This is a genomic window from Dyella acidiphila (assembly GCF_014863405.1).
In the GTDB taxonomy this organism is placed as follows: Bacteria; Pseudomonadota; Gammaproteobacteria; order Xanthomonadales; family Rhodanobacteraceae; genus Dyella_B; species Dyella_B acidiphila.
Map to the genome: position 1 here is coordinate 1 of NZ_JACZZA010000003.1, position 113,864 is coordinate 113,864.

General features: G+C 64.5%; 101 protein-coding genes (1 of these 101 running past the window's edge). 41 read left to right on the top strand and 60 right to left on the bottom strand.

The features are described 5' to 3' along the window. The 3 genes from IGX34_RS22035 to IGX34_RS06885 all read left to right on the top strand — a co-directional run. A partial coding sequence (locus tag IGX34_RS22035) for a hypothetical protein (protein ID WP_225737291.1) occupies positions 1 to 246 on the top strand: 246 nt, incomplete at its 5' end. A gap of 98 nt (positions 247 to 344) precedes the next feature. Next, positions 345 to 1,028, top strand: coding sequence for a rhomboid family intramembrane serine protease (locus IGX34_RS06880; protein ID WP_338015427.1), 684 nt, complete (start codon positions 345 to 347; stop codon positions 1,026 to 1,028). 10 nt (positions 1,029 to 1,038) lie between these two features. After that, the gene (locus tag IGX34_RS06885) at positions 1,039 to 1,362 is read left to right on the top strand and encodes a DUF1820 family protein (protein WP_192554977.1); all 324 of its coding nucleotides are present in this window, start codon (positions 1,039 to 1,041) and stop codon (positions 1,360 to 1,362) included. A 9-nt stretch (positions 1,363 to 1,371) separates the two neighbouring features. Here the strand turns inward: IGX34_RS06885 and IGX34_RS06890 are convergent, their stop codons facing one another. After that, on the bottom strand, positions 1,372 to 2,103 hold the full coding sequence (locus IGX34_RS06890) for a glutamine amidotransferase (protein WP_192554978.1): 732 nt from the start codon (positions 2,101 to 2,103) through the stop codon (positions 1,372 to 1,374). Between the two features lie 32 nt (positions 2,104 to 2,135). Continuing rightward, the gene (gene tfpB / locus IGX34_RS06895; RefSeq protein WP_192554979.1) at positions 2,136 to 3,962 is read right to left on the bottom strand and encodes a type IV pilus assembly ATPase TfpB; all 1,827 of its coding nucleotides are present in this window, start codon (positions 3,960 to 3,962) and stop codon (positions 2,136 to 2,138) included. A 99-nt stretch (positions 3,963 to 4,061) separates the two neighbouring features. On the opposite strand from tfpB, the gene glyQ reads away from it, so the two are divergent. After that, the gene (gene glyQ / locus IGX34_RS06900) at positions 4,062 to 4,973 is read left to right on the top strand and encodes a glycine--tRNA ligase subunit alpha (RefSeq protein ID WP_192554980.1); all 912 of its coding nucleotides are present in this window, start codon (positions 4,062 to 4,064) and stop codon (positions 4,971 to 4,973) included. After that, on the top strand, positions 4,970 to 7,117 hold the full coding sequence (gene glyS / locus IGX34_RS06905) for a glycine--tRNA ligase subunit beta (RefSeq protein ID WP_192554981.1): 2,148 nt from the start codon (positions 4,970 to 4,972) through the stop codon (positions 7,115 to 7,117). Before glyQ ends, glyS begins: the two co-directional genes overlap by 4 nt. 113 nt (positions 7,118 to 7,230) lie before the next feature. Here the strand turns inward: glyS and IGX34_RS06910 are convergent, their stop codons facing one another. After that, the gene (locus tag IGX34_RS06910; protein ID WP_192554982.1) at positions 7,231 to 7,821 is read right to left on the bottom strand and encodes a helix-turn-helix domain-containing protein; all 591 of its coding nucleotides are present in this window, start codon (positions 7,819 to 7,821) and stop codon (positions 7,231 to 7,233) included. A 390-nt stretch (positions 7,822 to 8,211) separates the two neighbouring features. Between IGX34_RS06910 and IGX34_RS06915 the strand changes: the two genes are divergently transcribed. Further along, on the top strand, positions 8,212 to 9,075 hold the full coding sequence (locus IGX34_RS06915) for a YbaY family lipoprotein (protein WP_192554983.1): 864 nt from the start codon (positions 8,212 to 8,214) through the stop codon (positions 9,073 to 9,075). A gap of 78 nt (positions 9,076 to 9,153) precedes the next feature. Here the strand turns inward: IGX34_RS06915 and IGX34_RS06920 are convergent, their stop codons facing one another. From IGX34_RS06920 to mnmG, 4 genes are all read right to left on the bottom strand, one after another. Continuing rightward, the gene (locus IGX34_RS06920; RefSeq protein WP_192554984.1) at positions 9,154 to 11,004 is read right to left on the bottom strand and encodes an autotransporter domain-containing protein; all 1,851 of its coding nucleotides are present in this window, start codon (positions 11,002 to 11,004) and stop codon (positions 9,154 to 9,156) included. A 174-nt stretch (positions 11,005 to 11,178) separates the two neighbouring features. Beyond that, positions 11,179 to 13,509: a Tex family protein gene (locus IGX34_RS06925; RefSeq protein ID WP_192554985.1), complete on the bottom strand. Its 2,331-nt coding sequence runs from the start codon at positions 13,507 to 13,509 to the stop codon at positions 11,179 to 11,181. A 180-nt stretch (positions 13,510 to 13,689) separates the two neighbouring features. Beyond that, positions 13,690 to 14,457 (bottom strand): RDD family protein, encoded by a 768-nt coding sequence (locus IGX34_RS06930; protein ID WP_192554986.1) that lies wholly within the window; start codon positions 14,455 to 14,457, stop codon positions 13,690 to 13,692. Between the two features lie 55 nt (positions 14,458 to 14,512). Next, a complete protein-coding gene (gene mnmG, locus IGX34_RS06935) occupies positions 14,513 to 16,390 on the bottom strand; it encodes a tRNA uridine-5-carboxymethylaminomethyl(34) synthesis enzyme MnmG (RefSeq protein ID WP_192554987.1) in 1,878 nt (625 codons plus the stop codon). A gap of 545 nt (positions 16,391 to 16,935) precedes the next feature. Here mnmG and IGX34_RS06940 point away from each other — a divergent pair. Continuing rightward, positions 16,936 to 17,121 (top strand): hypothetical protein, encoded by a 186-nt coding sequence (locus tag IGX34_RS06940; RefSeq protein WP_192554988.1) that lies wholly within the window; start codon positions 16,936 to 16,938, stop codon positions 17,119 to 17,121. Between the two features lie 56 nt (positions 17,122 to 17,177). Here the strand turns inward: IGX34_RS06940 and pepN are convergent, their stop codons facing one another. After that, complete coding sequence (gene pepN / locus IGX34_RS06945; RefSeq protein WP_192554989.1) at positions 17,178 to 19,823, bottom strand: aminopeptidase N; 2,646 nt, start codon at positions 19,821 to 19,823, stop codon at positions 17,178 to 17,180. 65 nt (positions 19,824 to 19,888) lie between these two features. Here pepN and IGX34_RS06950 point away from each other — a divergent pair, with 65 nt between their 5' ends. From IGX34_RS06950 to lptA, 6 genes are all read left to right on the top strand, one after another. Then, positions 19,889 to 20,896 (top strand): aldose 1-epimerase, encoded by a 1,008-nt coding sequence (locus IGX34_RS06950; RefSeq protein WP_192554990.1) that lies wholly within the window; start codon positions 19,889 to 19,891, stop codon positions 20,894 to 20,896. After that, entirely contained in the window at positions 20,893 to 21,843 is a 951-nt protein-coding gene (locus IGX34_RS06955) for a pyridoxal-phosphate dependent enzyme (RefSeq protein WP_192554991.1), read from the top strand. The genes IGX34_RS06950 and IGX34_RS06955 overlap by 4 nt, the downstream gene beginning before the upstream one ends. Before the next feature lie 179 nt (positions 21,844 to 22,022). Next, positions 22,023 to 22,784, top strand: a complete 762-nt coding sequence (locus IGX34_RS06960) for a hypothetical protein (RefSeq protein WP_192554992.1) — start codon at positions 22,023 to 22,025, stop codon at positions 22,782 to 22,784. 21 nt (positions 22,785 to 22,805) lie between these two features. Next, complete coding sequence (locus IGX34_RS06965; RefSeq protein ID WP_192554993.1) at positions 22,806 to 23,549, top strand: MHYT domain-containing protein; 744 nt, start codon at positions 22,806 to 22,808, stop codon at positions 23,547 to 23,549. Between the two features lie 56 nt (positions 23,550 to 23,605). Continuing rightward, complete coding sequence (locus IGX34_RS06970) at positions 23,606 to 24,184, top strand: DNA-3-methyladenine glycosylase I (RefSeq protein ID WP_338015428.1); 579 nt, start codon at positions 23,606 to 23,608, stop codon at positions 24,182 to 24,184. Between the two features lie 84 nt (positions 24,185 to 24,268). Further along, positions 24,269 to 24,865: a lipopolysaccharide transport periplasmic protein LptA gene (lptA, locus tag IGX34_RS06975; protein WP_192554994.1), complete on the top strand. Its 597-nt coding sequence runs from the start codon at positions 24,269 to 24,271 to the stop codon at positions 24,863 to 24,865. A gap of 14 nt (positions 24,866 to 24,879) precedes the next feature. Here the strand turns inward: lptA and bioC are convergent, their stop codons facing one another. The 5 genes from bioC to bioB are packed head-to-tail and all read right to left on the bottom strand — an operon-like array spanning position 24,880 to position 29,535. After that, positions 24,880 to 25,761, bottom strand: a complete 882-nt coding sequence (gene bioC, locus IGX34_RS06980; protein WP_192554995.1) for a malonyl-ACP O-methyltransferase BioC — start codon at positions 25,759 to 25,761, stop codon at positions 24,880 to 24,882. After that, a complete protein-coding gene (gene bioH, locus IGX34_RS06985; protein WP_192554996.1) occupies positions 25,758 to 26,531 on the bottom strand; it encodes a pimeloyl-ACP methyl ester esterase BioH in 774 nt (257 codons plus the stop codon). The genes bioC and bioH overlap by 4 nt, the downstream gene beginning before the upstream one ends. Beyond that, the gene (locus IGX34_RS06990; protein ID WP_192555262.1) at positions 26,528 to 27,289 is read right to left on the bottom strand and encodes a sulfurtransferase; all 762 of its coding nucleotides are present in this window, start codon (positions 27,287 to 27,289) and stop codon (positions 26,528 to 26,530) included. Before IGX34_RS06990 ends, bioH begins: the two co-directional genes overlap by 4 nt. Positions 27,290 to 27,317: 28 nt before the next feature. Next, positions 27,318 to 28,502, bottom strand: a complete 1,185-nt coding sequence (gene bioF, locus IGX34_RS06995) for an 8-amino-7-oxononanoate synthase (RefSeq protein WP_192554997.1) — start codon at positions 28,500 to 28,502, stop codon at positions 27,318 to 27,320. Next, the gene (gene bioB / locus IGX34_RS07000; protein WP_192554998.1) at positions 28,489 to 29,535 is read right to left on the bottom strand and encodes a biotin synthase BioB; all 1,047 of its coding nucleotides are present in this window, start codon (positions 29,533 to 29,535) and stop codon (positions 28,489 to 28,491) included. The genes bioF and bioB overlap by 14 nt, the downstream gene beginning before the upstream one ends. Positions 29,536 to 29,683: 148 nt before the next feature. Here bioB and IGX34_RS07005 point away from each other — a divergent pair, with 148 nt between their 5' ends. Together IGX34_RS07005 and IGX34_RS07010 are read left to right on the top strand one after the other, a co-directional pair. After that, positions 29,684 to 29,890, top strand: a complete 207-nt coding sequence (locus IGX34_RS07005; RefSeq protein ID WP_192554999.1) for a hypothetical protein — start codon at positions 29,684 to 29,686, stop codon at positions 29,888 to 29,890. A 12-nt stretch (positions 29,891 to 29,902) separates the two neighbouring features. Next, positions 29,903 to 30,616, top strand: coding sequence for a ComF family protein (locus IGX34_RS07010; protein WP_192555000.1), 714 nt, complete (start codon positions 29,903 to 29,905; stop codon positions 30,614 to 30,616). Between the two features lie 15 nt (positions 30,617 to 30,631). On the opposite strand, the gene IGX34_RS07015 is transcribed toward IGX34_RS07010, so the two are convergent. Next, complete coding sequence (locus tag IGX34_RS07015; RefSeq protein WP_192555001.1) at positions 30,632 to 32,611, bottom strand: hypothetical protein; 1,980 nt, start codon at positions 32,609 to 32,611, stop codon at positions 30,632 to 30,634. Then, positions 32,575 to 33,468 (bottom strand): 4-hydroxybenzoate octaprenyltransferase, encoded by an 894-nt coding sequence (gene ubiA, locus IGX34_RS07020; protein WP_338015436.1) that lies wholly within the window; start codon positions 33,466 to 33,468, stop codon positions 32,575 to 32,577. Before ubiA ends, IGX34_RS07015 begins: the two co-directional genes overlap by 37 nt. Positions 33,469 to 33,731: 263 nt before the next feature. Here ubiA and IGX34_RS07025 point away from each other — a divergent pair, with 263 nt between their 5' ends. Continuing rightward, the gene (locus IGX34_RS07025; protein WP_192555003.1) at positions 33,732 to 34,121 is read left to right on the top strand and encodes a VOC family protein; all 390 of its coding nucleotides are present in this window, start codon (positions 33,732 to 33,734) and stop codon (positions 34,119 to 34,121) included. Here the strand turns inward: IGX34_RS07025 and ilvA are convergent. The 11 genes from ilvA to IGX34_RS07080 all read right to left on the bottom strand — a co-directional run bounded on the left by ilvA (position 34,110) and on the right by IGX34_RS07080 (position 46,663). After that, on the bottom strand, positions 34,110 to 35,675 hold the full coding sequence (ilvA, locus tag IGX34_RS07030) for a threonine ammonia-lyase, biosynthetic (RefSeq protein ID WP_192555004.1): 1,566 nt from the start codon (positions 35,673 to 35,675) through the stop codon (positions 34,110 to 34,112). The two genes, IGX34_RS07025 and ilvA, sit on opposite strands and share 12 nt — an antisense overlap. Further along, the gene (ilvN, locus tag IGX34_RS07035) at positions 35,672 to 35,911 is read right to left on the bottom strand and encodes an acetolactate synthase small subunit (RefSeq protein ID WP_192555005.1); all 240 of its coding nucleotides are present in this window, start codon (positions 35,909 to 35,911) and stop codon (positions 35,672 to 35,674) included. Before ilvN ends, ilvA begins: the two co-directional genes overlap by 4 nt. Before the next feature lie 32 nt (positions 35,912 to 35,943). Continuing rightward, the gene (gene ilvB / locus IGX34_RS07040; protein WP_338015429.1) at positions 35,944 to 37,818 is read right to left on the bottom strand and encodes a biosynthetic-type acetolactate synthase large subunit; all 1,875 of its coding nucleotides are present in this window, start codon (positions 37,816 to 37,818) and stop codon (positions 35,944 to 35,946) included. Positions 37,819 to 37,910: 92 nt separating this feature from the next. Next, positions 37,911 to 38,225 (bottom strand): VOC family protein, encoded by a 315-nt coding sequence (locus IGX34_RS07045; protein WP_192555006.1) that lies wholly within the window; start codon positions 38,223 to 38,225, stop codon positions 37,911 to 37,913. A 75-nt stretch (positions 38,226 to 38,300) separates the two neighbouring features. Then, positions 38,301 to 39,317 carry a ketol-acid reductoisomerase gene (gene ilvC / locus IGX34_RS07050; RefSeq protein WP_192555007.1) on the bottom strand — a complete coding sequence of 339 codons (1,017 nt, stop codon included), beginning with the start codon at positions 39,315 to 39,317 and terminating at the stop codon, positions 38,301 to 38,303. Further along, positions 39,314 to 41,032 (bottom strand): dihydroxy-acid dehydratase, encoded by a 1,719-nt coding sequence (gene ilvD, locus IGX34_RS07055; protein ID WP_192555008.1) that lies wholly within the window; start codon positions 41,030 to 41,032, stop codon positions 39,314 to 39,316. The genes ilvC and ilvD overlap by 4 nt, the downstream gene beginning before the upstream one ends. Before the next feature lie 10 nt (positions 41,033 to 41,042). Next, positions 41,043 to 42,134 (bottom strand): 3-isopropylmalate dehydrogenase, encoded by a 1,092-nt coding sequence (leuB, locus tag IGX34_RS07060; protein WP_192555009.1) that lies wholly within the window; start codon positions 42,132 to 42,134, stop codon positions 41,043 to 41,045. Beyond that, a complete protein-coding gene (leuD, locus tag IGX34_RS07065) occupies positions 42,131 to 42,715 on the bottom strand; it encodes a 3-isopropylmalate dehydratase small subunit (protein WP_192555010.1) in 585 nt (194 codons plus the stop codon). The genes leuB and leuD overlap by 4 nt, the downstream gene beginning before the upstream one ends. Then, the gene (gene leuC, locus IGX34_RS07070) at positions 42,712 to 44,124 is read right to left on the bottom strand and encodes a 3-isopropylmalate dehydratase large subunit (protein ID WP_192555011.1); all 1,413 of its coding nucleotides are present in this window, start codon (positions 44,122 to 44,124) and stop codon (positions 42,712 to 42,714) included. Before leuC ends, leuD begins: the two co-directional genes overlap by 4 nt. Continuing rightward, positions 44,121 to 45,059 carry a branched-chain amino acid transaminase gene (locus IGX34_RS07075; RefSeq protein WP_192555012.1) on the bottom strand — a complete coding sequence of 313 codons (939 nt, stop codon included), beginning with the start codon at positions 45,057 to 45,059 and terminating at the stop codon, positions 44,121 to 44,123. Before IGX34_RS07075 ends, leuC begins: the two co-directional genes overlap by 4 nt. Then, complete coding sequence (locus tag IGX34_RS07080) at positions 45,056 to 46,663, bottom strand: 2-isopropylmalate synthase (RefSeq protein ID WP_192555013.1); 1,608 nt, start codon at positions 46,661 to 46,663, stop codon at positions 45,056 to 45,058. Before IGX34_RS07080 ends, IGX34_RS07075 begins: the two co-directional genes overlap by 4 nt. A 751-nt stretch (positions 46,664 to 47,414) precedes the next feature. Between IGX34_RS07080 and pssA the strand changes: the two genes are divergently transcribed. Next, positions 47,415 to 48,812: a CDP-diacylglycerol--serine O-phosphatidyltransferase gene (gene pssA, locus IGX34_RS07085; protein ID WP_192555014.1), complete on the top strand. Its 1,398-nt coding sequence runs from the start codon at positions 47,415 to 47,417 to the stop codon at positions 48,810 to 48,812. An 18-nt stretch (positions 48,813 to 48,830) separates the two neighbouring features. On the opposite strand, the gene IGX34_RS07090 is transcribed toward pssA, so the two are convergent. Together IGX34_RS07090 and IGX34_RS07095 are read right to left on the bottom strand one after the other, a co-directional pair. Continuing rightward, positions 48,831 to 49,427, bottom strand: coding sequence for a GNAT family N-acetyltransferase (locus IGX34_RS07090; RefSeq protein ID WP_192555015.1), 597 nt, complete (start codon positions 49,425 to 49,427; stop codon positions 48,831 to 48,833). A 53-nt stretch (positions 49,428 to 49,480) separates the two neighbouring features. Then, the gene (locus tag IGX34_RS07095) at positions 49,481 to 49,687 is read right to left on the bottom strand and encodes a YdcH family protein (protein ID WP_192555264.1); all 207 of its coding nucleotides are present in this window, start codon (positions 49,685 to 49,687) and stop codon (positions 49,481 to 49,483) included. 106 nt (positions 49,688 to 49,793) lie between these two features. On the opposite strand from IGX34_RS07095, the gene ttcA reads away from it, so the two are divergent. The 6 genes from ttcA to IGX34_RS07125 all read left to right on the top strand — a co-directional run bounded on the left by ttcA (position 49,794) and on the right by IGX34_RS07125 (position 55,513). Beyond that, positions 49,794 to 50,669 carry a tRNA 2-thiocytidine(32) synthetase TtcA gene (gene ttcA, locus IGX34_RS07100; protein ID WP_192555016.1) on the top strand — a complete coding sequence of 292 codons (876 nt, stop codon included), beginning with the start codon at positions 49,794 to 49,796 and terminating at the stop codon, positions 50,667 to 50,669. Between the two features lie 61 nt (positions 50,670 to 50,730). After that, complete coding sequence (locus IGX34_RS07105; protein ID WP_192555017.1) at positions 50,731 to 51,930, top strand: aromatic amino acid transaminase; 1,200 nt, start codon at positions 50,731 to 50,733, stop codon at positions 51,928 to 51,930. A gap of 133 nt (positions 51,931 to 52,063) precedes the next feature. Further along, positions 52,064 to 52,975 carry a recombination-associated protein RdgC gene (locus IGX34_RS07110; protein ID WP_192555018.1) on the top strand — a complete coding sequence of 304 codons (912 nt, stop codon included), beginning with the start codon at positions 52,064 to 52,066 and terminating at the stop codon, positions 52,973 to 52,975. A 219-nt stretch (positions 52,976 to 53,194) separates the two neighbouring features. After that, the gene (locus IGX34_RS07115; RefSeq protein ID WP_225737293.1) at positions 53,195 to 53,962 is read left to right on the top strand and encodes a M48 family metallopeptidase; all 768 of its coding nucleotides are present in this window, start codon (positions 53,195 to 53,197) and stop codon (positions 53,960 to 53,962) included. Positions 53,963 to 54,049: 87 nt separating this feature from the next. Next, complete coding sequence (locus tag IGX34_RS07120) at positions 54,050 to 54,631, top strand: methyltransferase family protein (RefSeq protein ID WP_192555019.1); 582 nt, start codon at positions 54,050 to 54,052, stop codon at positions 54,629 to 54,631. Between the two features lie 156 nt (positions 54,632 to 54,787). Next, the gene (locus IGX34_RS07125) at positions 54,788 to 55,513 is read left to right on the top strand and encodes a hypothetical protein (protein ID WP_192555020.1); all 726 of its coding nucleotides are present in this window, start codon (positions 54,788 to 54,790) and stop codon (positions 55,511 to 55,513) included. Positions 55,514 to 55,588: 75 nt separating this feature from the next. On the opposite strand, the gene IGX34_RS07130 is transcribed toward IGX34_RS07125, so the two are convergent. The 7 genes from IGX34_RS07130 to pip form a co-directional block, all read right to left on the bottom strand. Then, complete coding sequence (locus IGX34_RS07130; RefSeq protein WP_192555021.1) at positions 55,589 to 56,002, bottom strand: GFA family protein; 414 nt, start codon at positions 56,000 to 56,002, stop codon at positions 55,589 to 55,591. An 11-nt stretch (positions 56,003 to 56,013) separates the two neighbouring features. Then, positions 56,014 to 56,997, bottom strand: coding sequence for an alpha/beta fold hydrolase (locus IGX34_RS07135; RefSeq protein WP_225737294.1), 984 nt, complete (start codon positions 56,995 to 56,997; stop codon positions 56,014 to 56,016). A gap of 102 nt (positions 56,998 to 57,099) precedes the next feature. Then, positions 57,100 to 58,956, bottom strand: a complete 1,857-nt coding sequence (locus IGX34_RS07140; RefSeq protein WP_192555022.1) for a M1 family metallopeptidase — start codon at positions 58,954 to 58,956, stop codon at positions 57,100 to 57,102. A gap of 77 nt (positions 58,957 to 59,033) precedes the next feature. Next, a complete protein-coding gene (locus tag IGX34_RS07145) occupies positions 59,034 to 59,675 on the bottom strand; it encodes a glutathione S-transferase family protein (protein WP_192555023.1) in 642 nt (213 codons plus the stop codon). A gap of 72 nt (positions 59,676 to 59,747) precedes the next feature. Then, entirely contained in the window at positions 59,748 to 60,224 is a 477-nt protein-coding gene (locus IGX34_RS07150; protein WP_192555024.1) for a DUF2269 family protein, read from the bottom strand. Then, complete coding sequence (locus IGX34_RS07155; RefSeq protein WP_192555025.1) at positions 60,221 to 61,513, bottom strand: SDR family oxidoreductase; 1,293 nt, start codon at positions 61,511 to 61,513, stop codon at positions 60,221 to 60,223. Before IGX34_RS07155 ends, IGX34_RS07150 begins: the two co-directional genes overlap by 4 nt. Before the next feature lie 86 nt (positions 61,514 to 61,599). Continuing rightward, positions 61,600 to 62,550, bottom strand: coding sequence for a prolyl aminopeptidase (pip, locus tag IGX34_RS07160; RefSeq protein WP_192555026.1), 951 nt, complete (start codon positions 62,548 to 62,550; stop codon positions 61,600 to 61,602). A gap of 300 nt (positions 62,551 to 62,850) precedes the next feature. Between pip and IGX34_RS07165 the strand changes: the two genes are divergently transcribed. Further along, a complete protein-coding gene (locus IGX34_RS07165) occupies positions 62,851 to 64,614 on the top strand; it encodes a DUF3300 domain-containing protein (RefSeq protein ID WP_338015430.1) in 1,764 nt (587 codons plus the stop codon). A 57-nt stretch (positions 64,615 to 64,671) separates the two neighbouring features. On the opposite strand, the gene IGX34_RS07170 is transcribed toward IGX34_RS07165, so the two are convergent. Continuing rightward, the gene (locus IGX34_RS07170; protein WP_192555027.1) at positions 64,672 to 65,178 is read right to left on the bottom strand and encodes an Lrp/AsnC family transcriptional regulator; all 507 of its coding nucleotides are present in this window, start codon (positions 65,176 to 65,178) and stop codon (positions 64,672 to 64,674) included. 110 nt (positions 65,179 to 65,288) lie between these two features. Between IGX34_RS07170 and IGX34_RS07175 the strand changes: the two genes are divergently transcribed. Together IGX34_RS07175 and IGX34_RS07180 are read left to right on the top strand one after the other, a co-directional pair. Then, the gene (locus IGX34_RS07175; RefSeq protein WP_192555028.1) at positions 65,289 to 66,212 is read left to right on the top strand and encodes a DMT family transporter; all 924 of its coding nucleotides are present in this window, start codon (positions 65,289 to 65,291) and stop codon (positions 66,210 to 66,212) included. 25 nt (positions 66,213 to 66,237) lie between these two features. Continuing rightward, the gene (locus tag IGX34_RS07180) at positions 66,238 to 66,924 is read left to right on the top strand and encodes a glutathione S-transferase N-terminal domain-containing protein (protein WP_192555029.1); all 687 of its coding nucleotides are present in this window, start codon (positions 66,238 to 66,240) and stop codon (positions 66,922 to 66,924) included. Positions 66,925 to 66,971: 47 nt separating this feature from the next. On the opposite strand, the gene ubiE is transcribed toward IGX34_RS07180, so the two are convergent. Continuing rightward, positions 66,972 to 67,721 (bottom strand): bifunctional demethylmenaquinone methyltransferase/2-methoxy-6-polyprenyl-1,4-benzoquinol methylase UbiE, encoded by a 750-nt coding sequence (gene ubiE / locus IGX34_RS07185; protein ID WP_192555030.1) that lies wholly within the window; start codon positions 67,719 to 67,721, stop codon positions 66,972 to 66,974. 134 nt (positions 67,722 to 67,855) lie between these two features. Between ubiE and IGX34_RS07190 the strand changes: the two genes are divergently transcribed. The 7 genes from IGX34_RS07190 to IGX34_RS07220 all read left to right on the top strand — a co-directional run bounded on the left by IGX34_RS07190 (position 67,856) and on the right by IGX34_RS07220 (position 79,151). Further along, the gene (locus tag IGX34_RS07190; RefSeq protein WP_192555031.1) at positions 67,856 to 68,395 is read left to right on the top strand and encodes a DsrE family protein; all 540 of its coding nucleotides are present in this window, start codon (positions 67,856 to 67,858) and stop codon (positions 68,393 to 68,395) included. Positions 68,396 to 68,410: 15 nt separating this feature from the next. Then, a complete protein-coding gene (locus IGX34_RS07195; protein WP_192555032.1) occupies positions 68,411 to 69,361 on the top strand; it encodes a molybdate ABC transporter substrate-binding protein in 951 nt (316 codons plus the stop codon). Continuing rightward, entirely contained in the window at positions 69,358 to 70,020 is a 663-nt protein-coding gene (locus IGX34_RS07200; RefSeq protein ID WP_192555033.1) for a c-type cytochrome, read from the top strand. The genes IGX34_RS07195 and IGX34_RS07200 overlap by 4 nt, the downstream gene beginning before the upstream one ends. After that, complete coding sequence (locus IGX34_RS07205; RefSeq protein WP_192555034.1) at positions 70,017 to 70,946, top strand: c-type cytochrome; 930 nt, start codon at positions 70,017 to 70,019, stop codon at positions 70,944 to 70,946. Before IGX34_RS07200 ends, IGX34_RS07205 begins: the two co-directional genes overlap by 4 nt. Positions 70,947 to 71,709: 763 nt before the next feature. Continuing rightward, the gene (locus IGX34_RS07210; protein WP_192555035.1) at positions 71,710 to 74,460 is read left to right on the top strand and encodes a S8 family serine peptidase; all 2,751 of its coding nucleotides are present in this window, start codon (positions 71,710 to 71,712) and stop codon (positions 74,458 to 74,460) included. Positions 74,461 to 74,981: 521 nt separating this feature from the next. After that, positions 74,982 to 77,942 (top strand): S8 family serine peptidase, encoded by a 2,961-nt coding sequence (locus IGX34_RS07215; protein WP_192555036.1) that lies wholly within the window; start codon positions 74,982 to 74,984, stop codon positions 77,940 to 77,942. Positions 77,943 to 78,260: 318 nt separating this feature from the next. Next, a complete protein-coding gene (locus IGX34_RS07220) occupies positions 78,261 to 79,151 on the top strand; it encodes an alpha/beta fold hydrolase (protein ID WP_192555037.1) in 891 nt (296 codons plus the stop codon). A 167-nt stretch (positions 79,152 to 79,318) separates the two neighbouring features. Here IGX34_RS07220 and IGX34_RS07225 read toward each other — a convergent pair whose 3' ends face one another. From IGX34_RS07225 to IGX34_RS07250, 6 genes are read right to left on the bottom strand one after another with little or no spacing between them, the layout of a single operon-like run. Next, positions 79,319 to 80,335 carry an NADP-dependent oxidoreductase gene (locus IGX34_RS07225; RefSeq protein ID WP_192555038.1) on the bottom strand — a complete coding sequence of 339 codons (1,017 nt, stop codon included), beginning with the start codon at positions 80,333 to 80,335 and terminating at the stop codon, positions 79,319 to 79,321. A 21-nt stretch (positions 80,336 to 80,356) separates the two neighbouring features. Further along, positions 80,357 to 81,145: an SDR family oxidoreductase gene (locus IGX34_RS07230; RefSeq protein WP_192555039.1), complete on the bottom strand. Its 789-nt coding sequence runs from the start codon at positions 81,143 to 81,145 to the stop codon at positions 80,357 to 80,359. A gap of 16 nt (positions 81,146 to 81,161) precedes the next feature. Then, positions 81,162 to 81,932, bottom strand: coding sequence for an SDR family oxidoreductase (locus IGX34_RS07235; protein ID WP_192555040.1), 771 nt, complete (start codon positions 81,930 to 81,932; stop codon positions 81,162 to 81,164). A gap of 25 nt (positions 81,933 to 81,957) precedes the next feature. Continuing rightward, on the bottom strand, positions 81,958 to 82,647 hold the full coding sequence (locus tag IGX34_RS07240) for a histidine phosphatase family protein (RefSeq protein ID WP_192555041.1): 690 nt from the start codon (positions 82,645 to 82,647) through the stop codon (positions 81,958 to 81,960). Positions 82,648 to 82,649: 2 nt separating this feature from the next. After that, entirely contained in the window at positions 82,650 to 83,720 is a 1,071-nt protein-coding gene (locus IGX34_RS07245; RefSeq protein ID WP_192555042.1) for a phosphotransferase family protein, read from the bottom strand. Beyond that, the gene (locus tag IGX34_RS07250; RefSeq protein ID WP_192555043.1) at positions 83,717 to 84,946 is read right to left on the bottom strand and encodes an acyl-CoA dehydrogenase family protein; all 1,230 of its coding nucleotides are present in this window, start codon (positions 84,944 to 84,946) and stop codon (positions 83,717 to 83,719) included. The genes IGX34_RS07245 and IGX34_RS07250 overlap by 4 nt, the downstream gene beginning before the upstream one ends. Before the next feature lie 103 nt (positions 84,947 to 85,049). Here IGX34_RS07250 and IGX34_RS07255 point away from each other — a divergent pair, with 103 nt between their 5' ends. Continuing rightward, on the top strand, positions 85,050 to 85,964 hold the full coding sequence (locus tag IGX34_RS07255) for a LysR family transcriptional regulator (RefSeq protein WP_192555044.1): 915 nt from the start codon (positions 85,050 to 85,052) through the stop codon (positions 85,962 to 85,964). Positions 85,965 to 86,190: 226 nt separating this feature from the next. Here the strand turns inward: IGX34_RS07255 and IGX34_RS07260 are convergent, their stop codons facing one another. The 4 genes from IGX34_RS07260 to IGX34_RS07275 form a co-directional block, all read right to left on the bottom strand. After that, on the bottom strand, positions 86,191 to 87,321 hold the full coding sequence (locus tag IGX34_RS07260; RefSeq protein ID WP_192555045.1) for a YXWGXW repeat-containing protein: 1,131 nt from the start codon (positions 87,319 to 87,321) through the stop codon (positions 86,191 to 86,193). A gap of 310 nt (positions 87,322 to 87,631) precedes the next feature. Then, on the bottom strand, positions 87,632 to 90,370 hold the full coding sequence (gene plsB / locus IGX34_RS07265; protein WP_192555046.1) for a glycerol-3-phosphate 1-O-acyltransferase PlsB: 2,739 nt from the start codon (positions 90,368 to 90,370) through the stop codon (positions 87,632 to 87,634). A gap of 185 nt (positions 90,371 to 90,555) precedes the next feature. After that, complete coding sequence (locus IGX34_RS07270; protein WP_225737296.1) at positions 90,556 to 91,413, bottom strand: hypothetical protein; 858 nt, start codon at positions 91,411 to 91,413, stop codon at positions 90,556 to 90,558. A gap of 444 nt (positions 91,414 to 91,857) precedes the next feature. Continuing rightward, the gene (locus tag IGX34_RS07275; RefSeq protein WP_192555047.1) at positions 91,858 to 92,751 is read right to left on the bottom strand and encodes a 5'-nucleotidase, lipoprotein e(P4) family; all 894 of its coding nucleotides are present in this window, start codon (positions 92,749 to 92,751) and stop codon (positions 91,858 to 91,860) included. Positions 92,752 to 92,840: 89 nt separating this feature from the next. On the opposite strand from IGX34_RS07275, the gene IGX34_RS07280 reads away from it, so the two are divergent. Next, a complete protein-coding gene (locus tag IGX34_RS07280; protein ID WP_338015431.1) occupies positions 92,841 to 93,860 on the top strand; it encodes an AI-2E family transporter in 1,020 nt (339 codons plus the stop codon). Between the two features lie 92 nt (positions 93,861 to 93,952). On the opposite strand, the gene bluB is transcribed toward IGX34_RS07280, so the two are convergent. Continuing rightward, complete coding sequence (gene bluB / locus IGX34_RS07285; RefSeq protein WP_192555049.1) at positions 93,953 to 94,648, bottom strand: 5,6-dimethylbenzimidazole synthase; 696 nt, start codon at positions 94,646 to 94,648, stop codon at positions 93,953 to 93,955. 9 nt (positions 94,649 to 94,657) lie between these two features. Next, a complete protein-coding gene (locus tag IGX34_RS07290; protein WP_192555050.1) occupies positions 94,658 to 96,640 on the bottom strand; it encodes a UvrD-helicase domain-containing protein in 1,983 nt (660 codons plus the stop codon). A 205-nt stretch (positions 96,641 to 96,845) separates the two neighbouring features. Here IGX34_RS07290 and IGX34_RS07295 point away from each other — a divergent pair, with 205 nt between their 5' ends. Continuing rightward, positions 96,846 to 97,478 carry a thymidine kinase gene (locus IGX34_RS07295; protein ID WP_192555051.1) on the top strand — a complete coding sequence of 211 codons (633 nt, stop codon included), beginning with the start codon at positions 96,846 to 96,848 and terminating at the stop codon, positions 97,476 to 97,478. A 29-nt stretch (positions 97,479 to 97,507) separates the two neighbouring features. Further along, positions 97,508 to 98,284: a hypothetical protein gene (locus tag IGX34_RS07300; protein WP_192555052.1), complete on the top strand. Its 777-nt coding sequence runs from the start codon at positions 97,508 to 97,510 to the stop codon at positions 98,282 to 98,284. A gap of 101 nt (positions 98,285 to 98,385) precedes the next feature. Here IGX34_RS07300 and mutM read toward each other — a convergent pair whose 3' ends face one another. The 5 genes from mutM to IGX34_RS07325 are packed head-to-tail and all read right to left on the bottom strand — an operon-like array spanning position 98,386 to position 102,565. Beyond that, on the bottom strand, positions 98,386 to 99,213 hold the full coding sequence (gene mutM / locus IGX34_RS07305) for a bifunctional DNA-formamidopyrimidine glycosylase/DNA-(apurinic or apyrimidinic site) lyase (RefSeq protein ID WP_192555053.1): 828 nt from the start codon (positions 99,211 to 99,213) through the stop codon (positions 98,386 to 98,388). Between the two features lies 1 nt (position 99,214). Continuing rightward, positions 99,215 to 99,712: a hypothetical protein gene (locus IGX34_RS07310; RefSeq protein ID WP_192555054.1), complete on the bottom strand. Its 498-nt coding sequence runs from the start codon at positions 99,710 to 99,712 to the stop codon at positions 99,215 to 99,217. Beyond that, positions 99,709 to 101,031 carry a GldG family protein gene (locus IGX34_RS07315; protein ID WP_192555055.1) on the bottom strand — a complete coding sequence of 441 codons (1,323 nt, stop codon included), beginning with the start codon at positions 101,029 to 101,031 and terminating at the stop codon, positions 99,709 to 99,711. The genes IGX34_RS07310 and IGX34_RS07315 overlap by 4 nt, the downstream gene beginning before the upstream one ends. Next, complete coding sequence (locus IGX34_RS07320) at positions 101,031 to 101,816, bottom strand: ABC transporter permease subunit (RefSeq protein ID WP_192555056.1); 786 nt, start codon at positions 101,814 to 101,816, stop codon at positions 101,031 to 101,033. Before IGX34_RS07320 ends, IGX34_RS07315 begins: the two co-directional genes overlap by 1 nt. Continuing rightward, entirely contained in the window at positions 101,813 to 102,565 is a 753-nt protein-coding gene (locus IGX34_RS07325) for an ABC transporter ATP-binding protein (protein ID WP_192555057.1), read from the bottom strand. Before IGX34_RS07325 ends, IGX34_RS07320 begins: the two co-directional genes overlap by 4 nt. A 179-nt stretch (positions 102,566 to 102,744) precedes the next feature. Between IGX34_RS07325 and IGX34_RS07330 the strand changes: the two genes are divergently transcribed. Then, a complete protein-coding gene (locus IGX34_RS07330; protein WP_192555058.1) occupies positions 102,745 to 103,938 on the top strand; it encodes a DesA family fatty acid desaturase in 1,194 nt (397 codons plus the stop codon). A 368-nt stretch (positions 103,939 to 104,306) separates the two neighbouring features. Here the strand turns inward: IGX34_RS07330 and rpmG are convergent, their stop codons facing one another. Together rpmG and rpmB are read right to left on the bottom strand one after the other, a co-directional pair. Continuing rightward, entirely contained in the window at positions 104,307 to 104,474 is a 168-nt protein-coding gene (rpmG, locus tag IGX34_RS07335; protein ID WP_126675274.1) for a 50S ribosomal protein L33, read from the bottom strand. Positions 104,475 to 104,484: 10 nt separating this feature from the next. Then, the gene (gene rpmB, locus IGX34_RS07340; protein WP_090449535.1) at positions 104,485 to 104,721 is read right to left on the bottom strand and encodes a 50S ribosomal protein L28; all 237 of its coding nucleotides are present in this window, start codon (positions 104,719 to 104,721) and stop codon (positions 104,485 to 104,487) included. A gap of 326 nt (positions 104,722 to 105,047) precedes the next feature. Here rpmB and secB point away from each other — a divergent pair, with 326 nt between their 5' ends. The 3 genes from secB (at position 105,048) to IGX34_RS07355 (ending at position 109,709) form a co-directional block, all read left to right on the top strand. After that, complete coding sequence (gene secB, locus IGX34_RS07345) at positions 105,048 to 105,548, top strand: protein-export chaperone SecB (RefSeq protein ID WP_192555059.1); 501 nt, start codon at positions 105,048 to 105,050, stop codon at positions 105,546 to 105,548. A 31-nt stretch (positions 105,549 to 105,579) separates the two neighbouring features. Next, the gene (locus tag IGX34_RS07350; protein WP_425598781.1) at positions 105,580 to 106,587 is read left to right on the top strand and encodes an NAD(P)H-dependent glycerol-3-phosphate dehydrogenase; all 1,008 of its coding nucleotides are present in this window, start codon (positions 105,580 to 105,582) and stop codon (positions 106,585 to 106,587) included. 95 nt (positions 106,588 to 106,682) lie between these two features. After that, positions 106,683 to 109,709, top strand: coding sequence for a DEAD/DEAH box helicase (locus tag IGX34_RS07355; RefSeq protein WP_192555061.1), 3,027 nt, complete (start codon positions 106,683 to 106,685; stop codon positions 109,707 to 109,709). A gap of 51 nt (positions 109,710 to 109,760) precedes the next feature. On the opposite strand, the gene IGX34_RS07360 is transcribed toward IGX34_RS07355, so the two are convergent. The 4 genes from IGX34_RS07360 to IGX34_RS07375 all read right to left on the bottom strand — a co-directional run. Further along, positions 109,761 to 110,552, bottom strand: coding sequence for an SEL1-like repeat protein (locus IGX34_RS07360; protein ID WP_192555062.1), 792 nt, complete (start codon positions 110,550 to 110,552; stop codon positions 109,761 to 109,763). 77 nt (positions 110,553 to 110,629) lie between these two features. Continuing rightward, positions 110,630 to 111,313: an HAD family hydrolase gene (locus IGX34_RS07365; protein WP_192555063.1), complete on the bottom strand. Its 684-nt coding sequence runs from the start codon at positions 111,311 to 111,313 to the stop codon at positions 110,630 to 110,632. A 112-nt stretch (positions 111,314 to 111,425) separates the two neighbouring features. Further along, positions 111,426 to 112,436 (bottom strand): glucokinase, encoded by a 1,011-nt coding sequence (glk, locus tag IGX34_RS07370; RefSeq protein WP_192555064.1) that lies wholly within the window; start codon positions 112,434 to 112,436, stop codon positions 111,426 to 111,428. A gap of 100 nt (positions 112,437 to 112,536) precedes the next feature. Then, positions 112,537 to 113,864, bottom strand: the 3' portion of a protein-coding gene (locus IGX34_RS07375; protein WP_192555065.1) for a S53 family peptidase. 199 nt of this gene lie beyond the right edge of the window; 1,328 of the gene's 1,527 nt are visible here — the last part of the coding sequence; its start codon lies off the right edge, out of view; it ends in the stop codon at positions 112,537 to 112,539.

Here is a 113,864-nt window from a genome sequence, read left to right on the forward strand (position 1 = left end):
CCGAACTCGGAAGTGAAACGCAGCTGCGCCGATGGTAGTGTGGACTTCCATGCAAGAGTAGGTCACCGCCAGGGGCTTTATCCTAAAAAACCCTCACCGTTTTCGGTGAGGGTTTTTGCTTTATGCGCCTCGGCGCAACCGCAACAGGTCACCGCACGTAGCCCTATCCTGAAAACTCCCGCCGCGCAGCAGCAGGACGGCGGCACCAGATCAACGCGCCAATTGCGATACGATGCATGGCACTGAACGACTGGAATGCACAGCCAACGGAATCCGGCATCGCTTATCGCCGATGATGCGTCATCGGATCAGCCCCATCGACGCATTTGCCGTGGAGAACAGCCGTGTTCGTCAACGTAGAAACCCGACGACAACCGCGCCTGCATTGGGCGGCGGCATTGCTGATCACCCTCTGCGTATTCACCTTTGTCGTGCTCGCGCTGATGCCGGCGCCGCGGCGCAATACGTTCTTGCTGGAGTGGGGCACCGTTCCGGCCAATATCTTCGATGCACATCAGCCGATCTGGCAGCAGCTGCGGGATCCGGCTTTGCTGCGCCTGGTCACGGCGTTGTTTATCCACGTGGCGTGGCTGCATCTGCTGAGCAATCTGCTGTTCTTGATGATTTTTGGCGTGCCGGCAGAGCGTGCGCTGGGCTCCGTACGTTTTCTGGTGCTGTTTCTGCTGGGTGGCGTCGTGGCCAACTTTGCCGGCGCGGTGTCACTGGCCAGCGAAGCGCGGCCGATCATCGGCTGCAGCGGCGCCGTTTCTGCGGTGTTGGGCGCCTACGTGTCGCTGTTCCCGCGAGCGCGATTGGGTCTGGTGCTGCCGCTGGGCTTTTATCTGGAATTTGTGCGCGTGCCGGCCTTTCTTCTGATCGGCATCTGGGCCCTGCTGCAGTTGCTCTTCAGCTACGTCGGACCGAGCTATGGCGGCTATGCCTGGTGGACGCACTTGGCCGGCTTTCTATTCGGCGTGATATTTGCGCTGATGTCGCGCGGCGCGATCATGCGGCGCATGCGCCGATAAAATGATGACCATGCGGAACAAGAAACTCTACAAAGTCACCTTCCTGCACCTGGGCAAATGCTATGAGCTCTACGCTCAGCATGTGGCGTCCAGCGGATTGTGGGGATTTACCGAGGTCGGCGAGCTGGTGTTCGAGCCTGCCGGGGAAGGTCTGGTGGTGGATCCCACCGAAGAACGCCTGCGCGAGGAGTTCAAGGACACGCGCGTGCTTCACCTGCCGATGCAGGCGATCGTGCGTGTGGAAGAAGTTGAGCGCAAGGGCGCGCTGTCGATTCGCGATGCGGCAGATGGACAGAAGGTCACGCCGTTTCCGATGCCGCCACGCTCCCGCTGACGTCTTGTCTCAGCGCGGCCCGCGCAGCAGGCCGTGATGCCGTGAAAACAGCTTCATCAAGCGCCGCGCCATCGGGGTTGCCGCGACCTGCTGGAACGCGCGCTGCGGATCGAAACCTTCGCGCCGCATATCGTGGTGCTTGCGCCGAATGTAGGCGCGCATGATGTCGGCATTGAATTCCGGATGGAATTGCGTGCTCACCGCGTTGCGTCCGTAACGAAGCAGATGATGCGGATCGCGTTCGGAACGAGCCAATATCTGCGTACCCTTCGGAATCTCCAGCACGCTCTGCTCATGCGTGGCATGGGCGCGGAAGCTGGTTTCCTGCATGTGTGCGGTCAACGAATCCTGCGCCGCTGCCGGCAGCAGTTCGATCGGAACCGTGCCAATCTCGCGGCCGCCAGGCAGATAGTCGACGCGTCCGCCCAGGGCGTGGGCCATCAATTGATGGCCATAGCAGACGCCGAGCAGAGGGAGATCGGCATCCATCGCATTGCGAATCCAGCCGGCCGTGTTTTCGCTCCAGGCGGCGCATTCGGTCACCATCGCGGCCGAGCCGGTGATCATCGCGCCGGCCACTTCGGCGGGCGGCGGCAGGCTTTCGCCAGCGGCAACGTTGATCACCTGTACCTGTTCTGGTTCGAGCTGCGCAGCAAGCCGGAACCAGTGCGGAAAATCACCGTGGCGAGCTCGGATGTTGTCGGGCGCTTGGCCGGTACGAATGATCAGAATGGGTTTCATGGAGCAACTGGCAAATCAAACGGCATCATGTTTCATGGTGGAGAGTCTTCAATATGCTCCACCGGCGGCAATACGGTAAGAACTTCCTGCACCGTAGTCACGCCGCGTGCCACCTGATCGGCAGCGGAGATGCGCAATGGACGCATACCTTCGGCCAATGCAGCCTGACCGAAGCGGATCAGGTCCAGCTGCGCACTGATGATCCCGCGCAGACGCGGACTCAGCTGCATCATTTCATAGATGCCGGTGCGGCCGAGAAAGCCGGTGTTGCGGCATTCCAGGCAGCCGGCCGGCCGGAATACGCGCTCAGGCAACGGCATCGACCAGCCATGGGTAAGCACCGCCCATTCGTGCGGATCCTGCTGCGTTTCGAGCTTGCAGTGCGGACACAAGGTGCGCACCAGTCGCTGCGCAACGACGCCGCTCAGGGTCGATTGGATCAGATAGTGCGGCACGCCCAGGTCGAGCATGCGGGTTACCGCGCTGGGCGCGTCGTTGGTATGCAGGGTGGACAGCACCAGGTGTCCGGTCAGCGAGGCCTGCACCGCCATCTGTGCCGTTTCCAGGTCGCGGATTTCGCCGATCATGATGATGTCCGGATCCTGGCGCAGCAGCGTGCGCACGCCGGCAGCGAAATCCAGATCGATCGACGTCTGCACCTGCATCTGGTTGAACTCGGGGGAGACCATTTCGATCGGGTCTTCCACCGTGCACACGTTGATGTCCGGCGTGGCCAGGTGCTTGAGCGTGGAGTACAGCGTGGTGGTCTTGCCCGAACCGGTCGGGCCGGTAACCAGCACAATGCCGTGCGGCCGTTCCACCAGGCCGCGCCACAAGGCATCTTCCGACGGCGAAAAGCCCAGCTGCGAAAAATCCTTGGCGACGATTTCAGGATCGAAGATACGCATCACCAGCTTCTCGCCGAACGCGGTGGGCATGCTGGAGATACGCAGTTCCACTTCACGGCCGGAGGTGGCGCGGGTCTTGATGCGGCCATCCTGCGGGCGGCGTTTTTCAGCCACGTCCATGCGCGAGAGGATCTTGATGCGTGACGTCACGGCCGTCATCACCGGGGGCGGCAGCTCGAACACCTTGTGCATCATGCCGTCGATACGGAAACGCATCAGGCCTGCATCGCGGCGCGGTTCCAGATGGATATCCGACGCGCGCTGCTCGAACGCGTACTGCAGCAGCCAGTCGACGATGTGCACAACATGCCGGTCGTCGGCACCCACCTCGCCGGCCTTGCCCAGCTCCAGCAACTGTTCGAAGTTGAGCAGGGTGCTTGTGTCATAGCCGCCGGCCTGATTCTTGGCGTCCTTGGCCAGTTGGATCGAACGCTGGACGCCGTAAAACTCCTGCAGATAGCGATTGATGTCGATCGGACTGGACACCACCCGGTGCACATCCCGCCGCAGCATGTGCGACAGATCCTTGGCCCAGCTGTTGTCGAAGGGCTCGGCGGTGGCGAAGGTCACCTCACCGGCAGACGCGGCCACCGGCAGGATGCGATGGCGCTGGGCATAGGCGTGGCTGACCACCTGGGTGACCATCGCCACGTTGATCTTCATCGGGTCGATTTTCAGGTACGGCAGGCCGGCCTGTCCGGCCAGCCACTCGGTCAGGCCTTCCAGGCTGAGCGGGCGGCCCGGATCGCGCTGATTGGTGAGCTTGGCGTTGGCGATGATCACCAGCGGATTCAGTTCGATCGTGCTGCGCCCTGCGCGGTTGCCCAGGCGCAGCTGCTTGGCGTCGTCGGCGGAAAGGTGGCCGTCCACCACCAGGGCGGCCAGGACATCGTCCAGGGCCAGGCGGCCGCGGCGGCCGAGCATGGAGGCGATTTGTTGAGGTGCGGCCATCTGTACGGTTCCCCCGAATGAGCATCGATCGCCCGGGAAAACAGCGAAATGATGCGCTGCGGCTATACTAACCCGCTTTCTACTTAGGTTAGGAAAGCAATGCCCGCACCTACCTTCCAGGATGTGATCCAGACCCTCAACCGCTATTGGGCGCAGCAGGGTTGCGTGCTGCTGCAGCCGCTCGATACCGAGGTTGGCGCGGGCACCTTCCATCCCGCTACGTTCCTGCGCGCGCTGGGCCCGGAGCCCTGGGCGGCCGCCTACGTGCAGCCCTCGCGCCGTCCCACCGACGGCCGCTACGGCGACAATCCCAACCGACTGCAGCATTACTACCAGTACCAGGTGGTGATGAAGCCCAACCCGGACAACATCCTGGAGCTGTACATCGGCTCGCTCAAGGAACTGGGCCTGGATCCGCAGGTGCATGACCTGCGCTTCGTGGAAGACAACTGGGAATCGCCCACCCTGGGTGCCTGGGGGCTGGGCTGGGAGGTCTGGCTCAACGGCATGGAAGTCACCCAGTTCACCTACTTCCAGCAGGCCGGCGGCCTGGAGTGCAGGCCGGTGACGGGCGAGATCACCTACGGCCTGGAACGCCTGACGATGTACCTGCAGAACGTGGACAACATCTACGACCTGGTCTGGACCCAGAGCCCGCACGGCACGGTCACCTACGGCGATGTGTTCCACCAGAACGAAGTGGAACAGAGCACCTACAACTTCGAGCATGCCAACGTGGCCGAGCTGCTGCGCTGGTTCGATGTGTGCGAAAGCGAAGCCAACAAGCTGATTGCCGCGGGCCTGCCTTTGCCGGCCTATGAGCAGGTGATGAAAGCCAGCCACACCTTCAACCTGCTCGATGCGCGGCGCGCCATCAGCGTCACCGAGCGGCAGCGTTACATCCTGCGCGTGCGCACACTGTCGCGCGGCGTGGCCGAAGCCTATGTGGCACAGCGCGAAAAACTCGGCTTCCCGGGCCTGAAGCGTCACAACAAGGAGCAGGCTGCATGAGCGCCGCCAAGTCATTACTGGTTGAACTGGGCACCGAGGAACTGCCGCCGAAGGCGCTCGATGAGCTGGGTGCGTCGTTCTTGCGCGGTATCTGCGACGGCCTGGGCAAGCGTGGTGTTGCCGCATTGCTGGATCAGGCCACGCTCTACGCCACGCCGCGCCGTTTGGCCGTCCATATCCCCGAAGTGGCGCTTGCGCAGCCCGAGCAGGTGATGGAGCGCCGCGGTCCCGCCGTCAACGCGGCGATGGATGCCGATGGCAATCCGGGCAAGGCGCTGCTTGGTTTTGCGCAGTCCTGCGGCGTCGGCGTGGAGCAGCTGGAAAAGCTGGAAACCGACAAGGGCGCGTGGTTCGTGTTCCGCGCGGTCAAGCCGGGACAGCCGGTTGCCGCGCTGCTGCCCGAGATTGTCGAGGAAGCACTCAAGGGTTTGCCTATCCCCAAGCCCATGCGCTGGGCCGATCACGATTACACCTTCGTGCGGCCGGTGCACTGGCTGGTGATCCTGCATGGCTCGAACATCGTCGATGGCGAAGTGCTTGGCTTGCGCAGCGGCCGTCAGTCGCGCGGTCATCGCTTCATGCATCCGCAACCGGTGCATGTGGCGGATGCCGACAGCTGGCTGGATGCGATGCGCATGGCCAAGGTGCTGGCCGATCCGACCGAACGCCGCCAGCGCATCCGCGAGGAAGTTGCGCGGGCGGCGCAGCAGACAGGCGGCACGCCGCGCCTGGATGACGCACTGCTGGACGAAATCGCCAATCTCACGGAATGGCCGGTGGCCATCGCCTGCACGTTCGAGCGCGAGTTTCTCAGCGTGCCGCCGGAAGCTCTGGTAACCACGATGGAAGCGAACCAGAAGTTCGTGCCAGTGTTCGACGCGCAAGGCGCGTTGACCGAACATTTCATCGGTATCGCCAATATCGACAGCAAGCAGCCCAACGAGATCCGCAAGGGCTATGAGCGGGTGATCCGCCCGCGTTTCGCCGATGCGAAATTCTTCTGGGACGAAGATCTGAAAACGCCGCTCGCCGGTTATCAGGAAGCGCTCAAGCAGGTCACTTACCAACAGGCGCTCGGCAGCTTGTGGGACAAGAGCGTACGCGTGGCCGAACTGGCCCGCGTCACGGCCAATCGCGTGGGCGTCGACGCCGGCCAGGCCACGCGCGCCGCGAGCCTGGCCAAGTGCGATCTGCTCACCCGCATGGTGGGCGAATTCCCCGAGCTGCAAGGCGTGATGGGCCGCTATTACGCGCAACACGACAACGAGTCCGCTGAAGTGGCGAGCGCGCTGGACAGCGTCTACCAGCCGCGCTTTGCCGGCGACAGCATTGCTGCGGGCAAGGTGGGCCAGGTATTGGCGGTGGCGGAGCGGGTGGATACGCTGGCCGGCATTTTTGCGGTAGGTCTGAAGCCGAGCGGCAACAAGGATCCGTTCGCACTGCGCCGCGCCGCATTGGGTCTGGCGCGCACGCTGATCGAAGGTCAGCTCGATATCGATCACCAGGCGTTGTTTGCCGAGGCGCTTGAATTGCTGCCGGAAGCTGCGCTTGCGGCAGGTATCAAGCCGGGCAAGGACGGCAAAGTGCCGGCGCTGGATCCGGGCCAGCGTCGTGCTGCGCTGGGCGCCGAGCTCACCGATTTCGTGCTGGAGCGTCTGCGCGGTTATTACGCTGAGCAGGGCTTCACCACCGAACAATACGAAGCGGTGCTGGCCGTGGCGCCAGTCAGTCTGGTGGATTTCGACCAGCGCCTGCGTGCCGTGGTCGAGTTCGGGCGCCAGCCGGAAGCCGCCAGCCTGGCCGGTGCCAACAAGCGCGTGGCCAACATCCTGCGCAAGCAGCAGGAAGAGCACGGTGCGCAGAGCATCGGCAGCCAGGTCGATCCTGCGCATTTCGAGGCCGATGCAGAACGTGCACTGGCCCAGGCGCTGGAAGCCGCACAGACAGACACCGCCGGTGCGCTCCAGCGTCGCGACTACACCGCGGTGCTCGCACGTCTGGCGCAGTTGCAGGCGCCGGTCGACGCCTTCTTCGACAAGGTGCTGGTAAATGCCGACAATCCGGCGGTGCGTGCCAACCGGCTCGCCCTGCTTGGTCGGCTGAAGGCGCAATTCACCGCGATTGCGGATATTGCACGCCTCTAGCGGTGACGGTGGCAGATCGTCTTGCGACATCTGCAAGCGCGTCGCCCCGATGGCGCGGGCATAAAAAATGGCGGCCTCAGGCCGCCATTTTTACGAGCCAATCAGCGAATGGCTCAGGCCGGCAAGCGGGCCGGCGTGCGGCTGTTCTTCAGGCGCTCGGCGAGGCGATGATTGAAGGCGACCATCGCGCCGGCATCCACATCCGTGCCGCCCGGGCCGAGGATGTCGTACAGCTCGGCCAGCATGTCGGAATTCTCCGCCAGCGTGAGGCGGCTGTCGGCCAGATCCAGTTCCGATTGCAGGATATGCAGCGCCGTATTGAGCCGCTGTGCATCCACGATGCCCGCGCCGCTGGATTCCAGCGTATCGGCAGCGATGCGCAGCTTGGAACGGTGACGCTGCGGGGTGATGGTTTCGGTGGTGTTGGCGGTGTTGTCGTCCGGCAGCAGCGTGTTGGGATCGATCTGCATCGAGCCTTCGCCGGCCACCAGCCAGACCAGGGAAATACCGAGCGTACGTGCCAGGGTGACGCAGCGAGCGCGTGACGGATCGGTGTTGCCGTCGCGCCAGCTGCGCACTACGCCTTCCGAAAAACCGCACATGCGCGCGATTTCCGTGACACTGCCGACGCGCTGGATCAGCAATTTGATGCGATCGGCAAACGTCGAGGAGGATTCGAGATTGGTGTTGGGAGGCAGATTCATCGCAAATTTCCGCAGTAATCAGGGCGCCTGCTGGCAGATTCTTACTGGAATGCCTTGCACGTACCTGTGTAGCAAGTATTAAAGAGGGGCGGCCGGGGCACTTCCGGGGCTATTTTCGCAAGAAAGTACGAAAAATGCTGTTCCGTATCTACCCTGCCGCATAAACGCATCACGGCGGGGCGGGTTGACACGTAGCCGCGCAATCGGGGCAAGAAACTGCGGAAGCATAAACTCCAATAAATACATACGTATGCGTATGGAGGTCCGGTCTCATTGACTTTTACACCCTCCGACTTTGGGCTATCCTCTGAGGCTCCCCCGCGAATGTCCGCTGCGCATGCGTATGCAGGCAGTTCGTCCGATTCGATCCACACCTGAGGTTTCAACTCCATGCGCAGCGTTGTTTGGTCGCTGATGACAGTGGCAGCGGTTGCACTGGCCGGCTGCAGTAATTCTTCGAACCCGTCGTCGGCTGACACGGATGGCCAGGCGCCGGCGGCGCAGGCTGCGGCTGCCAACAATAGTGTTTCGGGCACCATTACCCTGCGCGGCGGCATCAGCCCGTCCAATCAGGACAAACTGGTGATCAGCCTGGTCGACGTCACTGCGCAAGGCTCCGCGCCGCTGGCGACCAAGACCGTAGCCCCGGCTACCACCTTCCCGCTGCAGTTCCAGCTGGATTTCACCCCGGCGAATGTCGCGCCGAACGATCTTTACATCGTGCAGGTCGAGCTGACCGACGGTGATCGCCACTACAGCATGCCGATCCAGGCACCCGTGCTGACCAAGGGCAACCCGACCGCCAATGTTGCGATCGAGCTGGCTCCGGAGCAGACGCCGGCCGAGAAGCTGCTGGCCTCCTTCCAGGGGCTGCAGAAGCAGATCGGCGGCATGAAGCGTTCGACCGGCACCAAGCTGGACCCGAATGCATCGCGCGCCTGGCAGGTGTTCCGCGACGGCACCGAAGTGAAGTTCATCCGCGAGCTGGTGGACTACGGCGACAAGGGCTTTACCAGCACCGACTACGCCTACAAGGATGGCAAGCCGTGGGTGGTGCAGCAGCAGAAGAAGGCCAGCCAGGGCGCCAAGCCGACGTCGACGGATACCGCCGGCTGGGGCGACGATGGCTCGCTGGTGTTGAAGACCCATGAGGCCGGCGGCAACTCCAGTGCGTTGAGCGACAGCGATGCCGCGAACCTGCAGCAGCAGTCCGGCGACATCCTCAAGCTCGCCACGAACGGCAAGGGCAAGTAAGCCGCTCGCAGCAAGCTATGCGTATAAAAAAAGCCGTCCGCATTGCGGACGGCTTTTTTATTGCCGGTGCGATCGGTCTTAGAAACCGAACTTCACGCCCAGGTTGATGGCGTTGTAGCGCTGGCTGTTGTCGCTGAAGTGGCCGTTGTAGGCAATCCAGCCGGACAGGTTGGAGGTGAACTGGGTGGTCAGGCCGACATTGGCCGAGCCCCAATTCTTGTCCGGGGTAAAGCCGGCCATTTCGAAACTGCCGTTCATGCTGTTGAGGCCGGCGGTGACCATGTCGGTGCTGGCCCGGCTGTCGTGGTTCCAGCCCAGCTCCACATACGGCGACAGATCCATCGAGTTGTACTGCCAATGGCCCTGCAGGCGCCAGCCGAGCGTGCTGATCAGCGCATTGCGTTCCTGGCGGCCAAACCACATTGCCGTCGCATCGTTGCCGCTTTCGTTATAGCCGTCGATGCGGATGTTCTGGTATTCGATGTTCGCGAACGGGCCGGTCTTGAAGCTGCCGACGTCGAACCAGTAGCCGCCGTGCAGGCCCAGGCCGAGATAGGAGCCATCGGTCTTGCCCGCTTCATGCGTGCGGTCATCGCCGACCATGAAGACGCGGTTGATATTGGTGTAGCTGGCCTGGCCGAAATCGCCATACACACCGGCGTAAGCGCCCGCCGAATGCCAGGTCAGATAGCCCAGGCCGGTGAGCGCCTGCAGGTCGTAGCCACCGCCGCCGCTGACGTCGGCATAGTGTTCGCCGATGCCGAACGCCGCGCCGGCCGAGATGTAGTCGTTGGCATGCACGTCGACGCCGACGGTCAGGTCGACATTGTTGCTGGTGGTCTTCGGTGCGCCGGCGCTCTGATCGAACTGCTGGTTGGAATAGCTGATGCTGGCGAAGGCGCGGGTCGGACTGCCGAAGTTGTCGGCCATCATCTGCGAGCGCACCGCGGCAGTCTGCGTGGTGGCCGCAGCCAGCGGCGCTTCCTGCAGCAGCGAGATCTGCTGCGGCGCGGCCAGTTCGGACAGCACAACCTGCGCCAGCATCTTGTCTGCGCCGGTGGTCGGATGCACGCCGTCAGCAAACAGGTAGCTGTTGTTGGTGCCCGGTGCATAGGTGTAGGGCAGGCCGGAATTCGCCGGGCCGCACAGCACCGAGCTGGAGCCGACGCCGCAGGCCGGCACGGTGACGTTGCTGAAACCGTAAAGGCCCGGGTTGGCGATCACCTGGCTGAGCAGCGCAAACGCATTGACCGGGATGATGCCCATGCCCAGCTTGCCGATGCCGGCATTGAGCTGGCCGTTGTAGATCACGCTGAGCGTGGTCAGCGACGAAGCGGCCGATGCGCCCGCTTCCTGGGCTTCAGGCGTAAGCCCGATATTGGGCAGGTTGAACACCAGGATGTTCTTGGCGCCGGCAGCCTGCAGTTCGCCCAGCAATTTCACTTCCTGCTGCGCCGCTGCGACGATCTGCGTCTGCGCGGTGGCCGGCGTGGTGGTCGCATAGAAAATATCGTTGGCGCCGCCCCACATGGTGTACAGCGCATGGCTGTCCAGCGTGGGATGGCTGGCCAGGTAAGTGTTGATCTGGGTGGTGATCAGCGGCACACCGGCCGGCGTACCGGGCGAGTTGTTGAAGATGCCCGCGCCACCCCAGGCGTAGTCGTTGCCGCCGGCAAGCGATGCCGTCAGCGAATAGCCAAGCCCGGCCGCCACGTTCTGCACGGTCACGTTGCCGGGATTGGTGGTGAACTTCTGCGGCGGCTGAAAACCGGGTACTTCCTGCAACGACAGATTGCCGGCGTCGCTGAGGCTGTCGCCGAACGTGATGACGTTGCTGAAGGTCGAATGCGGATTCCCCGTGGCGTGGGCGGCGCCGATAAGACCCAGGGCCAGCGCAACAGCGCCGGCTATCTTGCGCGGGTAAAACATGGGGTAGTGCTCCTGCGTTTGTTATAGTCAAGTTACGTTAATGCATGCCATACGTCAGCGCATGCTGCGGCGCAAGCAAGGGGTTTGTCGCAGGAACTTGTAGGAATTGGCCAGCGCATCCCCCATGCGATCCGGCGCGGCCCAGACACTTTCAGTGCCTGGGCCGGGATAGCTTCAACGCTTCAACGCACGCGACAGCGCATCGGCAAAAGCGCTGTTGGCCGGTGCGGCCGCCGGCTTCGGCGTGTTCGTGGCACCCGGCCGCGGACCGCGGCCATCGCGCGAACCGGGGCGGCTGTCATTGCCGGCCGCCGGACGGCCGCCGCGGGCCTGGCCGGGCTCGTCGTCCAGGCGCATGGAAAGACCGATGCGCTGGCGCGGAAGATCCACTTCCATCACCTTCACCTTGACGATATCGCCGGCCTTCACCGCATCGCGCGGATCTTTCACGAAGGTATGCGACAAGGCGGAAACGTGTACCAGGCCATCCTGATGCACGCCGATATCGACGAAGGCGCCGAACGCAGCCACGTTGGTGACGCGTCCTTCGAGGATCATGCCGGGCTTGAGATCCTTCAGATCTTCCACGCCCTCGGCAAAACTCGGCGCGACGAATTCGGGGCGCGGATCGCGGCCGGGCTTTTCCAGTTCCTTGAGGATGTCGCGCACCGTCGGCACGCCGAAACGCTCGTCGGTGTATTGCTCGGCCTTGAGGCCGCGCAGGAAAGCCGCGTCGCCGATGATGCTTTTCACTTCGCGCCCGCACTGCGCAATGATGCGCTCCACCACCGGATAGGCTTCCGGATGCACGGCGCTGGTGTCGAGCGGATTGTCGCCGCTGGGCACGCGCAAGAAGCCCGCGCACTGCTCGAATGCCTTGTCGCCCAGGCGCGGCACCTTCAGCAACGCCTTGCGATTGGCGAACGGGCCATTGGCATCGCGGTGCTTGACCACGTTCTCGGCCACGCTCGGCGTAAGGCCGGCCACGCGCGAAAGCAGCGCAGCGGAAGCAGTGTTCACGTCGACGCCGACGGCGTTCACGCAGTCTTCGACCTTGGCATCCAGCGCACGCGCCAGCTTCACCTGATTGACGTCGTGCTGGTATTGCCCGACGCCGATCGCCTTGGGTTCGATCTTCACCAGCTCGGCCAGCGGATCCTGCAGGCGGCGCGCAATCGACACGGCGCCGCGCAGGCTCACATCGAGATCGGGGAATTCCTTGGCGGCGGTTTCGGATGCCGAATACACCGACGCGCCGGCCTCGCTCACCACGATCTTGGAAAGCTTCAGCTCCGCGTGCTTCTTGATCAGCTCGCCGGCCAGCTTGTCGGTTTCGCGCGAGGCAGTACCGTTGCCGATCGCGATCAGGTTGACGCCATGCTGCTTGCTCAGCACCGCCAGCCGCGCCAACGATTGATCCCACTGGTTGCGCGGCTCATGCGGATAAACCGTATCGGTGGCGAGCAGTTTGCCGGTGGCATCGACCACCGCCACCTTCACGCCGGTGCGGATGCCCGGATCGAGCCCCATCACCGTCTTGGCGCCGGCCGGTGCGGCCAGCATCAGGTCCTTGAGGTTGTCGCCGAACACGCGGATGGCTTCGTCTTCGGCGCCTTCGCGCACGCGGCCAAACAGGTCCAGGGTCAGATGCAGATGCAATTTCACGCGCCAGGTGAGGCGCACCGTTTCGCGCAGCCATGCATCCGCAGCGCGGCCGCGATCGATGATGTTGGCATGCACGGCCACCCGGCCTTCGCCTTCCACATGACCTTGCTCGGCGTCGGCCGCAGGCGTCAGCTCAAGCTCGATCACGCCTTCGTTGCGCGCGCGCATCAGGGCCAGCAGACGATGCGAGGGAATCTTGCCGATCGCTTCCATGTGATCGAAGTAGTCGCGGAATTTCGCGCCTTCCTGTTCCTTGCCTTCCACCACTTTTGCGCGGATCTGGCCCTTGTCCCACAGCCAGTCGCGCAGTTCGCCGAGCAATTGCGCATCTTCGGCAATGCTTTCCATCAGGATCGCACGTGCACCATCCAGCGCGGCGCGCACGTCGGCTACGCCCTTTTCGGCATCGACAAACGGTTCGGCACAGGTTTCCGGCGTTTGCGACGGATCTTCACGCAAAGTCAGCGCCAGCGGTTCCAGGCCGGCTTCGCGCGCAATCTGCGCCTTGGTGCGGCGCTTGGGTTTGTACGGCAAGTACAGATCTTCCAGGCGCGCCTTGGTTTCGGCGGTGAGGATGTCCTGCTTCAGTCCGTCGGTAAGCTTGCCTTGTTCGGTAATGCTGGCGAGGATCGCTTCGCGTCGCTCTTCCAGTTCGCGCAGATAGCGCAGGCGTTCTTCCAGCAGGCGCAACTGCGTGTCGTCGAGGCCGCCGGTGGCTTCTTTGCGGTAGCGCGCGATGAACGGCACGGTGGCGCCGCCATCGAGCAGGTCCACGGCAGCGTGTACCTGTTCGGTCTTGGCGGCGATATCCTGGGCGATGCGTTGTTCGATGCTGAGCATGAGACTGAAGAAATTCCTTGGTTTTCGTGTTACGGCGAGCGAGCCGGCGATACTGGCCCAGTCGGATTGAACATCATATCAAGCAGTGCCTGAAACGCCTGCCGGATATGCGCGTACGCGAGCATGGCAAAAAAAGACGGCGCCAAACCCGCTGGTTTGCGCCGTCTTCATGTGCTTGATTCAGGCGTCGAAGCGGCCGTGATCGGAACCGGGCTGCGACCGTTGCGGCGGCTGTTCCCGCACGCTGCCGTTAAGTACGTAGGTGCTGGCCATCAGATCGTGCAGGCCTTGCTTGCGCTGGGTCCAGGCGACAGCGAGGTAGCAGATGATCGGGATCAGTCCGAAGATCAATCCCGCCAGTCGCACCACGTTGCGCGCGGCGGCGCGCGCGATGCTGACGCGCTGTCCGCGCAGGTCGGTGACGCGCAGGCGCAGGGCCAGCTTGCCGGGCGTGGCCTGGAATTTGGACGCTTCGAAGAACACGTAATAAAGAAAGGTGATGACGAGCGAGGCGACCTGCGAGCTTTCCGTGGCCTCGCCGTACTGGCGAAGCGCGTTGGCCAGATCGCTGCCGGCCTGCACCTGTTCAAGCAGGTGTTTGTAAGCGTCCATGCCGCCGAGTGCATACATGGCGATCATCGACGGGATGGTCAGCACGATCACATCGATGACCCATGCACCGAAACGCTGCCAGAAGCCGGCGTAATCGAGCAGACCGGTGCTGACGGGCTGCGGTGGCGGCGATGGCGGCGCGTAGATGGATTCGGTGGCCGGGGGCGGCGTGGGCTTTTCCAGCGGAAACAGCACCGAGAGCGGCTGCCAGTCGGCCAGGCCGTCGTACCAGCCCAGGTCCTCGCGGCTGAGCTGGCCGCTGCGCAGCCATTCCTTGATTTGCTCTTCCTGATACGGGCCGTGGCGTTCGCCTTGCCGACCGATCCACACTTCCATGGGGTGCTCCTCGCTAAGCAGGAGCGCATGATGCCATGCGCCGCAGCGATGATGCTCAGGCCGCGTCGCGCCGCTTGAGATGAACCAGCAGCAGGGAAATGGCCGCCGGCGTGACGCCGCTGATGCGCGCTGCCTGGCCGATGGTCGCCGGCAGGCTGCGCTTGAGCTTCAGCAGCACCTCGGCGGACAGCCCGCGCACCTTGTCATAGTCGAAGCTGGACGGAATCGCGGTGTTCTCGTGCCGGCGCTGCCGTTCGATCTCCTCGCGCTGGCGCTCGAGGTAGCCGGCGTACTTGGTTTGCACCTCGACCTGTGCGGCCACGTCTTCGCGCTCCACCGCCGGCCCCAGTTCGGGCACCGAGGTGAGCCTGGCGTAATCCAGCTCGGGGCGGCGCAACAGGTCCAGCGCATTGGATTCGCGGCTCACCGCCACGCCCAGGTGGCGCTCCACCGCGGCACCCAGTGCATTGTTGGGCGCGGCCCACAGCGTGCCGAGGCGTTGTATTTCGCGCTCGACTGCCTCGCGCTTGCTGCGCAGCGCGTCGAACCGCGCCTGCGGCACCACGCCCAGACGGTGGCCGGTTTCGGTCAGCCGCAGGTCGGCGTTGTCCTCGCGCAGATGCAGGCGGTATTCGGCGCGCGAGGTGAACATGCGATAGGGCTCGATGGTGCCGTTGCTGGTGAGGTCGTCGATCAGCACGCCGACATAGGCCTCGTCCCGGCGCGGATACCAGGGCGCCTTGCCTTGCACCGCCAGCGCGGCGTTCAGGCCGGCGATCAGGCCTTGCGCGGCGGCTTCTTCGTAGCCGGTGGTGCCATTGATCTGGCCGGCGAAATACAGGCCCGGGATGGTCTTGGTCTCCAGCCACGGATGCAGGCCGCGCGGGTCGAAATAGTCGTATTCGATGGCGTAGCCCGGGCGGGTAATGTGGGCGCGCTCGAAGCCCCTGATCGAATGCACCAGGTCCAACTGCACATCGAATGGCAGCGAGGTGGAGATGCCGTTGGGGTAGATCTCGAAGCTGTCCAGCCCTTCCGGCTCGATAAAGATCTGGTGCGAGCTCTTTTCGGCAAAGCGCACCACCTTGTCCTCGATCGAGGGGCAGTAGCGCGGGCCGACGCCTTCGATCTGTCCGGTATAGAGCGGCGAGCGGTCCAGGGCACCGCGGATCAACGCGTGCGTGCGCTCGCTGGTATGGGTGATCCAGCAGCTCACCTGGCGCGGATGCTCGGCGCGCACGCCCAAGTAGGAGAACACCGGGGCCGGGTCGTCGCCGGGTTGCTCTTCCAGATGGGTGAAATCGATGCTGCGCAGGTCGATCCGCGGGGGCGTGCCGGTTTTCAGCCGGTCCGCCGCCACCGGCAGTTCGCGCAGGCGCTGGGCCAGGGTGGTGGCCGGCGGGTCGCCGGCACGGCCACCGTCGTACTGCGCCGGGCCGATGTGGATCTTGCCCGCCAGAAAAGTGCCCGCTGTGAGCACAATGGACCCGGCACGGAAGGAAAGGCCCATTTGCGTCACCACGCCGGTGACGCGGCCGTGCTCGATCAGCAAGTCGTCGACCGCCTGCTGGAACAGGTCCAGATTCGGCTGGGTTTCGACCATGCGCCGGATCGCGGCCTTATACAAAGCGCGGTCGGCCTGGCAGCGCGTAGCGCGTACCGCCGGCCCCTTGGAGGCGTTCAGGGTGCGCCACTGGATGCCGGCGCGGTCCGCCGCATGCGCCATGGCGCCGCCCAGCGCATCGATTTCCTTGACCAGATGCCCCTTGCCGATACCGCCGATGGCCGGGTTGCAGCTCATCTGGCCGATCGTCTCGATGTTATGGCTGAGCAGCAGTGTGCGCGCGCCGCAGCGCGCCGCGGCTAGGGCAGCCTCGGTGCCGGCGTGGCCGCCGCCGACCACGATCACATCGTAGGAACTGGGGTGGAACATCGGATGGCCCAAAATGCGGGTTGGACAATGGCTTATGGTACCGCGAGTGCCGCCGCAATGACTTCCCGCGCTGGGCTGGCATGCTTTCTGCTTCTAGACTCATCGCACTTTCACGGGCAGATGCCGCGCGACACGCGCGCTGAGAGAGGACGACAGGGGTCCCTTCGCGTACCGGGTGAGGAAGCAAGACGGCGCCCCTAGGGGCGCCGTCGTTTTTTCTGTGACTTTGATCTCTGCTTCAAGAGAGATCTGGCGCCCGGCGGTCTCAGGAACAGGGGGAATCCAGGATGACCGTATTGCCGGGCGCCAGAAACTGGTGGCTCCAGGGGCTGCACGGCAGTGCCGTTCCCCCGTTGGCGTGAGGGGGATAATCACCCCGTACGCGTGAACATTGAGTGACTGAAACGCAAATTTATGCCGATAAAAGGCAGCTGCTGACGCAAAAGGTCACAGCGTAATTTGCAGCTCCAACATTGTGTGATCTACGTCACAAGATGGCACGCCTGTTGCAGCACTCCGGTGCAAGCCAAAGACGGGGGAGTGCCATGGACAACAGCAACGAATTCGCACCGGTTTATCTGCGGCACGATCTGATGATCGAGATCGGCCGCCTGGAAATGGCAATGGATCATCTGGTCGAGCGCGACCTTGTCCAGCAGCAGCAGCTGCGTCCGCGACTGGAAACGCGCATGAGCCACCTGCTCAGCGAGCTGGATCATCTTCCCGCCTGAGCCAAACCTCTTTACCGCCCCACAACGGCGACCTCCTGGAGGTCGCCGTTGTGTTTTCAGCGCTGCAAAACGTTAGCAACGATTTCGTTGAGGTTGCGTGACAAGTCTTCGCGCGCGGCCAGCGCCGCCAAGGCGGCATGCGCTGCCTCGCGGCGTACCGGTTCCAGTCGCTGCCAGCCGTTGAAGGCGGTCGCCAGGCGCGCGGCAATTTGCGGATTGATGGCATCCAGCTGTGCCAGGCGTTCGGCGAAGAACCGGTAGCCGGCACCGTCGGCGCGATGAAAGCCGCTGGGATTGGCGCTGGCGAACGTGCCCAGCAGGGCGCGTGCGCGATTCGGATTCTTCAGCGTAAACGCCGGCTCGTTTTCCAGCCGCATCACAACGGCCAGCGTAGGCTCGCCCGGCAGCTTCGCCTGCTCGCCGAACCATTTGTCCAGCGCGAGCGGATTGTCGGCGTAGCGCTGGCGAAAATCCGCCAGCGCCGCCGTCGCCTGCGCGGCCTGATCGCGCACCAGTACGCCCAGTGCGGCGAGACGATCAGTCATGCCGTGCGCGCTTGCATATTGGCGGGCGGCCAGGGCATGCGCCTGGTGTGCATCGAGCAAGGCCAGCAAGTCGAGCACACGCCGCTTCAGTCGCCGCTGCGCCTGACTGACTGCATCGAGCTGCTGGCCGGCATGAGCCGCCAGGGTGTGATAGCGCGCAATCAGGGCAGTGACGCCCAGCCGCTGTGCCAGCTGTTGCTGCAGATGCTGGCGCTGGGCATGAATTTGCGCCGGATCGACTTCGCTCTGGCGATCGGCGAATTCGATTTCACCCGGCGGCGTGAGCAGGTCGGCGAGCAGCGCGTCGTCGATCGAGGGATTGTCGAACAAGGCAGCGAGCGCGTCGCACCAGGCTTTGCACGCAGAGCCGTCGCCTGTTGGCTGCAGACTGTCGAAGGCCAGCATGGCCAATTGCTGGCCGGCTTCCCAGCGGTTGAAACCGTCCACATCATGCGCCAGCAGCAGCGCGAGTTCGGCCGGTGTGTAATCGCATTCCAGCACGACCGGCGCGGAGAATCCGCGCAGCAAGGAAGGGACGGGCGAGGACGGTACGTTGTGAAAAACGAAGCGCTGCTCGGCCTTGTCCAGCACCAGCACGGTTTCACTGCCCAGCGCCTGGCCGTCCAGATGCAGCGGAAGCAGGTGGCCGTGCCGGTCGAACAATGCCAGCTTGACCGGAATCGGCAGCGGCAGCTTCTCCGGCTGTCCCGGCGTGGTCCGCGTGAGCTGGGCCAGCGTCAGGCTGTACTCGCGTCGTTCCGCGTTGTAGCTGCCTTTAGCGTGCAGGCGTGGCGTGCCCGACTGCGCATACCAGGCCAGATACGGCTTGAGGTCGATCTGGTTGGCATCGCCCAGGGCGGAAAGGAAATCTTCGAGCGTGGCGGCGTGGCCGTCATGACGTTCGAAATACAGATCCATGCCGCGGCGGAAACCGTCCTGGCCGAGGCGGCCGGCAAGCATGCGCACCAGTTCCGAGCCTTTCTCGTACACGGTAGCGGTGTAGAAATTGTTGATCTCGCGATACTCGGCCGGACGCACCGGATGCGCCAGCGGGCCGGCATCTTCCGGGAACTGCGTGCGGCGCAACAGCGACACATCCTCGATGCGCTTGAGCGGTGCGGAATTCATGTCGGCGGAAAATTGCTGCTCGCGGAATACCGTCAGCCCTTCTTTGAGCGACAGCTGGAACCAGTCGCGGCAGGTCACGCGATTGCCGGTCCAGTTGTGGAAGTATTCGTGCGCCACCACTGCTTCGACGGCACGATATTCCTCATCGGTGCTGCTGTCGGGGTCGGCCAGCAGATATTTCGCGTTGAAGATGTTGAGGCCCTTGTTCTCCATCGCGCCCATGTTGAAGTCGTGCGTGGCCACGACATGGAACACGTCCAGATCGTAGTTGCGTCCGTAGCTGCGCTCGTCCCAGCGCATCGAGCGCTCCAGTGCGTCGAGCGCGTAGTGGCAGCGGTCGATTACGTTGGCTTCGGACCACATCACCAGCAGCACGTTGTGCCCATCGGCGGTGAGGTAATCGCGGCGGATGCTCTCCAGCCGCCCGGCGACCAGCGCAAACAGATAGCAGGGCCTGGGGTGCGGATCGACAAAACGTGCCCAATGGCGCCCATCGGGAAGCTCGCCGGCACCGTCCGGATTGCCGCCGGCCAGCAGCACCGGAAAGCGCGCACGCTCGGCACGCAGCGTGACGGTGTAGCGGCTCAGCACATCCGGTCGATCGGGAAAGAAGGTGATGTGCCGAAATCCTTCGGCTTCGCACTGCGTGAGCAGAAAGCCGGTTTCGCGCGAACCGGAAAGATACAGCCCTTCCAGCGCCGTGTTCTCCGCCGGGCGCACGCGCACGCGGGTCTCCAGCGTGCTGTTGTCCTGTACCGCCGCCACTTCGAGCACGCCGTCGGCGTAACGGTAGTCGGCATCGGCGAGTGCGCGGCCGTCGAGAGTGATCGACAGCAGCTCCAGGTTCTCGCCATCGAGCCGCAGCGGCAAGGACTGCGCCGGGTCGCGGCGCAGGTGCAGGCGCGAGGTGATCTCGGTGCGATCGATGCCCAGGTCGACATCGAGTTCGATCGATGCCACCGTCCAGGCGGGGCGGCGGTAGTCGTCCAGGCGGATGGCGCTGGCGGCAGGCGGGTTGGCAAGAGTCATGGGATACGGGAAGAACGGCGACGGATCAGGCTAACATGCGGGTTTCCCTGCCAAGGAACAAGCGGATGACTGCATTCAGCACCGAGCGCACGCGGCTGGGACCGCACGAAATCGTGGTTCTGCGCGATGCCGCAAACGGCCGCAGTGCCCGCATCGCCTGCCGTGGCGCCACTCTGATCGGCCTGGAGCAGGCACTGCGCGGCGAGGTGCTGCAGCTGGTGGACGGTTACCGCGACGCGGCCGAGCTGGACAGCCGCCCCAGTTCGCGCTGCGCCATCATGGCGCCGTTCGCCAATCGCATCGACGATGCCCGCTATGTATTCGACGGCCAGCAGCAGGATCTGCAGCCCGGGGTCGAGGGCGATGCGCGCGCCAGCCGCCACGGCTTTGTGCGCGGCGTCGATTTCGACATATCGGAGCACCACGCCGATGGCCAGGGTGCCCACGTCACCTTCGTTACGCAGGTCATACGTCCTGGCGCGTTCCCGGGTTACCCGCATGCCATCGACCTGGCAGTGAGCTACACGCTCGACGGCAAAGGACTGGCACTGCAGGTGAGCATGCGCAATGTGGGCGATAGCGCCGCACCCTGCTTCTTCGGCTGGCATCCGTATTTCCGCGTGGGCGACAACGCCGTCGACAGCTGGGAATTGCAGGTGCCCGCCACGCAGCTGGTACGCACTACGCCGGGCTATATTCCGTTGCCGGGAGCGCAGGCGTATCAGCCGCTGGACGAAGCGCCGGCCGCGCTCGATTTTCGCCAGGCCAAGCCGATCGGCAGCACCAAGATCGATAGCGCGTACGCCGGCCTCGTCATCGGTGCGGATGGCCGGGCGCACACACGCATGCGCAATCCGGCCAACGGGTTGGGGCTGAGCGTGTGGCAGGAGCATGGCGTGATGCTGGTGTTCACCGCCGATACTGTGACGCGCGATGTGCGCCGTGCGGTGGCGCTGGAGCCGATGGAAAGCATGTCCAATGCGTTCAATCGCGACGATTGCGCCCAGGCGATCCGCCTGGAACCGGGCGCGGAACGGCTGTTTCGCTGCGGCGTGGAGATCGATAGCGTATGAGCGTGGCACTGCCCGGCATCGATCAGATCCGCGACGCGGCGGCCCGCATCGCGCCATATGCGGCGATCACCCCGGTACTGCGCCATGAGGCGCTGGATCGCATGGTCGGTGCGCAGCTGCATTTCAAATGCGAAAACCTGCAGCGCGGCGGCGCATTCAAGTTCCGCGGTGCCTGCAATGCGGTGTGGTCGCTGACCGACGATGAGGCGGCCCGCGGGGTGGTGACGCATTCGTCCGGCAATCACGGCAATGCCTTGGCGATGGCGGCTGCCACGCGTGGCATCGCCGCGCACGTGGTGGTACCGGAAGGCGCCGTGCGCGCCAAGCTGGAAGCAATTGAACGCGCAGGTGCGATCCTGCATCGCTGCGCTGCCACTACTGCGGCGCGCGAGGCCAAGGCGGCCGAAGTGCAGCAGGCTACGGGTGCCACGCTGGTGCATCCGTATGCCGATACGCGGGTGATGGCCGGGCAGGGTACGGTGGTGCTGGAGTTGTTGCAGCAAAGTCCGCAGCTGGACGCGATCATCACGCCGGTCGGCGGCGGCGGCTTGTCGTCGGGGTGTGCGATTGCTGCACACGCCATCGATGCGTCGCTGAGCATGTTCGGTGCGGAGCCGTCCGGTGCGGACGACGCGGCCCGGTCGCTGGCGCTCGGTGCGCGCATCGATGCGCTGGTGCCCGATACGGTGTGCGACGGTTTGCGCACGCTGATCGGCGAACCGAATTTCGCCGCCCTGCGCGAGCATCGCGTGGAGATCATTACTGTCAGCGACGAAGAAGCCATCGCGGCAATGAAACTGCTGTGGCAGTCACTCAAAGTGGTGGTGGAGGTATCCAGCGCCACCGTGTTCGCCGCAGTGCTCAAGCAGCGCGAGCGATTCGCCGGCCGCCGCATCGGCCTGGTGCTGACCGGCGGCAATGTCGATATCGATGCGCTGCCGTGGTGATGTCCTGCGCGTCAGCTTGCTGACAAGGTATCGAAATTTCATGCACGAAGCGCGCCATCTGTGATGGTGTTTGCGTTCGCTTTTGGCGAAGCTTGAAGTCAATCACGCTTTGCGCCCGGTGAATCGCGCATCCTCTCGCTCACAATTTGCACACCAGCATCGAGCAACAGGGGGGCCTTATGGTCGAGCTGGAGATACAGGTTCTCTCTGATCGCAGAGAGGGACTGCTGGTCGAGCTTGGGCACGTCGTCGTCGCCAATCATTTTTCGCTATTGCGCCAGCGCCTGACGCAGGACGGGCGCGGTGCGTGCCTGTCGATGCTGGTGCGCGGGCCGGATGAGCAACGCATGGCGCTGGAAGAAATGCTGGGTACGCACAATCGCGTGCTGAGTTTCGAGGCGGCGCTGGCGGGCGAGGCCAGCGTAGTGCCGCCCTTGTCGATGCCGATGATGTCGGCGGAACCTTCGGTGCCGCCCGAATTGCCGCCGCCGGCCAGCCTGCCCAACGTAGTGCAGGTGGAGCACGTACTGCCTATGCTGGCGCAGGACTATCCGCAGATTTATCCCTGGCTGGTTTCGCTAGAACACAGCGTGGACGAAGCGGTGCGCGAATCGTCGCTGATGCTGGCCGGACGCCGCACTGGTGCATGGGTATACAAGCGCGACTACGCACTGGGCGCCAAGCTGGGCCTGGCTGAAGCGATTCGGCGCATCGGGGTTCCTGCATTGCGCCAGCTGGCCGATATCGAGCATCACGGCGTGCACCTGCATGTGCTCAACAGCCCGTTGTGTGCGCCGGGAGCGCGTTCCGGCTGCAGGTTTTACGGGGGTTATCTGGAAGGATTGCTGGGCGCGGCGGTGGCGCCGCGGCGGGTATTTGTCCGCCAGCTTGGCTGCCGCGGCGCCGGTGCCGCGTTATGCAGCATGGAAATCTCGCATTGAAGCTTTGATCTGGGGGGATCTATGTCAGTGCAGCTCGACTACAACGTGTGGCTGGTGCTGTTGTCGTATGCGGTGTCCGTGCTGGGTGCATTCGCTGCCATGCAGGCGGCGGTGGCGATTCCGCTGGCGGTTACGCCGCGCCAGCGAACGGCAGCCGTGGCGATGGCGGGAGCGGCAATGGGGCTGGGCGGAATCTGGGCCATGCATTTCACCGCCATGCTGGCCTGCGATATCGGCATGGAGGTGCGCTACGACCCGGCGCTTGCTGCGCTGTCGGCGCTGCTTGCCTTCGGTGCCTGCTGCGGTGGATTGATGCTGGTGGGCAGCGGCCGCTTCGGCTGGTGGCGCCTGCTGGCGGCCGGTACCTGCATGGGACTGGGTGCCGCGGCCATGCATTACCTCGGCATGGCCGCGATGATGATGGCCGCGGATATCCACTACGCCGGCAAGTGGGTGGTGGTTTCCGTGCTGATCGCCATCGTCGCTTCGATGGCCGCATTGTGGCTGGCGTTCAATCTGCGCGGGCGCTTGCAGATGATCGGCAGCGCGCTGGTGATGGGCGTGGCCGTATGCGGCATGCATTACACCGGCATGGCGGCGGTCAGCTTGCACGCCAATGGCGGCCAGTTGCCGGACGGCTACGCGCAAGGCCTGCGCAGCGGCAATCTGGGCGAAACCCTGTTTGCGATCGTGGCGAATCTGTTGCTGCTGGTGCTGGGGCTTTATTGCTGGCGCCAGCGCTACCGCTCCAGCCTCAGCATCTGAGCCGGCAATGGCGCTATGCTGCGCGCCTTGAGTTGCACGGGCAGAGGAGAGCGGCAGTGGCATCGCGTATTCGTTGTCATTGGGCGGCCGATGGCGAGCTGATGCAGGCTTACCACGATGCCGAGTGGGGCGTGCCGCTGCATGACGATCGCGCCCTGTTCGAATTCCTCTGTCTGGAGGGGGCGCAGGCCGGCCTGTCCTGGCGCACCGTGTTGAACAAGCGCGAGCATTACCGTAACGCCTTCCACCATTTCGAGATCGCGCGCGTTGCCGCCATGAAGGATCGCGAGCTGGAAAAGCTGCTGCTCGATCCGGGCCTGATCCGCAACCGCCTGAAGATCTCCTCGGTGCGCGACAACGCCAAGGTGGCGCTGGAGGTGATCGCTGAATACGGCAGCCTCGATGCCTATCTGTGGTCGTTCGTCGAGGGCAAGCCGGTGCATAACCGCTGGCGCGGCCGGGGCGATGTGCCGGCCACTACGCCGGTGTCGGACCGCATGAGCAAGGCATTGAAGAAGCGCGGTTTCCGTTTCGTCGGCAGCACCATCTGCTATGCCTTCATGCAGGCCACCGGCATGGTCAACGACCATCTGGTGGAGTGCTTCCGGCACAAGGCCTGCGCCGCCGGGCACTAGCTTGCGGCAGCCGAGTCCGCCGTCGCCGTTTCGGGCCGGCTTTGGCCTTAGAATGGCGGCATCGTCTGTTTGGGGATGCATCGCATGAAGCTGTTTCGCGACTCCGGCGCCCACCGCGGCAACGTGGCCATCCGGTCGTGCGCCGTGCTCTTGCTTGGGCTGTTCGCGGTCGGCGCGCATGCGAAGACGGGCGACCGCAACCAGCCGATGAACACCTCGCAGGATTCGGTCAACGGCTTCAACGCGCCCAATACGATCACCACGCTGACCGGACATGTGGTGGTCACCCAGGGCAGCATGAAAGCCACCGGCGACATCGCGCATATCTACCTGGACGCCAACAGCCAGGTCAGCCGCATTGTGATGAATGGCAAGCCGGCGCATATCCAGCAGCTGGACGATAACGACAAGCTGATGACCGGCGAAGCCCCGGCGCTTGATTACGACAACATCAACGGCATCGCCGTGCTGACCCCCAATGGAGTGGTCACCCAGCAGGACACCGGCGATGCTCATGCGGACAAGCTGACCTACAACACCCAGACCACCTATTTCACCGGCGAAGGCAACGTCAGCATGACCTACCTGCCCAAGCCCAAGCCGGACAAGGGCGCGCCGGCCAAGCCGGACGCAGCACAGCCGGCCGCGGCCAGCACGGCTGCCGCCGCGCCGAAGCCGTAGCGATCCCTGTTGGTTCAGCGCCGGCGCGAACCGCGCAGGCTGTCGATCGAGAAACTGGCGATTTCGCCGCCGTCTTTGCCGCGCCGCGACTGACCCGGTGGCGGCCCCCAGGCATGCGCGGTCACCACTTCCCAGGTGGCGGGAATGCGGCCATCGGTGCGCATGCCTTCGTATGCCGCCAGCATCGCCTGGAAATGCCGCTTGCCGGTGAGGCCGCGTTCGCGGCCGCGATCGGCATGCGTGGCGCCGAGCCCCTTGAGCTCGCGCAGCAGCGCCTTGGGTTCGCTGTAAGTCAGCGTGTAGCGATCGACATCCAGCACCGGATCGCGCAGGCCGGCGCTGATCATCGCGTCGCCCAGATCGTGCATGTCCAGAAAACGGCTGACATGCGAATGCTGGTCGACCGACGCCCACGCTGCACGCAGTTCGCGCAAGGTGTCCGGGCCGAATGTGGAAAACAGCAGCATGCCGCCCGGCTTCAGTACGCGCGCACATTCGCCGAACAGCGCAGACAGATCGTCGATCCACTGGAAGCACAAATTGGAATGCAGCACGTCGACGCTGTGGTCGGGCAGCGGCAGGGCGGTGGCGTCGCCGCATACGCGCAGGAAGGGCTTGAGCCAGCCGGCGTGCGACTTGGCCGTGCGCAGCATCGGCAATGCCGCGTCGACCGCGATCACCTGTGCCTTGGCGTAGCGCTTCTTCAACAGGGCGCTGCCGCGGCCGGTGCCGGCGCCTACGTCGATCACGCGATCAGGCTGTTGCAGATAGAAATCCAGCCGCTCCAGCAACAATTGCTGCACTTCGCGCTGCAGCGCGTCGTGCTGTTCGTAGCTGTCGGCGGCATGGCTGAAGTTGGCCCGCACGCGGCGCGTATCGACCTGGAAATCGCTCATCGAAGGGTCTCGAGCCAGGGCAGCAGGGTATCGGCCACTGCGCCGGGATGACTGAGGAAGGGGGCATGCCCGGCATGTGCCGTGACATGGAACTGGCCTTGGCTGGCAGTGGCCGCCGCCTGCATGGCATCCGGATGTACCAGGCGGTCCAGTCTTCCCGCATTCCACCAGCTGCGGGCGGGCACCAGTTGCGCCAGGCCTGCGCGCAAATCCGTTTCGTCGAGAATGCGGATGCCTTCCTGCAGCACCCGCAGATCCGGCTCGCCGCGGGCGAATACTTCTGCCCGCAGCCGGCGCAGATCGCCACGCGGATCGGGGCTGCCCATTGCTTCCAGTGCCAGAAAACGCTCGACCGTGGCGTGGTAATCGGTTTCCAGGTCGACGGCGAGCTGGCGCACCAGCGAGGCATCGCGGCCGTACGGCCAGTCGGGCGCGCTGACGAAGCGCGGCGTGGCGCACAGCATGGCCAGCCCGTGTACGTGCTGCGGCAGATCCAGTGCTGCGCTCAGCGCCACCAGTCCGCCCAGCGACCAGCCCAGCCAGGTTGCGGGTGGCGTGGCTGCGGCGATTGCGCGTGCGCAGGCATGCGGCTCCAATGGCAGTCCGCAGTCGCGCGAATAGCCGTGGCCGGGCAGGTCGACCAGGTACATGGTGCATTGTTCGGCGAGCAACTCGACCAGCGGTGCGAACACGCCGCCGTGCATGGCCCAGCCATGGATCATCACCAGCGGGATCTGGCCGCTGCCGCGTACCTCGATATGCAGGCTCATGCGTGCTCATCTCCCGCGGGAGGTGAGGCGGCTGCGGGGCTCAATTGCGTGTCGACCGCGCCGCGCTCGTCGAACACGAAGCAGTCGCCTTGCCAGTGCGCACCGCCGGCTTCCTCGAAATACTTCAGGATGCCACCCTCCAGCTGATACACGTGCTGCATGCCGATGTCCTGCATATGCAGCGCGGCCTTTTCGCAACGAATACCGCCGGTGCAATACGACACCACCGTCTTGCCCGCGTAGCGCGCCTGATCCGCCGCCAGCGCCGCCGGCAGCTCGGTGAAGCTGGCCATGCGATAGTCGACCGCTTGCGGAAACATACCTACATCGGTTTCGTAGGCATTGCGGGTATCGAGCAGCACCAGCTCGCGGCCGTGGTCATCCCGGCCTTGCTCCAGCCAGCGCTTGAGCGTGGCCGCATCGACGGCCGGCGCGCGGCCGCCTTCCGGCCGAATGGTGGGATAGCGCAGGGTGATGATTTCCTTCTTCAGGCGCACGCGCATGCGCTTGAACGGCACCTCGTCGGAGAGCGATTCCTTGCCTTCGAGTCCGGCGAAACGCGCGTCCTGGTGCAGCCAGCCCATGAAGGTGGCCACCGCGGCGCGCGGGCCGGCGAGAAACAGATTAATGCCCTCCGGCGCCAGCAAGATGGTGCCCTTCAGCGCCAAGGCCACGCACTGCGCAAGCACGCGCTCGCGCAGCGCCGGCAGATCATCCAGGCTGACGAAGCGGTAGGCGGAAATATTGAGGATCGACATAGGCAGGTGGGACATGCGCGACCGGCCATTATACCGGCGCACTGGCCAGGCGCAGGGACTGCAGGCCGTCCAGCAGCCGGTCCACGTCGGCTTCCGCATGCGCTGCCGACAAGGTGATGCGCAGCCGTGCCTGCCCCTGCGGGACGGTCGGCGGGCGGATCGCCACCACCAGCAAGCCCAGGTCCTCCAGTGCGCGGGAAGCTGCCAGCGCCTGCTGTGCGTCGCCGAGCAACAGCGGCTGGATCGCCGTGCGCGAAGGCATCAGCGGCAGGCCCAGCTGCGCGGCGCCTTGGCGGAAGCGCTGGATCAGGGCCTGCAGTTTTTCGCGGCGCCAGTGTTCCTGGCGCGCCAGCGTCACCGCAGCGTGTGCGGCGGCAGCAAGGGCGGGCGGCATGGCGGTGGTGTAGATGTAGGTGCGGGCGAACTGGGTCAGCCCGTCGATCAATGCGGCCGAACCGGCGACAAAGGCGCCGCTGCAACCCAGGGCCTTGCCAAGCGTGGCCATCAGCACCGGCACGTCGTGCTGGCCGAGTCCCGCTTCGCTGACGCAGCCGGCACCTTGCTCACCCAGCACGCCCAGGCCGTGGGCGTCGTCCACCATCAGGCTGGCGCCTTGCTCCGAGCAAAGCACGGCCAGTTCGCGCAGTGGCGCGATATCGCCGTCCATGCTGAATACGCCATCGGTGGCGAGCAGGGCGCCGGTGTGATCTTCGCCACCCAGCTGACGGGCGGCGGCAGTGGCGTCGGCATGCGGATAGCGCTTGAGCACGGCGCCGGCCAGTTGGGCGCCATCGAGCAGGCAGGCGTGGTTGAGCTTGTCCTGCACGCATAGATCGCCGCGCTGGAGCAGCGCCTGGATCGCACCCAGGTTGGCCATGTAGCCGGTGGAAAACAGCAGGGCACGGTCGCGTCCGGTCCATGCCGTCAGCGCTTCTTCCAGGGCGGCGTGTTCGCGGCGATGCCCGCAGATCAAGTGGGCAGAGCCACTGCCCACGCCGCCTTCGTCGGCGGCGTGCTTCAGCGCGGCGACCAGGCGCGGATCCTGCGCCAGGCCGAGATAGTCATTGGTGCAGAAGGCCAGCAGGCGGCGGCCGCCGCTTTCCACATAGGCGCCCTGCCAGGCATCGATGCTGCGCAGGCGCCGTTGCAATTGGGCATGCGTCCGTTCGGCCGCCTGGACGGCCAAACGTTCGAGCAGATCAGGCCGCGGCACTGCAGCCACAGCCCTGGCCGCAACTGTCGGCTGCTGCGGTTTCCAGGATATCGGCGTGCACGGTGCCGGCTTCCTCGACCACTTCCAGCGCATGCAAGTCGAGGCGGCGGAACAGCGCGCGGTCGTGTTCCACGTCGGGATTGCCGGTGGTGAGCAGCTTTTCGCCGTAGAAAATCGAATTGGCGCCGGCGAAGAAGCACAGCGCCTGCACGGCGTCGTCCATCTGCTGGCGACCGGCCGACAGGCGCACCATCGACGCCGGCATCAGGATGCGCGCTACCGCAATGGTGCGCACGAATTCGAACGGGTCCAGCGCTTCCACCCCGTGCAGCGGGGTGCCTTCCACCTGTACCAACTGGTTGATCGGCACCGATTCGGGATGCTCCGGCAGGTTGGCCAGCGTCTGCAGCAGGCCGGCGCGCTGGCCGCGCGTTTCACCCATGCCGACGATGCCGCCGCAGCAGGTCTTCATGCCGGCATGGCGCACGTTTTCCAGGGTGTCCAGGCGATCCTGGTAGTCACGCGTGTGGATGATCTCGCCGTAGAACTCCGGCGCGGTATCGATGTTGTGGTTGTAGTAGTCCAGCCCCGCCTGCTTGAGCGTCTGCGCCTGGGTATCGCTGAGCATGCCCAAGGTGGCGCAGGTTTCCAGGCCCAATGCTTTGACCGCGGAAACGATTTCGGCCACTTGTTCCACGTCGCGGTCTTTCGGGCTGCGCCACGCCGCACCCATGCAGAAGCGGCTGGCGCCGGCGCTCTTGGCGGCCTGCGCGCGTGCGACCACGCTTTCCACTGACATCAGTTTTTCTGCTTTCACGCCGGTGTTGTAGCGCGCCGATTGCGGACAGTAGGCGCAGTCTTCCGGGCAGCCGCCGGTCTTGATCGACAGCAGGGTGGAAACCTGCACCGCATTCGGATCGTGGTGTTCCCGGTGTACGCCGTGCGCACGGTGCAGCAGCTCGTTGAACGGCAGGGCGAACAGGGCGGCGATTTCGTCGCGCGACCAATCGTGGCGAAGAGCGGCTGCGGGCATGGGATGAAGCTCCGTGGCGTGAATCGGATAAGTGTGGAAGTGGCCTCCGGGGGCTGTCAACTCTGTTCGCTGGCGAATGGTTGACGGAAACGCGGCCTCCGAAGCGTTTACCATCCATGCCTTGATCCCCTATCGAAGGAGTCGATGCATGAGCACAGGTCAGGGCAGCGGTGGCAATGTCATCGCAGCAGTGTGCAGTTTCTTCATCCCCGGGCTGGGCCAGTTGGTGCAGGGGCGCTTGCTGAAGGCGGTGGTGATGTTCGTGCTGGCCGCGGCGCTATGGATCGTCTGGATGGGCTGGATCATTCATCTCTGGTCGATTCTCGACGCGGCTTTGTTCAAGCCGAACAACTGATTGCGCTTGCGCATGGATGCGCCGATCCGGCTGTTGTCAGCCGCGCAGCGCTGGTTGTTGCCCTGGCGCTGCCTGTTATGCGGCGATGCGGGTGCGCAGGGCACGGATCTGTGCCGCGATTGCGCCGCGGAACTGCCGCGCAATACCTCATGCTGCGCCCGTTGCGCCTTGCCGTTGCCGACGCCGGCGGCGCAGTGCGGACGCTGCCTGCGCAAAGCGCCGCCCTGGGATGCGGCCTGGGCCGCCTTTCGCTATGCATGGCCGCTCGACCGGCTGGAGACGCGGTTCAAATTTCAGCGCGATCTGGCCGCCGGACGGACCCTGGCGACCATGTGGCAGCGCGAAGCACCGCCGCCCGAGCTGCCGCAGATGATCCTGCCGGTGCCTTTGCATCGTCGCCGTCTGCGCCAGCGCGGCTACAACCAGGCGTGGGAGCTGGCCCAGCCGCTGGCGCGCGCGCTGGATATTCCCTGTCGGCACGACGTGCTTCAACGCATTCGCCATACCGATGCGCAAACCGGACTCAGTGCGCTGGAGCGCCGCCGCAATTTGCGCCATGCGTTTGCGTTGCCGCGTGCGGTGGCTCTGCCGGCGCATGTTGCGGTGCTCGACGATGTATTTACCACCGGCACCACGTTCGCGGCCTGCGTGCGCTTGCTGCGGCGGGCCGGCGTGCCACGCATCGATGTGTGGGCGCTCGCGCGAGCGCCGTTGCCGGGTGGTTGACGGCGATCGGCGCCGTCAAGGCGCCGCTTGCAATTGCAGGCTGCTGACCTGGACGCCGAGTTTGCGGGTATCGGCAGACTGGCCTTTGTCCTGCGGCGAAGTGGGATGGCCAACTTCCAGGTCTAGTTCGATCCGGCCGCCGGCGCGCGACACCGCCGCCGGCAAGCTCAGGGAATAGGCGTGGGGCTGGTCGCTGGCGACCGTCCACTGGGCCACTTCACTGCCATTGACGGTGACTTTCACCGGCTGGGTCGTGCCGCCATGGGCGGGCGCGTAAGCAATCAACTGCAAACTCAGGGTCAGCGGGCGATCGGAAGGCTCTATGTGCCCAACCAGGACTGCTACGGGACCCAGGCTCCAGACACCCGCCGGCTCCGGATGGCTCCAGTTCGATGCAAGCAGCGGCAGCCCATCCCCGCCTGCGTGGATGCCTGCTGTTTGCCCGACCACAAGGTCGGAGGATGGATGGAGCGATGCCACGTCGACTTGCTGCACGCACAGACCATCCCTGGCGACGCGATCCAGATAACTGTGCCAGAAGGCATCGCGATCCATGGATGCATGCATGGGAATCAGATGCTCGGGATCGATAAAGTTGCTGGCGCTATATGCGTCGATGCTGGGGTGATGGCAAGCGATCATGCGCGCCCTTTCCCACGCTGCCGACACCAGCCGCATGCTTTCCGCCTGCTGCCGGCTGATGGCGTGGCAGATGCCCGCACTGGCCACCACGGCGACGCCTGCTGCAATGGTGATGAAGCGCAACGCATTGCGCTGGCGTGCTGCCCACACGCCTGCAAAGGCCAGCGCGGCCACCAGCATCAAGAGCGACAGTCTGCTATCGAGATAGCTGCAGTTGCCCTGCAGCGTGCACCAGCGTTGCTGCTTGCTTGCCGCAACGACGAGCAGGGTCAGGAACGCCGCGCCGGCTGCGAGCAGCCCCGCCATCAACGCGAGCCCCTGTCCCGCTTGCTGCGGGCCTGGCGCACTCGCGGGGCGCCGATAGAGCCACAAGGCGGCCGCGCACAGCAGCATGCACATCAGCACACCCGGCATTGCATCGGATGACAGGGCGGTGCCGTTTGCGAACGGCACCCAGGTGCCGCTGGCGATGTGCATCAGGAACGTATACGCCAGATCCCGATGATGGCCGAGTCCGTCCATGGTGGAACCGTCATAGCGCGTAGGCTGGCTGCTGCGATAAAGCGCATAGGCAGCGTAGACGAGCGCCAGCAGCGCGAGATCGAGGCGAAAACGCCGGAACAAATGCTTTGGCATGGACAGGCCGGTGCCAGGCATCGATCCGATCGCTTCCAGCGCAACCACGAGCACGCCGATGATCATCATGTATTCGCTGCTCAGCACGGCAGCGGCGTAAAGCAGCCAGCCCACGACCGCTGCTGCGTGCGCGGCCATGCCCGGTCGCGACGCATGCTTGCGAGCCGTAGCGCCCAGCAGCAGCCGGATGCCGAACATAAGCAGCAAGGGCAGGCCGAGCTCCAGCGGATAGCCCACGGGCGGCATGTGATAGCCGATCATCGGCTGCAGGCTGACGATAGCCACGAACACGGGCAGCGCGATGCGTGCCTTGGCAACGCGTGCGGTCCAGATGGAGAACAGCAGGATGTCCGCGTACCACAGCGCAACGTAGAAAATACGAAAAGCCAGGTAGCTGGACAGATGCGAGCCCAGCAACAGCAGCGGCATCAGGAGGAATTGCCCGATGCGTGCCTGGTCGACAGGCGTGCCCGCGATAAGCGCGGCCGATTCTCCATGCAGCACCGCATCCTCGAATCGGACATCGTCGCCACTGAGGCGAAAGCCGTACAGGAAATAGTGCGCCTGCAGCAGCGTCAGTCCGATGGCGGCAACCCATGCCAGCACTACCCACAGGCTAAGGCCGCCTCGCGGCGACGTGGTGAATGCGGCAGGGTTGGACGAGGGGGTGAAGCTTTGCTTTAACGCAGCGCCAATGCCAGCGCGATGCCGATCCATAGCGTAAGTCCTAACCAATTGTTGTGACGAAACGCGGCGAGGCATGCGTCGCGCGCGCGATTGCGAATCAGCCATTGCTGCCAGCCGAACAGGCCTGCAGCAAGGGCTACGGCCAGCCAATAGGGCCAGCCAAGATGTGCGCGGGTACCGACCATCACCATGGCGGTGAGAAAGGTGCCCATCAGCACGCCGATGATCATCAGGTCGGCATCGCCGAACAGGATGGCGGTGGAGCGGGCGCCGGCCTTGAGGTCTTCGTCGCGGTCGACCATCGCGTACTCGGTGTCGTAGATCACCGACCACAGGATATTGGCGATAAACAGCACCCAGCCCACCGCCGGCACCGTGTTCTGCACCGCTGCAAAGGCCATCGGGATGGACCAGCCGAAGGCGGCGCCGAGCACCACCTGCGGCAGGTCGGTATAGCGCTTGGTAAAGGGATACAGGGCCGCCAGCGCTGCGCCGACGAAAGACAGCTTGATGGTCAGGGCATTGGTGAACAGCACCAGCACGAATGCCAGCGCCAGCAGCGAGACAAACACGATCAGCGCTTCGCGCGGCGTGATCCGGCCGGCTGCGAGCGGGCGGCCGGCGGTGCGCGCTACCTGCGGGTCGAGCTTGCGATCGGCGTAGTCGTTGATCGCGCAGCCGGCGGCGCGCATGGCGAATACGCCCAGGGTGAAGATCAGCAAGGGCTTCCACGGCGGGAAATCGCCGGCGGCCAGCCACAGCGCCCACCAGGTCGGCCAGAGCAGCAGCAGGGCGCCGATCGGGCGGTCCATGCGGGTAAGCACAAGGATGTCGTGCGCCTTCTCACGCTGCGCCGCCGGCAGTTTCTGCAATAGCCAGTCGAGCACGCGCGCCGCGCGGGTGGAGCTGTCGGCGGGGCGCTGCGGTTTTGGCGCCACCGGCACGGCGGCACGCGCGCGGCTGGTGGCGGGTGCGGGCGGGTTGCGCCGTGGGCGCTTGCGGGACGTGGGGGCCATGAGCGCAAGTTTAGCGTGCTACCTCATCTGTGAAACGGTGTCCTTGGCCGCTGCGGACATGGTGACGGCACATTGCCCTCCGGGGAAGGAAGCGGCTAGCATCTCGCGCTGCTTTGGGGGAGCTGGAGTCGTCCATGTCTGGATCCATCGGTCATATCGCGCTGATCGTGCGGGATCCCGTGCGCACCTCGGAGCTGTTTGCCGGCGTGCTGGGTGCCCAGGTGATCGCGAACCGGCCCGATGACAACGGTCATCCGCAGAGCTTTGCGAAGTTTGGCGGCGTGTGGTTCGTGCTGCGCCAGGGCGACGGCCCGGCATGCCGCAATGGCGACCGTATCGCTATCGATGTCAGTCGCGATGAATTGCGCGCCTGTGCGGAACGCCTGGCCAGCTCGGACGTGGAACACTTCATGGCGCGCGAAGACACCGCGCTCTATTTCACCGATTACGACAATCACGTGTTCGAGCTGGACGCCGGCGGCTCGATCGACGAAACGCTGGGCCGCGTATTGCTAGGCGCGTAACAGCAGCCGATAGGCCGGGTTGTCGCTTTCGTCCACGTGGGGATAGCCCAGCGTCGCAAGAAAATGACGCAGCAGCGCATGCTCGCTGGGGGGCACCTGGATGCCGACCAGGATACGGCCGTAATCGGCGCCATGGTTGCGGTAGTGGAACAGGCTGATGTTCCAGTCCGGATGCATGCGTTCCAGGAAACGCGCCAGCGCACCGGGACGCTCGGGAAAATCAAACCGATAAAGCCGTTCATCGCGTGCCAGCGGCGAGCGCCCGCCGATCATGTGGCGCAGATGCAGCTTGGCCAGCTCGTCATCGGTGAGATCGAGCACGCCGAAGTCATTGGCGCGGAAGGCGGCCGCCAGCGCCTCGCGTTCCTCGCGCCGCGCCATCTGTACGCCCACGAAGATATGCGCTGCCTGGGCATCGCCGATGCGGTAATTGAATTCGGTGATCGAATGCTGGCCCAGCGCGCTGCAAAAGCGCCGGAAACTGCCGCGCTGTTCGGGGATGGTGACCGCAAACACCGCCTCGCGCTGCTCGCCGACCTCGGCGCGTTCCGCCACGAAGCGCAGGCGATCGAAGTTCATATTGGCACCGGATACCACCGCGACCAGCGCGCCATCGCCGGCGCCGTGCATGGCGACATAGTGCTTGAGGCCGGCCAGCGCCAGGGCGCCGGAAGGTTCCGGGACGCTGCGGGTGTCCTGGTAGATGTCGCGGATGGCGGCGCAGATCGCGTCGGTGTCCACGCGCAGCACGTCATCGACGTAGTGCCGGCAGAGCGAAAAGGTGAGCGCCCCGACTTGCTTGACCGCAGTGCCGTCGGCAAACAGGCCCACTTCATCCAGCGCTATGCGGGTACCGGCACGCAACGCCTGGGCCATCGAATCGGCATCGCTGGCCTGCACGCCGATCACACGCACATCCGGTCGCCGCGCCTTGATCACCGCGGCGACGCCGGCGATCAGGCCGCCGCCGCCGATCGGCACGAACACCGCGTGCAAGGGCCCGGCATGCTGGGCCAGGATTTCCAGCGCGATGGTGGCCTGCCCGGCGATCACGTCGGGATCGTCGAAAGGGTGCACGAAGGTGGCGTTCGACGCCTCGCGCAGACGCATCGCCTCGGCCTGCGCCTCGCTGTACGAGTCCCCGCTAAGCACGACTTCGGTAAACGCGCCGCCGAAACGGCGCACCGCGTCGATCTTTACTTGCGGCGCCGTGACCGGCATGACGATGGTGGCGCGAATGCCCAGCCTCGATGCAGCCAGCGCCACACCTTGCGCATGATTGCCAGCCGAGGCCGCCACCACGCCGCGCGCTCGATCCGCGGCGCTGAGTTGCGCCATGCGGTTGTAGGCGCCACGCAGCTTGAAGGAAAACACCGGCTGCTGGTCTTCGCGCTTTAGCCAGATCTTGGCGCCGATCCGGGCCGACAGCAGCGAGGCCTGCTCCAGCGCCGTGTGATGCGCCACTTCGTACACGCGGGCCGATTCGGCCATGCGCAGCACCGACGCCGCAGTGAGGGTGAAATCGGCCGGTTCCGCGGCAGCGCTTGCGTTCATGCCTGTGCCGGATGCTCGACCTGCAGTACATCGACCAGCTTGCGCGTCTGCTGCAGGATCTGGCTCAGCGCGGCATCGTCACCGCGCACGGTCAAAGTCAGGCGGGATACCGTCGGATCGGTGGTGGCGGCTACGGTGAGCGTGTCGATATTGTGGCCGCGCGCGGCAAACAGGCCCGCCACGCGCACCAGTGCGCCGGCTTCGTTCTGCAAGAGGATGGAGAGCGTATGTTGCATGGCTGGAGGTCCGGTTCGTGGTTGGCGTGGGCTCAGAAGCTGTCGGATGCAGCCGCTTCGCCGACGATGGATGCGCTGCGCGCAGGAATGAAATCGCCGGTGATCATCTGCGCGTAGCTGGCGCCCGGGCCGACCATCGGATACACGCCGGCATCCGGATCGATCATCACTTCCAGGAACGCCGGCCCGTCAAAGGCCAGGAATTCGGCGATGGTGCTCGCCAGTTCTTCGCGGCGATCGAGCCGGCGCGCCCAGGCAAAGCCGTCGGCTTCGGCGGCGCGTACGAAATCCTTGCGATGCAGGCTCTTGTCGGACGAGGCGAAACGGCCCTTGAAGAACAGTTTCTGCCATTGCCGCACCATGCCGTCGCCAACATTGTTGAGCACCACGATTTTCAGCGGCAGGCCGTACGTGGTAACCGTTTCCAGCTCGCCGAGGTTCATGCGGATGCTGGCGTCGCCGTCGATGTCGATCACCAGCGCATCGCGGCGCGCGAATTGCGCGCCGACCGCAGCGGGCAGGCCAAAACCCATGGTGCCCATCGAGCCCGAGGTGAGCCAATGCCGCGGCGCGCGGAAATCCAGGTATTGGGCCGCCCACATCTGATGCTGGCCGACCCCGGTGCTGATGATGGCGCGGCCATCGGTATGCCGATTGATTTCTTCCAGCACGGCGTAGGGCTGGATCAGCGTGCTGTCGCGATCGTAGTTCATCGCGTGCTGCTGCTTGAGGGCGGCGACATGCGCATGCCAATCGCTGCGCACCTGCTGCGGATGATGGGTGTCGCCATATTGCGTAAGCCGCTGCAGCGCACGGTCCAGCGGGCCGACGTGATGCCAATGCGCCTGCTTGACCTTGCCGATCTCGGCCGGGTCGATATCGATGTGCGCAATGAATTTCGCCTGCGGCGCGAACTGCGACGGCACGCTGGCGACGCGGTCATCGAAGCGCGCGCCCAGCGCCAGCAGGAAATCGCAATCTTCCACCGCATAGTTGGCATAGGCGGTGCCGTGCATGCCGAGCATGTGCAGTGCGAGCGGATCGGTGGTGTCGAAGCCGCCGATGCCCATCAAGGTCGTGGTGACCGGCAAGCCGAAGGCATCCACGAAGGCGCGCAGCGCCGGCGCGGCACCGCCGGCCACGATGCCGCCGCCGGCGTAGATCAGCGGGCGCTTCGCTTTGGACAGGGCGGCAAACAGCACCGCGCACTCGTCGTCGCTGAGCGATGCCTGCTCCACGGCGCGCAGCCGCGCGCGATAGCCCGGCAGCGGCAGTTCGCCTTCGCCGTGGAAACGGATCAAGGCGTTCTGGATATCCTTGGGAACATCCACCACCACCGGGCCGGGGCGTCCGCTGCGCGCGATGGTGAACGCTGCGCGCATGGTGGATTCCAGCTGCGCAGCATCGGTAACGAGGAATACGTGCTTGGCGCAGGAGCCCATGATGTTGCTGATCGGCGCTTCCTGAAACGCATCGCTGCCGATCGCCTGCGTGGCGACCTGGCCGCAGATCACCACCAGCGGAATCGAGTCGGCGGTGGAGTCGCGCACCGGCGTCACCATGTTGGTGGCGCCCGGGCCGGAGGTGACTACCGCCACGCCCACCTTGCCGGAGGCGCGCGCATAGCCGGAAGCCATGAAGCCTGCGCCCTGCTCGTTGGCCGGCACGATCAACGGCATCGGTTCGCCGCCGTCCGCGCGCGGGTGTTCGGCGTTGTAGCGGAAGATCGCGTCATAGACCGGCAGGATCGCGCCGCCGGAATAGCCGAACAGTACGTCGACGCCTTGCTCGGCCAGCACCTGTACGACGACATCCGCACCGCTCAGGTCTGTCCCTGCCAGCGGATGACGCGCGTTGCCGGTGACGGCATCGGCGGCGAATGATGGTTTGAGCAATGGCGTATTCACGTCGGTCCCTTGGTGATGTTCAGTGCGGGTGTCGCGGTCTTGTTATGTGAATGAAGAAATACAGTGGTGGCGGGTAATGCATCGACAGCGCCTCATGCGCTGACCGGAATGCCGTACATCGCCACGATGCGTTCGTTCTGTGCCGTGGCGGAAAAGTGTTCCCACTCGATGCCGTTGACGTCCTGCGTGCTGCGGAAGCCTTCGGCGCCGTCGTCCTCGAAGCCGAGGTGCCGGAGTTGTCCGGCACGCTCGGGGTTCTGGTTGATCGAAAAATTCAACAGGTCCGTGCGCCACATGGCGTACTTGCCGTCCACCACCGCGTTCGGCATCTGGCCGAGCCGAACGCTGTAGTCGGCGATCGAGGTCTGCAGATCGCGTACGGCCAGTGCAAGGTGAAAGCGCTTCATCGGCATATTCCTGTGAAGGTCCATGCGACGCTCTCTCGCCGGAGGATGGGGGACGTGAGAGAGCGCCGCATGGGTTTAACCCACTTTCTGCAGCGGCGGCTGGCCGGCTTTGGCGCCGGTCTGCAGCCACGGCATGCGCGCGCGCAGCTTGGCGCCGACCTGCTCGATCGGATGATCGAGATCGGCCTGCTTCAGGCGCTTGTAGTTCGGCAGGCCGGCCTGGTATTCGGCGATCCAGTTGCGGGCGAAGGTGCCGTCCTGGATATCCTTGAGCACGCCCTTCATGCGTTCCTTGGTCGCCGCATCCACCACGCGCGGACCGCTGACATAGTCGCCGTATTGCGCGGTCTCGGAAACGAATTCCAGCATGCGCGTGATGCCGCCTTCGTAGAACAGGTCCACGATCAGCTTCAGCTCGTGCAGCACTTCGTAATAGGCGATTTCCGGTTGATAGCCGGCTTCGACCAGGGTCTCGAAGCCCTTCAGCACCAGCTCGCTGGCGCCGCCGCACAGCACGGCCTGCTCGCCGAACAGGTCGGTTTCGGTTTCTTCCTTGAAATCGGTCTTGATCAGCATCGCGCGTGCGCCGCCGATGCCGGCCGCGTAGCCCTTGGCCTTTTCCTCGGCATGGCCGGTGGCATCCTGGTGCACGGCGTACACGCAGGGTACGCCGCGGCCGCGTTCGTATTCGCTGCGCACCAGCGCACCCGGACCCTTCGGCGCCACCAGGATCACGTCGATGTCCTTGCGCGGCTCGATCTGCTTGAAGTGCACGTTGAAACCGTGGGCGAACAGCAGTGCGGCGCCGGCCTTGATGTTCGGCTCGATCGCATCCTTGTACAGCGTGGGCTGCACCATGTCCGGCGTCAGCACGGCGACCAGGTCGGCGCCGCGCACCGCTTCGGACGGCTCCACCACATGGAAGCCATCGGCAACTGCCTTGTGCCAGGTCGGGCCGTTCGGACGCAGCCCGATCACGACATCCAGGCCGGAGTCCTTCAAGTTGAGCGCGTGGGCGCGGCCCTGACTGCCATAGCCGAGCACGGCGATGCGTGCCTTGGCGAGCGTTTCGGTGGTAGCGGTGGTACTCATGCGGTAACTCCTGCGTCGATGCCTGATGAAATGGCTGTGGGTGTGTGTGCGGGTTTGGAAGAGCGGCTGGACGGATGGGTGGTGGCGCCTTCGGAAGCGGAGCCGACCAGTTGTGCGTATTTGGCGAGCGCGCCGCGCGTGACCTTGGGCGCCGGCGCCTGCCAGGCGGCGCGGCGCGTGGCGAGATCGGCATCGGTGGAAATCGTGCGCGTCTGTGCATCGATCACGATGCGATCGCCTTCGTGCAGCAGGCCGATCGGACCGCCGCGTACGGCTTCCGGCGCGATATGGCCGACCATGAAGCCATGGGTGGCGCCGGAGAAACGGCCGTCGGTGATCAGCGCTACGTCATCGCCCAGTCCGCGCCCGATCAGCGCGGCGGTAACGCCGAGCATTTCGCGCATGCCAGGACCACCGGCAGGGCCTTCGTTGCGGATCACCACCACATCGCCCTTTTCGATCTTGCCGGCCTGCACGGCGGCGAACGCCAACTCTTCGCTTTCGAAGACGCGCGCGCGTCCTTCGAAATGCGTGGCGCCCTTGCCGGCGAGTTTCAGGATGCAGCCTTCCGGCGCGAGATTGCCGTACAGGATCGAATAGCCGCCACGCGGTTTCAGCGGCTGGTTGACCGGATGCACCACGTTCTGCTGTTCGGCGCGCGGTGCGGCTGCGCACTCTTCATACAGATTGCGGCCGGTGACGGTGGGACCGTCTTCCAGCATGCCGGCGGCGATCAGTTCCTGCGCGACACGCGCGCTGCCGCCGGCACCGAACAGCTCGACTGCGGTGTAGCGGCCGCCGGGCAGCAGGTCGGCGATCACCGGCGTGTGCACGGAGGCGGGTTCGAAGTCCTCGATGGTCCAGGCCACGTCCGCTTCGCGTGCAATGGCCAGCAGATGCAGCACCGCATTGGTGGAGCCGGCGGTGGCGGCCACCATGCGCGTGGCGTTGCGGAAGGCGGTCTGGCTGAGGATGTCCAGCGGCTTGCGCTGCTCGCGCAGGCAATCCATCACCAGTTCGCCGCAGCGGAACGCGGCATGCGCCTTGGCCGGATGGGTGGCGGGGATATCGTTGAAACCCATCGGCGACAGGCCCAGCGTCTGCAGCACCATCGCCATGGTGTTGGCGGTGAACTGGCCGCCGCAGGCGCCGGCGCCGGGGCAGGCATCCTTTTCCACCGCGGCCAGTTCGGCGTCGTCGATCTTGCCGGCACCATGCGCGCCGACCGCCTCGAACACCTGCTGGATGGTGATCGGATGATCGCGATGGTTGCCGTGCGCGATGCTTCCGCCGTACAGCGCCACTGCCGGAATGTTCAGCCGCGCCATCGCCATGGCGGCCGCCGGAATGGTCTTGTCGCAGCCGCACAGCACCACCATCGCATCGAGGCAGTGGCCATCCACAGCCAGCTCGATGGAGTCGGTGATCACCTCGCGGCTGATCAGCGATGCGCGCATGCCGGGCGTGCCCATCGCGATGCCGTCGGTGACGGCGATGGTATTGAATTCCACCGGCGTGCCGCCTGCGGCGCGAATGCCGGCGCAGGCATGTTCGGCCAGCTCGCGCAGATTGAGGTTGCACGGGCTGACGTTGGACCAGGTGTGCACCACCGCTACCAGCGGCTTGCTGATGTCGTCATCCTGCATGCCGGTGGCGCGCAGCATGGCGCGCGCGGGTGCGCGGTCGGGGCCGGTTTTGATCAGATCGCTGCGCATCGTGCCTCCGTCAACCGCAGGCACGCAGGCCGCACAGGAAGGCGGGCGTGGCGACATCGTCCAGCGCGGCGATCACCGCATCGCGCATCTCGCTGGTGCTGGCCTTGCCGCCGATATCGCGGCTGTGCGGACCCTGGTTGAGCACATGCGCCACGGCGGCTTCGACGGTGGTGGCTTCGATCTCCAGCCCCAGCGAATGACGCAGCAGCAGCGCGGCAGACAGGATCGCGCCCAGCGGATTGGCTACGTTCTGGCCGGCGATATCCGGTGCCGAACCATGGATCGGCTCGTACAGGCCGACCTTGCCTTCGCCCAGCGATGCGGAGGGCAGCAGGCCCAGCGAGCCGGCCAGCGCGGCGGCTTCGTCGGTGAGGATGTCGCCGAACAGGTTCTCGGTGACGACCACGTCGTAGCGCGACGGCTGCGTCAGCAGCAGCATCGCCATGGAGTCGACCAACTGGTGTTCCAGCTTCACATCCGGATATTCGGCGGCGATGCGCGTGACGGTGCTGCGCCACAGGCGCGAGGTTTCCAGCACGTTGGCCTTGTCCACCGAGGTGACATGCTGGCGGCGCTCGCGCGCCAGCTCGAAGGCGCGGCGCGTGACGCGTTCCACTTCCGCCACGGTGTATTTGCATTCGTCCGTGGCGGTATCGGCGGTGCGCGTCTTGGCGCCGAAATAAGCGCCGCCGGTGAGTTCGCGCACGAACAGCACGTCGACGTTCTTCAGCTTTTCGTTCTTCAGCGGCGACAGCGCGGCGAGTGCCGGATGCACCTGCAGCGGACGCAGGTTGGCGAACACGCCGAGGGCGGCGCGCAGTGCCAGCAGTCCTTGTTCGGGGCGCACCTTGGCCTGCGGATCGGACCATTTCGGGCCGCCGACGGCGCCGAGGAAGACCGCATCGGCGCGCTTGCACGCCTCGAGCGTGGCGGCGGGCAGCGGCTCGCCGGTGGCGTCGATGGCGCAGCCACCGATCAGCTGCGTTTCGAATTCGAAGGTGTAGCCGCTGCGTTCGGCTACGGCTTGCAGGACGGCAACGGCCGCGTCGGTAACTTCCGGACCTACGCCGTCGCCGGGCAGGGTAACGATGCGCGCTTTCATGCCGCCTTCTCCTGTTGATGTTCGTAATGGGTGATCGCGTCGCCGTGCTGCAGCAGGAAGCCGAGCTGGTCGACGCCGTTGAGCAGGCAGTGCCGCGCGAACGGCTCCAGCTCGAACTGGATGTGGCCTCCGTCCGGCAGCTGGATGGTCTGTGCGCGCACGTCGATGGACAGCTCGATGCCCGGGTTTTTCAGAAGCCACTGGTGCTCGGGCTCGTTCAGCTCGATGGCGAGCAGCCCGTTTTTCAGTGCGTTGCCGCGGAAGATGTCGGCGATCTCGCTGCACAGCACCGCCTGGATGCCGTAGTCGAGCAGCGCCCACGGAGCGTGCTCGCGCGACGAGCCGCAGCCGAAATTGCGGCCGGCCACCAGGATGCTGCAGCTGCGGGTGGTGGGGCGGTTGAGCGGGAAATCCGGGTTGTCGCTGCCATCCGGCAGATAGCGCCAGTCGTTGAAGCAATGCTTGCCCAGGCCGCTGCGCTCGGTGGTGGTGAGGAAGCGCGCGGGAATGATGCGGTCGGTGTCGATGTTTTCATCGAGCAGCACCGCGGTGCGCGAATGGATGCGGGTTACGGGCTTCATGCGGCAGCCTCCGTCAGGTACTCGCGCGGATCGGTGATCACGCCGGCAATGGCAGACGCGGCGGCGGTGGCGGGGCTGGCCAGCACGGTGCGTGCGCCCTTGCCCTGGCGGCCTTCGAAATTGCGGTTGGAGGTGCTCACCACCAGTTGGCCCGGTTCGGCCAGGTCGCCGTTCATGGCGATGCACATCGAGCAGCCCGGAATGCGCCATTCCGCACCGGCAGCGATGAAGACCTCATGCAGGCCTTCTTTTTCCGCATCGCGGCGCACGGCCTCGGAGCCGGGCACCACCAGCATGCGCACGCCCTCGGCGATGTGATGGCCGCGCAATACATTCGCCGCTTCGCGCAGATCCGGCAGGCGCGAGTTGGTGCAGCTGCCGATGAACACCACGTCCACCGCCGTGCCCTGCATCGGCTGCCGCGGCCGCACGTGCATGTAGTTCAGCGCGCGCTGCTCGACGGCATTGCGCGCGGTGGGTACGGGTTCGTCCATCGCGATCGCCATGCCCGGATGGGTGCCGTAGGTGACGGTGGGGCGGATCTGGCTGGCGTCGATGCGCACTTCGCTGTCGTAGCCGGCGCCTTCATCGGTATGCAATTCGCGCCAGCGCTGCACCGCGGCGTCCCACGCTGCGCCCTGCGGCGCGCGCGGGCGATCCTTCAGCCAGGCGAAGGTGGTTTCGTCCGGTGCGATCAGGCCGGCGCGTGCGCCCGCCTCGATCGACATATTGCAGACCGTCATGCGCTCTTCCATCGACAAGGCCTGGATGGCGGCGCCGCGGTATTCGATGACGTGGCCGGTGCCGCCGTCGACGCCGATCACGCCGATGATGTGCAGGATCAGGTCCTTGGCGCTGATGCCGCGCGACAGCGCGCCGTCGACATGGATGGCGAGCGTCTTGGGCTTGCGCTGCAGCAGGCACTGCGTGGCCATTACATGGCCGACTTCGGTGGTGCCGATGCCGAACGCCAGGGCGCCGAATGCGCCATGGGTGGAGGTGTGGCTGTCGCCGCAGACGATGGTCATGCCTGGCTGGGTGGCGCCGAGCTCCGGGCCGATGACGTGCACGATGCCGCGGTCATGGCTGTCCCAGCCGTACAGCTGCACGTCGAATTCGCGGCAATTGGTTTCCAGCTGGGAGACCTGCGCCTTGGCTTCGGCATTGGTGTAGGGGCGCTCGCCATTGGCCTTCGGCGGCAGGGTGGGGGTGGAGTGGTCGAGCGTGGCCAGCGTGCGGTCGGGGCGGCGCAGTTTCAGTCCGCGCGCGCGCAGTTCGCTGAAGGCCTGTGGCGAGGTGACTTCGTGCACCAGGTGCAGGTCGACGTACAGCACGGCCGGCGTGTCGGCTGTTTCGGGTGCTACCACATGGGCGTCCCAGATTTTTTCAAATAGCGTGCGGGCGCTCATGCGGCCTCCTTCGCGGTGGTGGTTTCGACGTGGGTGAGCCAGTGATGGCGGTCCGGGGTGTGGCCGCTGAACAGGCCGAAAAACGCGTCGCGCAGCGCGCGCGTGATCGGGCCGGGTTTGCCATGGCCCACGGCTTTGCGATCGACCGAACGCACCGGCGTGATTTCCGCGGCGGTGCCGGTCATGAACACTTCGTCTGCGCTGTACAGCGCTTCGCGCGGGAGATCGCGCTCTTCCACCGCAATGCCAAGCTCGCCGGCCAGCGTGATCACCGAATCGCGCGTGATGCCGGCCAGGATGCCGGCGCTCGACGGCGGCGTGAGCAGCTTGCCGCGCTTGACCAGGAACAGGTTTTCGCCGGCGCCCTCGCTGAGCAGGCCGTTGTGGCCCAGCGCAATGCCTTCGTCATAGCCGCCGCGGCGCGCTTCCAGACCGATCAGCTGGCTGCTGAGATAGTTGCCGCCGGCCTTGGCCCAGCTCGGCAAGGTGTTCGGTGCCGGGCGATGCCACGACGACACGCACACATCCGCGCCGACTTCCGCCGCTTCACCCAGATAAGCGCCCCATTCCAGTGCCATGATCGCGACGTCGACGGGCGCGCCGTCCCTGGGGAGAACGCCGAGCCCGCCGGCGCCGCGAAACACGATCGGACGTACATAAGCGGAGGCCATCCGATTGGCGCGAATCACTTCCAGGCAAGCTGCGTTGATCTCTTCTTCGCTGTAGCCGATCTCGATCTCGTACACCCGCGCCGACTCGAACAGGCGCCGGGTGTGCTCCGCCAGGCGGAAATAGGCCGGCCCCTGCGGCGTGGCGTACACGCGCTCGCCTTCGAACACGGACGAGCCGTAATGCAACGCGTGCGCGCTGACGTGGACGGTGGCTTCGGCCCAGGGCTTGATGCGCCCGTTGTGCCAAAGGAAGGCAGTGCTCATGGTGCGACTCCTTGCGACTTCATGGCTTGGGCGGCGTGATGTTCGCCCTGGCGCTCGATGCGATTGACGATGGCCAGCGCCGCATGCGCGGTGGCTTCGATGATGTCGGTGCTGACGCTGCTGCCGTTCCAGTCGCGCTGTGCATGGCGGGCGGTGAGCTGCGCATGGCCCTGCGCATCGCCGCCTTCGCTGATCGCGCGCACCTGGAAGCCGGTGAGTTCCATATCGGTGCCGGTAGCGCGCTCGATGGCGCGCAGCACGGCATCGACCGGGCCGTCGCCGATCGCCGCTTCGCCTACTTCGTGGCCGTCTTCATGGCTGAGCTTGACCGTGGCCGAGGCGCTGCTGCCCAGGTGCGAGCTGGTGTTGAGCTGGGTGAGGTGCCAGGGGCCGGTTGCGTCCGGATCCTGGCCGATCGCCAGCGCTTCCAGATCTTCGTCGCGGATCTCGCGCTTGCGGTCGGCCAGCGCCTTGAAGCGCTTGAAGATACCGTCCATGGCGTGGTCGTCCACGTGGTGGCCGAGTGCTTCCAGGCGCTGGCGCAGCGCATGGCGGCCGGAATGCTTGCCCAGCACCAGCGTGGTTTCGGCAATGCCCACATCCTGCGGACGCATGATTTCGTAGGTGCTGCGGTGCTTGAGCATGCCGTGCTGGTGGATGCCCGATTCGTGCGCAAAGGCGTTTTCGCCGACCACGGCCTTGTTGCGCGGCACCGCTTGCCCGGTCAGCTGGGTCAGCAGGCGCGAAGTGGGATACAGCTTGCGCGTATCGATGCCGGTGCTCAGGCCGAAATGCGGCGCGCGAACCTTCAGCGCCATCACGATTTCTTCCAGCGCGGCATTGCCGGCGCGTTCGCCGATGCCGTTGATGGTGCATTCCACCTGGCGCGCACCGGCGCTGACCGCCGCCAGGCTGTTGGCCACGGCCATGCCCAGGTCGTCGTGGCAATGGGCGGAGAACACCGCCTTGTGGGCGTCGCGCACGTGCCGGCGCAGATAGGTGAACAGCTCGACCATTTCAGCGGGCGTGGTGTAGCCCACGGTGTCGGGCGCGTTGAGCGTGGTGGCGCCGGCGGCGATGGCGGCGCTGAAGACTTCGGCCAGGAAGTCCGGCTCGGTGCGCAACGCATCTTCGGCGGAGAACTCCACGTCGGCGCAGTACTTGCGTGCCCGTTCGATGGAGGCGACGGCGGTTTCCAGCACCTGCTGCTTGCTCATGCCGAGCTTGTGTTCGCGATGCAGCGGGCTGGTGGAGAGAAACAGGTGAATGCGCGATTGCCGGGCGCGTTCCAGTGCGCGGGCGGCGGTGTCGATGTCGCCGGTCTGACATCGCGCCAGTGCGCAAACGGTGGTGTGGTGCAAGGTGCGGGCGATTTCTTCGACGGCGGCAAAATCGTCGGGCGAGGCCTGCGGGAAGCCGGCTTCCAGGATGTCCACGCCGAGGGTTTCCAGCGCTTGTGCCATGCACAATTTGGTGCGTCGGTCCATGGAAAATCCGGGGGCCTGTTCGCCGTCGCGCAAGGTGGTGTCGAAGATCCGTACCCGGTCTTCGGCGCTCTCGCTGTCGCCGTTCGATTCGTTCGCTGGTGCAGTTTCGGTGGTCATGTCTGGCTCCGTTTTGGGCGGTGCCGAGGGCAACAAAAAACCCCGCATCCTGGTCGGGTGCGGGGTTCTTTGGGGTATCTAGGTTATTTCTAATCTACCTGGACACACGCCCTCAGCCCGCACCTCCGTTGGTAATAAGGAGTACGAGTACAAGGGAAATAAGAAGGAGGCCGCCGAGCTGCAGCGTGGCGAGGTCCGATGGAGGTCGGATCGCGCTGGTGATGTAGCGGTGGCTGTTGCGTTGCGGCATGTCGTCGACCGTAAGGCAGACCCTTGCGGGCTGTCAATCATTTTTTTATGAAAATTTTTCCGAATTGTCCGTTCGGTCGCGGATGGACGGATGGACGTCCATATCCAAAGCGGTATTTCAAATGAAACTGTTTCACCGGTAACCAATGAAGAAAGCGTGATGCCACGCCGGTGCACCGGTTGAAGCCGTTGAACTCGCCCGCCTCGCCATGATCGTCCGTGCGCGATCCGATTTTTGGATTGATCGCACGCGCATGGTGTTGATCAGGGTGTGCTGCATTATTCGGGTTTTTCTCTGCATGAAGCTATTGGGACCATGATGATTTTGCTGGCATGGATGCGGTTCGCCATGGCCAACCATGTTGCTGGTGCTCACCCAAGGATCGAGTCTGCGCATGCGGATCTGCCGCTGCACCGATTCCGATATGGCCCGGTCTCGCCGCCGCGGCCTTGACCGGGGAGCTTGCTGGGCGTTTTGGCCGGACCCGCTACCATGGGCGGCATGAGTTCCCGTCCCGCCCCTCTGACCCGGCGCCTGGCCAGACGTTTATTGCCGCTGGGCCGTTTCGCCAAATCCCAGTCCGCCACGCTGCCGGCCTTCGCCGTCGCGGCCGGCGACGTGCAGACCCTGGACGATCCTGCGGCATTCCGCAGCACCCTGTTTGCCCTGATCGCGCAGGCCTCGCGCCGCATCGTGCTGGTGGCGCTGTACCTGCAGGACGACGATTCCGGCCGCGAGCTGCTCGACGCGCTGTACGCCGCTTGCGCGCGCCAGCCCGGGCTGGCGGTGGATATCTATGTCGACTGGCACCGGGCGCGGCGCGGGCTGATCGGCAAAGCTGCGAGCGAGGGCAATGCGGCGATGTATCGCGACTATGCCGCGCGCTTGGGCGATCGCGTGGCGGTGTATGGCGTACCGGTGCAGAACCGCGAACTGTTTGGCGTGCTGCATGTGAAGGGTTTCGTGATCGATGACGCGGTGCTCTACAGCGGCGCCAGCGTCAACGATGTGTATCTGGCTCGCCACGGGCGTTACCGTCTGGATCGCTATCACCTGGTCCGGCATGCGGGCCTGGCCGACAGCATGGCTGGCTTTGCGCAGCGCTATTTGCGCGACAGCGATGCGGTGCAAAGGCTGAGCCGCTCGCCACTGCCGTCCACCCGCGAGCTGCAGCCGGCGATACGCCAGCTGCGCAAGCAATTGCAGCATGCGCATTACCAGGTACCGCGCCATCCGTTGCCGGAGCACGGCATTGCGGTGACGCCGATTGCCGGCTTCGGCCGCAGCGGCAACCAGCTCAACGACACCTTGCTGGCGCTGTTGCGCGAGGCGCGCCAGCGTGTGGTGCTGTTTACGCCGTACTTCAACCTGCCGCGCCCGGTGCGCGCGGTGCTGGGCCAACTGCTGCGCCGCGGCTGCACCATCGACATCATGGTCGGCGACAAGACCGCCAACGACTTCTACATCCCGCCGACGGAGCCGTTCCGCAAAATCGGCCTGCTGCCTTATTTATACGAAAGCAACTTGCGCCGCTTCGCCCGCCCGCATCGCACACATATGCTGCGCGGGCAGTTGAACCTGTGGCTGTGGCGCGATGGCGATAACAGCTATCACCTGAAAGGCCTGCTGATCGACCAGGAGGTCGCCGTCGTCACCGGCAACAACCTCAATCCGCGCGCCTGGGCGCTGGATCTGGAAAATGCACTGGTGCTGCGCGATCCCTCGCATCAGCTGATCGGGCAGCACGAGGCCGAGTGGGCGGCGCTGCGCCGGCACGCCACGCGGCTCACCGACTATCACACGCTGGACAACCCGCGGCGCTACCCGCTGGAAGTGCGCAAGCTGCTGCGGCGGCTCAGCCGCGTACGGCTGGACCGCCTGATCAATCGTCTGCTCTGAGCCGAGGTAGCGGGCGATTCAGGCGGTTAGCCGGAGCAGGCGCATATCCAGCCAGCGCTGCACGTCCGGCCATTCGCCGGCAAGAATCGAGTAGCACACCGTATCGCGCAGGCTGCCATCGGGGCGGCGCTTGTGCGCGCGCAGGATGCCATCGCGCTGGGCGCCCAGGCGCTCGATCGCGCGCTGCGAATCCAGGTTGAAGCGGTCGGTGTGGAACTCGACCGCGACGCAGCCCAGAGTCTCGAAGGCGTGCTTGAGCAACAGCCGCTTGCAGGCGGTATTCAGATGGCTTTTCTGCCAACGCTTGGCGTACCAGGTGTAGCCGATGGCGATTCGCGGCAGCGCCGGGTCGAAGTCGTAGTAGCGCGTGGTGCCGACGATGTCGCCGCTGCTTTTTTCGCGCACGGCGAACGGCTGCATCAGATTGGCGGCCAGACCCGCCAGCGCTTTTTCGATATATGCCCCGGACTGGCCAGGCGCGGGCGCGCTGGTGAACCAGAGCTTCCACAGTTCGCCATCGGCAGCGGCCGCTTCGAGCTCGGCGGTGTGCTGCAGGCCGAGGGGTTCGAGCAGGACATGGCTGTCCTGGAGGGAGACCGGGGCGAGTGCTGGCATGTGGAGACGCGCGTGAGGGCGGGGCGCCCATACTAGCCCGTAAGGCGGGCCGCTCAGGCGTCGAGATCGGGAATCAGCTTGCTTTCCAGCCGCGCGATGGCGTCCTTCAGGAGCAGTTTGCGCTTCTTCATGCGGGTGATCTGCAGCTCGTCGCAGCCGATCGAGGTGACCAGCTGTTCGATGGCGCTGTCCAGGTCCCGGTGCTCTTGGCGCAATTCGGCCAGGAGATGGACGAGCTGGGTCGGATCCTGAGCCTGCATGGCGTGCGATGGCATTGGGCGGCGGTAGAGCGACAATTGTAGCGCGCCCGAATGACCTGGGTGGGACAGGTACAATGGGCGCTTGCCCGCCCGCCGATCCACCGCCATGTCCGCCCAGTCCGACGTCATTCCCCTGGAAATCACCCGCAAACAGGCCTATGAAGCCGGCAAGCTGGCCAAGCGCCTGCGCCACCAGGTCGGCCAGGCGATTGCCGACTTCAACATGATCGAAGACGGCGACAAGGTGATGGTCTGCCTGTCCGGCGGCAAGGATTCCTACACCATGCTGGATATCCTGCTGTCGCTGCAGGCCAAGGCACCGGTGCGCTTCGAACTGATTGCGGTGAACCTGGACCAGAAGCAGCCGGATTTTCCCGAGCACGTGCTGCCGCAGTACCTGGGCGAGCGCGGTATTCCGTTCCACATCATCGAGCAGGACACCTACAGCACGGTGACGCGGGTGATTCCCGCGGGCAAGACCATGTGCAGCCTGTGCTCGCGCCTGCGCCGCGGCGCGCTGTATAGGTGGGCGGCCGCCAACGGCGTCAGCAAGATCGCGCTGGGCCATCACCGCGACGATATCCTCGGCACGTTTTTCCTCAACTTGTTCTATCAGGCCAGTCTGAAGGCGATGCCGCCAAAATTGCGTTCGGACGATGGCCGCCACGTGGTGATCCGGCCCTTGGCCTACTGCAAGGAAAGCGACATTGCCGAATATGCCGCCGACAGGCAGTTTCCGATCATTCCCTGTAATCTCTGCGGCTCGCAGGAAAACCTGCAACGCAAGGCGGTGAGCCGCATGTTGCAGGATTGGGAGCGCCAGTTTCCGGGCCGCAGCGAAACCATGTTTCGTGCGCTGGGCAATGTGGCGCCCTCGCAATTGGCGGATCGCCAGCTGTTCGACTTCGTCTCGCTGGGCTCCCGCGAGGGTGCGCAAAGGGCGGATGTCCACGGCTGGCTGGCGGGAACCGACGGCACATAACTAGAATCCAGGCGGACGTTTAGACGTCCATATTTCCTTCCCCTCAGTATCGAGCATAGCCGTGTCCCTTTTTGCATCCGTTGAAATGACCCCGGGCGATCCGATCCTGGGACTTACCGAAGCCTTCGTGGCCGACACCCGTCCCGGCAAGGTGAACCTGGGCGTGGGCATTTATTACGACGAAAGCGGCCGGATTCCGCTGCTGCGCGCCGTGCGCGAAGTAGAAGAGGCGCTGGCACGCGAGGCCAAGCCGCGCGGCTACCTGCCGATCGACGGCCTGCCGGCCTATACGCAGGCCACGCAGAAACTGGTATTCGGCCCCGATTCGTCGCTGCTGGCCGCCGGCCGCGTTGCAACCTCGCAGACTGTCGGCGGCAGCGGCGCGCTGCGCGTGGGTGCGGACTTGCTGCGCAAGGCGTTGCCCAAGGCCAAGGTGGCGATCAGCAGCCCGAGTTGGGAAAACCATCGCGTGGTGTTCAACGCCGCCGGTTTCGAAGTGGTGGACTACGCCTATTACGACGCCGCCACGCATGGCCTGGATTTCGCCGGCATGCTCGCCGACCTGGGCAAGCTGGAACCGGGCACGATCGTGCTGCTGCATGCCTGCTGCCATAACCCCACCGGCGTGGACTTGTCGGTGGAACAGTGGAAGCAGGTGGTGGCGCTGGTGAAGGACCGCGGCCTGCTGCCGTTCATCGATATGGCCTACCAGGGCTTCGACAAGGGCATCGACGCCGATGCGGCGGCGGTGCGCCTGTTCGCCGACTCGGGCATCGAATCCTTCGTGGTCGCCAACTCCTATTCGAAGTCGTTCTCGCTGTATGGCGAGCGCGTGGGCGCGCTGTCGATCGTCGGCGCCAACCGCGAAGAGGCGCAGCGGGTGCAGTCGCTGGTCAAGCGCATCATCCGTTCGATCTATTCCAGCCCGTCCACCCATGGCGGCGCGCTGGTGGCCGGCGTGCTCAACAGCGTGGAACTGCGTGCGTTGTGGGAGCAGGAGCTGACCGAGATGCGCGAGCGCATCCACGCGATGCGCGCCGGCATGGTGGAAAAGCTCGCCGCGCATGGCGCGCCGCAATTCAGCTTCATTCAGCAGCAGGCGGGCATGTTCTCGTATTCGGGACTGAGCAAGGCGCAAGTGGACCGGTTGCGCGAAGAGCACGCCATCTACGCCATCGGTACCGGCCGCATCTGCGTGGCAGCACTCAATCGAGGTAATCTCGACAACGTGGTTGCCGCAGTCGCGGCGGTTATTCGCTGAATTCCCGTTATGACTGATCGTTCCCCGGCGTTTGGCCGGGGAGCGAGGCTTGCGGCCTGCGCAAGCCTGGACATCTTTCTTCAGACCTCTGCCTGCTACGCGGGAAGAGGGCAAATCATTCACCGGATCCTGCATGTTTTTCCGCAATCTCACGCTATTTCGCTTTTCGCCCTCCGTCGCCGACGACCTGCAACGCCTGGAAGAAGCCTTGGGCGAACATCGCCTGCGTCCCTGCGGCCCGCTGGAAATGGGCACGCGCGGCTTCGTGCCGCCGGTGGGGCGTGGCGATGAGGCGGCCATGACGCATGCGGTGAAGTCCTGCACGCTGCTGACCGTAGGCGCCGAGGAAAAGCTGCTGCCTTCGGCAGTGGTGAACGATGAACTGCAGCGCAAGGTGCAGAAAATCGCCGAAGAGGAAGGTCGCAAGGTCGGCGGCCGCGAGCGCAAGCGGCTCAAGGAAGATTTGCTCACCGAATTGTTGCCGCGCGCCTTCGTGCGCAGCTCGCGCATGTCGGCCTATGTGGATCGCAAGCACGGCTGGCTGGTGCTGGATACCTCCAGCCGCAAGTCGGCGGAAAACGCGCTTACCCAGGTCCGCGAAGCACTGGGCAGTTTCCCGGCAGTGCCGCTGGCGCCGGAAGAAGGTCCGCGCGTGCTGATGACCGACTGGCTCGCCAACGGCAACCTGCCGGGTGGCCTCGCGCTGGGCGATGAATGCGAGCTGCGTGATCCGGCTACTGCCACCGGCGCCATCGCGCGCTGCCGCCGCCAGGATCTGGATGCGGAAGAGGTGAAAGAGCATCTGCGCAACGGCAAGCAGGTGTTCCAGCTCGGCCTGGTGTTCGACGAGCGCATGAGCTTCGTGCTGGGCGAAGACCTGGTCGTGCGCAAGCTGAAATTCCTCGATGTGGTGCTCGACGAACTGGGCGACAGCCAGGTCGATGCCGCCGCCGAAATGGACGCACGCTTCGCCCTGCTGACGCTGGAGCTGGAGCGCCTGCTGAGCAAGCTGGAAGAGTGGTTCGGCCTGCCCCGGCCGGAGTGATACAGGGCTGTATCCGGACCGGCTTCCGGGCCCCCCGGCCCCCCTTTCCGGGGCAGGGGGCACCCCCGCCCCCGTCCCAGCCGGACTGAGATCGGCGCCACGCCGGGCTTCCCGCCCGAGCGGCAAAAAAGCCCTTGCGCCAGGGCCCCGCCACCCCACATTCTGGCTTGAGCCAGGGGCCGTTCCGGCCCCTTCGGCAGCAGTTCTGAAGGCAGGATCATGGCGTACCTCGACGGCGACTGGCTGGAGTTGGCGACACCCAGCGGCAATACCATTCGCGTGCTCAAAGCTTCGCACCCGCGTGCGCGGCGTTTGCGCCTGACGGTATCGCCGAAGGGAGCGCGCATCACGTATCCGCAAGGTACGCATCCGTCCCAGGTCAATGCCTTTCTTCGCCACAACGCCGACTGGCTGGAGAAAAAGCTCGACGAGCTGAACCTGGTGGTGGAACCGCTGCCGCCGCTGCGCCTGGGCACACCGATCGAATTTCTGTTGCGCGGCGAAACCGCCACGCTGGATTGGGCCGAAGGCGCGTATCCGCGCGTAGTGGCTTATGAAGGCGGTTTGACGCTGGAGATCCCGCGCCCGCACAGCCGCGCCTTGCCGGTTGCGCGCGGCCTGCTCGCTTCCTACTTCGAAAACCAGATTCGGCGCGACGTATCGCGCTGGCTCGCCGGCTATGTGCCGCAGCTCGGGCTGGCGCCCACTGCCTTGCGCGTGCGGCCGATGAAGAGTCTGTGGGGCAGCCTGGATACGCGCGATCGCATCAACCTCGACCTGGCGTTGGCCCTGGCGCCTCCGGCGGCGTTGCGCTACGTGCTGGCGCACGAGCTTTGCCACCTGAAGGTGCGCAATCACTCGCCGCGCTTCTGGGCGCACGTGGAGTCGATCTTCCCGGACTGGCGCGAGCAGCGCGACTGGCTGCGCCAGAACGGCGCCACGCTGAAGGCGGAGCTGGACCGGCTGATCGCCGACGTCGCCGATTGAGGCGACCCTGTCGTTCCTACTTCCGGCACCCGCGGTACGCGCTGCCGCGGCGATAGACTGCATCCACTGCAGCCCAGGGGCACGGCGATGTCGATGTCGATCGGTGGCTTGTTTGAAGGGGTATGGGTGCTCTGGCTCCTGTACTGGGGTATCAGCGCGATTGGCGTGAAGTCTGCGGTACGCGTCGAATCCGGCGTTTCGCGCTTTCTCAAATACTGGCTGCCGATCATCGTGGCGGTGGCGGTGTTGTCGAACGCGCACGACTGGCTGCATGGCACCGTGCTGACCCGGCGTTTCGTACCCGCCGCAGCATGGATCGTGTGGCTCGGTTTCGCACTGACCGTGGCCGGCCTTGCCTTCACCTGCTGGGCGCGGGTGATCCTCGGGCGCAACTGGAGCGGCGTGGTGCAGCTCAAGCAGGACCATGAGCTGATCGTGCGCGGCCCTTACAGCATCGTGCGCCATCCCATTTATACCGGCTTGCTGTTTGCCTTCCTGGGCACCTCGCTGGCCATCGGCGAATGGCGCGCGTTGCTGGCGGCCTTGATCGTGGGGCTCTCGTTCTGGCGCAAGTTGCGACTGGAGGAGCGCTGGCTGTGCGAATTGTTCGGCGAGCAGTACCGCAATTACATGCGACGCGTAAAGGCGCTGGTGCCGTGGCTGCTGTAGATCGACAGCTACGCGTAAGTGGAATTTCAGCGTAATTTTGTGCGCCTTTTTGCCCATGCCGACTACCTGCAATCAGGCGCTGTCCCGGACATGTGCACCGCTTCACGGCGTACAGGCGGTGGAATAGACTGCCGCCACATGTCAGGGGGAATACCAATGTCTCGATGGTTATTTGCAGCGGCCGCAAGCCTGCTGTGCTGCACCGCCTATGCCGATTCGATCGATGTGCCCGCGCTGAAGTCAGGCGATAGCTGGGTCTATACCTACACCACCGAAAACGGTCAGCGCGGCTGGTCGCAGAAGGATGAGGAAATAGCGGTCGAGCGCGTAACCGGCGAAGACGTGCTGATCACGCTCAATCAAAAGGGCTCCAATCAACCGCCGGCGGAAGAACTGCGCGGGCTGGACTGGAGCCACACCGTCGACATCAATGGCAAGCAGCAGATGGTCAGCCAGCCATTGTCGTTTCCGCTGCACGAAGGCAAGAAGTGGGAACTGAGCTTCACCCAGGCCAACCCGGATCCCAAGCTCACCAGCCGGACCACCCAATGCAAATACGCGGTGACCGGATGGGAAGATGTGCAGGTTCCTGCCGGTAAATTCCATGCGCTCAAGGTGGAATGCGATGGTCAGTGGTCGGCCGACCTCGCGCCCGGCGTGAACGTGGCTCAGCTGGGTTCGGCCACGCAGTCGGGCACCACCATGGTGTCGCAGACTCAGCGCGTGGTGCCGCACACGGTAACCGGGCGCATCTATCGCGCTTACTGGTACGTGCCCACGGTGAAGCGCTACGTCAAGGCGGTGGAAGAGAACTACAACGGCAGCGGTTTCCGCACCTATCGGCTTACCGAAGAGCTGGATTCGTTCAAGCCGGCAGGCTGATGCCCGAGCAGCCGGATGCAGCAGGCATCCGGCGCGCTCTACCTGCGCGCTGTGCCAACAGCCGTGGGATTTGAATCAGATCCGCCGCGGGCCCGGCCATTGCGCACGGGCCGCGGCGTCTTCGACCGTCATGCCGGCGCCCTCGGTGGCGCGCACCGGCACTGTCGACGGATCGAAATTTTCCAGGCAGAACACGTTGACCCCGAAGTGGTCGGGTGCGGCGCGCTTGTTGTGAAACACGTAGATGCCGCAATGCCGGCAGAAGTAATGCCGGGCACGGCGGGTGTTCCATTGATAGAGCGCCAGCGCTTCTTCACCCTGCAGCAGAGTCAGCGCCGATTCGGGCACTTTCAGCATCAGCGCATTGCGCATGCGGCATAGCGAGCAGTCGCAGGTGGTGAGCTCGGTGACTGCCGCCTGCACGCGAAACTGCACGCTGCCGCAATGGCAGCTGCCTGCGAACGTTTGCAGTGGCGCGTCTTGCTGCATGGCCGGGTTGGTCAGTGCTGCAGCACAAAGCTGGTCAGCACCTGCGCGAACTCCTGCGGCTTCTCCATCTGCGGCATGTGATTGCAGCCATTGAGGATGCTGGTGCTGATCGCCGGTGCATGGCTGAGCCCGTTGCGCAGGCTGTCCAGCGCGGACACATCGATGATCTTGTCGTCGCGGCACCACATGCCGAGCGTCGGCATGGTCAGCTTGTCGAGGCGGTCCTGCAGCGAGGTGGTCTGCGCCGGCTCGCGCAGTTCGTTGAAGGTGTTTTCGATAAAGCTGCGGTTCTTGAGGTTGTCCTTCACGAACACATCGATAAAGCGGCCGGGAATGTTCGGCACGTGCTCGAAGGCCAGCGACGTGGCGCGTTCGAAGCCGGCGCGATCGTCGTAGATAAACGGATCCTTGCCTGCCAGCGCCTGTTTGGCGAAGTCGTTTTCCTTGAACTTCAGGCCGAAGGAATCGACCAGCGCCAGTTCGGCCACGTCCTGCGGATGATCGGCAGCATAGACGCCGGCGATCGCGCCGCCCATCGAATGACCCACCAGCAGTGAGTGCTGCAGGTGCAGGGTCTGCACGAAATCGTTGAGGCGCGCGGCCTGGTTATCGATGTTGTAGCTGGCCCCGGCAATGCGCGAGGATTCGCCCCAGCCCGGCAGGTCCGGAATCACCACGCGGAAATGCGCGGTCAGCATCGGTGCCACCTTCAGCCACACTTCCTTGTTTGCGGCAAAGCCGTGCAACAGCACGATGGTCGGGCCCTGGCCGCCTTCGTAGTAAACCCAGTTGGTGTCGCCGGCCTGCACCGTGTGCTTTTCCAGGCCGGCGTTCATCGCCTCGCGCATGGCATTGGCGCGTAGCAGCCACTGCGGCGCAAACAGATAGCTGCCGCCCAGCAGCACGATCAGCAGGGCGGCCACGATGCCCAGGAATTTAAGGCGCCGGATCAGCAGGCGCTGCCAGAGGGGGCGGGCGTTGGCGGGTGTGCTCATATGCGTGACTCGCGGTAAACGATGCTTTATGGATCTGGGTCAATGCAGTTTCAACCGTGCCATCCCGGCACTGGCCGGGATGGCTGCCGGTGTGGTCTGCACTCAGTGCTTGCCGGCCTTGGCCTTCGCGATCAACCCTTCGACGGCCTGCTGGGTCAGCGGGTGATAGCCGCTTTTCGCCTTGGCATACACCTGTTCGGCGAAGGCTAGTCCATCGGGTGTCTTCACCAGCGCCGCATACAGCGGCATGGTCAGATACAGGCGGCCGATGCGCGTCATATGTTCTGCGGCAGCGGGCCACGCGGCCTTGTCGCCGGCATTGATCGCATGCACATACCAGCGCATGCCGATTTCAGCATTCGGCGTGCCGGTGAGATGCCAAGCCGCATCGATCTGCTGCATCTTAGCCAGCGGCGGCGCATCCGGCAGACCGTCGAGGAAGTACATCCATTCCTGCGTATTCCAGCCCTTGGCATCGAGCTTGTCTGCGCTCAGCGTGCCGGCCAGGAAGGCGCTGCGCTGCTGGTCGATGCTGGCGAAGCTCGGCGACTGCGGCAGCGGTGCGTTTTTCGGAATGCCGGTGCCGTAGACCCAATCCTGCACTTCAGCCCAGCTCATCTTGCCGGGATATTTGTCGATCAGGTTCGGCTTGAGAAAGTCGAGCATCTGCTCGGTGGTGATGCTCTGGAAGGCGAAGTGATCGAAGTAGCTCTTCAGATAGTTGTCGAAGGTTTCGCGGCCAAAGCGCTGTTCCAGCGTGCGCAGGAACCACGAACCCTTGTTGTACGCCACGTCGGAGAGCGAGTCGTCGGCGTCGACATGGCCGGGTTTGGGCGCCAGCCGCTGCGCGTTTTCCGGCATGTCCGGCAGTTCTTTCTGCAGGCTGTGAATATCGAGCAGGGCTTCTTCATTGGCCTGGCGCGTGCCGTACAGCGCCTCGGTGATGCGACCCTGCACGTAGGTGGTGATGCCTTCGTTGAGCCAGATGTCACGCCACGATGCGGCGGTGATCAGGTTGCCCGACCAGGAATGCGCCAGCTCGTGCGCCACCAGCGACACCAGGCTCTTGTCGCCGACCAGCACGGTCGGCGTGGCGAAGGTCATGTTCGGATTTTCCATGCCGCCATACGGGAAGCTCGGCGGCAGCACCAGGATGTCGTAGCGGCCCCAGCGATACGGGCCGTACAACTGCTCAGCCGTGGCAATCATCTTTTCGGTGTCTTCGAACTCATGCGCAGCTTTGCCCACCACTGACGGTTCCGCATACACCGCCGAGCGCGGACCGGTTTCCTTCACCGCCAGATCGCCGGCCGCAATCGCCAGCAGATACGACGGAATCGGGTGCGTCTGGGTGAAGCTGAAATGGCCGTTCAACGCATGCACGGGATCGTTCGGCGCGCTCATCGCCACGCGCGTATCCGCCGGCGCGCTGACATCGGCGTCATACGTAAAGCGGATGGCCGGCGAATCCTGCAGCGGTACCCAGGAGCGTGCATGGATCGATTCGGACTGCGAAAACATGAAAGGCTGCTTTTTGTCAGCCGTCTGCGCCGGCGGTAGCCACTGCAGGCCGCTGGCCTCCGGCGAGGTGGTGTAGACGATGCGCACTTCGTGCGGACGCTGCGGCGTCTGGATGGTGAGCTTACTGCCCAGCTGCTTGTCGCGCGGCGCCAGCGCATAACGCAAGGGGGTGCGCTTGCCGCCGGCATCCACGGCTTCCACGCTGGCGATGCGCAAGTCGCGCGTATCGAGCACCAGCGCGCTGGCCTTGGGATCCTTCCAGTCCAGCGTCAACGTGGCCTGGCCGTCGAGCTGGCGCTGGGGGAAATCGAGCTTCAGCTGCAGATCCAGGTGGGTTACGCGCACCTCATCGGGCTGCGCATAGGAATAAGGATCGTTGGCATGGGCTGCCAGCGGCAGCGCCAGCGCGCCTAGCGCCAGGGTACGAAGCGGGAACATCGTGCGGCTTCCAGTGGGACGTGAGAGCGGCGAGTATGCCACCGCCGCCCCGTTGGCCGCCCGCCCCGCGGGTGGGGTCAGGGTAACTCGTTGGTGCTGAAGGGGTCGTCCGCGTAGGCGTGCATGGTGGGCAGGTGGCCCGGCTGGGCGCGTACCCGCGCGATCCATGCGCGCAGGTGCGCAAAATCCTGCAGCGAAAAGCCCGCCTCTTCGGCACGGCTGGTGTAGGCGAACACGGCGATGTCGGCAATGCTGTAGCCGTGTTCGGTGAGAAATGCGCGCGTGGCCAGTTCGCGATCCAGGATCTGCAGTGAACGCAATCCAGCTCGGCGTTTCATCTCCACCAGGGGCGGAGTGCGACGTTCCAGCTTGCCGGTGAGCGTCCAGTAACGCAGCGAACCGATCACCGATTCCACCCGCTCCTGCTCGAAGCTCAGCCACTGCTGCACCTTGGCGCGGCCGAAAGCGTCATCCGGCAAGTACGGCGTGCCGGCAGCGAGAAAGCACAGAATCGCGCTCGATTCGGACAGCACGCGCCCATCGTCGAGCCGAATCGCGGGCACCGTGCCGGTAGGGCTGATGGCCAGATAATCCGCGGTGCGGCCTTCACCTTCGAAAATGCGAATGGTTACCGTGCGATGCGGTGTTTGCAGATGCTGCAGCAGCTGGCGAATCTTCCAGGCGTTCTCGGAGGCTGGGTAGTCGAACAGGGTGAGCATGTGGATATCCGTTGCGGGAAGATTTGCAGCTTATCCAGGCTATCCGTCCCGACCCATCCGTTTCTTGCGCCCTCAAAGCGACAGCGGCGGCTTGGCCACCATCAGCCAGAAAATCGCCAGCACGGCCAGGAACGCCGGCCAGCCCAGCGCAAACCAGATCCGCATCATGCGGTAGTAGGCCGGCGGCAATGGCGCGCCCGTATGTGCAGCGGCGCGCGCCAGTTGCGAGGCTTTCCATTGCAGCCAGACCACCGGCAGCCAGCACAGCCCGGTGAACACGTACAGCGCGATCGCCGCCTGTAGCCAGCCTGCGTGCAGATCCAGGCCCATCAGCCGCATCAACAGATAGCCGGAAATTGGCTGCACGATCACCGCCGGCGTGGTGAACAGAAAATCGGCACGTACCGTCAGGCGCGTCGCGGTGGCGATCGCCGCCACATTGCCCGTGCGATGCGTGAACCACATGAAGAACGCGGTGCCCAGACCCGTACCGAACAGCAGTGTGGACGACAGGATATGCAGGGTCTTCAGCCAGATGTAGGCATTCATCGGCGCTCATCCGTGGCGATCAGCAATGGCAGAACCACCAGCAAGGGCAGGTTTTTCAACAATCCGCCCAGCGGATCCAGCCAATGCATCGGCCATAGCGTGCCGATGCCGATGGTGTAGCCGGCCAGCATCAGCAGCATCAGTGACAGCACCACACGCGGTCGCCAGCGCAACAGGCATAGCACGCCGAGCAGCACATCGGCGCTCGCCGTGCAGCGCGCCAAGGCAAGCACGGCGCTTGCAGGCAACGCATCAACGGGTGCCGATTGCTCGACGATTTGTGCCGACACGGTCCAGCCAACCACGCCTGAAATAATCCACAGCAGCGCGACGCTGATGCGCAACACCGGCAGCAGGAAATACAGGCGTGCGTGCCAGCGATCCTGGACCTGGCTTGGCGATTCATCCAGCGCGCGAACCAGGCTTCGGGGCGAAATTCCCAGTTCCTCGTGCATGCGTGCAAGCGCCTCGGGCGTTCCGGCATTGCCTCGTTCCAGCATGCGCGCCATGGTCAATCCGAGCGGCCCGTTGCCGAAGCGTTCGCCGCATGCTGCGGCGACATCGACCAGCAATCTTGGCGTCGCCACGATGCGGGCGGAGGCAAAGCCCAGCCAGCGGCGCCACAGCAGCAGATAGTGGCGCAGCGGCATCACCTCGGGGCCGACCAGTTCGTAGGTTTGCCGCACCGCGCGCGGCGCATGGAGTGCGGCGACCACCGCTTTACCTACATCTTCTGCCGCAATGGGTTGCAGACGTTGATCGCCATGGCCCGGCAAGGGCAATACCCAAGGCAGCGCGGCCATGCCGCGCAAGAGAGAAGTGCCGCCGTACGAACCGCGTGCGCTGTACACCAGCGATGGGCGCAGGATCACCCACTCCAGGTCCAGCGTTGCCAGCGCAGCGTCGCCGCGATGTTTGGAGGCGATAAAGCGGCCATCGGCAGGTTCGCCGAGGGCGGAAATTTGCACCACGCGCCGGATGCCGCGTCGGGCAGCTGCCTGAAACAGCGCCAAGGGTGCCTGTTCGTGCACGGCATGGAAGGTTTGCGCGCTGCTTTCGCGCAGAATTCCCGCGGTATTGACGACTGCATCGATCCCGTCGAGCCGGGGCAGCCAGTGCTCGATCGCGGTATCGCGCGCCATATCGCAAGCGATCGCCGGCAGCCCGGGAAAGCGCGTGTCGATGCGCTTACTGCGTACCGCACACACCACTTCGTGGCCGGCTTCCACCAGCGCAGCCGTGATGTGTGCGCCGATAAAGCCGTACGCTCCCGTAACCAATACACGCATGTGCTGTCCTTGATGCTGTCCCCTGCGAGGAATGGGGCGGTGCCCATTCGCTCGGCATCATCGCATGCGCAGATACGCTACAACGATCAGGCGTAGCGATCGGCCAGCCGGTCGGTCGCCTGCACCAGCACATCCACGATCGCCGGTTCCGAGGCGGCATGTCCCGCCAGCACGATCCGCAATTCGGCCTCCGGCCACACCGCGGCCAGGTCGCAGGCGTTCTTGGCCGGGCAGATGATGTCGTAGCGTCCGTGCACGATGGTGGTGGGGATATGGCGCAGCTTTTCCACGTCGCGCAGCAACTGGTCGGGCGCGAGGAAGGCGTGATTGCGGAAGTAATGCGCTTCGATGCGGGCCAGGCTCAATGCCACTTCCGGCGCAGCGAAGCTGGCCTCGGTTTCCGGGCTTTCTTCCAGCGTGATACCGCCACCTTCCCAGGCGCCCCAGGCTTTGGCGGCGGCGAGACGCACTTGTTCGTCGTCGCTGCTGAGGCGCTGCCAATAGGCGTCGAGCAGGTTGCCGCGTTCCGCGGGTGGAATCGCCTCGGCGTAACGCTGCCACTTTTCCGGCAGGATCCACGATGCACCTCCTTCTTCGTAATACCAGCGCACTTCTTCGGGCCGGCACAGGAAGATGCCGCGCAGCACCAGGCCAAGCACGCGCTCCGGATGCGCTTGCGCATAGGCCAGCGCCAGCGTGGAACCCCAGGAGCCGCCGAACACTACCCAGCGCTCGATGCCGAATTGCGCGCGGATCGCCTCGATATCGGCCACCAGATGCCAGGTGGTGTTGTCGGTGAGATCGGCGAACGGCGTGGAGCGCCCCGCGCCGCGCTGATCGAACAGCACGATGCGGTAGCGCGCCGGATCGAAGAAGCGCCGGTGATAGGGCGACAGGCCCGCGCCCGGGCCGCCATGCAGGAAAATCACCGGCAGACCCTCGGGATTGCCGCACTCCTCCACATAAAGTGTGTGCAGGTTATCCACCGCGATACGATGGGTGCGGTAAGGTTCGATTTCGGGATACATCGTGCGCATGATCTGCTGATCCGATAGGGGCATGTGTAAGGGGAAAGGGCGCTGCCCGACCGTCCGGGCCGCTACGCAGAGCTGACGCAAAGCTTACCGTCTAGCCTAACGGCGGCAAAACGCGCGCGATGTTTATCGCGCGTTCGCCCAAACGAAACGCAGTGCTGGGCATACTCGGCTCGCATTCGCAGCTGGCGGGGCAGTGGGCAGCGGAATTCGCCCGGCGGCGCCAGATTGCATACCGTCCATGGCAACAGGGTGGAAAGCCGGCTGGCTTTCCGTGGCAGATATCGCGAAGGAGTAGTCCTAGTGGGCAAGCAACGTTTTCTCAGCACGTCGATCGCAACCGGCCTGTGCGCCGGCATGTTGATGGTAGCGGGCTGCAATCAGCAACCGGCACAGGATCAGGCCAATGCGCCGGCGTCGTCGGCTACTGCGCCGGCATCCTCGGCCAGCGCGGGCGCGCCGCAACAGGCTGCCTATACGCCGCCGTCGGCCGACCAGCTTTACCAGATGGTGGCGCCGATCGCCCTGTTCCCGGACAAGCTTGTCGCGCAGGTGTTGGCCGGTGCTACCTATCCCGACCAGGTCACCGCCGCCGAAACCCTGGTCACGCAGAACCCGAATCTGAAAGGCGACATGCTGCAGGCTGCCGTGCAGCCGCAGAGCTGGGATGCCAGCGTAAAAGGCCTTACCCAGTTTCCGTCGGTGCTGAGCCAGATGGCGCAGAACCTCCAGTGGACGACCGCGCTGGGCGAGGCCTACGTCAATGATCCCACCGACGTGCTCAACGCCATCCAGGTGATGCGCCAGCGCGCACGGTCGCAAGGGAACCTGCAAAGCTCGACCCAGCAGGCAGTGAGCGTGCAGCCGGTGCAGCAGGTGCAAACCAGCGAGCAGCAGGCGGGCTATGAGGTGAACAGCGAAGCGCCGCCGGTGTACAGCGGTCCGGAGGTGGTGCCGGCGCCGCAGCAGATCATTCAGATCGATCCGGCCCAGGAAGATGCGGTGTACGTGCCCAGCTACGACCCGCAAACGGTGTATGGCGGCGATGTACCGGTGTATCCCACTTACGTGTACCAGCAACCCAGCTACAGCGTCGGCGAAGTGGCGACGGTGGGCGCGGTGGCGTTCGGTGCGGCGATCCTGGTGGGCGCACTGATCGAACACAATCACCATGACTATGGCGGTGGTGGCTGGCATTCCTGGGGCATGAACTGGGGTGGCGGCTACCAGGGCGGTGGTTACCCGGGTGGCGGTTATGGCGGCGGCGGTGGTGGCGGCTGGCATCGCCCGGCCGTGGTCTACAACAACCAGACCTATGTCTCGCGCTCGACCACGGTGGTCAATCGCTATACCAACATCACCAACGTCACCAACAACCGCTACGTCAACAATAGCCGCACCATCAACAACAACAACGTTACTAACAACAACAACGTCACCAACAACTACGCCAACAACCACAACCAGTTCAATCGCAACGTCACCAACAACGTGACCAACAACCATGCGGCGGCGCAGCCGATGAGCGTGCCGAACTTCGCGCGTGCCGGTTATCCGGCTGCGCAGGTGCCGCATCCGGCCGCCGCGCCTGAGCAGCATCCGGGAGCCGCGGCGCGCTTCGCGCAGGAGCCGCGTCCGGCGGCCGAGGCACAGCGTCCGGGGCTTGCTCCGCACCCGCAGCCGGCCCAGGCGCCACAGCAGCGGGGCTTTACGCCGCAGCATCCGCAGGAAGCGTTCCGCCAGGCCCAGCCGCAAGCCCATCCGCAACCGGCGCCGCAGCAGGAACACGCGCAGCCGGCGTTCCATCCGGCGCCGCAGGCTCAGCCGCATCCGCAGCCGGCAGCGCGTCCGGCGCCGCAGCAGGAGCATGCGCAGCCGGCGTTCCATCCGGCGCCGCAAGCTCAGCCGCGTCCGCAACCGGCAGCGCGTCCGGCGCCGCAGCAAGAGCACGCGCAACCGGCATTCCATCCCGCGCCGGCTCCGCATGCCGAACCGCCGCGCCCGCAGGCGCATCCGGCTCCGCAGCAGCATCCGCAGCCGCCCAAGAAGAAAGACGAGAATCACTGACGCACCACCCCGCAACCCCCTGCCGATGCAGGGGGTTGTTGTTTGCGGCGATCGCGATCAGTCGTCCGGCAGCGTGCGCGCGGCATCCCACATGGCGCGCGTGATGGCGCGATTCGCATGCGGTGTCTGCAAGACGATCAAGGTGGTGGTGCTGATGCTGGAATGGATTTTCAGCAGGCGGTCGAGCACTGCCTCCAGATGCGTGATCGACATCGCAACCACGCGCAGCAGCGCCGAATCCTCGCCGGCCAGGCGACGGCAATCGAGTACCTCGGGTACGTTCTCTACGATCTTGCCGATGCGCGCGCAGATACCGCCGTCGCAGCGCAGGCGCACCATCGCGTCGATGCCATAACCCAGGCGTTTGGGCTCGATCACGGCGCGGTAGCCGGTGATCACGCCGGCTTCTTCCAGCCGTTTCACACGCTCGGCTACCGCCGGGGCGGACAGGCGCACTTTGCGTCCCAGCTCGGCATAGCCCAGGCGTGCGTCACGCTGCAGAGCTTCCAACAATTGCCAATCCTTGGCGTCCCAATCGGGTTTCGATTCGTAGGTAGTAGGCATAGATTGATACTTCGATCGATGGCGAAATATGCGAGGTGGCTTCGGGTGCATTATTCCTCGGCCATCGACGTAAGACTAGGATTTATCCATTCCCTCCCCGCGGAACCTGTATGGACAGTACCGAGCGCCTTGACGGGCGCGCTTTGATTTACATCGCCATCGCCCTGGTCACCTGGTCATCGGCCTATGCCGCCATCGCCTATGCGCTGACGTCGTTTACGCCGGGCGAAGTGGCGCTGGCGCGGCTGCTGATCGGGTCGCTCTGCTTTGCGATGCTGATGTGGGCCAAGCGTGTGCCGATGCCGCAGCGCAAGGACTGGCCGCAGCTGGCGGTGCTGGGCGTCACCGGCCTCACCGTCTATCACCTGTGCCTCAATTACGCGGAAACACGCATCGCCAGCGGCACCGCGGCGATCATCATTTCGCTGGTGCCGGCGGCTACCGCTACGCTTTCGGCACTGTGGATCGGCGAGCGCATCAGCACGCGCCGCATGTTCGGACTGGGCATTGCGCTGCTGGGCGTGGTGCTGGTCGTGCTGGCCAGTGGCAAGCAGGTAAAACTGCAACCGATGGCAGGACTGGTGCTGATCAGCGTGATTGCCTCGGCGGTGTTTTTTGTCGGACAGAAGCCGCTGTTTACGCGCAACAGCATGATCGGCGTTACAGCGTTTGGTTTCTTTGCGGGCACGCTGGGCGCACTGCCGTTCGGCCTGGGCCTGCCGCATGCGCTGGCAGCGGCGCCGTGGGTGCATATTGCCGCCCTGTTGTGGCTGGGCATTGCGCCGACGTTCGTGGGTTATTTGACCTGGAACGCAGCCTTGCGCCGCGCGTCGGCATCGCAGGTTTCCAGTTTTATCTACCTGTCGCCGCCGATCGCGGTGTTCATCAGCTGGGTCTGGCTGGGCGAACAGCCGGGCTGGCTCACTCTGATCGGCGGTGTGATTACCGTAGGCGGCGTCGCGCTGGCCAATGCCAAGCGTCGGACGCCTGTCGCATCGGCATCGATCGCGCCGGCGCCGGTCAAGCAGGCTTGAAACCATTCTTCGAGAGGGGATTGCCGTGTATACGCTCTACATCGCCAACAAGAATTACTCGTCCTGGTCGTTGCGGCCGTGGATCCTGCTGACGCAGCTGGGCATTGCGTTCGACGAAAAGCTCACGCCTTTTCTCGGCACCTCATCGAGCTGGTCGGCGTTCCGCGCCTTTTCGCCTACCGGCAAGGTGCCGTGCCTGCATGACGGCGATATCGCCGTGTGGGATTCGCTGTCGATTGCCGAATACGTGGCCGAACAGCATCCGGGCGCATGGCCGACGGATGCGCGCGCACGTGCCTGGGCGCGCAGTGCGGCAGCGGAAATGCATTCGGGTTTCGAGGCCTTGCGTTCGCATTGCCCGATGAATTGCGGCATTCGCCTGCAATTGAATGCGCAGCCGCCAGCACTGACGCGCGATCTGGCGCGCCTGCAGGAATTGTGGAGCGAGGGTTTTGATCGCTTCGGCGGTCCGTATCTTGCCGGTGCGGCATTCAGTGCCGTGGATGCGTTCTATGCGCCGGTGGTGTTTCGCATCCAGAGTTACCAGCTGGCAGTAGATGATCGGGTCGGCGCCTATGTGCAACACATGCTCGCGTTGCCCGGCATGCGCAGCTGGTATGGCGCGGCCTTGAAGGAAACCTGGCGCGATCCGGATCACGAAGAGGAAACTCTGCGCCAGGGCGTCTTGCTGCAGGATTTGCGCGCAGCGTAAAACTCACGCCGGCACCTGCCGCGCTGGTGGCAGGTGCCGAGGTCGGATCAAAGCTTGTAGGCGCGATGGATCGCCACGATGCCGTTGCTGAGATTGCGCACTTCCACGCGGCCGAAGCCGGCCTGTTCCATCATGCTCTTCAGCGTGTCCTGGTCCGGATGCTTGCGGATCGATTCGGCCAGGTATTGGTAGCTGTCCGCATCGCCGGCAAACAGCTGGCCCAGCTTGGGCAGCACCTGGAACGAATGGAAATCGTAGAGCTTGCCGAACAGCTCGCTCTGCACCTTGGAGAATTCCAGCACCAGCGCCCGCCCGCCGGGCTTGAGCACGCGGCAGATATCGGCCAGCGCCTTGTCCTTGTCGGTGACGTTGCGCAGGCCGAAGGCCATCGTTACGGCATCGAAGGTGTTGTCCGGGAAAGGCAGCACTTCGGCATTCATCTGCGCCCAGCGTAGGCCGGACACTTGGCCGCGGTTGGTCAGCCGGTCGCGGCCCACGTTGAGCATGGCGGCATTGATATCGCCCACCACCACGTCGCCTTCCTCGCCCACTACCGGCTTGATCAGCGCGGCGATATCGCCGGTACCGCCGGCCAGATCCAGCACCCGGTCGCCACGGCGAATGCCGCTGACCGCCACGAAATGGCGCTTCCACAGGCGATGCACGCCGAACGACATCAGGTCGTTCATCAGATCGTAGCTGCGGGCGACCGAGGTAAAGACCTGGCCGACCAGTTTTTGCTTCTCCGCCACCGGTACGTCGCGGAATCCGAAATGGGTAGTGGGCTTTTCGCTCATGCCGATATGGTATCCGATGACCAAAGGAAATAAGCCATTCTTATGTTTCAGATAGGCAACATGAAGTGGCCTGATGGCTGCAGGCGGCGTAGCCTTCCGGCTGGCGCAACCTGCGCTTCGCCTCGGGAGCAAGCATGAAACCTTCCATTCTGTTGTTGTCCTGTGCCGCTGGCCTGCTGGTCTGCGGGGTTGCCGCCGCGCAGACCGCACCGCAAGCGATCGCGGCCGCCGGCGCTTACCATCCGCTGCCCAAGGCTGCCTACCAGCCGGATCGCAACGCGACCTACAAAGTGGTCTTCGCGCTGACCAAGGCGGCGGACAAGCCGGACCAGGTCAATCCCGGGATCGAGCGCGTGGCGCGTACGGTGAATCTCTATGTGGCCTCCGGCGTGCCGCTCGATCACCTGAAATTCGTGGCGGTGGCCTATGGCGCTGCCACCGGGCTGGTGCTGGATGACGAGCACTACAAGGCACAGTTCGGCACCGCCAACCCCAATCTCGCCGTGATCAGCCAGCTGCACAAGGCCGGCGTGGATGTGGCGGTATGCGGCCAGGCGATGGCCGAACATCACTATCCCGCCGAGTGGGCGGCCAAGGATGTCACGCTGAGCCTGTCCGCTCTCACCACCATCACCGAACTGGAGCAGCAGGGCTACGCCCTGATGCCGCTGTAACACCGGGAGATTGGGATGTCGCCATTGTCGAATCGCCACCGGCTATGCGTCCTGCTGGCCGGCCTGTTCACGGCCGCCTGCGCACTGGCCCAGACCGCGCAGACTGATTACCTGCCGCCGTGGAATCCGCCGCCTGCCGGCGGCGTGTCCTTCGCCGTACCGCCGTTCGATGCAATTGCCGACCTGCACGGCGACATCGTCGATCCGCAGCTCACGGTGTTCTTCGCCGGCAATCAGTTCATGGTGGTGCACGACCTGGTGGAAGCGTTCAAGCAACGCTATCCGCAATACCAGCGCGTCTACGTGGAAACCTTGCCGCCGGGCATCCTGGCCAAGCAGATCGAAACCGGTTCGCTGGTGATGGGCAATCTGCGCATTGCGCTGAAGCCGGATATCTACAGCAATGGCAAAGGTTCGATCGCCGATCTGCAAAAGCAGCACAACTGGTTTGCCGACACCGCCGACTATGCGCGCAATCCGCTGGCGATCCTGGTGGCCAAGGGCAATCCCAAGCAGGTGCACGGGCTGAAGGATCTGGGCCGCGCCGATGTGCGCGTCAGCATGCCCAACCCGCAGTGGGAAGGCATCGCCAAACAGATCGAAGCCAGCTATCGCAAGGCCGGCGGCGATGCCCTGGACCACGCCATCATGGCCGACAAGGTGAAGGACGGCAGCACCTACCTCACCCGCATCCATCATCGCGAATCGCCGCTGCGTGTGTTGCAGGGAGCATCGGATGCGGCGCCGGTGTGGTCGACCGAAGCGTACTTCCAGCAGCAGGTATTGCACCGGCCGGTGGAAACGATCGCGATACCTGCCGAGCAGAACGTTACCGCCACCTATACCGCCGCGCGCATGAAGGATGCGCCGCATGCGCAGGCCGCAAAGGATTTCCTGGCCTTCATGACCTCGGCCCCAGCGCAGGCGATCTATCGCAAATACGGCTTCCAGCCGCCGCAGCCATGAACAGCTTGCGCATTGCCACCATGCTGGCTTGCGTGCTGTTCGCGGGCAGCGCACTGGCCGATAACTCCGGCGGCGCCACTATCGCGCGGCAAGGCAATGGCCATGGCGCTGCGCCCTGCATGGCTTGCCATGGCGCAGACGGCGGTGGCCAGGCCGCGGCAGGCTTTCCCCGTCTGGCCGGTTTGCCGCAGGCGTATCTGCGCAAGCAGCTGGAAGATTTCGCCAACGGCACTCGCGCCAACGCCACCATGCAGCCGGTAGCCGGTGCGTTGACGGATGCCGAGCGCGACGCGGTAGTGGCCTATTACGCCCATTTGCCGATCCCGACCCCGGCCCCTGTAGCGGCGCCGACTGGTGATGTAGCAGCGCGCGGGCAAACGCTGGCTACGCGTGGACGCTGGTCTGATGGCCTGCCCGCGTGCGAACAATGCCATGGCCCCGGCGGTATCGGCGTGGGTGATCACTTTCCGCCGCTGGCAGCACAATCGGCGACGTACATCAGCAATGCCCTGCAGGCGTGGAAGCAAGGTGCGCGGCATAACGATCCGCTGCAATTGATGCAGCACGTGGCTACCAGCCTGAGCGATGCGGATATCGCCGCGATCAGCGCCTGGTACGCCGCGCAGCCTGCCACGCCGCCGAAGGAGCCGCAGTCATGAAATCGAAGCGCTTGATGCTGGCCCTGTCCGCGCTGCTGTTGGCCGCCTGCGATCATCCGGCGCCGCAAGCCGCCGCGCCGACGGCAACGCCGCCGGCGCCTGCGGCATCCACTGCAAAAAGCGCTGCGCAGTTCCAGCCGCCCGCCGATTCAAGCATTCCCAACGACGATTTCGGCAAGCAGATCGCCCTGGGCAGGGAGATCTTTATCGATCCGGGCCGCTACGCCAAAGCCTATGTCGGCAATCAGCTGAGCTGCGAAAACTGCCACCTGGATGCCGGACGCCTCGCGCATTCCGCGCCGCTGTGGGGTGCGTATCCGATGTATCCGGCCTACCGCAGCAAGAACCACAAGGTGAATACGTTCGCCGAGCGCCTGCAGGGCTGCTTCAACTACAGCATGAACGGCAAGGCGCCGCCGTTGGGCGATCCGGTGCTGGTGGCGCTGGAAAGCTACGCGTACTGGATGTCCAGGAACGCACCGATCGGCACTTCCTTGCCCGGCCGCGGTTATCCGAAGCTGGCCAAACCGGCACAAGCGCCGGACTATGCGCGCGGCGAAACGGTATACAAGCGCGATTGCGCGCTATGCCACGGCGACAACGGCCAGGGCCAGCAAGCGGCGGGGCGCACCGTGTTTCCGCCGCTCTGGGGCGCGCAGTCGTTCAACTGGGGCGCCGGCATGGAGCAGGTCAACAACGCCGCCGGCTTTATCAAGGCCAATATGCCGCTGAGCCGCGGCAACACGCTTACCGACCAGGATGCATGGGACGTGGCGTATTTCATGGATGCGCACGAGCGCCCGCAGGATCCGCGCTACAGCGGCTCCATACCCGCCACGCGCACCTCGTTCCACGACACGCCGGATTCGCTTTACGGCGCTACCGTCAATGGGCACTTGCTGGGGCAGGGCACCAATCAGCCGTAAGCGAGCTAATGTCGTTTCGCAAAAACATGCGACAGCTCGGTGCAAGCGTGAGCGGTACATCCGCCACATGCACGGCGCTGCTGAAATCACTTAGCATGCAAACAGAACAGGGGCCTTCAAGCAGCGCAACAAGACGCTGCGTCGCATAAGGGAGCGACGCGCCGGACAATCCGACGCATCGCCTGCAACAGATCAGTCGCTTGGGGCGACTGAGTGCCTTGTAAGCGAGTGGCGCCTGCTGGGCAGGATGGAAGCCGTGTGCATCCGTCTTTGTAGAGCACACCAGGGGATCGAGGGATCGATGATGAAAGATTCGCACTCGCGTCATTCGCCGGGCAGGCATCTGCATGCCTGTCATGGGCCATTGCCTGCGTACCATCCATTGTTCGCGACACGGCTGCCGCGCGGCCGCTGACGTAACCATTTACAGACTTTTCTACGACGACGCCATGGAGCGTCCGTTGTACGTGCGTGAATTCATTTCGAACAGGGGATTTTGCTGATGCATCTGCCAACTCGCCAACACGTTTTAGCGCTATCCGTAGTGATGGCTTTGACGGCTTCGCTGAGTGCATGTGGAGGTGGCGGAGGAGGTGGCAACAGCAATGTGCGTCCTTCTGTGGGAACGCCATCGCCGACTCCAGCGCCAGCCCCCGCCCCCGCACCAGCCCCAACCCCTTCACCGGCGCCCGCACCTCCTCCGACCCCTTTGGCCAGCCCCACGCCATTGCCGACACCCGTCGTTCCGTATTACACGCCGCTGATGAGTCAGCTTTCGCCGGAAAACGTACAGAATGCTTGGGCAGTAGGTGGCACTCTAACTGGCAACCAGGGACAGGGAGTGAAGGTTGGCATCATCGATTCCGGCGTTGATGCAAGTAATCCCGCATTACTCAATCGCATTACATGGTTCAAAGACTATACAAACTCGAGTAATACGACACCGCAGGATGCCTACGGTCACGGCACCGTAATGGCGGAAATCATCGGTGGCGTTGCGGTTTCCGACGGTAATCCCCTTGATTTCTACGTGGGCGGTGTCGCGCCGCAGGCTTCGTTGTATGTCGCGAAACTTGGTGACAGCACGAGTCTTATCAATACCACTCTGGCACCTCAAGCTTTGATCGATTTGGCCAATCAAGGCGTTCAGCTGATCAATAACTCCTATGGCAGCGCGGTGCAGATCACCAGCGTTACCGCAACGAGTCCGCAAGTAACGCAGGATTATTCTCTGTATCAATGGAGCTTGAAGAGTTCTCTCAACGGCGAGCTTATGGTTTGGGCCGCTGGCAACGATGGCCATCCGCAACCGAGTGTGGAAGCGGGCTTGCCTTATTACGAGCCTAGCCTGAAAAACAACTGGCTAACCGTGGTCAACGTCTCCTTGAATGCAAGCGGACAAGTAACCGGGCTTGATGCAGATGCAACATCCAATGCCTGTGGTGTAGCTGCGCCGTGGTGCCTGGCTGCCGCCGGATATACCTATTTCTCGCCAGTATCCAACACTGCATTCTCGACCGGGGCTGCTGACGGTACATCGGGGGCGGCAGCTGTGGTAACCGGAATCGCGGCACTGGTTTGGCAGCGTTTTCCCTTCTTTACGCCCAGCAATGTGCAGCAGACCTTGCTTGGCACAGCAACCAATCTGGGGAGCCCTGCCTTTTACGGATACGGGCTGGTCAATGCGCAAGCCGCCGTCAATGGTCCGGGGCAATTGAACTGGGGTGTTTTCGACGTAAATATGCCTGCCGGTTCGTCAGCGATATTTGCGAACAATATGACCGGCACCGGTTCTATCCAGCTTGATGGAGATGGCACCCTCGCTCTGGCTGGCCGCAGCAACATCGGTGGCATCGTAATAAACGGGGGCGTGCTCGATGTTGGCGGCTATCTTGATCAAGGGACGTACCTGGCATCAGGCAGCGTTACGCTACCGAGCGCGGCAATCGTCAACAATGGCGAAATCAATGTCATCGGGGCATTGAACGCGGACGTTACGCTTGGGAGCGGAGGTGCCTTGGATGGTGTCCCGTACAGTGTGCTCAACGGCAACGTCACCAGCAGCGGCTGGGTGAAGACGGCGGGAGGCGGGGTCTACATCAACGGCAACTACACAGCGTTGGCGGGTACTGCCGCGACCACCGAAATCCAGATGGGGTATCCGCTGATGGTTGCGGGTGTCGCGACACTTAACAGTACTGCCCTGCAAATCGACTTTCCTGCAGGCTATATCGCTGCCGGCCAACAAGTGTTGATGCTGCAAGCCAATGGTGGCGTGATTGGTGAATTCGGGCCAGTAGGCGTAAGCAACGGTATCTATATCAATGGCAGCTTGTCTTACACCGCTACGCAGGTTGAGATGACCGTCACGCAAGCCTCGGTGTCTTCGATTGCCCAGACTTCCATGTCGCCGCTGGCGACGACTCAGCAGACGGCGCAGCACATTCAATCGGCGTTGACGCAAGCCAATCTATGGGCGGCGACCAATCCCGCCGCGCATCAAACATTCCTCGATAGTGCCATGGATTTTCTGCGCGTCTCGTCGATTCCATTGGCGGAAGCATCGATCAACAGCCTTTCCGGCCAGGAGCTGGCTTCCTCGCAGGGGCTTACCTTCGAACAGGCCGGCATCATCAACCGCAACGTGGCCGATCGCCTGGTCGACATCGAGCAAGGCAACACGCAGCAAGGCGCGTGGTTCCAGGGCACCGGTGCAGACGGCAGCATCGCGCGCAGCGGTTATGCCACTGGCAACTACAGCGGCGGCGGTTCGCTGGCCGGTTACGACGTGAAGCTGGCGGACGATTTCATGCTGGGCGTAGGCCTGGACTGGAATCATCTGAGCGCGAATTACACCTTGCAGGCCGGCACCAATACCTCACGCAGCACCGGCGCGATGCTGTATGCGAAGTGGACGACCGGCAATGCGTATGTGTCGGGCCGCATCGGCGAAGACTGGATCCACAGCGATACCAGCCGCTGGGGCGTGCTGGGCGTGGTGCCGGCGGCGATCACCAGTTCGCGCAACGACACGATGACGTCGGCATATCTGGAAGGGGGCTACAACTTCAGATCCGATGCGTGGACGACGACGCCGTTTGTCTCGGCTGGCGACGAACATCTGGATCGTGCTGCGATCAACGAGCAAGGTGCGGGCGGCTTCGGTATCGCCGCGCCGGGCGAAGACTTCAATCAGAGCTATGCGCAAGTCGGTGCGCGCCTGGCGTATCGCTGGAATTGGGGCGCGGGTGAGCTGTCGTTGAAAGGCTATGCCTTGTATCAGCGCATCCTGGGCGGTCGCGATCTGGGTTTCACGGCTGCCTATGCCGGTGCACCGGCGGCGACCTTCCAGCTGGAAGGCGTGAACACGGCGCGCAACAGCGAGTGGGTGGGTGCGGGTGTTAATGCCATGATGAATCAGCATTGGTCGTGGTACGTGGATCTGGACGGCCAGTTCGCCAGCGGCGGTACCCGGGCACGCACCATCAGCGCCGGCGCCCGCTACCGGTTCTGATTGGGCCGCCGCGGCGCCGCATGGCTTGTTCGCAAGTTTGTGCGGCGCCGGTTGCCTGTCAGCGGACGTCATTTCGCTGACTCTCCGCGCCACCTGGGGAGTGCCAGGGTGACGCGCCGGGCACCATCTTAGAAAGGCGCGATAAGTCGCGGTCCGGCTTCGTCTTGTAGCGCAAGCTTGTACGCACGGGCGCCGCCGGCCTTCACGCCAGCGTGAAGAGAAAGCCCCGTTTCCGGGGCTTTTCTGAACAGGCTGAACAAAAAAAGCCTAGAAAAGCGCTGGCATCCACCTTGCTTCAACCCTCCCCAGGTTTTGCAGCAATCGATGGTTGGCGCCCCGCATGCAGCTGTTCGAGATGCCATGCATGGGGCTTGTCCCAGCATTTTTTCCTGCCGACTGAATAGGGCTGCGCCGTGTGCTTTTGCACCGGCGCAAGGGGAATGGCGTGTCTCGGATTTCCCTGGCGATCGCCGCGTACGAGACGTGTTTGCTCTCGATGCTTGATAAGCAGGGTTGTCGTGATGGGTCGTAACAACGTATTGGCTTTTTCGGTGGCGCTGGCGCTGACGGGTTCGCTGAGCGCATGCGGCGGAGGCGGCGGCAACGGCAATGTGAAGCCGTCCACGGCGACACCGACCACCACCTCGGTCACCTCCACGCCGACCACCACGACGAATTCGCCCACGCCGGCGCCGACGTTGACACCAGGCCTCGCACCCACGCCGGCACCGGCACCTTCGTCGACGATCACCTCCGCGCAGGTCGCTGCGGAACTGCGCCTGCAACTGGATCCGGAAAACGTACCCACGGCGTGGAACTCGGGTGGCTCGTCAAGCAGCGTGCAAGGACAGGGTGTAAAAGTCGGCATCCTCGATACCGGTGTGCAGGCCGGCAATCCCGCCTTGAGCGGGCGCATCAGCTGGTTTCGCGATTACGTGGATCCGTCCAACAGCACGCCCACCGATCCGCTGGGACATGGCTCGGTCGTAGCGCAGATTCTAGGCGGCACCGCCAATGCGGATGGTCCGATCGGCGATCCGTTCTATGGCGGCGTCGCACCGCAGTCCTCGCTATATGTCGCGCGCGTGGGCGATGCTTCGGGCAGCTTCGCCATGAATCTGCTGCCGCAGGCCTATAGCGATCTGCTCAACCAGGGCGTGCGCCTGTTCAACAACTCCTACAGCATCGAACAGACGATTACCTCGCAAAGCACGGGCGCGGGCAGCCTGGTGGCGCAGGAGCAGGCATATTTTCAGCCGGCAGTGAACGCAGGCAGCCTGCTGATATGGGCGGCGGGCAATAGCGGCCATGGCCAGCCGAATGTGGAGCCGGGGCTGCCTTATCTGGAGCCCTCGCTGCAAAAAGGCTGGCTGGCGGTGGTGAATGTGATCATCAACGCCTCCGGTCAAGTTGTCGGTCTGGACAACGGTGCAGAGCCTTCCAACGGTTGCGGAGTGGCGGCGGCGTGGTGTCTGGCGGCACCAGGCAATCTCACCTTCTCGCCGGTGACCGGCACGTCGTTCTCGACCGGCGCAGGCGAGGGCACCTCTTTTTCGGCGCCGATCGTCACCGGCGTGGCGGCCCTGGTGTGGCAGCGCTTTCCTTATTTCACCGGCAACAACGTGCAGGAAACCTTGCTCGGTACGGCGACCTCGCTCGGCGATCCGGCGTTGTACGGCTACGGCCTGGTGAATGCGGCGGCGGCGGTGAACGGCCCGGGCGCGCTGGACTGGGGCGTGTTCGACGTAAACATACCCAGCGGCGCATCCGGCGTGTTCTCCAACAATATGAGCGGCAGCGGCACGCTGCAGCTCGACGGCGCCGGCAGTCTTGCCCTGACCGGCAACGACAGCTTCGGCGGCATCAACGTCAATGGCGGTACGCTGACGGCGACCGGCACCGACAGCTTCAGCGGCAATGTCGCCATCAACGGCGGCAGCTTCGTCAGTGGAAATTCGCTCTCGGCAGCGAACATCACGATTGCACAAGGTGCATCGCTATTTGCATCGGGCGTGCTCGCCGGTGCGATCAGCAATAGCGGCACACTCAACGGCGTGCCGCAGGCATCCTCCTCCGCCTTGCAGATCCATGGCAGCTATAGCGCTTCTTCGTCGGCCAATACCGTGGTGGCACTGGGCTCGCCGATCACCATTTCGAATCAGGCCACGCTCAACAGTTCTACGCTTACCGTAATCAGCAATAGCGCCAGCAATACCGCCGGCATGGTGTTGCAGGCGATGGGCGGCGTGACCGGCCGCTTCGGCACGTTGGTGGTGCAAGGCAGTGTGTTCGGCAGCGGTTCGCTGAGCTACACGCCGACGGAAGTGGATGTGCTGCTCTACGGTCCGCAGGTAGCTGGAGTGGCGGCCAGTTCGATGCCGAATGTCGCGACCACCCAGCAGACGGCACAACATATTCAGACGGCGTTGAATCAAACCTACACGCCGGCCGCCGGTGCGTCCGGCAACAGTGCCTTCCTCAGTGCAGAGGGAGAGTTTCTGCGCGTCAGCTCGCTTGAGCAGGCGCAGGCATCGATCAATTCGCTGTCCGGCCAGATGCTGGTGTCCTCGCAGGCACTGACCTTTGCGCAGGGTGGCATCATCAACCGTTCGGTCGCCGATCGGCTGGCCAGCATCGACGATGCACCGGATCGGCAAGGTGCATGGCTGCAGGCCACCGGCGCCAGTGGCGATATCGGCCAAAGCGGCTACGCCACCGGCAGCTACAGCGGCGGTGGCTCGGTGGCGGGCTATGACATGGCGATCGGCGATAGCGCCACGGTCGGCGTGGGAGCCGACTGGAATCGCCTGGATGCCAACTACGATTTGCAGGCCGGCAGCGGCAGTTCGCGTGCCTTCGGTGCGATGCTGTATGGCCGCTACGATATCGGCGCCGCCTATGTCAGCGGCCGCGCAGGCGAAGACTGGATCCACAGCAGCACCAGCCGCTGGGCCATGCTCGGCGGCAACAGCGCTGCCATCGCCAGTGTGCGCAAGGACCGGCTCACCACGCTGTACGGCGAAACCGGCTATGTGCTGCATGCAGCCGACTGGACACTGACACCTTTCGTCGCGGCGAGTTTTGAAAAACTCGCGCGCGGCCAGATCGATGAAAGCGGCGCAGGCGGATTCGGGATTGCTGCCGCGGCGGCGAGTTTCGAGCAGAGCAGCGGCCAGCTCGGTGCGCGGCTTGCGCATCAATGGCGCTGGCAGGGCGGCGAGACCACCTTGCAGGCGTATGCGCTGTATCAGCGCCTGGCCAGCGGCAGCAACCTGGCGTTTACCGCCGCCTATGCCGGGGCACCTGCCGCGACGTTCCAGCTGCAAGGCGTGAATTCGCCGCGCGGCAGTGGCTGGGCCGGGGTGGAAGTGAGTACGCAGCTGGCGAGCCGCTGGAGCTGGTTCGTGGATCTCAGTGGCGAGTTCACGGGTGGGCGCACGGATGCCGGGATGATCAGTGCGGGCGCGCGGTTTCGCTTTTGATCGGTGGTTTAGCGAGGCATGAGGTCTTGCGCCGTTTTCGCCTGGACTGTGCCGCCACCCAACGCGGACCTGGGTACGGTGCGACGGCGCTCGTACTGCTCATTCAATGGTGCCAAGAGGCGTACCGACCATGATTGCGGCCTGCCCTCCCTACTCACTTGGGCATTCGGCCAACTGCCAAGAAAGAAGTTCGCGCGACTTTTAAACCCTCCGTTCGCATGATGCATCTGTGGTCGTGCTGTCCCTTGCAGGTACTTTCGTGAAATTAGCCTCTCGCTCGTGCCGGGGCGGCTGCTTCTATCGACAAAGGGTGCGCGCATGTTGGCGAAACGATTCATCCAGCTTGCATTTTTGTTCTACTCTCTGAGCGCGTCCTTCGCGATGAGCCAAACTACCGACACCCAGGTCGATGTAGGTGGAAATCAATTGAATTTCCACGTCATCAAGGGCCAGGGCATGCCCATCCTGTTTGAAGCAGGTGGCGGCGACGATTCGACCGTTTGGAGCGGCATCCTGCCGCCGCTGGCACGCATCACCAATGCCACATTGATTGCCTATGACAGGCCGGGATTCGGAAAGAGCGGCCTGGATAGAAAAAGGCACGGCATCGTCAACGGCGTAAGCGATCTTGAAAAAGGCCTCAAGGCGCTAGGCTATGACGGGAGCATCATGTTGGTTGCGCATTCGTTAGGAGGGCTTTACGCCGAGTTGTATGCCGCAAGACATCCTGACAGGGTGAAATCGATAGTTTTAATCGATGCCACGGAGAGTTGCTTCCTGACTCCCGAGGAATTGGATATCACCGAGAAAACCTATAAAGGACAAATGGGCGATTTCAAGGCCCACCGGCCGGGTGTGTACTATTTGTTGAGCGATTACCGGGCGATGGCCGACGTGATGCGGAAAGTTGCGTTTCCCCCTTCCATTCCGGTAACCGATATCGTCTCGCAGCACCCTCCTTTCTCAAGTGAAGCTGAAAGGCAGCATTGGGAGGATTGCCATCAACAATTTGCGCGCGCCGCTACGAACCGGAAAGGTATCCTCGCGGTCGGAACGGGGCACTATATTTTCCATGACAACCCCGCTCTGGTTATCAATGCGATCGTCAAAGCGTATGCCGATACGTTGGACACCGAGCAGCGTTCATCCCTGCTGGAGCGCAGCTTGTCTTTCAACATGCAAGAAACCAACAAGCAGGGAACGCCGTAAGCCTTCGCCCGTTTCAACGAGAAAACGGGAATCCATTTTGGCTTTACGCATGTGTATCAAGATGGATGATTCGCTGCACGCCCCAGCGATACTGCGCTTCGGACTTTCCACGCGCTTCGCCCCGCTTGCGCGGGAACGATGCCGCAGGGGCGCTGCATCGACCAACGTTACGCGTCGTCCGCCACGCGCAGCAGCAATTTGCCGCGGTGCGTCCCGTCAAACAACTTGTTCAACACCACCGGCGCATGCTCCAGCCCATCCTCGATGGTCTCCTCCGCCTTGATGCGCCCGCTCATCACCCAGCCGACCAGGTCCTGCACTGCCTTCTGCGTATCGGCATAGTCGAACGCCAGGAAGCCGCGCACGGTCAACCGCTTCACGATGATCACGCTGTAGTCGTCGCTGGGCTTGCCGCCGCTGGCGTAGTTGGCGATCAGTCCGCATAGCGCCACGCGGCCACCGTTGACCATGCGCGACAGCACGCCGCGCATCACCGGGCCGCCGACGTTCTCGAAATTCACGTGCACACCATCCGGCGTGGCTTCGGCCAGCGCCTGCTTCCAGTTGTCGGCCTTGTAGTCGACCGCCGCATCGAAGCCCAGCTCCTGTACCAGGTGCCGGCATTTGTCGGCGCCGCCGGCAATGCCGACCACGCGTGCGCCGCGCAGCTTGCCGATCTGCCCGGCGATGGAGCCTACCGAGCCGGCGGCGGCAGATACCACCAGCGTTTCGCCGGGTTGCACCGGTGCAATCTCGGTGAGGCCGTAATAGGCGGTAATGCCACTGAAGCCGCACGCGCCCAGCAGGGTCGGCAGGGGTACGCTCAGGTTCTTCGGCAGTTTTACGTAATCCTTGCGGCGCTGGTCGCTGATTACCGCGTAGTCCTGCCAGCCCAGCAGGCCTTGCACCAGATCGCCTTCGGTGTAGTGCGGCGATTTCGATGCCAGCACCCGGCCCATGCCCAGCGCGCGCATCACCTCGCCGATCGCCACCGGCGGCATGTATTGCGGAACGTCGCTCATCCATACCCGGTTGGTCGGATCCATCGACAGGTACAGCACGCGCACCAGTACCTCGCCGTCCTTCAGTTCGGGTACGGGTTGTTGCTGCAATTCAAAATCTTCGCGCTTGACCAGCCCTTCCGGGCGATGCTTCAGGCGCAATTGGCGGTTGACGAATGACATGGTGTTGGCTCCGGCAGATATTCAAACAACACAGGCGCCGCCGTCGATCACCAGCTCGGCGGCGGTGACGTAGCGGCTTTCATCCGAGGCGAGATAAAGCACGGCGTAGGCGACATCGTCCGGATCGCCCAGGCGTTTCATCGGGATGCTGCGCGTCAGCTTGCGCGTGGCTTCTTCCTCGCCCAGCGCGGTGAAGAACGGGGCGACGATGCCGGTGCGGATAAAGGCCGGATGGATCGAGTTGCAGCGCACATCGATCTGCTGCCTGGTGCAATCGATGGCCACCGACTTGGTCAGCATCGCCACGGCGGCCTTGGAGGTGTTGTAGGCGGTGTAGTTCGGGTCGACCTTGAACGCCGCCAGCGAGGAGATATTCACGATCGACGCCGGCTGCTGCTGGCGCAGATAGGGCAGCGCGTATTTGCAGCCGAACAGGATGCTGTCCACGTTCACGCTCATCACGCGCCGCCATTCGTCCAGCGCGATCTGCTCCACGCCGCCGAGCGAGCCGATGCCGGCGTTGTTGACCAGCACCGACAGGCCGCCCATCGCTTGCACGGCCTGCGACAGCAAGTGTTTCCATGCTGCCTCGTCGCTGACATCCTGTTGCGCGGCCCAGGCCACCTGCTTGCCGATTTCGCCGTTGATCTCCGCCGCCCGCGCTTGCACTGCGGCAGCGTTGATGTCGGTCAGGAAGACCTTGGCGCCGTGTCGCGCCAGCATGCGCGCCGTGGCGGCGCCCAGGCCGCCGGCCGCGCCGGTGATAAAAGCGCGCTTGCCGGCGACGCGTTGTGCAGAAGGTGTGGTCATGGCCCGTGCCCTTGGTTCAAACGCTGAGGTAGCCGCCATCGACATTCAGCACCGCACCGGTGGTGTACGAGGCTGCATCGGAGGCGAGATATAGTGCGGCGCCGGCCATTTCCGACGGCTGCGCCACGCGCCGCATCGGCACGTGCGCCAGGGCCTGCTTGAGGATCGCTGGCGTATTCACCAGCACCGAGGCGAACTTGGTATCGGTAAGGCCCGGCAGCAGCGCATTGCAGCGCACGCCGGATTCGGCGCACTCCACGGCGAACGCCTTGGTCATCGAAATTACCGCCGCCTTGGTGATCGAATAAATACCTTGCTGGAAGCCGGGCACCACGCCATTGACCGAGGCGACGTTGACGATCGAGCCGCCGCCGCGCTTCGCCATCAGCTTGGAGCCATACGCAGACATGTAGAAATAACCGCGGATATTCACATCCACCGTCTTCTGGAACACCGACGGCTCGGTATCGGCAATCGGGCCGAAATAGGGGTTGGTGGCGGCATTGTTGATCAAAATATTCAGCCGCCCATGCTGTTCTTCGACCTGCGCAAACAGCGCCTCGATCTGCGCCAGTTCGCCGATATGGCAGGCAATCGCTTCGGCCGAGCCACCGGCGGCGACGATCTCGTCGACCACTTTTTCGCAATCCGCCTGTTTGCGGCTGGATACCACGGTATGTGCGCCCTGTGCTGCCAGCAGCCTGGCGATCTCTGCACCGATGCCGCGGCTGGCGCCGGTCACGATGGCGATCTTGCCGGCGAGGTTGAAAGGCGATGTATCGGTCATGGAAGTGATCCTGGAAAGTGGATGCTCAGCGCAGCGTAACCAGGGACTGGTCTTCGCTGCGTTGCAAATGCGGCCATGCGTTGTAGGTCACCAGCGAGGCGCCGTTGCGGCCGAGGCGCAGGCGGGTGGTGCTGGTATTGACCAGTGGCCAGCTCAGCGTGAAGGTCTGCGCGATGGGCGCATCGAGCACGCGGTTGGCGAGTACGGCGATCGGTCCGCCGGAGGTGAACGCCCAGATGGTTTTGGCCGGATGCCCGGCTAATACCTCTAGTGCCTGCAGCACCTGCGCGCGAAAGCCTGACCAGGTTTGCGTGTATTGGGCGTCATGTTCGCCCTCCACCCAGCGTGCAATGGCTGCCGCGAACATCTCCTGGAAGGCGCGGTACGGATCCGGCGTCTGCTTCAGGGCGCGGTACAAGGCGCCTTCTTCGGCCAGATCCGGGCGCAGGCGCGCCAGCAATTCCTGATGGTCGACCTCGTCCAGGCCATCGAGCTGCAGCAGCGGGCGATCGATGCCGGCTGCGGCCAGGCACAGTTCCGCCGTGCGGCGATGGCGCTGGCGCGGACCGATCGCCACCAGATCGGGCACTTCGCCGCAGCTGGCCAGCCATGCGCCGAGCCGGCGCGACTGCTCTTCGCCTACTTCGGACAGATGATCGTAATCCGCCGCGCGGAAGCTGGCCTGTCCGTGGCGTATCAGCAACACGCTGCGCATCGCTACAGCACCGAGTGCGCAATGATGCGTCGGCAGCGCGCACCCATATAGCGCGCCGCGTCGCCGAAGCTGGCGAACTGCGGGTTGGTGGTCTGGCCCAGGGCGAAGCGGCGGTAGATCTGCTGGATGATCACCATCAGGCGGAACAGCCCGAACACTTCGTAGAAGTCGAAGTTGTCCACGCTCCAGCCGGTGCGGCTGCCGTAGTAGTCGATCACTTCGCGCCGGGTCAGCATGCCGGGTGCATTCGACGGCTGGCGGCGGAACGACTGGAAAGTGGCATCGTCGTCCGCCTGCACCCAGTAGGCCAGCGAGCCGCCCAGGTCCATCAGCGGATCGCCCAGTGTGGCCATTTCCCAGTCGAGCACGCCGATGATGTGCAGCGGTTGCAGCGGGTCGAGCACGACGTTGTCGAAACGGTAGTCGTTATGGATCACGCAGGTGGCGTTGTCGTGCGCCGGCTGCTTGTGCGCCAGCCAGTGCAGCACATCCTCGCACGGGTCGGTGCCTTCGGTTGCCGCCTGGCGCCAGCGTTCGCTCCAGCCGGACACTTGCCGCGCGATGTAGCCCTCGCCTTTGCCGATCTGCTGCAGCGCGGGTTGCGTGGCATCCACCTGATGCAGTTCCACCAGGCGGTCGACGAAGCTGTGGCAAAGCGCGCGCACGCCATCGGCATCGAGGCCGAGCGCGGGCGGCAGGTCGCGGCGCAGGATGCTGCCGCGCAGCCGTTCCATCACATAGAAATGCTGGCCGATCACCGCTTCGTCGTCGCAGCTGGCCAGGATCGCCGGCACATAGCGATAGTGCGGTTTCAGCGCTGCCATCACCTGCGCCTCGCGCAGCATATCGTGCGCCGACTTCGCCTTGGCGCCTGCCGGCGGCCGGCGCAGTACCAGCTCGCGCTCCGGGTAGCTGAGCAGGTAGGTAAGGTTGGAAGCACCGCCCGGGAACTGCGTGACTGTCGGCGTGCCGTGCAGGTCGGCGACATGCTGTTTCAAGAACGCATCGACTCGCGCAATGTCGAACGCATCTTCCTCGCGCAGCGCGCGTGCCTGGTCCAGCGTGCCGCTCATGGCCGATACTCCGTGCGCTGCTGCGCTTTCGCTTCGAGCTTGGCGACTACCGCGCGATGCACTTCGTCGGGCCCATCGGCCAGCCGCAGCACGCGTGCATAGGCGAACAACTGCGCCAGCGGGAAATCGTCGGAAAGGCCGGCGCCGCCATGGATCTGGATCGCCGCATCCGCCGCCTGCTGCGCCACCGCCGGTACCACCACCTTGATCTGCGAGATCAGGCTCAGCGCTGCCTTGGTACCTTGCGTGTCCAGCGTCCACGCCGTTTTCAGCGTCAGCAGGCGCGCCTGCTCGATCGCCATGCGCAGATTCGCCACGATATCCGGATTGCCACCCAGTTCGTACAGGGGCTTGCCGAAGGCCACGCGCGACTGCGCGCGCTGGCACAGCAACGACAGCGCGCGCTCCGCCGCACCGATCGCACGCATGCAGTGGTGGATGCGGCCCGGTCCCAGCCGGCCCTGGGCAATGTCGAAACCGCGTCCCGGGCCAAGAATGATGTGGTCCAGCGGCACGCGTACGTTGGTGAAGCTCAGTTCGCCATGCCCGGACGGTTCGTCGTAGTGATGAAACACCGGCAGCATGCGTTCGATCTTCACGCCGGCGGTATCCAGCGGGCAGATCACCATGGTGTGGCGTTGATGCGGATCGGCCTGCGTATCGCTCAGGCCCATGAAGATCACGAAGCGGCAGTGCGGATGGCCCGCGCCGGTGGTCCACCACTTGCGACCGTTCAATACCACCTGCGCGCCATCGATATGTGCGGTGGCCTGCATATTGGTGGCATCGGAGGAAGCCACCTCCGGCTCGGTCATGCCGAAGCTCGAGCGGATCTCGCCCAGCAGCAGCGGCTGCAGCCAGCGCTCGCGCTGCGCCGCCGTGCCGTAGCGATGCAGCACTTCCATATTGCCGCTATCGGGCGCGCTGCAATTGAACACCTCGGGGGCGATAAACGAATGCCCCATGATTTCCGCCAGCGGCGCATATTCGGTGTGGCTGAGCCCGGCGCCGTGTTCGGCATCGGGCAGAAACAGATTCCACAAGCCGGCTTCGCGCGCCTTGGCCTTCAGCGTTTCCATGATGGCCGGCTGGCGCCAGCTGCGATGGTCGGTGCTGCCGCTGAGCGCGGTGGCATAGTCCGGTTCGGCCGGCAGCACCTGTTCGCGCATAAAGCGCCGGAGGCGTTCGGCCAGGTCCTGGGTACGGGCGGAAGGGGTGAAATCCACGGGCGGCTCTCCTCGGTCCGGCCAGCCTACGCCCCTGCCGGGGGATTATTGAAATGAATATCCTTTATGGCTATCCATTAGCCATATCTATAACCTTTGGGGCATGGATCGCACCGATACCCGCATCGACCTCAACCTGTTCCGCGTGCTCGATGCCATCTATACCTATGGCGGCGTGAGCGCGGCGGCACGGGTGCTGCATCTCACCCAGCCGGCGGTGACGCATGCGCTGAAACGCTTGCGCGATCATCTGGGCGATCCGCTGTTCATCCGCCAGGGCAACCGTTTGCTGCCTACCGAAAAAGTGCGCGCGATGATGCCGGCCGTGCAGGCGCATCTGGAAGGCCTGCACGCGAGCACGCGCGCGCAACCGCGTTTCGATCCGGCACACCTGGAGCTGGAATTCACCGTCGGCTTTCGCGACATCCTCGAATCGATCGCGTTGCCGGACTTGCTGGCGCGCATCGAGCGCGAGGCACCGCACGTGCGGGTGACCAGTCATCGCATTGCTGCGGATGAAGTCGATCGCGAATTGCGCGCCGGCACGCTGGATCTGGTGGTCGACCGCCCTTTGCATGCGGGGCCGCAGATCATGCGCCAGCATCTGGTCGACGAAACCCTGGTGGTGGTGATGCGTCGTCGGCATCCGTTGCAGGCGCAGCTCAAGCGCGGCGATTATCTGGGCGCCGGCCACGTCACCGTATCGCCGCTGGGCGAAACCAGTGCGCTGGATGTATTGCTGGGGCAGAGTGGGTATTTCCGCCAGATCAAGCTTACTTGCCAGCATTACTTCGCCGCTTGCCAGATCGCCGCGGCTACCGATCTGCTGCTCACGGTGCCACGTTCCTACGCCATCCACTTGTCCGGTCTGTTGCCGATGGCGATCGTGCCGTTGCCGATCAAGCTCAAGGCATTTCCGATTCTGGCGTATTGGCATGCATCCACCCATGACGATCCGGCGCATGCGTGGTTTCGCCAATGTGCGATCGATGCGATCGCTGCAGGCGTCGCTCCGTAGGTTGGGTTAGCTCGAGGCTTGATCTGGGAGTGACCTGATTACACCTCGGTTGCGTGGTTTCTGCGGCAAGCGCGTGCAACCCTCCCCTGCCCAGCAGGGGAGGGAGCGTGTCGACAAGCGCCATTTCCAAACTTGCGCTATCTACCCCCTCCCCTACGTGCAGTAGGGGAGGGCTGGGGTGGGGTGAAGCCCGCACTATTGCGAAAAGCATCAAATCTCGGCCGCTTCAACCTTGGTCGTGTCGCTCATCCTTGGCCGGATGCGTAGGCGGCGCCGCTTTCGGTGCTGCTGCGGGATGACGCGGTGGCGGTGCGCTGCGCGGCGCCGCTTCCGGACGATAGGCCGGCTGGGCCGGTGCGTGGTTTACCGGTGCGGCACCCTGCTCGCGCGGTTCGGGTGTCGGCTCCGGGCGTCGTTGCAATTGAGTGGGCGGCACATGCGTATCTGGGACATGCTGCTCGGCCGGCGGCACGGGGTGCGGTGCAGCGGCGCGCTCGGCCGGTGCCGCGGCGGCACTCGGATGCGGCGCGAAATGGCTCGAAGGGAGGGCGCCGGGGCGTTCGGCTGCGGCCGGATGCGGCGCCGGTGCACCGTGTGCGCCGATCACGCCAGGCCCGCTGAAGTTGCCTGGCCGCGACGTCGCGGCAATCGATGGATTGCCGTGATTGTTGGCCAGGCGCAGCGCAGGATTCTGGGTCGCCATGGCCACGTGTTGTTGCTGCGCGGCGACCGGCGGCGTGTGCTGCTGCTGCGCATACGCGCGTTGCTGTGATGTCGGTTGTGCGGCAACACCACCGCTGCCGCCGTTGTAACTCACATGATTGACGGTGACGTTGTTGATCACGGTCTGGTTGTACACATTGGTGACGTGCACGCCGCCGAATTGATTCACCGTGCGGTTGTAGTAGAAGCCGCCAGGGCCCCAATGGCCGCCGGCATAACCGTCGCCGGTGTAGCCGTAGCCGTAGTTGATGCCGCCGTAGAAGCCGACGGTCCTGCCCCAGTAGCCTTCGTGGAAGACGTAGACATTACCCACCCAGCCCCAATAGCCCGGCGTCCATAGCGCGCCGACGAACGGCGGCTCGATCCAGGTGCCGGGGACCCAGTAGTAGCCGCCGTCGGCCCACGCCCAATAGCCGGGCACCCAGATATAGCCGACAGTCGGAATGGGCGGCTGTACGTAAACCGGCAGCGGCGGCGGCGCGACGTTGACCGAGATGCCGATACCGATGGCAATGCCGGCCTGTGCCGGCGTGGTGATCAACAGGGGCGATGCGCCCATCAGGACCGTGGTGATGCTCATCGTCATTGCCGTGAGTCGGGCCTGGGTCTTGCGCGCAAAAGGACAAGCTTTCATGTCATTCCTCTCCGCCGGATGTGGGCGGCCAGGACCGTAGCGCAAAAATCGGGAAAAGAAGCTGAGCGCCGCGTGTGGCGAAAACCGCAAATGCAAAGTTTTTAGAAAAATAGCGTGGTGATTGGCGTGTGCCCGCCTGCCAAGTGATTGATGATGCTTAAAACCGCCCGGTTTGAATAAACGGCAACGGCGAAAACATCGTCGCGGCCACGCTTGCGCATGACTGACGGTTGCACTTCGCGAAACTTACAACGCCGCATAAAAAAAGCGCAGCGTATTTCACGCCGCGCTTTTTTCTCATGTCACGCCGTCAGTGTTTGTTTTCGTGATTCGATGCGTGCGGATGGTCATGTTCGTGATGTTCCGCGATCACGTGTCGCTGGTGCAGCTCTTCGCTGGTATTCAACGGCAGTTCCTGCTGCTCGCCCGAATGCTCTGCGTCGCGAGGTTCTTCTTCCGCTTTGGCCGTCGGCGGCGGTGCGATGGGAGCGGCCGCTGCGGCAGCCGGGGCCGGCGCCTCCACCGGTGCAGTGCGGGTGCTTTCCCTTTCCCTTTCCTTCTCCGCGTCGCCGCCGGTGATCTTGAGAATGGAATGGCGCATCTCGCGCGCGAGGATCACGCGCGCATCGCGCACCATGCCTTCCAGCGCACCGTCGTAGTCGAGCTTGCCCTCGTCGTCGGTCCACACCACGCGGCGTTCACGCAGCTTCTGGATAAAGCCGCGGAACAGCGCCTTGTCGAAGAACTCGGGTGCGGACGGTTCGCTCAGCAAGCTCAGGCGCTGAGCGGTGAGCGTGCAGATATTTTCCAGCTCGGCCGCGGTGACGCTGTGCGGGCCGTTCTTTACCAGTGCGGCGATGGCGATGTAGTAGCGCTCGAAAGCCTGGATCAGGCCGCGCGCGATTACCCGCAATTGATAGGCGGCGTCTTCCTGGCCGGGGCTGCGCTCCATCACGCGGCCATCGCCGGTGGCTTCAAGCAAGCCGCGGCGCACGAAGAAATCAATGGTGGCCTGCAACTGCTGCGCAAAGCCTTCGCCATCCCAGGGCAGGAACAGCTCGCCCTGGATAAAGGGATAGATGATGCGGCCCAGGCGCAGGATCGAGGCGCGCGTCATGCGCCGGTTGTTGAGGAAGCAGCACGCCACCCAGGCGGCCGGCGCAATCAGGTGCTGCACATTGTTGCGGAAGTAGCTCAGCAACACCGCCGGCTCGCCTTCCACCGTGAGGACATCGCCGAGCGGATGCCGCACGCGCGTCACCCAGCCCATTTGTTCGCCGTAGCCGATGATGGCGTCGGGCGCCATCGGTGTCAGCGTGATGCGATCGGAATAAGGCAGCTCTTCCAGCAGCGCCTTCATCAATTCCAGCTGGGTGAGCAGGTCGTTTTCCGCCATCGCATGCTTGGGAGTGGACAGCAGTGCAAGCGCGAGCAGGTTGATCGGATTGACGTCGGCGGCGCGGTTGATATTTATCTGGATCTTTTCGGCCAGCGCATCCACCACATTGTTGAACCATTCGGGCTTGGCGCTCGGATCGGTGGTGGTGTGGCGCCATTCCTTGCTGGCGGCATCGAGCATGGGCGTGAGTTCGATCGGCTCGCCAAAATTCAGCGCAACATGGCCGTAGCGCTGGCGCAGCACGCCCAGGCCGCGGATCAGGCCGACCAGCGATTCCTTTTCCTTGGGCTTGCCCGACAGCTCGCCCGCATAGCTCTTGCCCTCCATCAGCTTTTCGTAGCCGATGTAGACCGGCTGGAACAGCACCGGACGGCGCGGTGCGCGCAGGAAGGCGCGCACCGTCATCGCCAGCAGGCCAGCGCGCGGCGCCAGCAGCCGGCCGGTACGCGAACGGCCGCCTTCGATGAAGTATTCGATCGGCACGCCACGGTCGATCAGCTGCGCCATGTATTCGTTGAACACCACCGGATATAGCGCATTGCCCTTGAAACTGCGGCGCAGGAAGAACGCGCCGCCACGGCGCAGCAGCGGGCCGATCAGCGGCAGGTTGAGGTTCACGCCGGCAGCGATATGCGGCACCACCACGCCGGAAGCGTGCAGCTGATAGGACATCAGCAGGTAGTCGGCATGGCTGCGGTGGCTGGGCACATACACCACTTCGTAGCCGGGCGCGGCAGCGCGGGCCTTATCGAAGTGATGCATGGTGATGCCGTCGTACAACTTGTTCCAGAAGTTGCGCAGCAGGAACGACAGCGAGCGCACTACCGGGTGCGAATAGTCGGCGGCGATTTCCATCGCCATCTTGTGTGCGCGTTCCCAGGCCTTGGCGTAGCTGATGCCTTCCTTGGCGGCCGTGGCGGTGATGACGCTGCGCACGGGTTCGGCGTTGAGCACGGCATCGACCACGGTGCGGCGGTGCGAAAGATCGGGACCGATCACCGCCGCGCGAATGCGCCGGAAGTGGGTGCGCAGCACGCGCGCCATCTTGCGCGCGAAGCGCTCGGGCTGCAGTTCCGCGCTTTCGTTCATCACCGCGCGCAGCGACACCGGGGCGGAGAAATGCACCACGGTATCGCGGCCATTGAGCAGCAGCGCCAGCATGCGGCGGAAGCGGCCGACTACCACCCAGTTTTCCGAAAACAGCACGCTGAACCAGCCGGTGTCGCGCGATGGTGCGCGGCCGACGTAGATCGATACCGGCACAATCTGCACGTCGCGCTCGGGGAAGCCTTCCAGCGAGCGGATCAGCTGCCCGATCGGGCCATCCGGCGAGCGCTTGCGATTGCGGCCGAATACTTCGCCATCGCGGCGCGCCAAGGCGAATACCGAGCGCTTGCGCCGCGCCAGCGGCAAGGGCTGCATCGGGCTGGGCAGGCCGGCTTCGCGGCAGGCGCGGTCCAGGATCAGTGCATCGGAAAAACCGTCGCGCTCGATCACATAGCAGATCGGCGCATCGCTGTTGAGCAGCGTCGCCGGTTCGGCCGGGTCGCGGCGAATGCGCACCCAGGGTTCGAGCAGGTGCCCGGCGAGGTTGAACCACCAAGGGGCGCGGCTGCGGTAGGTCGGTTCCGCGGTCGTCATAGTCGGCATCTGCATATTCTATCGTTAGCGGGTTGGCGGCTGTGATCGCGGTGTGAAGGCGGGATTTTCGCGGTTCGTGCCGCTATGCATCGATCGGCCGGAGGCACGCGCCCGCTCCACCGCTATGGTGGCGCAGGTCCGCTCCTGCTGGCGATCCGGCGGAGGTCAGGCGCTCACTGGCCCCGTCGCAGGCGCTACGGCTTGGCCGCCACGGCGGACCCCGCCGCCGAACTGCCGGCCGGCGCAGGCGCGCTGCCGGTCGGCGCCGGTGCGCTGGCACTGTTGGCGGGCACATGCGGGTGCAGCAGTTGCTCGTGTTCTGCGCGCGCACTGTCGATCAGATCCTTGCTGTACCAGCGGCCATCCACCAGCACCAGCTGCGAATCGGTGCTGAGCGGTTTGCCGAGCAGGGTGTAGTCGATTTTTACGTGGGCCTGGCCATGGTCCATGCCGATGGTGCTGACCTTCACCGAATTGAGCGTGTCGTCCACCGACAGCCCGTAGATGTTCAGCAGTTGCTTGGCGCCGCCGAAGGCGACCGAGTAGTCCTTCATCGCGGTGTCGAAATCCATGTTCTGCACCTGGTCCGCGCTTTTGAGGTTGAGCTGGCGCGCCGTGGCGACCACCACGCCGACCGATTGTTTGGCCTTGTCCTGATCGAACCACGGCGTCTGCTGGGCCCACGGCAGCAACACGTTCAGTGCATCGCGCGTCTGCTGTTTCTGGTTTTCCGTCATCGTCTTGTTCTGCGCGATGCCGGTGGTGACGATCGCCTGGCCGATGCCGATCATCACCGGCAATTGGTCGTGGTACTGCGCTTCCATCTGCGCGAGCTTGGGCTTGAGCTGGTCGTACAGCGTGTTTTCTGCGTTGGGTGCGGTGAGCTGCTGGATCGCCTGGTTGAAATGGGCGCGGTCCTCGTCAGTGACCGGGTGCTGGTCGGAGCGCAGTTTCCAGTCGCCGCGCAGGTTGGCGTAGTCGGCCGGGGGCAGGGCGTGTTGCCAGAAGCCGCCGAAGTCGCCGGCCTTGATCAGCGTCACAGATTGCTGCACGGCCGCTTCCGGGGTGTCGCCGCCGGGCGTGGCGGCGTTGTCTTCCTACTTGTGACAGGCGCCCAGCGCAAGCAGCGCCACAACCAGCAGGCTACGGCCAAGTGTTTGAAAACGCATGGATTCTCTCACATGGAAAGGCGGTTGCGGCCCAGCCTGGGTCCGGCCGCCGGATCGGCAGCGGTGCATCTTAGAGCCTGTTTCGTGTCGACACGTAGTTCCGCATCGCACCGCTTTGCGCAGGCTGGGGCCCGGGTCACAGGACGCAAAAAGAAAACCCCACGGGCGTTGGGCCTCGCGGGGTCATGCCGGCATCGCCGGAAGGGAAATGGCCGTTGCCCGCAGTAAAATTGGAGGTCAGCAGGATTCGGCGGAGCCCATGATACGGATCCGCCGAACTTCAGGCAATACTTTAGATATAAATATGTAAGTTATTGATATTTAAAGTTAGTCAACGCGCAAGGCATTGATCTTCTGCTGGCGGCGCTGGTCGCGCGGCGTGCTCCACTCATTATTGAACAGCGCCGGTTCCCACGAGCCGTAGGTGGGATTGGGCAGCACGAACCAGCGGCTGCCGATCCACTTGGTATAGGGCGCCATCACCTGGGCGCGGCCGCCGTCCGTATTGCTCAGCACGCTGACGAAATCGCCGAGCTGATCGCCGAACTGCATCAGCACGCGATAGTGCTTGCTGACCAGCTGACGGCGGCAGTTCTTTTCCGTGCCGACCTGATCGCAGCCGCGCAGCACCGTGCCCAGGCCGAGGAAGGCGTCCGGCCCCGACACCGGCAGGCCGACCGCACGCAGATTGCTCAGCGTAACCTGGTCCAGATCCTGCGCGCGGTTGGAAATGTAGATCACCGCCACGCCATGTTTGGCGGCAAACTGCGTGAACTCCACCACGCCGGGTAGCGCGCGTGCGGTGCCTTCCTTGCACCACTTGGCCCAGTCGGCTTCGTTGTATTCGCCGCCGCTGCGGATCAGGCGCGCCTGATAAGGCGAGTTGTCCAGCACGGTTTCATCGATATCCAGCACCACCGCAGGCTTGAGGCCCTTGTAGGGTGCGATGCGATCGTCGGCCGGCAGTGCATCCCAGTGTTTGTCCCGCAGCGCGGTAAGCAGTTGTGATTGCGCGCTGCGATAGGTTTCCAGGTAGATCAGGTCATGCTCGATCGCTGTCTGGCTCCAGGCCACCGCATTGAGGTTGTCGTCGGCGGGAACCGGCGCTGCGGTCGCCTGCGCAGGCGCTGCCGCCGCCGTGGGCGAAGGGGAATGCGGCGCCTGGCTGGCGCAGGCGCCAAGCAGCAAGGTGCTCAGTGCGACGGGCAGAAATTTGGACATGCAACACCCTGTATGAAAACGAAGTCCGCAAAGGATGGCGCAAGTTTATGACAGACTTGTCCAGAATCGGCTCCCGCATAGGTCACCGCGTGCCTGCATCCTCCGAAACCGGCTACGGCATCCGCCTCGCCAGCTATGTGCTTGCCGCGCTTGCCTTGCTGCTGGTACTGCTGCTGCACCTATTGCCGGCGCTGCTCGCCGGCCTGCTGGTATACGAACTGGTACATGCGATGACGCCGCTGCTGGGCCGGCGCATCTCCGGCGAACGGGCGCGGCTGGTGGTGGTTACCGTGCTGGGCGCGGTGGTGGTGGGCCTGTTGACCATGCTGGTGGTGTGGCTGGTGAGTTTTTTCCGGCGCGAAATGGGCGATCCGGATCTGCTCTGGCAGCAGCAGCTGATGCCGCTGGTGGAAAAGGCGCGTGCGCAATTGCCGTTCGCCATCACCAACCGGCTGCCCGACAGCGTGGATGAGCTGCGCGTGATGGCGATGGATCTCACCCGCAAGCATGCGCTGAGCCTGCAGACGCTGGGCAAGGAAACCGCACGCGTGCTGGTGCGCATCATGGTCGGCATGGTGCTGGGTGCGTTGATGGCGCTCAACCGTGCGCGGCCCGCGCATCAGGTGGGACCCCTGGCGGCAGCGCTGAGCGAGCGCTGCCGTCATCTGGCCGACTCGTTCCACAACATCGTGTTCGCGCAGATCAAGATTTCACTGATCAACACCGCCGCCACCGCGATCTTCCTGCTCGGCGTCCTGCCGCTGCTGGGCATCCATGTGCCGCTGGCCAAGACGCTGGTGGTGATCACCTTTCTGGCCGGGCTGCTGCCGGTGATCGGCAACCTGATTTCCAATACGGCGGTCACCATTGCCGGCCTGTCGGTATCGATCTGGGTGGCGGCAGCGGCGCTGGGTTTTCTGATCGTGATCCACAAGCTGGAGTATTTCCTCAACGCGCGCATCATCGGCACGCAGATTCGTGCGCGTGCGTGGGAGTTGCTGGTGGCGATGCTGGTGATGGAGGCGGCGTTCGGCCTGGCCGGCCTGATTGCGGCGCCGATCTATTACGCCTGCCTCAAGAGCGAGCTTGAAGACGATGGACTGGTGTAGGTTGGGTTAGCGCAGCGTAACCCAACAAATCTCCATCGACGCCACGAGGCATTGTTGGGTTACGCTGCGCTAACCCAACCTAAGGTGTTTGGTCAGGTGTCGCCGATAGCCGACAGCAATGCGGCATCTTCAATCGGGCCATCCCAGGTATTGCTGTGCAGCAGTTGCTGCAACGGCAGCCGCGAACGCCAGCCGGCCATTTCCAGCTCGGGCTTGGGCAGAAATTCGCTGACATAGCCCAGGCACAGATAAGCGACCGGATACACCTGCTCCGGCAGTTTCAGCGTCTGGGCCAGCAGTGCCGGATCCACGATGCTCACCCAGCCCACACCGATTCCTTCGGCGCGCGCCGCCAGCCACAGGTTCTGTACTGCCAGGCAGGTGCTGAACAGATCTGTTTCCAGCATGGTGTTGCGGCCAAGCACGTGTGGGCCGCCGCGCTGGCGATCGCAGGTGATGCACAGGTTGATCGGACTGTCGACGATGCCTTCCAGCTTCAGGCGCCGGTATTGCGCGCCGCGCTCGCCGCTGTAATTGCCGGCGGCGTCCGCATTGGCGTCATCGTAGAGTGCCTTCACCGCGCGCTTGATCTGCAGGCTGTCGATGACCACGAAATCCCAGGGCTGCATAAAGCCCACCGACGGCGCGTGATGCGCAGCCTGCAGCAGGCGCACGAGGATTTCGGGCGCGATCGGGTCGGGCAGGAATTGCGAACGTACATCGCGCCGTTCGTGGATGGCGCGATACAGGCCTGCGCGTTGCTCGTCGGGAAAGCCGTGCTTGCTCATGGCGCGCTCTCAGTTGCCGGCCAGCATCGCGGCAATCTTTGCCATATGCGACTCGGCCGTTTCGCGCACGGCCTCCTTGTCGGCTTCCGGATCCTTGCCTTCCCAGTGCAGATCGTCCTGCGGCAGTTCGTGCAGGAACCGGCTGGGCTGGTTGGCGTGAATTTCGCCGTAGCGCTTGGTCTTGGAGGACCAGGACAGCGTCAGCAGCTCTTTTGCGCGAGTGATGCCCACGTACATCAGGCGGCGTTCTTCGTCGATGCGGCCTTCGTCGATGGCGCCATCGTGCGGCAGCGTGCCTTCCTCGCAGCCGACGATAAAGACAAAGCGGAACTCCAGGCCTTTCGCCGAGTGCAGGGTCATCATGCGCAGCGCATTGCCCGGTTCGTCGCGATCGGCGTGGCTGAGCAGGGCCAGCTGCGAGGCGAGGTCGCCCACGCTGTTGCCGCCGCGCTGCATGGCGCGGAACCAGTCGGACAGTTCGCGCAGATTGCCCAGCCGGCGATCGCGCAGGGTGACGTCCGCCGTGCTGGTGGCGATATGCGTGGCGTACTGCGTGCGGGTCAGCACGCGGTCCACCAGATCGGCGGCGCTTTCGTGCAGCGAGGCGCTGCGCAATTCGTCCAGCAGTTCGGAAAACGAAGCCAGTGCGGCGGCCGGGCGCGGACTCAGCTGGCGCAGCACGCTGTCGCTGCGGGTGGCTTCGAGCAGCGAGCAATGCCGCGTCTGCGCGATCTGCCCAAGCTTTTCCAGCGTGGTCGAGCCGATCTCGCGCTTGGGTACGTTCACCACGCGCAGAAAGGCCGCGTCATCGGTGGGGTTGGTGAGCAGGCGCAGATAGCACAGCAGATCCTTCACCTCGGCACGGTCCAGGAAGGACAGTGCGCCGGTGAGGTGATACGGCACGCGCGCCAGGCGCAGTGCTTTTTCCAGTGGGCGCGCCTGGAAATTGCCGCGATACAGGATCGCCATGTCGTGCCAGCGCACCTTGTGCTTCTCTGCCAGGGTGGCGGCCATGCCGGCGATGCGTTCGGCTTCGTGCTCGTTGTCCTTGCATTCGATCACGCGGATCGGCGCGCCTTCCGGATGCTCGCTCCACAGCTTCTTGGTGTGCAGGTGCGGATTGTTGGCGATGATCTGGTTGGCGGCGCGCAGGATGCGCTTGCCGCAGCGGTAGTTCTGTTCCAGCTTGATCACGCGCAGGCTGGGCCAGTCCTTGCCGAGCTGGTCGATGTTTTCCGGATTGGCGCCGCGCCAGGCGTAGATCGACTGGTCGTCGTCGCCCACGCAGGTAAAGCCACCGCGCTCGCCGGCCAGCGACTTGAGCAGGCGGTACTGGGCATCGTTGGTGTCCTGGTATTCGTCCACCAGCAGATAGCGCAGGCGTTCGCGCCAGCCGTTGCGGCATTCTTCGTCGGACTCCAGGATGCGCAGCGGCAGGCGGATCAGATCGTCGAAATCGACCGCGTTGAAAGCAGCCAGGCGCTGCTGGTAAAGCTCGTAGATGGTGGCCGCTTCCAGCTCGCGCGGGCTGCGTGCGGCAGCCAGTGCTTCTTCCGGCGACAAGCCGCTGTTCTTGGCGCGGCTGAGCAGGTTGCGCAGGCCGAACAGTACATCCGGCTTGGCACCCTTGGGCGCCAGCTCCTTGACGATGTTCTCGCTGTCGTCCGCATCCAGCACGGAAAAGCCGCGGCGGAGGCCGGCGCGCGCGTGTTCGATCTGCAGGAATTTCAGGCCCAGCGCATGGAAGGTGCAGACGGTAAGCGCCTGCGCGTCTTCCGTGCTGACCAGCTTGCCGACGCGCTCGCGCATTTCGCGCGCCGCCTTGTTGGTAAAGGTGATCGCCGCGATCTTCGAGGCAGCCAGTTTGCGCCGCTGCACCAGGTGCGCGATTTTCTGCGTGATCACCGAGGTTTTGCCGGAGCCTGCGCCGGCGAGCACCAGCAGCGGGCTTTCGACGTGTTCGACGGCGGCCAGTTGTTGGGGATTGAGCATGCGTGCGGCGGAGCGTGGTGCGCCTGGGCGCGGTGCATGATGGTAGCAGCGGCGCGGCACGGATGCCGCTGTAAATCAGTGCCGGCGCGGATATTCCAGCGCGGACAAGACGTTAGTAAACCGGACCCGGGCCGGCGGCCCGGCAATTCCGGGCCGGCTATCCAATTGGCGGTACCATGTGCAGCCACATATGCGGTAGGGGACCATGGCCAAGCTGTATTTCTATTATTCGGCGATGAATGCCGGCAAGACCACCAACTTGCTGCAGAGCGCCTATAACTATTATGAGCGCGGCATGCGTACGCTGATCCTGACCCCGGCGCTGGACAACCGCTATGGCGAGGGCATCGTCGCCTCGCGTATCGGCCTGAAGTCCGAGGCGCAGCGGTTCAGCAGCGCCGCCAATCTGTTTGCAATGGTGCAGGCCGATATTGCCGCGCACGGCGATCTGCATTGCATCTTCGTCGATGAAGCGCAGTTCCTGAGCAAGACACAGGTGTGGCAGCTCACCGACGTGGTCGACAACCTCAATATTCCCGTGCTGGCCTATGGCCTGCGCACCGATTTTCGCGGCGAGTTGTTCGAGGGTAGCCGCTATCTGCTGGCCTGGGCGGACAGCCTGGAAGAGATCAAGACCATCTGCCACACCGGCCGCAAGGCGACCATGGTGGTGCGCGTGGACGAACAGGGCCGCGCGATCACCGAAGGCCCGCAGGTTGAGATCGGCGGCAACGAACGCTATGTCTCGGTGAGCCGCGCCGAGTTCAAGAAGATCACCCAGGGGCATGGCCGGATCGAATTGCAACAGCCCGGGCTGCCGCTGGACGGCCAGCACTGAGCCGCGCCGACAAGAACAAGGACCCACTCATGAGCCAACCGCTTTATTTCCCCGCCTGGCAGCGTCCGCACTGGCAGCCCAGCGATGAGGAAATCATCGTGCAGTTCTACGTATTCGGCCAGTTCCAGCCGATTCGCGTGCCTTCCGAGCAGTACGGCAGCGACGGTCTGCCCGAGGAAGTAGAGCTGAGCAGCCACTACAACGCGGCCTTGCGCGAGTGGGAAGGCTATCCGCTGAAAGGACCGCTGGGCGAGCTGTTCCAGAACGATGCGCCCGAGGCGTTCGAACAGGCGATCGCCGCCCAGCAGGTACTGGTAGTGCGCGGCCGCTTCAAGGACAGTGCCGATACGGGTTATCTGCGCGATATCTACGGGGTGCTTGCCGGCCTGCTCGATATCGGCGGCGTGGCGATTCTCGATCCGCAGATCCTCAGCTTGTTCAGTGCCGAGGAATGGCGCAGGCGCTACCTGGTCAAGGATGGTGCGCCGCTGCGCCATCACGTGCTGATCCTGCGCGATGAAGAAGACGATTCCGACCGTGTATGGATTCATACGCGCGGACTGCGCAAGTTCGGTCGTCCCGATATCAGCCTGCACGATGTGCCGGCGCAGGAGATCGACCGCGCCGGTGCGCTATGCCAGCGGCTGGTCGAGCTGCAGGCGCTGGGTGCCCACTTCAAGGATGGGCAGGCGCTGGAAGTGGATGGGATTTTTGGCGGTCTCACCGCCGAGCTGGGCGGTGGTTATGACGATCCGCAGTTCAACAACACCTATGCAGCCTTCTATTGGCCCAAGGGCGAAGCGTAGCTACGTAGGTTGGGTTAGCGCAGCGTAACCCAACAGATCTCGGCGACACGGGGCATCGTTGGGTTACGCTGCGCTAACCCAACCTACGGTGCCTTCGTTGCTTATTTCTGGCAGTGCGGGCACCAGAAGGTCGAGCGCTGCCCGAGCACCGCCTGTTTGATCGCCGTGCCGCACACCTTGCACTGCTCGCCTTCGCGACCGTATACGAACAGTTCACGAAAGAAGTAACCGGGTGCGCCATCCGGATTGAGGAAGTCGCGCAGAGTGGTGCCGCCGCGCTCGATCGCCCAGGCCAGGATGCGCTTCACCTCGCCTGCCAGGCGCGCATAGCGTGGGCGCGAGATCGAGCCCGCTGGCTTGCGCGGATCGATGCCGGCCGCGAACAGGGCTTCGCTGGCGTAGATATTGCCGACACCTACCACGATGGCGTTATCCATCAGAAATAACTTCACCGCCGCCTTGCGTCCGCGCGAGCGCCGATAGAGCAAGTCGCCATCGAAGGCATCGGTCAGTGGTTCCGGGCCGAGTTCGGCCAGCAATTCGTGCGTGCTGCCCGGCGCCTGCCATAGCAGGCAGCCGAAGCGGCGCGGGTCGGTAAAGCGCAGGATGCGTGCACGCTCGCCTTGCAGCGGTTCCAGTGCGATGTCGACATGATCGTGCGGACCCGGCGCGACATCCGGCGGCAGTATGCGCAGCACGCCGGTCATGCCCAGGTGCAGCAGGGCGCTGCCGGCATGCGTATGCAGCAGCAGGTATTTCGCGCGGCGCTCCACTTCGTCGATGCGCTGGCCGGGCAGCAACTCGCTCACTTCGCGCGGAATCGGCCAGCGCAGGTCCTGGCGGCGCAGTACCACGCTGGCGACTTTGCGTCCGATCAGATGCGGGGCGATGCCGCGCCGGGTGGTTTCTACTTCAGGCAATTCGGGCATGTCATTCGGGCCTGATGTTCTGGCTTTGCGCAGCCGAGCGCGGCATATAACGCAACGACACGATGCCTACACGCTGGCCAACCTGCACATAGGCATTTTGTCCGATCGCGGTCATGCCGCCGAACTGCAGCGTTTGGCCGTCCAGATCGAGCGTGGCCTGCGGTGGTGCGAGTCCGATCTTGGCCGGATCGTAGTCGCTGGCGGCGGCCCAGCTCTGTACCGGCGCGGCAGCAATGCGCACCAGTTCGCCCAGATGCATGTCATCGGCGCGCACCGGGGTACCGCTGTCGATGCGCCACCAGTGCGCATCGCGCTTTACGTAATGTTCGGCGGCCGCGTTGCCGGTTTGCAGATCGACGCGCGTGATCGCTGCCGGATCGAGCGAGAGCAAGCGGCCCGGTGCGGTCTGCTGGTCGTTGTGCATCTGCCACCATGCTGCCGCCAGCAGCGCGACGACGGCCGCCAGCAGCCACAGTTGTCGGCGCGCTGCGCGTTTCATGCGCGGCGCCGGCGCCAGGCGATCAGGCCGCCGATCACCAGCAGCAGCACCGGCAGCACCACAATGAAGCTGATGCTGAGCAAATTCAGCTCGCCCTGCGCAACCGTCAGTACGCGGTCGGGTGCGCCGCGCGGCGGCATATTGATCAGTTCGTCATCGCCCAGCAGCCAGTCGACGATGCGCTCGCCCAGGGCGCGATTGCCGCCATTGCCCAGATAGCTGTTGGAGAGGAAGTCGCCGTTGCCGATCACCGCCGCGCGCTGCTCACTCTTGGCCGGACTCGGCGACAGGCGGCTCAGCGCAAAGCCGAAATCCAGCGGCCCTTTCAGCGCCGCGACCGGCTTTCCATCCAGCGATTGGGTGGTGGCCTGCGCGCTGGAGCGCAGGAACGGCACCAGCTGCCAGTCGGTCTTGCGTACTTCGGCCAGCGGTGCGACTTCCGGGAACAGCGTGGCGAGGGTGAAGCCGCGCGTAATCGCACTGGGGGGATAGTCGCCCAGCGGAATCATGCGTGGATCTTTCAGGCCGAGTGCGGCAGACGACGCATCGATCAGCTCGCCGGGCAGCACATGGATGCCCAGCGCGTCGGCCAGCGGCTGCAGGCTCGGATCCTGGTTGCCCGGATCGGCTAGCCATAGCAGGTTACCGCCGTTGGCGACGTAATCCACCAGGGCCTTGGTGGCGCCGGCTGACAGCGGCGCCTGCGGACTGGCCAGCACCACCAGGTCGGTATGTTCCGGCACTGCCGCGGTCTGCGAGAAATTCAGCGGCACCGCGCGCATGCCGCTCTGTTCGAGCTGCGTGACAAAGCTGCCCAGGTCGGCGTTGGCGTCGCCATCGGCGCGGCGCTCGCCATCGCCGGTGACGAAGGCGAGCATGCGGTCGCTGCCGCGCACCAGCCGCTCCAGCGCATTGGTAAGGCTGCGTTCGTTGAGCACGTCCAGGCGCTGTTCGCGATCGCGGTAATGCAGGATCAATTCGCCATCGACGGTGATGCCCAGATTGCGCATCGCCGCCGGATCTTGCTGCGGATCGACGAAACGCAGTTGCAGATCCGGCTTCACCTGCTGGTAGCGCTGCAGGAAGGTGGCGACGGTCTGGCGCAGATCGCCCTGTGGATTGGCGTAGCTGACGATCTGCACGGGGCCATCCAGTTTCGCCAGCGCCGAACGGGTTTCCGGCGACATGCTGCGGCGGCTGCCGTAGGTCCAGTCGGCCACGTGCGCGTGGCGTGCGCTGAGATAGCCGATCGCCAGTGCACCAAGCAGCACCAGCAGTGCGAACAGCCAGCCGTTGAGGCGGCGCATGACGGTACCCATCAGCCGCGCTCCCGGTCGGAGGCTAGTCGTTGGATGCCCAGCGCCAGCGCCACGGCAATCGCCAGCAGGAACCACACGATGTCCGCGCTCGATACCAGTCCGCGCAGCAGGGTTTCCTGGTGCGTGCTCATCGCCAGCCAGTTGACGAAGCCATTGCTCACGCCCGCCAGTTGCGCCCCGAGATTGATGCAGCTCAAGGCCAGACCGAGCATCAGCGCCGCCACCGCCGCCACGGCGGGATGCGCCGCGTAGGCCGATGCGGCCACGCCGATCGCGGCCAGTACGGCGAGAGCGAGAAAGCTGCCCAGGGTGGCGGCCGCAAACATGCCCCAGTCCAGTCTGGCGCCGTGCGCCAGGCTCACCGGAATGGCCAGGGCCAGCAGCAGCCACAGCGCCAGCCAGATCAGCACAGCCAGGTATTTACCCAGCAGGATGCGCGTGGCGCTGAGTCCGCTGGCGAACAGCAGCGGCAAGGTGCCGGCGCTGCGCTCGCCGGCCAGCGTGGACATGGTGAGCAGCGGCACCAGCAGCAGGGCCAGTTCGATCACGCCGAACGGCAGCGGACTGCCGGTGATGAAGCTGCTGTACATGCGCACGGCCACCAGGTCGGTGTAGCCGGGGCCGTCGGGCAGGGCGGCCAGCCGCACCTGGTTGAGCAGAAAGATCTGCAGCAGCAGCGCAAAGCGCCAGCCCAGTTCGGCCAGCGCCAGCGCGGCGATGATCCAACCCAGCGGGCGCACGAACAGGCGGCGCAGTTCCAGCCGCGTCACGGCAAAAAGTGTCATGCGGCTTGAGCCCTGCCGTTCACTGCAATATCGAAGAAGGTTTTTTCCAGCGCGGCATGCTGGTCGGCCGCCAGTGGCGCGTCGTAGCGCAGCGTGCCTTCGTGCAGGATCGCCACGCGGTCGCACACCGCCGTCACTTCGGTGAGCTGGTGAGTGGAAAGAATCACGGCCGTGCCGTCCGACGCCAATTCGCGCAGCAGTTTGCGCAGCGCCGCGACCTGCACCGGATCGAGCGCGTTGGCCGGTTCGTCCAGCACCAGCAGGGCCGGACGATGCAGCAGGGCGCAGGCCAGTCCCAGGCGCTGGCGCTGGCCCTGCGACAATACGCCCGCCAGGCGCCGGGCGAGGTCGTTCAATTCCAACCGTTCGAGCACCGCATCGCGCGCCTGGACCACGGCGGCGCCGCGGATGCCGCGCAGGCGTGCATGCGCGTCCAAATGTTCCCGTACGGTCAGTTCCGGCCACAGCGGGGCAGCTTCCGGCAGCCAGCCGATGGCCCGGGCGGCCAGTTCAGGATGTTCCAGGAAATCCCCGCCCTGCAGGCGGATGCTGCCACTATCCGGAAGCAGCACCCCCGCGATCATGGCCAGGGTGGTGGATTTGCCGGCCCCGTTGACCCCAAGCAGCCCAAGCACTTGGCCGGCCTGGAGCGTCAGGCTGAGCTGGCGCACGGCGGGGCGGCCGGCACGCCGCCGGACCAGGTCTTCAAGTTGCAATACGGGAGGTGAAGCAGGTTTCGGCGCGTTCATTGCATGATTGTCGGGGCGACCCCATCCGTCGCACAACCGTAGGCCGTCACGAAGTCGTGCCTTGGTTTTAACCGGGGTGAAAGCGTAGGGACGCTAGACTTCACAAACGGGCTTCCGTGCTGGTGGGTACGGAGACTCTCCAATACACTGCTTTTTCAACGTTTCCAGGTAAATCCACGATGTTAGATGCTGTGCTGCAATTCCTTTCCGGCGGTGTGAGTGGCGCCGGGTGGGTGGGGATCCTCGTCTACCTGCTGGTAGTCACGCAGATCACCATCTTTACCGTCACGCTCTACCTGCATCGCTGCCAGACGCATCGCGGCGTCGACCTGCATGCGTCCATTTCGCATTTCTTCCGCTTCTGGGGCTGGCTCACCACGGGCATGGTCACCAAGGAGTGGGTGGCGGTGCACCGCAAGCACCACGCCAAGGTGGAAACCGAGGAAGATCCGCATAGCCCGCAGATCTACGGCATCAAGAAGGTGTTCTGGGATGGCGTGTCGCTGTACCGCGACGCCAGCTTCATCAAGGAAGACCTGGAAAAGTACGGCCGCGGCACGCCGGACGACCTGATCGAGCGCAAGCTCTACAGCGCCCACCCGTACTGGGGCCCGGCGTTGATGCTGATCATCAACTTCACCCTGTTCGGCGTGATCGGCCTGGCCGTGTGGGCCGTGCAGATGGCCTGGATTCCGTTCTGGGCTGCCGGCTTCGTCAACGGCGTCGGCCACTGGTGGGGCTACCGCAACTTCGAAAGCTCCGATACCGCCACCAACCTGATCCCGTGGGGCTTCTGGATCGGCGGCGAAGAGCTGCACAACAACCATCACGCTTTCCCGAGCTCGGCCAAGTTCGCGCTGCGCAAGTGGGAGTTCGATATCGGCTGGGCGATGATCTGCCTGCTGCGCAAGGTCGGCCTGGCCAAGGTGCTGCGCGTGGCGCCGACCCTGGACGTGCGCCCCAACGTGCACCTGCCGGACGCCGAAACGCTGAAGGCCGTGCTGACCCATCGCTTCCAGGCGATGACCGACTACTACCGCAACGTGATCGTGCCGACCCTGGCCGACGAGGCGCAGCATGCCGGCGAAAGCATCAAGGCCGTGCCGCGCCGTCTGCGTCGCGCCTTTGCCGACGGCGGCCGCTGGCTCGACGGCGAAGGCCGCGAGCGCATGCAGGCGGTGCTGGCCAAGCGTCCCAACCTCAGCACGGTATGCGATTTCCGCAATCGCCTGGCCGACCTGATGGAACAGCGCGGTGCCGAGCAGGCGCTGAAGGGACTGCAGCAGTGGATTGCCGAGGCTGAGCAGAGCGGTATCCGTGCGTTGCAGGAATTCGCGCAGCGTCTGAAGAGCTATGCGGTGGTCGCCAGTTGATTTGAGCGACTGAACGCAGTGCATGAAAAAGCCCGCGAAAGCGGGCTTTTTTTATGCCATACGCGTAGTGGTTAGCCGGATGTCATTTCGGCGAGGGCCGGACGGGGCGTGTGTATGCAGAACGCCCGTGACGGCCCCGGAGAGGTGGGCGCAGCGAATCATCCGTCGCACACCAAGCATGGATTTTGGCCTGCGCCGGAATGACGCTGGGGTGAGATCAGGATCTTCTGGCTCGGGAGACCTTGGCAGTCATTTTTCGTGCAAAAAGAAAACCCGCCTTGCGGCGGGTTTTCTTGGAGGTGCCAGATCCCGGCCTGCGCCGGGATGACATAGCGGCTGACCATGCGTTGCACGCATGGGCCGTTACATCACTTGATCTTGCCTTCCTTGTAGATCACGTGCTTGCGAACGACCGGATCGTACTTCTTGAATTCAAACTTGTCCGGGGTGTTCTTCTTGTTCTTCTGCGTGGTGTAGAAGTGGCCGGTACCGGCCGACGAGATCAGGCGGATCTTGTCTTGCTTGCTGTTAGCCATGACTTACTCCTCAGACCTTTTCACCACGGGCACGCAGGTCGGCGATCACGGCCTCGATGCCCTTCTTGTCGATCGTGCGCAGCGCCTGGTTGGAGACGCGCAGTTTTACCCAGCGATTTTCGCTGGCAACCCAGAACCGGCGCTCATGCAGGTTGGGCAACCAGCGGCGGCGGGTCTTGTTGTTGGCGTGCGAGACGTTATTGCCGGTCTGCACACCCTTTCCGGTGACTTGGCATACACGGGCCATGATGACCTCCGTAATTCGTGAACCGCCCGTTGGCCAGGGCGACATCGGCCCAGCGGCGCCAGGCGCCACGCGATGCTGGAGATAAAGCGTTCGCCGGGTATCGTGAGGTCCGCATCGCGTTGCGGACATGCCCGGAAGGCCGGGTCGAATAGGGCGAGCCGCGCATTCTCTCAGAAAAACAGGCCGCTGCGCAATCTTTGCGCAGCGGCCCTTTGATATTCCCGGGCTCGACCCCAAACCCGTCTCATAGCGGGCGCACCAGGATGTATGGAACAATCCACCCCTTTGCGCAGCCTGCGCACACCTATTTGAACCGAGGGATTCCCATGGCAGAAATCACCGCCAACGGCCAGAACAACGGCCCCGCCGGCCAGCCCCAGCTGATGCTGCAGAAGATCTATGTGAAGGACGTGTCCTTCGAGGCGCCCAACGCCCCGCAGATCTTCCAGGAAATCGGCGAAGTCAGTGAAGCGCCGCAGGTGCAGCTGAATCTGACCCAGCGCGCCACCGGCCTGGGCAACGATCTCTACGAAGTGGTGCTGAGCCTCACCCTCACCTGCACCGTGAACGAGCGCACCGCCTACCTGGCCGAAGTGCACCAGGCGGGCCTGTTCGGCATCGCCGGCTTCACCGAGGCCGACCACGCCGGCATCATCGGCAGCTACTGCCCGAACCTGCTGTTCCCGTATGCGCGCCAGGTGATCTCCGCCCTGGTGCAGGAAGGCGGTTTCCCGCCGTTCCTGCTGCAGCCGATCAATTTCGAAGCCCTGTACGCGGAGCAGCAGCGCCGCGTCGCCGGCGGCGAGTCGCATCCGCTCAACAGCTGATTGCCGCCACGCCATGAGTGATCGGCCATTGATGGCTGTACTGGGCGCCGGCTCCTGGGGTACGGCGCTGGCTACCCTGGCCGCGCGCAACGGCGTGCCCACCCGTCTGTGGGGGCGCGATGCCGGGGCGCTGGCGGCGATGAAGGCCACGCGCCGCAACCAGCGCTACCTGCCCGACCTGGAACTGCCCGCCGAGCTGGACTACGAGCCCGACCTGGCCGCCGCCGTGCGCGGCGCCAAGGTGGTGCTGATCGTGGTGCCCAGCCATGCCTTCGCGGAAATGCTGGACGAGCTGGCGCCGCTGCTCGATCCCGCTGCCAACATCGCCTGGGCGACCAAGGGCTTCGAGCCCGGCACGGGCCGCTTCCTGCACGAACTGGTGGCCGAAAAGCTGCCGGGCCGCGCCGCTGCGGTCATCACCGGCCCCTCATTTGCGCGCGAAGTGGCGGCCGGCATGCCCAGCGCCGTCACCGTGCATTCGGAAAGCGACGCCTTTGCCCAGCAGCTGGCCGTGCTGCTGCATGCGCCCAATTTCCGCGCCTATTCGGGCAACGATGTGCTCGGCGCCGAACTCGGCGGAGCGATGAAGAACGTGCTGGCGGTGGCCACCGGCGTCGCCGATGGCATGCAGCTGGGCCTCAATGCGCGTGCCGGCCTGATCACGCGCGGCATGAATGAAATGCTGCGCCTGGGCAAGGCCCTGGGTGCGCGTCCGGAAACCCTGATGGGCCTGTCCGGCCTGGGCGACCTGGTGCTGACCTGCACCGGCGATCTGTCGCGCAACCGCCGCCTCGGCCTCGCCTTGGGCCAGGGCATCGGTATCGATGAAGCGGTGGCGCAGATCGGGCAGGTGGTCGAAAGCGTGGTCACTGCCGACGAAGTGGCGCGCCTGGCCGACAAGCATGGCCTGGACCTGCCCATCAGCAAGGGCGTGCAAGCCGTGCTGCATGGCGAAGTCACGCCGGTGGAAGGCCTGAAGGCATTGATGTCGCGCGAGCAGAAACCGGAGTACCCGGAAGGCTTGTTCGGAACGCGCTGAGCACGGCTTCTCGCAAAGGTGTCCGTCATGCTTGCAGTGCGGACCCAAATCGCTGCTAAGCTCAAGGTTTTGATCGCTCCAGGGATCGCATGCGCATGCACCTACCGGACGAGAAACAGCACGGCGATTCCTCGGCCCAGCAGGACGAGCGCGAGGAAGCCTTGCCCGGCGTTTGGCACAAGTTGCTGGCCAGGCCCGTCAGCGCGGCGGCTGCGCATGAGCACACGGTGCTCGGTTTCTTTTTCGAGGTGATGCCGGAAGAGGGCGCGCCCTACGGCCGCCTGGATGCCGCGCCGGTGCTGCTGGTGCCGGCCGAGCACGGTCGCTTGGCCCGTCCCGCGCCGCTGGAGAGCAAGCTGCTGACGCATGCCACGCTGCAGATCCACGAGCAGCGGCTGGCCACGACCGTGCTGGGCCTGCCGCAGACCTTGCGCAAGTCGCGCAGCTACGCCCGCCTTACCGGGCATGTCGGCAACACCTTGCTGGCCGAGATGCTGGATACCGCGCCGTGCTTCCTCGGCGGCCTGGCGGGGTTGCGCCTGTCGCGCGGCAAATCGCACCAGCTGAACTGGCATTGGCATCTGGAGCACGACGGCAGCCAGCGGCTGTTGCCGGCGCTGCCGCACAGCCAGCGCCTGCTGCGCGTGGACGGCCTGTGGTACCTGGATGCCGAGCGCGCCGAGCTGGGCCACCTGGAGGCCGATCCGGAAGAAACGCATTGGCTGGACCTGCCGGTGCTCAAACACGAATACAGTCGCGCACTGCGCCATTCGCTGCCGACCAGCCGCCTGGCGCAGCGCATTCCGCTGCCGCAGGTGTTCGATGAGCTGCGCAAGGCGGAGCTGGCGCCCAAGCCCGTGCTCACCCTGCACGCGTTGACCCGCCATGCTCGCCTGGCCGCCGGTACGCCACCGCTCGCCTATGCCCGGCTCGCTTTCGACTATGCGGGCGAGCGCCTGCCCGGCCGCGGCGGCGAGCCCCTGGTGCGTCGCGTGCGCAATGGCCAGCTGGTGGAAATCACCCGCCGTCGCGCCGAAGAACTGTCCACCATGGAACAGCTGGAGCGCGCCGGTCTCACGCTGGGCGTGGATACCGAAGGCCTGCCCTGGGATCTGGCCGACACCTTGCCCGAGGATGCGTGGCTGTTCCCGGGCAAAGGCCATGCCGGTGCGCTGGAAGTGAATACGCCGGCCCGCTGGCTGGCGCTGCGTCCCAAGCTGGAAGCAGAAGGTTTTCTGCTCGAATACGCGCCGAGCTTTCCGTTCGAGGTGCTGGAAGGCCCGGTGCGCTGGTACGGCAATGCGGTGGAGGACACCGACGACCACGCCTTCGATCTGGAAATCGGCATCGAGGTGGAAGGCAAGCGGCGCAACCTGTTGCCCGCGGTCGCGCAGGCGCTGGCCGAGCACCAGCTCAACCTCAGCCCCGCGCCGAACGAGCCGGAAGACGCCGTGTGGTACGCACCGGTGGACGAGCGCCGCCGCGTGCCGGTGCGCCTGAAGGAACTGCGCGGACTGCTGGCGCCGCTGGCCGAATACCTGGAAAAACCGAAGAAAAAACTGCACCTGCCGCGCGTGCAGGCCGGCCGCCTGGAAGAAATCGTCGAAGCGCTGCCCAGCGGCGGCGAGCTGCAGGCGCCGGAACAACTGCGCGGCTTCACCGCACGGCTGCGCGATGCTGCCGAACGTGCCAGCGACGCGATTCCGTCCGGACTCACGGTGGAATTGCGCCCGTACCAGCGCGAAGGCCTGCGCTGGTTGAACGCGCTGGCCGAAGCCGGCGTCGGCGGCGTGCTCGCCGACGACATGGGCCTGGGCAAGACGCTGCAATTGATCACCCATCTACTGGCGCTGAAGGAAAGCGGCGCCTTGCAGCAGCCGGCGCTGATCGTGGTGCCGACCAGCCTGATTCCGAACTGGCTGGCGGAAATCGCGCGCTTTGCGCCGTCGCTGAAAGCACTGGCGCTGCACGGCCCGCAGCGCAGCGGCGATTTCTCGCAGATCGCCGCCCAGGACATCGTGCTCACCAGCTACGCGCTGCTGCCGCGCGACGTGGTCACCCTGCGCAAGCAGCCGTTCTCGCTGATGGTGTTCGATGAAGCGCAGCAGGTGAAAAATCCGCGCACGCAGGCGCGCCGTGCTGCGCTGACCCTGCGCACGCCACGCTGCGTCTGTCTTACCGGTACGCCGCTGGAAAATCATCTGGGCGAGCTGTGGTCGCAGGTCGACCTGGCCGTGCCCGGCCTGCTCGGCGACGAGGGCGCGTTCCGCCGCCACTACCGCGTACCGATCGAAAAGCAGCACGACGAAGAATGCCAGGCGCGCCTCAATCGCCGCCTCGCACCGTTCATCCTGCGCCGGACCAAGTCGCAGGTGGCGTCGGAGCTGCCGTCCAAGACCGAGATCACTCGCCGCGTGGTGCTCGACGGCCGCCAGCGCGAGCTATACGAAAGCCTGCGCCTGTCGCTGGCCGATGAATTGCGCGAGGTGATCGCGCAGCGCGGTATCGCGCACAGCGGCATCGTGGTGCTCGATGCGCTGCTCAAGCTGCGCCAGGTCTGCTGCGATCCGCGCCTGGTGAAACTGGAAGCGGCGCGCGGCGTGCGCGACTCCGCCAAGTTCGAGCTGCTGATGGACATGCTGCCCGCCCTGCTGGCCGAAGGCCGCAAGGTGCTGCTGTTCTCGCAGTTCACCGAAATGCTCAAGCTGATCGCCAACGAGCTGGATCGCCATCGCATCCGCTACGTGATGCTTACCGGCGAAACGCGCGATCGTGCCGAACCGGTGCAGCGTTTCCAGGAGGGCGATGTACCGCTGTTCCTGCTGTCGCTGAAGGCCGGTGGCGTGGGCCTCAACCTCACGGCGGCCGACACCGTGATCCACTACGACCCGTGGTGGAACCCTGCCGCCGAAGCGCAGGCCAGCGACCGCGCGCACCGCATCGGCCAGGACAAGCCGGTATTCGTGTTCCGCTTGATCACCGCCGGCACCGTGGAAGAGCGCATCGAAGAATTGAAGGCGCGCAAGGCCGAGCTGGCCGAAGCCGTGCTGGAAGGTGGCGGTACGCGCGAAAAACTCAGCTTCGACCAGGCCGATCTGGACGCATTGCTGGCGCCGGGCTGAGCGGCGCCTGGCGCAGTGAGTCGAGCGACTCACTGCGCATGCACGCAAGGCTTACTGGGTTGCCGTCGATGACGAGCTGGCCGGCTGCTGGCCATGCAGCCACTCGGGCTTGCCCACCACTACCACGCCCTTGGGCACGTTGCCGAAGTCGGTGTCGGCCTGCTCATGCAGCTTGTTGGCAATGGTGAAGGCGCTTTGCTGGGCAAAGCCGAAACCCTTCAGGTACACGATGCCGTTCTGGCGGGCCGACTCGTCGATCGGCTCGATGCCATGGTTGAAGCGCAGCGCTGCGCGCCGCACCGCGACGTGGTCGCCATACTTCAGGCGCATCTGGCGAAACAGCTTCACGGCCTGCTGCAGCTCCTGCGGCGTGACCTTCGCGCGTGCGCTGGCATAGGCGAGTTGGTATTGCTGATTCTTGCGTTCCGCAGACAGCGACAGCCAGGCCAGGCCGAGCGGGCGGTTTTGCGGTACGTCCTGCATGTCGCCATTGAAATAAGCCAGGCCGAGCGTGTACTGGGCGTCCTTGTTGGCCCAGTACGCGGACTCTTCCAGCAGGCCGATCATCTTTTTGTAGTCGTTCTGGCCGTAGGCGGCGCGCGCCTCGCAGGCGTAGTAATCGGCCGGCAGGATCGGCTCGATCCCGGGCGGACAATAGATGTCTGCATCGGAAATCGGCTCGTTCGCATTGGCCGGCGCCGGCTCGTATTGCGCGGCGGAAGGCTGCACCCCGTTGACGGTAATGCTCGGCTTTGAAGACTGCGACGTCTGTGCGAAGGCGACCGTTGCGAACGAACAGCCGGCGGCCAGCACGCAAAAAGCAAACAGCGATGGTTTGAACATACCCCTACCTGAATCATTTCCCCAAGGCAGCATAACGGACCAGGGGCGTTTTCGATGACCTGCGGGCCGGCTGGCGATCAGTCGCGCGCGGCGACTTCGTCGATATGGCGCAGCAGATCGGCCGGATCGTCGTACACGCGGAACGCACCCGCGCGCTGCAGTTCGTCCTGGCCGTAGCCGCCCGACAGCAGGCCGATGCCCAAGGCACGTGCGCGCTGGGCCGCAAGCATGTCCCAGATGCTGTCGCCCACCACCATCGCCTGATGGATGTCGACGCCCAGGCGCTCGGCGGCGGCCAGAAACAGATCCGGATCGGGCTTGGCATGGCGCACCATGTCGCGCGTGACCACCGGCACCTTGTCCGGATCGACCCCCAACGCAGCGAGATTATGTGCGGCGGTCTGCATGCGGCCGCTGGTGGCGATCGCCCAGGGAATACCTTCGCGGGTGAGGAAATCCAGCAGCTCGCGCGCACCGGGCAGCGGGCGCACCGAGCCTTGCGTGTGATGGCGATTGAAGGCGGCGGCATGCCACTGTTGCAGGCGCTGGATCCGCTCCTCGGTAATTTCCAGTCCGGTTTCGCGCAGCAGGATGTTGGTAAACAGGCCGCCGCTCATGCCGATTTTGCGATGGATGCTCCACACCGGCAGCATCACCCCTTCACGGTCCAGTGCTTCTTTCCAGGCGAGCACGTGCTGGTAGACGCTGTCGATCAGCGTGCCGTCGAGGTCGAACAAAAAAGCGGTGTTGGAGCGAGGCATAGGATTCGCAAGCAATGCGTAGGTTGGGTTAGCGCAGCGTAACCCAACGTTTTCTGGCGCTGACGTGAAATCCTGTTGGGTTACGCTGCGCTAACCCAACCTACGTAATCCGTCAGCGTGGCAGGGCGCGGCCGGAATCCAGCACAGCCAGCGCCGCGGCGCCGAGCAGGCCCGGTTCCGGATGGGTGATGGCGATGGTGGGCACGTGTTCCATGGTGTCGCGGAAGCGGCCCTTGGCCTCGAAACGCTCACGGAAGCCGCCGTGCTGCAGCCAGGGCATCAGGATCTTCAGCACGCCGCCGGTGAGGTAGACGCCGTCCCAGCCGCCCAGGCTCAGCACCAGGTCGCCGGCTACGCTGCCGAAGATGCCGGCCAGCGTCTCCACCGTGCGCACGCACAATGCATCGCTGCCGTCGGTGGCGCGCGCGGTGATGTCTTCGGGCGTGTATTCCTCGGCGGCCTGACCGGCGATATCGGCCAGGGCGAGATAGAGGTTCACCAGCCCATTGCCGCAGATCATGCGTTCGTTGGATACGCGGCCGAAGCGCGCGTTGAGCCGATGCAGGATCTCCACGTCTTCAGCCGTATGCGCGGCGAAACCGGCGTGGCCGCCTTCGGTTTCCAGCACGATCCAGTGGCCGTGGCGCAGCAGCAGGCCGGCCACGCCCAGGCCGGTGCCGGGGCCCATCACTACGAAGGTCTGCGCGGATTTGTTGTCGTGCGCCGGCAGCAGATCCGGGCCGACCGGCTTGAGCTGGTCGTTCTGCAGCAGCGGAATGGACATGCCCTGCGCGGCGAAATCGTTCACCAGCCGCACGCCATCGAAGCCGAGCTCCTGCTGCAGTCCGTGCGCGGAAACCGCCCAGGGATTGTTGGTGATCTGCACCGTTTCGCCATTGGCGATGCGACCGGCAGCGGCGATGATCGCGTGCCTGGCGGTATGGCCGGTGTCGGCGAAGTACTGGCGGATGGTATCGGCCAGGGTGGCGAAATCCTTCACGCGGTAGCGCCGCACGCTATCCATCATCAGGGGCGTGGCGGAACCGGTGTCGGCCAGTGCAAAGCGGACGTTGGTGCCGCCGAGATCTGCAAGCAGGGTAGGGGTATCGGTGGAGCGATCCATGGGATTTCCAGACAGCTAGCCTGACAAGACTGCCCGTTGTCGTCCGATTCGTCCAGCCGCGCATGCTCCCTCTCCCCGGCGGGAAGAGGGAGCCGGCGGCTCAGCTCTTCATCGCAGACAGCGCATTGAGCAGCGCTTGTCCATTGGGACTGCCCAGCCCCGTGCATGCATCCCAGCCGGTACCGGCCTGGTAAGCGCCATTATTCCCTTGCGTGATATCGCGGAAGGCCGGCTCGCCGATCTGATAGATCGCCGCATGCACATCGCCTACCGGCGCACCGAGCTGCTGGTTGAGGCGTGCGATCAGCGCAGCCCACAACGGCGCCACCGCGCTGGTGCCGCCGATCACGGTGGATTGTCCGTCGACCAGCACCTGATAGCCGGTGGAAGGATCGGCATTGCCGGCAACATCCGGCACGCCGCGGCCGCTGCTGCCGCTGGGCGCATTGGGCACCTTCGCATTCTGCTGCCAGGTCGGCAGCGGGTATTCCACGCTCACACCGCCGCCGGTCGCGCCTTCGTTGCTGGCGGTTTCGTTCCACACCACTTCGCTCTGGATACTGCTGCCGCTGGCAACCAGGGTGGTGCCGCCGCAGGCCAGCGAATAAGGGCTGGAGGCGGGAAAATCGACATGCGCCTGGCCGTCGGTGGCGCCATCGCTGGAACCGCTGTCGCCGGCTGCCACCGTCACGGTGACGCCTAGCGATGCGGCATCCTGCAGCGCGGTTTCCATGGCACTGAGCGTCGAACTGCTCCAGCTGTCTTCCGGACCGCCCCAGCTGATCGAGATCACCGAAGGCTTGTTGGTGGTGTCGTGCGCGGCTTGCGAGATGGCCTCGTAAAAGCCCTGGTCGGTATTGGGCGCGAAATACACCGCGATGGTGGCGCCGGGCGCCAGTGAACCGGCCACTTCGATATCGAGCATCACCTCGTCGTCGGCATCGCCGCTGCCGGGCTGGTTCTGGCCACCGGATACCGATACCGCGATCACTTTCGGCTCCGGGCTGATGCCCAGGCCGGAGAAATACTGGCTGAGATCGCTGGTGCTGAAGCCGCCGCCCAGTTCGATGATGCCGATCGTTTCGCCGCTGCCATTGCTGCCGCTGGGAAAGTTGTAAAGCTGACCTAGCTGGAGCGGCGTGTAGCTGGTGTTGGGCGTGGTACTGGGCCGACGAAAGTGCGGCTGCGCCACGGGGCGCCGGTCGAGGCCGAGCACGGCGATCGCTTCGGTCGGCAGGCTGGGCGCATGGCCGCAGCCGACAAACGGTGGCTGGCCATTGAATTGATAGCGGCCAAGCGTGACGCCGAAGGCTTTTTCCAGATCGGCCGGCGCGCCCCGTAAATGCAACACGCGCCGGTGCAGATCGCTGCCGGTTTCGCTCAGGCTGTGCTGCTGGGCGAAGCGGCGCAGGCTGTCCACATCGGCCG

Bases quoted from the DNA above. Each gene is read 5' to 3' on its own strand.
- tfpB (WP_192554979.1), bottom strand. From the start codon at position 3,962: ATGGCCGCACCTCAACAAATCGCCTCCATGCTCGGCCGCCGCGGCCGC.
- IGX34_RS07325 (WP_192555057.1), bottom strand. From the start codon at position 102,565: ATGAACGCGCCGAAACCTGCTTCACCTCCCGTATTGCAACTTGAAGAC.
- IGX34_RS07135 (WP_225737294.1), bottom strand. From the start codon at position 56,997: ATGAGCACACCCGCCAACGCCCGCCCCCTCTGGCAGCGCCTGCTGATC.
- IGX34_RS07300 (WP_192555052.1), top strand. From the start codon at position 97,508: ATGAGCCAACCGCTTTATTTCCCCGCCTGGCAGCGTCCGCACTGGCAG.
- ilvA (WP_192555004.1), bottom strand. From the start codon at position 35,675: ATGAACGCAAGCGCTGCCGCGGAACCGGCCGATTTCACCCTCACTGCG.
- IGX34_RS06950 (WP_192554990.1), top strand. From the start codon at position 19,889: ATGACTGCATTCAGCACCGAGCGCACGCGGCTGGGACCGCACGAAATC.
- IGX34_RS07225 (WP_192555038.1), bottom strand. From the start codon at position 80,335: ATGTCATTCGTCAACCGCCAATTGCGCCTGAAGCATCGCCCGGAAGGG.
- IGX34_RS07150 (WP_192555024.1), bottom strand. From the start codon at position 60,224: ATGAATGCCTACATCTGGCTGAAGACCCTGCATATCCTGTCGTCCACA.
- bioC (WP_192554995.1), bottom strand. From the start codon at position 25,761: ATGAGCGATTTCCAGGTCGATACGCGCCGCGTGCGGGCCAACTTCAGC.
- IGX34_RS07175 (WP_192555028.1), top strand. From the start codon at position 65,289: ATGGACAGTACCGAGCGCCTTGACGGGCGCGCTTTGATTTACATCGCC.
- bioH (WP_192554996.1), bottom strand. From the start codon at position 26,531: ATGAGCCTGCATATCGAGGTACGCGGCAGCGGCCAGATCCCGCTGGTG.
- ttcA (WP_192555016.1), top strand. From the start codon at position 49,794: ATGTCCGCCCAGTCCGACGTCATTCCCCTGGAAATCACCCGCAAACAG.
- IGX34_RS07220 (WP_192555037.1), top strand. From the start codon at position 78,261: ATGTTGGCGAAACGATTCATCCAGCTTGCATTTTTGTTCTACTCTCTG.
- IGX34_RS07190 (WP_192555031.1), top strand. From the start codon at position 67,856: ATGAAACCTTCCATTCTGTTGTTGTCCTGTGCCGCTGGCCTGCTGGTC.
- pepN (WP_192554989.1), bottom strand. From the start codon at position 19,823: ATGACTCTTGCCAACCCGCCTGCCGCCAGCGCCATCCGCCTGGACGAC.
- bluB (WP_192555049.1), bottom strand. From the start codon at position 94,648: ATGAGCAAGCACGGCTTTCCCGACGAGCAACGCGCAGGCCTGTATCGC.
- IGX34_RS06955 (WP_192554991.1), top strand. From the start codon at position 20,893: ATGAGCGTGGCACTGCCCGGCATCGATCAGATCCGCGACGCGGCGGCC.
- IGX34_RS07210 (WP_192555035.1), top strand. From the start codon at position 71,710: ATGAGTCAGCTTTCGCCGGAAAACGTACAGAATGCTTGGGCAGTAGGT.
- IGX34_RS06910 (WP_192554982.1), bottom strand. From the start codon at position 7,821: ATGAATCTGCCTCCCAACACCAATCTCGAATCCTCCTCGACGTTTGCC.
- IGX34_RS07170 (WP_192555027.1), bottom strand. From the start codon at position 65,178: ATGCCTACTACCTACGAATCGAAACCCGATTGGGACGCCAAGGATTGG.
- glyS (WP_192554981.1), top strand. From the start codon at position 4,970: ATGAGCGCCGCCAAGTCATTACTGGTTGAACTGGGCACCGAGGAACTG.
- IGX34_RS07120 (WP_192555019.1), top strand. From the start codon at position 54,050: ATGTCGATGTCGATCGGTGGCTTGTTTGAAGGGGTATGGGTGCTCTGG.
- IGX34_RS07350 (WP_425598781.1), top strand. From the start codon at position 105,580: ATGGCTGTACTGGGCGCCGGCTCCTGGGGTACGGCGCTGGCTACCCTG.
- leuD (WP_192555010.1), bottom strand. From the start codon at position 42,715: ATGAAGCCCGTAACCCGCATCCATTCGCGCACCGCGGTGCTGCTCGAT.
- IGX34_RS07260 (WP_192555045.1), bottom strand. From the start codon at position 87,321: ATGAAAGCTTGTCCTTTTGCGCGCAAGACCCAGGCCCGACTCACGGCA.
- IGX34_RS07295 (WP_192555051.1), top strand. From the start codon at position 96,846: ATGGCCAAGCTGTATTTCTATTATTCGGCGATGAATGCCGGCAAGACC.
- leuB (WP_192555009.1), bottom strand. From the start codon at position 42,134: ATGAAAGCGCGCATCGTTACCCTGCCCGGCGACGGCGTAGGTCCGGAA.
- IGX34_RS07275 (WP_192555047.1), bottom strand. From the start codon at position 92,751: ATGTCCAAATTTCTGCCCGTCGCACTGAGCACCTTGCTGCTTGGCGCC.
- IGX34_RS07200 (WP_192555033.1), top strand. From the start codon at position 69,358: ATGAACAGCTTGCGCATTGCCACCATGCTGGCTTGCGTGCTGTTCGCG.
- IGX34_RS07310 (WP_192555054.1), bottom strand. From the start codon at position 99,712: ATGAAACGCGCAGCGCGCCGACAACTGTGGCTGCTGGCGGCCGTCGTC.
- plsB (WP_192555046.1), bottom strand. From the start codon at position 90,370: ATGCCGACTATGACGACCGCGGAACCGACCTACCGCAGCCGCGCCCCT.
- IGX34_RS07365 (WP_192555063.1), bottom strand. From the start codon at position 111,313: ATGCCTCGCTCCAACACCGCTTTTTTGTTCGACCTCGACGGCACGCTG.
- IGX34_RS07205 (WP_192555034.1), top strand. From the start codon at position 70,017: ATGAAATCGAAGCGCTTGATGCTGGCCCTGTCCGCGCTGCTGTTGGCC.
- IGX34_RS07080 (WP_192555013.1), bottom strand. From the start codon at position 46,663: ATGACCACCGAAACTGCACCAGCGAACGAATCGAACGGCGACAGCGAG.
- glyQ (WP_192554980.1), top strand. From the start codon at position 4,062: ATGCCCGCACCTACCTTCCAGGATGTGATCCAGACCCTCAACCGCTAT.
- IGX34_RS06930 (WP_192554986.1), bottom strand. From the start codon at position 14,457: ATGGAAGTGTGGATCGGTCGGCAAGGCGAACGCCACGGCCCGTATCAG.
- IGX34_RS07110 (WP_192555018.1), top strand. From the start codon at position 52,064: ATGTTTTTCCGCAATCTCACGCTATTTCGCTTTTCGCCCTCCGTCGCC.
- IGX34_RS07255 (WP_192555044.1), top strand. From the start codon at position 85,050: ATGGATCGCACCGATACCCGCATCGACCTCAACCTGTTCCGCGTGCTC.
- IGX34_RS07230 (WP_192555039.1), bottom strand. From the start codon at position 81,145: ATGACCACACCTTCTGCACAACGCGTCGCCGGCAAGCGCGCTTTTATC.
- pssA (WP_192555014.1), top strand. From the start codon at position 47,415: ATGAGTTCCCGTCCCGCCCCTCTGACCCGGCGCCTGGCCAGACGTTTA.
- IGX34_RS06920 (WP_192554984.1), bottom strand. From the start codon at position 11,004: ATGTTTTACCCGCGCAAGATAGCCGGCGCTGTTGCGCTGGCCCTGGGT.
- ilvC (WP_192555007.1), bottom strand. From the start codon at position 39,317: ATGAGTACCACCGCTACCACCGAAACGCTCGCCAAGGCACGCATCGCC.
- IGX34_RS07240 (WP_192555041.1), bottom strand. From the start codon at position 82,647: ATGCGCAGCGTGTTGCTGATACGCCACGGACAGGCCAGCTTCCGCGCG.
- IGX34_RS07155 (WP_192555025.1), bottom strand. From the start codon at position 61,513: ATGCGTGTATTGGTTACGGGAGCGTACGGCTTTATCGGCGCACACATC.
- IGX34_RS07090 (WP_192555015.1), bottom strand. From the start codon at position 49,427: ATGCCAGCACTCGCCCCGGTCTCCCTCCAGGACAGCCATGTCCTGCTC.
- bioB (WP_192554998.1), bottom strand. From the start codon at position 29,535: ATGCCCGCAGCCGCTCTTCGCCACGATTGGTCGCGCGACGAAATCGCC.
- IGX34_RS07010 (WP_192555000.1), top strand. From the start codon at position 29,903: ATGGATGCGCCGATCCGGCTGTTGTCAGCCGCGCAGCGCTGGTTGTTG.
- ubiE (WP_192555030.1), bottom strand. From the start codon at position 67,721: ATGAGCGAAAAGCCCACTACCCATTTCGGATTCCGCGACGTACCGGTG.
- glk (WP_192555064.1), bottom strand. From the start codon at position 112,436: ATGGATCGCTCCACCGATACCCCTACCCTGCTTGCAGATCTCGGCGGC.
- secB (WP_192555059.1), top strand. From the start codon at position 105,048: ATGGCAGAAATCACCGCCAACGGCCAGAACAACGGCCCCGCCGGCCAG.
- leuC (WP_192555011.1), bottom strand. From the start codon at position 44,124: ATGAGCGCCCGCACGCTATTTGAAAAAATCTGGGACGCCCATGTGGTA.
- mnmG (WP_192554987.1), bottom strand. From the start codon at position 16,390: ATGTTCCACCCCAGTTCCTACGATGTGATCGTGGTCGGCGGCGGCCAC.
- IGX34_RS06965 (WP_192554993.1), top strand. From the start codon at position 22,806: ATGTCAGTGCAGCTCGACTACAACGTGTGGCTGGTGCTGTTGTCGTAT.
- IGX34_RS07130 (WP_192555021.1), bottom strand. From the start codon at position 56,002: ATGCAGCAAGACGCGCCACTGCAAACGTTCGCAGGCAGCTGCCATTGC.
- IGX34_RS07125 (WP_192555020.1), top strand. From the start codon at position 54,788: ATGTCTCGATGGTTATTTGCAGCGGCCGCAAGCCTGCTGTGCTGCACC.
- IGX34_RS06885 (WP_192554977.1), top strand. From the start codon at position 1,039: ATGCGGAACAAGAAACTCTACAAAGTCACCTTCCTGCACCTGGGCAAA.
- IGX34_RS07290 (WP_192555050.1), bottom strand. From the start codon at position 96,640: ATGCTCAATCCCCAACAACTGGCCGCCGTCGAACACGTCGAAAGCCCG.
- rpmB (WP_090449535.1), bottom strand. From the start codon at position 104,721: ATGGCCCGTGTATGCCAAGTCACCGGAAAGGGTGTGCAGACCGGCAAT.
- IGX34_RS06925 (WP_192554985.1), bottom strand. From the start codon at position 13,509: ATGCTCAGCATCGAACAACGCATCGCCCAGGATATCGCCGCCAAGACC.
- pip (WP_192555026.1), bottom strand. From the start codon at position 62,550: ATGCGCACGATGTATCCCGAAATCGAACCTTACCGCACCCATCGTATC.
- IGX34_RS07315 (WP_192555055.1), bottom strand. From the start codon at position 101,031: ATGGGTACCGTCATGCGCCGCCTCAACGGCTGGCTGTTCGCACTGCTG.
- IGX34_RS06915 (WP_192554983.1), top strand. From the start codon at position 8,212: ATGCGCAGCGTTGTTTGGTCGCTGATGACAGTGGCAGCGGTTGCACTG.
- IGX34_RS07005 (WP_192554999.1), top strand. From the start codon at position 29,684: ATGAGCACAGGTCAGGGCAGCGGTGGCAATGTCATCGCAGCAGTGTGC.
- IGX34_RS07140 (WP_192555022.1), bottom strand. From the start codon at position 58,956: ATGTTCCCGCTTCGTACCCTGGCGCTAGGCGCGCTGGCGCTGCCGCTG.
- ilvD (WP_192555008.1), bottom strand. From the start codon at position 41,032: ATGCGCAGCGATCTGATCAAAACCGGCCCCGACCGCGCACCCGCGCGC.
- lptA (WP_192554994.1), top strand. From the start codon at position 24,269: ATGAAGCTGTTTCGCGACTCCGGCGCCCACCGCGGCAACGTGGCCATC.
- IGX34_RS07215 (WP_192555036.1), top strand. From the start codon at position 74,982: ATGGGTCGTAACAACGTATTGGCTTTTTCGGTGGCGCTGGCGCTGACG.
- IGX34_RS07075 (WP_192555012.1), bottom strand. From the start codon at position 45,059: ATGAGCACTGCCTTCCTTTGGCACAACGGGCGCATCAAGCCCTGGGCC.
- IGX34_RS07195 (WP_192555032.1), top strand. From the start codon at position 68,411: ATGTCGCCATTGTCGAATCGCCACCGGCTATGCGTCCTGCTGGCCGGC.
- IGX34_RS06990 (WP_192555262.1), bottom strand. From the start codon at position 27,289: ATGTCGATCCTCAATATTTCCGCCTACCGCTTCGTCAGCCTGGATGAT.
- ilvN (WP_192555005.1), bottom strand. From the start codon at position 35,911: ATGCAACATACGCTCTCCATCCTCTTGCAGAACGAAGCCGGCGCACTG.
- IGX34_RS06940 (WP_192554988.1), top strand. From the start codon at position 16,936: ATGGACAACAGCAACGAATTCGCACCGGTTTATCTGCGGCACGATCTG.
- IGX34_RS07235 (WP_192555040.1), bottom strand. From the start codon at position 81,932: ATGACCGATACATCGCCTTTCAACCTCGCCGGCAAGATCGCCATCGTG.
- mutM (WP_192555053.1), bottom strand. From the start codon at position 99,213: ATGCCCGAATTGCCTGAAGTAGAAACCACCCGGCGCGGCATCGCCCCG.
- rpmG (WP_126675274.1), bottom strand. From the start codon at position 104,474: ATGGCTAACAGCAAGCAAGACAAGATCCGCCTGATCTCGTCGGCCGGT.
- IGX34_RS06890 (WP_192554978.1), bottom strand. From the start codon at position 2,103: ATGAAACCCATTCTGATCATTCGTACCGGCCAAGCGCCCGACAACATC.
- IGX34_RS07025 (WP_192555003.1), top strand. From the start codon at position 33,732: ATGTCTGGATCCATCGGTCATATCGCGCTGATCGTGCGGGATCCCGTG.
- IGX34_RS06960 (WP_192554992.1), top strand. From the start codon at position 22,023: ATGGTCGAGCTGGAGATACAGGTTCTCTCTGATCGCAGAGAGGGACTG.
- IGX34_RS07045 (WP_192555006.1), bottom strand. From the start codon at position 38,225: ATGAAGCGCTTTCACCTTGCACTGGCCGTACGCGATCTGCAGACCTCG.
- IGX34_RS07245 (WP_192555042.1), bottom strand. From the start codon at position 83,720: ATGAGCGGCACGCTGGACCAGGCACGCGCGCTGCGCGAGGAAGATGCG.
- IGX34_RS07015 (WP_192555001.1), bottom strand. From the start codon at position 32,611: ATGGATCGGCATCGCGCTGGCATTGGCGCTGCGTTAAAGCAAAGCTTC.
- IGX34_RS07330 (WP_192555058.1), top strand. From the start codon at position 102,745: ATGTTAGATGCTGTGCTGCAATTCCTTTCCGGCGGTGTGAGTGGCGCC.
- IGX34_RS07145 (WP_192555023.1), bottom strand. From the start codon at position 59,675: ATGCTCACCCTGTTCGACTACCCAGCCTCCGAGAACGCCTGGAAGATT.
- IGX34_RS07115 (WP_225737293.1), top strand. From the start codon at position 53,195: ATGGCGTACCTCGACGGCGACTGGCTGGAGTTGGCGACACCCAGCGGC.
- IGX34_RS07355 (WP_192555061.1), top strand. From the start codon at position 106,683: ATGCACCTACCGGACGAGAAACAGCACGGCGATTCCTCGGCCCAGCAG.
- IGX34_RS07095 (WP_192555264.1), bottom strand. From the start codon at position 49,687: ATGCAGGCTCAGGATCCGACCCAGCTCGTCCATCTCCTGGCCGAATTG.
- IGX34_RS07320 (WP_192555056.1), bottom strand. From the start codon at position 101,816: ATGACACTTTTTGCCGTGACGCGGCTGGAACTGCGCCGCCTGTTCGTG.
- IGX34_RS07360 (WP_192555062.1), bottom strand. From the start codon at position 110,552: ATGTTCAAACCATCGCTGTTTGCTTTTTGCGTGCTGGCCGCCGGCTGT.